Origin of the sequence: Pseudomonas sp. GL-B-26, from assembly GCF_019947405.1 — a bacterium.
Classification (GTDB): Bacteria; Pseudomonadota; Gammaproteobacteria; order Pseudomonadales; family Pseudomonadaceae; genus Aquipseudomonas.
In genome coordinates this window covers 57672-141232 of the sequence record NZ_JAGYGJ010000013.1, presented here as the reverse complement: position 1 = coordinate 141232, position 83561 = coordinate 57672, and the positions used below count along the sequence as shown (strand labels likewise).

71 protein-coding genes and 1 pseudogene (1 of these 72 only partly in view) are annotated in these 83561 nt (G+C 60.0%); 40 read left to right on the top strand and 32 right to left on the bottom strand.

Features of this window, described 5'->3' with window-relative positions; all coding sequences use genetic code 11:
• Positions 1 to 102: 102 nt before the first annotated feature.
• The gene (gene gpmI / locus KGB23_RS11365) at positions 103 to 1632 is read right to left on the bottom strand and encodes a 2,3-bisphosphoglycerate-independent phosphoglycerate mutase (protein WP_223431152.1); all 1530 of its coding nucleotides are present in this window, start codon (positions 1630 to 1632) and stop codon (positions 103 to 105) included.
• Between the two features lie 419 nt (positions 1633 to 2051).
• Between gpmI and KGB23_RS11360 the strand changes: the two genes are divergently transcribed.
• Genes KGB23_RS11360 through secB form a run of 3 tightly spaced genes read left to right on the top strand, consistent with a single transcriptional unit; the run spans position 2052 to position 3248 of the window.
• On the top strand, positions 2052 to 2465 hold the full coding sequence (locus KGB23_RS11360) for a rhodanese-like domain-containing protein (protein ID WP_008149429.1): 414 nt from the start codon (positions 2052 to 2054) through the stop codon (positions 2463 to 2465).
• A 1-nt stretch (position 2466) separates the two neighbouring features.
• A complete protein-coding gene (gene grxC / locus KGB23_RS11355) occupies positions 2467 to 2721 on the top strand; it encodes a glutaredoxin 3 (RefSeq protein ID WP_008149430.1) in 255 nt (84 codons plus the stop codon).
• Between the two features lie 41 nt (positions 2722 to 2762).
• On the top strand, positions 2763 to 3248 hold the full coding sequence (gene secB, locus KGB23_RS11350) for a protein-export chaperone SecB (RefSeq protein ID WP_007949026.1): 486 nt from the start codon (positions 2763 to 2765) through the stop codon (positions 3246 to 3248).
• Between the two features lie 131 nt (positions 3249 to 3379).
• On the opposite strand, the gene KGB23_RS11345 is transcribed toward secB, so the two are convergent.
• Positions 3380 to 3835 (bottom strand): tRNA (cytidine(34)-2'-O)-methyltransferase, encoded by a 456-nt coding sequence (locus KGB23_RS11345; RefSeq protein ID WP_007949025.1) that lies wholly within the window; start codon positions 3833 to 3835, stop codon positions 3380 to 3382.
• On the opposite strand from KGB23_RS11345, the gene KGB23_RS11340 reads away from it, so the two are divergent.
• Positions 3834 to 4274: a hypothetical protein gene (locus tag KGB23_RS11340; RefSeq protein ID WP_223431151.1), complete on the top strand. Its 441-nt coding sequence runs from the start codon at positions 3834 to 3836 to the stop codon at positions 4272 to 4274. The two genes, KGB23_RS11345 and KGB23_RS11340, sit on opposite strands and share 2 nt — an antisense overlap.
• Before the next feature lie 493 nt (positions 4275 to 4767).
• Here KGB23_RS11340 and ntrC read toward each other — a convergent pair whose 3' ends face one another.
• The 5 genes from ntrC to glnA all read right to left on the bottom strand — a co-directional run bounded on the left by ntrC (position 4768) and on the right by glnA (position 10350).
• Complete coding sequence (gene ntrC / locus KGB23_RS11335; RefSeq protein WP_008149434.1) at positions 4768 to 6204, bottom strand: nitrogen regulation protein NR(I); 1437 nt, start codon at positions 6202 to 6204, stop codon at positions 4768 to 4770.
• Positions 6201 to 7286 carry a nitrogen regulation protein NR(II) gene (gene glnL / locus KGB23_RS11330; RefSeq protein WP_008024908.1) on the bottom strand — a complete coding sequence of 362 codons (1086 nt, stop codon included), beginning with the start codon at positions 7284 to 7286 and terminating at the stop codon, positions 6201 to 6203. Before glnL ends, ntrC begins: the two co-directional genes overlap by 4 nt.
• Positions 7287 to 7516: 230 nt before the next feature.
• Complete coding sequence (locus KGB23_RS11325; protein WP_223431150.1) at positions 7517 to 8137, bottom strand: DUF4124 domain-containing protein; 621 nt, start codon at positions 8135 to 8137, stop codon at positions 7517 to 7519.
• On the bottom strand, positions 8134 to 8643 hold the full coding sequence (locus tag KGB23_RS11320; RefSeq protein WP_223431149.1) for a DUF4124 domain-containing protein: 510 nt from the start codon (positions 8641 to 8643) through the stop codon (positions 8134 to 8136). Before KGB23_RS11320 ends, KGB23_RS11325 begins: the two co-directional genes overlap by 4 nt.
• Positions 8644 to 8943: 300 nt before the next feature.
• A complete protein-coding gene (gene glnA / locus KGB23_RS11315) occupies positions 8944 to 10350 on the bottom strand; it encodes a glutamate--ammonia ligase (protein ID WP_046045568.1) in 1407 nt (468 codons plus the stop codon).
• Between the two features lie 330 nt (positions 10351 to 10680).
• Between glnA and thiI the strand changes: the two genes are divergently transcribed.
• On the top strand, positions 10681 to 12135 hold the full coding sequence (gene thiI, locus KGB23_RS11310) for a tRNA uracil 4-sulfurtransferase ThiI (protein WP_095127550.1): 1455 nt from the start codon (positions 10681 to 10683) through the stop codon (positions 12133 to 12135).
• Positions 12136 to 12274: 139 nt separating this feature from the next.
• Entirely contained in the window at positions 12275 to 14095 is a 1821-nt protein-coding gene (typA, locus tag KGB23_RS11305) for a translational GTPase TypA (protein WP_048396057.1), read from the top strand.
• A 234-nt stretch (positions 14096 to 14329) separates the two neighbouring features.
• Here the strand turns inward: typA and KGB23_RS11300 are convergent, their stop codons facing one another.
• A complete protein-coding gene (locus KGB23_RS11300) occupies positions 14330 to 14773 on the bottom strand; it encodes a YkgJ family cysteine cluster protein (RefSeq protein ID WP_223431148.1) in 444 nt (147 codons plus the stop codon).
• A 254-nt stretch (positions 14774 to 15027) separates the two neighbouring features.
• Here KGB23_RS11300 and KGB23_RS11295 point away from each other — a divergent pair, with 254 nt between their 5' ends.
• The 5 genes from KGB23_RS11295 to KGB23_RS11275 all read left to right on the top strand — a co-directional run bounded on the left by KGB23_RS11295 (position 15028) and on the right by KGB23_RS11275 (position 24314).
• Positions 15028 to 17478: a glycogen/starch/alpha-glucan phosphorylase gene (locus KGB23_RS11295; protein ID WP_223431147.1), complete on the top strand. Its 2451-nt coding sequence runs from the start codon at positions 15028 to 15030 to the stop codon at positions 17476 to 17478.
• 102 nt (positions 17479 to 17580) lie between these two features.
• Positions 17581 to 21168, top strand: a complete 3588-nt coding sequence (locus KGB23_RS11290) for a DUF2339 domain-containing protein (RefSeq protein ID WP_223431146.1) — start codon at positions 17581 to 17583, stop codon at positions 21166 to 21168.
• Positions 21165 to 22538, top strand: coding sequence for a DUF3999 domain-containing protein (locus KGB23_RS11285; RefSeq protein WP_223431145.1), 1374 nt, complete (start codon positions 21165 to 21167; stop codon positions 22536 to 22538). The genes KGB23_RS11290 and KGB23_RS11285 overlap by 4 nt, the downstream gene beginning before the upstream one ends.
• Before the next feature lie 159 nt (positions 22539 to 22697).
• Complete coding sequence (locus KGB23_RS11280) at positions 22698 to 23708, top strand: class 1 fructose-bisphosphatase (protein WP_150656762.1); 1011 nt, start codon at positions 22698 to 22700, stop codon at positions 23706 to 23708.
• Between the two features lie 3 nt (positions 23709 to 23711).
• Positions 23712 to 24314 (top strand): DUF924 family protein, encoded by a 603-nt coding sequence (locus KGB23_RS11275; protein WP_223431144.1) that lies wholly within the window; start codon positions 23712 to 23714, stop codon positions 24312 to 24314.
• A gap of 32 nt (positions 24315 to 24346) precedes the next feature.
• Here KGB23_RS11275 and KGB23_RS11270 read toward each other — a convergent pair whose 3' ends face one another.
• Entirely contained in the window at positions 24347 to 26239 is a 1893-nt protein-coding gene (locus KGB23_RS11270) for a methyl-accepting chemotaxis protein (protein WP_150656760.1), read from the bottom strand.
• Positions 26240 to 26522: 283 nt separating this feature from the next.
• On the opposite strand from KGB23_RS11270, the gene KGB23_RS11265 reads away from it, so the two are divergent.
• Both KGB23_RS11265 and KGB23_RS11260 read left to right on the top strand, forming a co-directional pair.
• Positions 26523 to 26777 (top strand): lipoprotein, encoded by a 255-nt coding sequence (locus KGB23_RS11265; protein WP_033055306.1) that lies wholly within the window; start codon positions 26523 to 26525, stop codon positions 26775 to 26777.
• A 31-nt stretch (positions 26778 to 26808) separates the two neighbouring features.
• The gene (locus KGB23_RS11260; RefSeq protein ID WP_223431143.1) at positions 26809 to 27378 is read left to right on the top strand and encodes a lipocalin family protein; all 570 of its coding nucleotides are present in this window, start codon (positions 26809 to 26811) and stop codon (positions 27376 to 27378) included.
• Positions 27379 to 27496: 118 nt separating this feature from the next.
• Here the strand turns inward: KGB23_RS11260 and KGB23_RS11255 are convergent, their stop codons facing one another.
• Complete coding sequence (locus KGB23_RS11255) at positions 27497 to 28861, bottom strand: formimidoylglutamate deiminase (protein ID WP_223431142.1); 1365 nt, start codon at positions 28859 to 28861, stop codon at positions 27497 to 27499.
• Positions 28862 to 29061: 200 nt separating this feature from the next.
• Between KGB23_RS11255 and hutC the strand changes: the two genes are divergently transcribed.
• The 21 genes from hutC (at position 29062) to KGB23_RS11150 (ending at position 54960) form a co-directional block, all read left to right on the top strand.
• Positions 29062 to 29730 carry a histidine utilization repressor gene (gene hutC / locus KGB23_RS11250; RefSeq protein ID WP_236713266.1) on the top strand — a complete coding sequence of 223 codons (669 nt, stop codon included), beginning with the start codon at positions 29062 to 29064 and terminating at the stop codon, positions 29728 to 29730.
• A 10-nt stretch (positions 29731 to 29740) separates the two neighbouring features.
• Positions 29741 to 30310 (top strand): HutD family protein, encoded by a 570-nt coding sequence (locus KGB23_RS11245; protein WP_223431141.1) that lies wholly within the window; start codon positions 29741 to 29743, stop codon positions 30308 to 30310.
• Positions 30311 to 30689: 379 nt separating this feature from the next.
• A complete protein-coding gene (gene hutU / locus KGB23_RS11240; protein WP_223431153.1) occupies positions 30690 to 32357 on the top strand; it encodes a urocanate hydratase in 1668 nt (555 codons plus the stop codon).
• A gap of 166 nt (positions 32358 to 32523) precedes the next feature.
• Positions 32524 to 33996: a purine-cytosine permease family protein gene (locus tag KGB23_RS11235; protein WP_223431140.1), complete on the top strand. Its 1473-nt coding sequence runs from the start codon at positions 32524 to 32526 to the stop codon at positions 33994 to 33996.
• 69 nt (positions 33997 to 34065) lie between these two features.
• The gene (locus KGB23_RS11230) at positions 34066 to 35034 is read left to right on the top strand and encodes an ABC transporter substrate-binding protein (RefSeq protein WP_123361141.1); all 969 of its coding nucleotides are present in this window, start codon (positions 34066 to 34068) and stop codon (positions 35032 to 35034) included.
• 70 nt (positions 35035 to 35104) lie between these two features.
• Positions 35105 to 35956, top strand: coding sequence for an ABC transporter permease (locus KGB23_RS11225; protein ID WP_095127535.1), 852 nt, complete (start codon positions 35105 to 35107; stop codon positions 35954 to 35956).
• Positions 35953 to 36783, top strand: a complete 831-nt coding sequence (locus KGB23_RS11220) for a glycine betaine/L-proline ABC transporter ATP-binding protein (RefSeq protein ID WP_008149478.1) — start codon at positions 35953 to 35955, stop codon at positions 36781 to 36783. The genes KGB23_RS11225 and KGB23_RS11220 overlap by 4 nt, the downstream gene beginning before the upstream one ends.
• Positions 36784 to 36928: 145 nt before the next feature.
• On the top strand, positions 36929 to 38452 hold the full coding sequence (hutH, locus tag KGB23_RS11215; protein ID WP_223431139.1) for a histidine ammonia-lyase: 1524 nt from the start codon (positions 36929 to 36931) through the stop codon (positions 38450 to 38452).
• Between the two features lie 132 nt (positions 38453 to 38584).
• Positions 38585 to 40117, top strand: coding sequence for a histidine ammonia-lyase (gene hutH, locus KGB23_RS11210; protein WP_223431138.1), 1533 nt, complete (start codon positions 38585 to 38587; stop codon positions 40115 to 40117).
• A 110-nt stretch (positions 40118 to 40227) separates the two neighbouring features.
• Positions 40228 to 41637 (top strand): amino acid permease, encoded by a 1410-nt coding sequence (locus KGB23_RS11205; protein WP_150656751.1) that lies wholly within the window; start codon positions 40228 to 40230, stop codon positions 41635 to 41637.
• Between the two features lie 17 nt (positions 41638 to 41654).
• The gene (gene hutI, locus KGB23_RS11200) at positions 41655 to 42860 is read left to right on the top strand and encodes an imidazolonepropionase (RefSeq protein WP_223431137.1); all 1206 of its coding nucleotides are present in this window, start codon (positions 41655 to 41657) and stop codon (positions 42858 to 42860) included.
• Positions 42861 to 42870: 10 nt separating this feature from the next.
• A complete protein-coding gene (gene hutG / locus KGB23_RS11195) occupies positions 42871 to 43674 on the top strand; it encodes an N-formylglutamate deformylase (RefSeq protein WP_223431136.1) in 804 nt (267 codons plus the stop codon).
• A 309-nt stretch (positions 43675 to 43983) separates the two neighbouring features.
• Entirely contained in the window at positions 43984 to 44931 is a 948-nt protein-coding gene (locus KGB23_RS11190) for a choline ABC transporter substrate-binding protein (RefSeq protein WP_223431135.1), read from the top strand.
• A complete protein-coding gene (locus tag KGB23_RS11185) occupies positions 44931 to 45851 on the top strand; it encodes an alpha/beta hydrolase (RefSeq protein WP_223431134.1) in 921 nt (306 codons plus the stop codon). The genes KGB23_RS11190 and KGB23_RS11185 overlap by 1 nt, the downstream gene beginning before the upstream one ends.
• 113 nt (positions 45852 to 45964) lie before the next feature.
• Positions 45965 to 46936: a prolyl aminopeptidase gene (gene pip / locus KGB23_RS11180; RefSeq protein ID WP_223431133.1), complete on the top strand. Its 972-nt coding sequence runs from the start codon at positions 45965 to 45967 to the stop codon at positions 46934 to 46936.
• Positions 46933 to 47370, top strand: a complete 438-nt coding sequence (gene dtd / locus KGB23_RS11175; protein WP_008149496.1) for a D-aminoacyl-tRNA deacylase — start codon at positions 46933 to 46935, stop codon at positions 47368 to 47370. The genes pip and dtd overlap by 4 nt, the downstream gene beginning before the upstream one ends.
• A gap of 321 nt (positions 47371 to 47691) precedes the next feature.
• Positions 47692 to 49539, top strand: coding sequence for a glucan biosynthesis protein G (locus KGB23_RS11170; protein WP_150656746.1), 1848 nt, complete (start codon positions 47692 to 47694; stop codon positions 49537 to 49539).
• Positions 49532 to 52102, top strand: a complete 2571-nt coding sequence (mdoH, locus tag KGB23_RS11165) for a glucans biosynthesis glucosyltransferase MdoH (protein WP_223431132.1) — start codon at positions 49532 to 49534, stop codon at positions 52100 to 52102. The genes KGB23_RS11170 and mdoH overlap by 8 nt, the downstream gene beginning before the upstream one ends.
• Positions 52103 to 52310: 208 nt before the next feature.
• A complete protein-coding gene (locus tag KGB23_RS11160; RefSeq protein ID WP_223431131.1) occupies positions 52311 to 53108 on the top strand; it encodes a transporter substrate-binding domain-containing protein in 798 nt (265 codons plus the stop codon).
• A 165-nt stretch (positions 53109 to 53273) separates the two neighbouring features.
• Positions 53274 to 54233, top strand: coding sequence for an amino acid ABC transporter permease (locus KGB23_RS11155; protein ID WP_223431130.1), 960 nt, complete (start codon positions 53274 to 53276; stop codon positions 54231 to 54233).
• Positions 54226 to 54960 (top strand): amino acid ABC transporter ATP-binding protein, encoded by a 735-nt coding sequence (locus tag KGB23_RS11150; RefSeq protein WP_046045596.1) that lies wholly within the window; start codon positions 54226 to 54228, stop codon positions 54958 to 54960. Before KGB23_RS11155 ends, KGB23_RS11150 begins: the two co-directional genes overlap by 8 nt.
• Before the next feature lie 157 nt (positions 54961 to 55117).
• Here the strand turns inward: KGB23_RS11150 and KGB23_RS30420 are convergent, their stop codons facing one another.
• The 11 genes and pseudogenes from KGB23_RS30420 to ubiE form a co-directional block, all read right to left on the bottom strand.
• Positions 55118 to 55831, bottom strand: a complete 714-nt coding sequence (locus KGB23_RS30420; protein WP_411741497.1) for a methyl-accepting chemotaxis protein — start codon at positions 55829 to 55831, stop codon at positions 55118 to 55120.
• A gap of 144 nt (positions 55832 to 55975) precedes the next feature.
• Positions 55976 to 57034 (bottom strand): annotated as a pseudogene (locus KGB23_RS30415) (methyl-accepting chemotaxis protein); the annotation flags it as partial.
• A gap of 72 nt (positions 57035 to 57106) precedes the next feature.
• Positions 57107 to 57814 (bottom strand): 16S rRNA (uracil(1498)-N(3))-methyltransferase, encoded by a 708-nt coding sequence (locus KGB23_RS11140; protein ID WP_223431128.1) that lies wholly within the window; start codon positions 57812 to 57814, stop codon positions 57107 to 57109.
• Positions 57811 to 58605, bottom strand: a complete 795-nt coding sequence (gene tatC / locus KGB23_RS11135) for a twin-arginine translocase subunit TatC (RefSeq protein ID WP_223431127.1) — start codon at positions 58603 to 58605, stop codon at positions 57811 to 57813. Before tatC ends, KGB23_RS11140 begins: the two co-directional genes overlap by 4 nt.
• Positions 58602 to 59063, bottom strand: coding sequence for a Sec-independent protein translocase protein TatB (tatB, locus tag KGB23_RS11130; RefSeq protein ID WP_223431126.1), 462 nt, complete (start codon positions 59061 to 59063; stop codon positions 58602 to 58604). Before tatB ends, tatC begins: the two co-directional genes overlap by 4 nt.
• A gap of 10 nt (positions 59064 to 59073) precedes the next feature.
• Complete coding sequence (locus KGB23_RS11125; protein ID WP_046045601.1) at positions 59074 to 59343, bottom strand: twin-arginine translocase TatA/TatE family subunit; 270 nt, start codon at positions 59341 to 59343, stop codon at positions 59074 to 59076.
• A gap of 25 nt (positions 59344 to 59368) precedes the next feature.
• Positions 59369 to 59701: a phosphoribosyl-ATP diphosphatase gene (locus KGB23_RS11120; protein ID WP_007899279.1), complete on the bottom strand. Its 333-nt coding sequence runs from the start codon at positions 59699 to 59701 to the stop codon at positions 59369 to 59371.
• Positions 59694 to 60095, bottom strand: coding sequence for a phosphoribosyl-AMP cyclohydrolase (gene hisI / locus KGB23_RS11115; RefSeq protein ID WP_007899278.1), 402 nt, complete (start codon positions 60093 to 60095; stop codon positions 59694 to 59696). Before hisI ends, KGB23_RS11120 begins: the two co-directional genes overlap by 8 nt.
• A 79-nt stretch (positions 60096 to 60174) precedes the next feature.
• Positions 60175 to 61779 (bottom strand): ubiquinone biosynthesis regulatory protein kinase UbiB, encoded by a 1605-nt coding sequence (gene ubiB, locus KGB23_RS11110; RefSeq protein ID WP_223431125.1) that lies wholly within the window; start codon positions 61777 to 61779, stop codon positions 60175 to 60177.
• Positions 61776 to 62399 (bottom strand): SCP2 domain-containing protein, encoded by a 624-nt coding sequence (locus KGB23_RS11105; RefSeq protein ID WP_223431124.1) that lies wholly within the window; start codon positions 62397 to 62399, stop codon positions 61776 to 61778. Before KGB23_RS11105 ends, ubiB begins: the two co-directional genes overlap by 4 nt.
• Positions 62399 to 63169, bottom strand: coding sequence for a bifunctional demethylmenaquinone methyltransferase/2-methoxy-6-polyprenyl-1,4-benzoquinol methylase UbiE (ubiE, locus tag KGB23_RS11100; RefSeq protein WP_007948968.1), 771 nt, complete (start codon positions 63167 to 63169; stop codon positions 62399 to 62401). The genes KGB23_RS11105 and ubiE overlap by 1 nt, the downstream gene beginning before the upstream one ends.
• Positions 63170 to 63324: 155 nt before the next feature.
• Between ubiE and KGB23_RS11095 the strand changes: the two genes are divergently transcribed.
• The 3 genes from KGB23_RS11095 (at position 63325) to KGB23_RS11085 (ending at position 65103) form a co-directional block, all read left to right on the top strand.
• Positions 63325 to 63600 carry a polyhydroxyalkanoic acid system family protein gene (locus KGB23_RS11095; RefSeq protein ID WP_223431123.1) on the top strand — a complete coding sequence of 92 codons (276 nt, stop codon included), beginning with the start codon at positions 63325 to 63327 and terminating at the stop codon, positions 63598 to 63600.
• Positions 63601 to 63863: 263 nt separating this feature from the next.
• Positions 63864 to 64286 (top strand): phasin family protein, encoded by a 423-nt coding sequence (locus tag KGB23_RS11090; RefSeq protein WP_150656734.1) that lies wholly within the window; start codon positions 63864 to 63866, stop codon positions 64284 to 64286.
• A gap of 10 nt (positions 64287 to 64296) precedes the next feature.
• Positions 64297 to 65103 carry a phasin family protein gene (locus KGB23_RS11085; RefSeq protein WP_150656733.1) on the top strand — a complete coding sequence of 269 codons (807 nt, stop codon included), beginning with the start codon at positions 64297 to 64299 and terminating at the stop codon, positions 65101 to 65103.
• A 76-nt stretch (positions 65104 to 65179) separates the two neighbouring features.
• Here the strand turns inward: KGB23_RS11085 and KGB23_RS11080 are convergent, their stop codons facing one another.
• The 10 genes from KGB23_RS11080 to KGB23_RS11035 all read right to left on the bottom strand — a co-directional run bounded on the left by KGB23_RS11080 (position 65180) and on the right by KGB23_RS11035 (position 78296).
• Positions 65180 to 65797, bottom strand: a complete 618-nt coding sequence (locus KGB23_RS11080; RefSeq protein ID WP_223431122.1) for a TetR/AcrR family transcriptional regulator — start codon at positions 65795 to 65797, stop codon at positions 65180 to 65182.
• Positions 65798 to 65856: 59 nt separating this feature from the next.
• Positions 65857 to 67539, bottom strand: a complete 1683-nt coding sequence (gene phaC / locus KGB23_RS11075) for a class II poly(R)-hydroxyalkanoic acid synthase (protein ID WP_223431121.1) — start codon at positions 67537 to 67539, stop codon at positions 65857 to 65859.
• A gap of 128 nt (positions 67540 to 67667) precedes the next feature.
• Positions 67668 to 68522, bottom strand: a complete 855-nt coding sequence (gene phaZ, locus KGB23_RS11070; protein WP_129439177.1) for a poly(3-hydroxyalkanoate) depolymerase — start codon at positions 68520 to 68522, stop codon at positions 67668 to 67670.
• A 157-nt stretch (positions 68523 to 68679) separates the two neighbouring features.
• A complete protein-coding gene (phaC, locus tag KGB23_RS11065) occupies positions 68680 to 70359 on the bottom strand; it encodes a class II poly(R)-hydroxyalkanoic acid synthase (RefSeq protein ID WP_223431120.1) in 1680 nt (559 codons plus the stop codon).
• A 257-nt stretch (positions 70360 to 70616) separates the two neighbouring features.
• Positions 70617 to 70997, bottom strand: a complete 381-nt coding sequence (locus tag KGB23_RS11060) for a gamma-butyrobetaine hydroxylase-like domain-containing protein (RefSeq protein ID WP_033055352.1) — start codon at positions 70995 to 70997, stop codon at positions 70617 to 70619.
• Positions 70998 to 71204: 207 nt separating this feature from the next.
• Positions 71205 to 72545, bottom strand: a complete 1341-nt coding sequence (hslU, locus tag KGB23_RS11055; protein ID WP_150656728.1) for an ATP-dependent protease ATPase subunit HslU — start codon at positions 72543 to 72545, stop codon at positions 71205 to 71207.
• A 55-nt stretch (positions 72546 to 72600) separates the two neighbouring features.
• A complete protein-coding gene (hslV, locus tag KGB23_RS11050) occupies positions 72601 to 73131 on the bottom strand; it encodes an ATP-dependent protease subunit HslV (protein WP_007899242.1) in 531 nt (176 codons plus the stop codon).
• A 289-nt stretch (positions 73132 to 73420) separates the two neighbouring features.
• The gene (locus tag KGB23_RS11045; protein ID WP_223431119.1) at positions 73421 to 74128 is read right to left on the bottom strand and encodes an SPOR domain-containing protein; all 708 of its coding nucleotides are present in this window, start codon (positions 74126 to 74128) and stop codon (positions 73421 to 73423) included.
• A gap of 1 nt (position 74129) precedes the next feature.
• Complete coding sequence (argS, locus tag KGB23_RS11040; RefSeq protein ID WP_223431118.1) at positions 74130 to 75866, bottom strand: arginine--tRNA ligase; 1737 nt, start codon at positions 75864 to 75866, stop codon at positions 74130 to 74132.
• 210 nt (positions 75867 to 76076) lie between these two features.
• Complete coding sequence (locus KGB23_RS11035; protein ID WP_223431117.1) at positions 76077 to 78296, bottom strand: primosomal protein N'; 2220 nt, start codon at positions 78294 to 78296, stop codon at positions 76077 to 76079.
• 289 nt (positions 78297 to 78585) lie between these two features.
• Between KGB23_RS11035 and rpmE the strand changes: the two genes are divergently transcribed.
• The 3 genes from rpmE to KGB23_RS11020 all read left to right on the top strand — a co-directional run bounded on the left by rpmE (position 78586) and on the right by KGB23_RS11020 (position 81083).
• Entirely contained in the window at positions 78586 to 78816 is a 231-nt protein-coding gene (gene rpmE / locus KGB23_RS11030; RefSeq protein ID WP_008080648.1) for a 50S ribosomal protein L31, read from the top strand.
• 14 nt (positions 78817 to 78830) lie between these two features.
• Entirely contained in the window at positions 78831 to 79631 is an 801-nt protein-coding gene (locus KGB23_RS11025; RefSeq protein ID WP_223431116.1) for a thermonuclease family protein, read from the top strand.
• A gap of 183 nt (positions 79632 to 79814) precedes the next feature.
• The gene (locus KGB23_RS11020; protein ID WP_223431115.1) at positions 79815 to 81083 is read left to right on the top strand and encodes a malic enzyme-like NAD(P)-binding protein; all 1269 of its coding nucleotides are present in this window, start codon (positions 79815 to 79817) and stop codon (positions 81081 to 81083) included.
• 265 nt (positions 81084 to 81348) lie between these two features.
• Here KGB23_RS11020 and KGB23_RS11015 read toward each other — a convergent pair whose 3' ends face one another.
• Positions 81349 to 83561 carry the 3' portion of a penicillin-binding protein 1A gene (locus KGB23_RS11015; protein WP_411741496.1) on the bottom strand. 229 nt of this gene lie beyond the right edge of the window, so 2213 of the gene's 2442 nt are visible here — the last part of the coding sequence; its start codon lies off the right edge, out of view — the gene reads right to left on this strand; it ends in the stop codon at positions 81349 to 81351.

Here is an 83561-nt window from a genome sequence, read left to right as displayed (position 1 = left end):
GCTCGCGAATGCGGTGTGTCAGGCAACGTTGATGTCGACTGACCCGCCGCATTCGCGAGCAAGCCCGCTCCCACAGGGTATGGCGGTGTTTGAAGAGGCGGGTTACACCAGAATCGAAGTCCCGGTCATTTCAGCCGGTTGTTCCAGGCCTAGCAGTTTCAACATGGTTGGTGCCACATCCGCCAGCACGCCGCCGTCGCGAACCTTGAAGTCGCGCTTGCCGACATAGATGAACGGCACCGGTTCGGTGGTGTGGGCGGTATGCGCCTGGCCGGTGGCCTCATCGGACATCTGCTCGACGTTGCCGTGATCGGCAGTGATCAGCGCTTCGCCGCCGACTTTTTCCAGTGCATCGACGATGCGGCCAACGCACAGGTCGAGGCATTCAACAGCTTTTACTGCCGCATCGAACACGCCGCTGTGGCCGACCATGTCGCCGTTGGCGTAGTTGACCACGATCACGTCGTAACGCTGGTTTTCGATGGCATCGACGATGCGGTCGGTGACTTCCGGGGCGCTCATCTCGGGCTGCAAGTCATAGGTGGCGACTTTTGGCGACGGGATCAGGATGCGTTCTTCGCCCGGGAACGGTTCTTCGCGACCACCGGAGAAGAAGAAGGTCACGTGGGCATACTTCTCGGTTTCGGCGATGCGCAGCTGGGTCTTGCCGTTTTTCGCCAGGTAGTCGCCCAGCACGTTGTCCAGGCTGCCTGCGGCGAAGGCCGACGGCGCAGGAATGCTGGCGGCGTATTGGGTCAGCATGACGAAACCGGCCAGTTTTGGCTGGCGGGCACGTTCAAATTCCTTGAAATCGTCTTCGACGAATACGCGGGTCAATTCACGGGCGCGGTCGGCGCGGAAGTTCATGAACACCACGGCGTCGCCGTCTTCGACTTTCACCGGTTCGCCGATGCTGGTGGCTTTGACAAATTCGTCGCTCTCGCCGCGTTCGTACGCGGCTTGCAGGCCTTCCTGAGCGGTGGCGGCGTTGAATTCGCCGTTGCCATCGACAATCAGGTTGTAAGCCTGGGACACGCGGTCCCAACGGTTGTCACGGTCCATGGCGAAGTAACGGCCAATAATGCTGGCGATCCGGCCTTTGCCGAGGGCCTGGAAGGCCGCATCCAGCAGTTCGATGGACGACTGAGCGCTTTTCGGCGGCGTGTCGCGACCATCAAGGAAGGCGTGCAGATAGATTTTTTCGGCGCCGCGCTTGAAAGCCAGTTCAGCCATGGCAACCAGGTGATCCTGGTGGCTGTGAACGCCGCCATCGGACAGCAGGCCCATGAAGTGCACGGCTTTGCCGGCAGCAACGGCTTTATCGACAGCGGCGCAGATGGTCGGGTTCTCGAAGAACTCGCCGTCGCGGATCGATTTGGTCACGCGTGTGAAGTCCTGATACACCACGCGGCCGGCGCCGAGGTTCATGTGGCCGACTTCGGAGTTGCCCATCTGGCCATCCGGCAGGCCGACGTCCATGCCGCTGCCCGAGATCAGGCCGTTCGGCACGGTGGCCCACAGACGGTCCAGCACGGGCTTCTTCGCCGCAAAGATGGCGTTGGATTCAGGGCTCTCACTGTGACCGAAGCCGTCGAGAATAATCAGGACCAAAGGTTTAGGCGTGGTAGTCATGGATTCCACTCGTGGCTGAGTTAAAAGAGGGCGATGGAAAAGGGAGTGGCAAGTTTAGGACGTGTTGACCCTCAATTGCGAGTCGCGTTTGCCCTGTGAGCGTGCCAGGCAAGGCGCGGGACGTGGGTTAAGGGTCGTTTCCTTGCCGAGTCCCGCAACGCAGCATGGCGCGCTCACAGGGCAAACCCGGAGGGCCACGCCCCGTAAAGCGCAATCCGTCGTTATTCGTCGTTCATTTGAAACGCCAAACCTCACTCCTCATGCCTAGTCTTGCGATTTACGGGGCGCGGCGCGACTCGCAATTGAGGGTCAACACGTCCTACAGCTAAGTTCCGACGGCGTCACCGCCGGACGGGGTTTGGCCCACCATAGTGGCTGTGTATACTGGCCGACATTTTAACGCCCTGGAACCTCCTTCGATGGTTGCTCACCTGATTGAATTTGCCACTAACCACTATCTGCTCGTCGGTATCTTCGTCGTACTGCTGGCGTTGCTGATCGCTTATCAGATGCAAGGCGGCGGCCGCAGCCTGAGCACCGGTGAACTGACCGGGCTGGTCAACAAGGACGCGGGCGTTGTGATCGACATTCGTTCGACCAAGGACTTCGCCGCCGGTCACATTGTTGGCGCGGTGAACATTCCTCACGACAAACTGACCGCTCGCGTCGGCGAACTGGAAAAGCACAAGGCCAAGACCATCATCCTGGTCGACGCCATGGGCCAGACTGCTGGCACTCATGCCCGCGAACTGATGAAGTCCGGTTTCACCGCCGCCAAGCTTTCCGGCGGTATTTCCAGCTGGAAAGGCGACAACCTGCCGCTGGTGAAGTGAAATGAGCAACGTCGTCGTCTATTCCAGCGATTACTGCCCTTACTGTTCGCGAGCCAAGTACCTGCTCGAGAACAAAGGCGTGGCCTTCGAAGAGATCAAGGTCGATGGCAAGCCGCAGGTGCGTGCCGCCATGGCTCAGAAGGCCGGACGTACGTCCGTGCCGCAGATCTGGATCGGCAGCACCCACGTGGGTGGTTGTGATGATTTGTTCGCCCTTGAGCGCGCCGGCAAGCTCGACGCGATGCTCAAGGCCTGAATGCCTTCCCTATAAGACCCCAAGATCAGAAAGGATCTGAGATGACTGACCAACAGAACACTGCAGCTAGCGAAGAAGAAACCGCACCGCAATTCTCCTTGCAGCGCATCTACGTACGTGACTTGTCCTTCGAAGCACCGAAAAGCCCGGCCATCTTCCGCCAGCAGTGGGAACCGAGCGTCGGTCTGGATCTGAACACCCGTCAAAAGGCTCTGGAAGGCGACTTCCACGAAGTCGTGCTGACCCTGTCCGTCACCGTGAAGAACGGCGACGAAGTGGCGTTCATTGCTGAAGTGCAACAGGCCGGGATCTTCCTGATCAAGAACCTCGACGACGCTTCGATGAGCCACACCCTCGGCGCGTTCTGCCCGAACATCCTGTTCCCGTACGCTCGCGAAACCCTGGACAGCCTGGTCACCCGCGGTTCGTTCCCGGCCCTGATGCTGGCCCCGGTGAACTTCGACGCGCTGTACGCACAAGAGCTGCAACGCATGCAGGCGGCTGGCGAGACTCCAACCGTTCAATAAGCGGTCTGTGCGTCAAGGCAAGTCCAATGTGGGAGCGGGCTTGCTCGCGAAAGCGGTGTAACAGACAACGATGATGTTGAATGTTATGACCCCTTCGCGAGCAAGCCCGCTCCCACATTTGTTATGTGCTGTTACTTGAAACCGAGCTGGCGCCAGCCTTCGTACACGGCGACCGCTACGGTGTTCGACAGGTTCAGGCTGCGGCAACCTTCACGCATCGGCAGGCGCAGGCGCTGTTCGCCGGGCAGGGCATCGAGTACTTCCGCCGGCAAACCACGGCTTTCCGGGCCGAACAGGAACGCATCGCCCTCGGCGAAGCTGGCATCGTGGAACGGTCGCGAGCCCTTGGTGGTGAAGGCGAACAACCGAGGATGACCGAGGCTTTCCAGACAGCTGGCGAGGTCTGCGTGGCGTTGCAGGGTGGCATACTCGTGGTAATCGAGACCGGCCCGGCGCAGACGCTTGTCGTCCATCTCGAAGCCCAGCGGTTCGATCAAATGCAGGTGGCAGCCACTGTTGGCGCACAGCCTGATAACGTTGCCGGTATTCGGCGGAATTTCTGGTTGGAAAAGGATGACGTGAAACATGCACGGCTCCGAAGGTAAAGATGAGCGGCATTCTACGCCGGAAGCAGACCCGCGTTCGAAGCTATTCCCGCGAGTGATGGCTTCGCTGGCGATTGTCGGGGTGATGGTGGGGCTGATGATCGGTCGCCTGACCACGCCCGACCCTAGTGAATTGCAGCAGGTCGAGGTCGCGAACGATGGGTTGGTGGTGTGGTTCAACAACGAACCCAAGGCTCACGGCGAGTTCGTCGACGGTAGCCTCGCGCTGCTGTTCGAGGCTGAAGGCAAGGCACAGAAAGGTCAGCTCAAGCTCAACGACAAGAACGTGAACTGGCGGGTGCGTTTGAGTGATGGTGGGTTGTTGCTGACGGTGGTGGCGGCCCGGCCACTGCAGGGTGAGTGGGCCGGTAGCGAGGTCGATGACCGCTGGCGGCTGGAGATCCATCTCCGAGAGCAATAAAAGAGGGAATCCCCGGCCTGCCTGTACCAAGGTTCCCAAAACGGCAGGGCTCGCGCATTGCGTCGTGAGCCCGGTGTAAAGAAGGAACCCCTGACCTGCCTGTATCAAGGGCCCCAAAACTGGGTGGGCTCGACGCTTGTGCGGTGTGAGCCCGATGTAAAGAGGGGAATCCCCGGCCTGCCTGTACCAAGGTCCCCGAAACCGGGTAGTGAACTGAATCACTGAATGGACTATTGCAGGGGGCGTGCCAGGTTTTAACAAGTTGAAACAGAATGTCGCGCTGAAACGTCGAAAGCCCCGTATTCCGGGGCCTTCGTGTTTTTTCGATAGGGGTTCGATTGCGAACGCAGGCGGGATTTGGGATCGGTTGCCGTGCGCGATTGCGGTTCACGGTGCATTCAGTCGGTGCACGGAGATCTTAATGTGGGATTCGGCGAATGGATCTATTGATCGTTCCCACGCGCGGGAGCGTGGGAACGATCAGGTGGGGGGATTAACCCTCATCCCCCTCATCATCATCCCCACCATCAACCTTCATCCCCAATTCCTTGATCTTGCGCGTCAGGGTATTACGCCCCCAACCCAGCAAAACCGCGGCATCGCGGCGGCGGCCGGCGGTGTGTTTGAGGGCGGTTTCGATCATGATCCGCTCGAAGGCCGGCACGGCGCTGTCGAGCAGGCTCGACTGGCCACGAGCCAACGCCTGATCGGCCCACTGGCGCAGCGCTTGCTCCCAGTTGGTCACCGGCGCCGAATCCTGCGGCAGGTTCAGCAGCTCCGGCGGCAGGTCGCTGATGTGCACTTCGCGACCCGAAGCCATCACCGTGATCCAGCGGCAGGTGTTCTCCAGCTGACGTACGTTGCCGCCCCACGGCAGGTTCTTCAGGTATTCCTCGGTTTCGCTTTTCAGCAGCTTCGGCTCCACCGCCAGTTCCTGCGCGGCGCGGCTGAGGAAGTGCTTGGCCAGGGTCGGGATGTCTTCGCGACGGTCCGACAGCCGTGGAATGTGGATGCGGATCACGTTGAGGCGGTGGAACAAGTCCTCACGGAATTTCCCGGCATGCACCAGGGTTTCCAGATTCTGGTGAGTCGCGGCGATGATTCGCACATCGACCTTCACCGGCACATGGCCGCCGACGCGATAGAACTCGCCGTCCGCCAACACCCGCAGCAAACGAGTCTGGGTGTCTGCCGGCATGTCGCCGATTTCATCGAGGAACAGCGTGCCGCCGTCAGCCTGTTCAAATCGCCCGCGACGCAGGTTGGCCGCGCCGGTGAATGCGCCTTTTTCATGGCCGAACAGCTCGGATTCCATCAGGTCTTTCGGGATCGCCGCCATGTTCAGCGCAATGAACGGCGAAGCCGCCCGTGGGCTGTGACGGTGCAGGGCGTGGGCCACCAGCTCTTTACCGGTACCGGATTCGCCGTTGATCAGCACCGTGATGTTGGAGTGGCTCAAGCGCCCGATGGCGCGAAACACTTCCTGCATCGCCGGCGCTTCACCGATGATTTCCGGGGTGCGGGTCAGGGCGACCGGGACTTCCAGGCCTTGCTGTTCCTGAGCGTGCTGGTTCGCGCGCTTGACCAGGGACACCGCTTCGTCAACGTCGAACGGTTTTGGCAGGTATTCAAACGCGCCGCCCTGATAGGACGCGACAGCGCTGTCCAGATCGGAGTGAGCGGTCATGATGATGACCGGCAGCCGTGGGTGTTGTTCGCGAATCCGCGCCAGAAGGTCCAGACCGCTGGCGCCCGGCATACGGATGTCGGAGATGATCACGTCCGGCTGCTGGCGCGCCAGGCGGCTCATCACGCCATCGGCGCTGTCGAAGCTTTGCGTGGTCATGCCTTCTTGCTGCAGGGCTTTTTCCAGGACCCAACGGATAGAACGGTCGTCATCGACGATCCACACGGTTTCACTACGGCTCATGTCGATGTGGCTCCTTGTTCCAGTGGCAGAAAGATCGAGAACGTGGTGTGGCCTGGATGGCTGTCACATTCGATCAGGCCCTGGTGCTGGCTAATGATGTTCTGGGTAATGGCCAGGCCGAGCCCGGTACCATCCGGGCGACCGCTGACCATGGGAAAGAAGATGGTTTCCTGTAGCTCGGCGGGGATCCCCGGGCCGTTGTCGATGATTTCGATCTTGGTCACCAGACGATGGCGCACGTGGCCGATGGTGAACTGGCGCATGGCGCGGGTACGCAAGCTGATGCGGCCAAGGCGCAGCTCGTTCTGGCTGCTGATGGCCTGCATCGCATTGCGCACGATGTTCAGTACCGCTTGAATCATTTGTTCGCGGTCGATCAACACGTCGGGAATGCTTGGGTCGTAGTCGCGCACCAAAGTGATGCAGCCCTGGCTTTCGGCCTCCACCAGATGACAAACACGTTCCAGAACTTCGTGGACGTTGCACATCGCCAGTGACGGTAGCTTATTGGAACCGAGCATGCGATCGACCAGATTGCGCAGGCGGTCGGCCTCTTCAATGATCACGTTGGTGTAGTCGCGCAGGCTTTCTTCCGGCAGTTCGCGGGCAAGCAATTGCGCCGCGCCGCGAATCCCGCCGAGAGGATTCTTGATCTCGTGAGCGAGGCCGCGCACCAGCATCTTGCTGGTTTCCTGCTTCGACAGCTGCGCCTCTTCCTTGGTGATCCGCAGCAAGCGGTCACGGGGGTGGACTTCCAGCAGCAGCATCGTGGCGCCGTTGGCCAGGATGGGCGTTACCGCGTAGTCGACGGTCAGGGTCTGGCCGGTGAGGGCGGTGAGCATCGCTTCGCGTTTGGTGAACGGATGTGCCTGCTCGACCGCCTGGCGCAGGGAGTTCAGCGCCTCGGTAGATTCGGTGAACAACTCGCTGATGAACTGCCCATGGCTACGCTGACCGCTAATGGCCAGGAGCATCTCCGCCGCCGGGTTCATGTACTCAAGGCGCAGTTCGGCGTCGAGCAGAATGGTGGCGGTGGTCAGGTTGTCGAGTAGCAATCGATGCAGTGCGTCGCTAATGGTCATCAGGACCTCTTTTGGAGCAGGGCGCGCGCATGAATAAAGCGCTGATACGAGGAAAATGCAAAAACCAAACCAAGGCTCCGAAAAGAAGCGTTTAAGGCCTGAAACGGGCGTTTGACGCTCGTTTGCGTGGCGTTCTGCCAGCTTTGACGGGTACTTTCGAACCAAAATGGGATGGGATGTGAGTACGGTGCAACTAATTGCACCAATATAGTGCGCAAAGCTGAGCGGCGTTAAAAGAAACGCAGGAAGGGATTTTTTTCTTCTGCGGGTTTGTCTTTGAGCGGGCATTCCGGCCGTTGGCCGTAATCGGCGGGGGCGCAGGGTTTGACCTGACGCTTCTGCGCGAGGGAGATGCGCAGCATGTGGAATGGCTGGTTGGCTGTGCGTTCAACCGTGCGATCCTGCTCGTCGAGGATTTCCACGGAGAGGTTATGGCTGCCGCGATCGATGTTGCTCAGGGCAAATACCGGGCTCAGGCCGGGCGCTGCGGTGGGTTGGCCGTCGAGCAGCAGTTGGTAGCGATGGCCTCGTTGCAGGCCGGGTTCGCTGGTGACGCTGACGATAATCTCGCCAGCACTGCTGCGCACTGTGGCGTCTGGCTCCGGCACCAGGACTCTCAGCATGTCGTAGTGAAACAGAGGTTTTGTTTCGGTTTTCTTTCCAGCATTCACTGGTGCTGCGCCGCCAGGGTTGGCGGACATGCGATTACTCGTCGCCATGGGCACGCGCTTGGCGTTGCCGGAACCTGGCCGGTCGGTGTAGACACGATTGCCCTGGGCGTCGATGTAGGTGAACACCTCGGCCGTCACCGGCAGGGCGATCAGGCAGGTGATCAGCAGCCACAGCCTCACGGCTTATGCACCCGTTGTACGGTGAACGTCACGGTGGGGCTTTGCTGGACGATGTTCTCACCATCGATCACCTGCACTGCGAGGCTGTGTGTGCCGCGATCAATATTGACCAGTTGCAGGATCGGCACGTTGCTCGGCTGGCCGTAAGGTTGATCGTCCAGCAACAGCCTGAGCAGATGAGGGCCTTGCAGGCGGGGTTTGATCAGCACGTTGACGGTGAAGGTGCCGTTGTTGGCACGCAGTGCTTCGGTAGTGGGCAAGTTGGTCAGCTCCAGCACCTCGTAAGCGCTAAGCGGCTGTTCGCGGCTGGTGGCTTCGACAGGTGGCGCAGAAGGGGCTTGGGGCTCAACCCTGTTAAGCGGTGGCAACTCGACCGGCTGAGCCTTCACGCCATCGGGCGGTTGGTTGCTGTAAGCGGTGTTGCCGTCGGCGTCGGTGTACTTATAGATCTGCGCTACGGCGGGCAGGGCGATCAGCAGCAACATCAGTAGAAAACCACGACCCATAAAATTGACCAGAAACGAAAGCATTGAGGTGCAGCATAGGTCAGGGCTGGCAATAGACCCAAGTCGTTAACATTTGGGCATGATTTATCGCAATCTCCCAAACACTACAAAACCACTGTGGGAGCGGGCTTGCTCGCGAAGGCGGAGTGTCAGTCACCATCAATGCCAGCTGAAAGACTGCCTTCGCGAGCAAGCCCGCTCCCACAGGGGACGTCGTCAGCCGTTGAAATCGCGCCCAAAAAAAAGACCTCCCGAAGGAGGCCTCTTTTTTTTCACGCCGCTTGCGCAGGCGCTACTGGATTAGCAGCTGTAGTACAGCTCGTATTCCAGTGGGTGTACGAAGGTACGTACTTTGATTTCTTCTTCGCTTTTCAGAGCGATGTAAGCGTCGATGAAGTCGTCGCTGAAAACGCCGCCTTTGGTCAGGAACGCACGACCTTTGTCCAGCTCTTCCAGGGCTTCTTTCAGGCTGCCGCAAACTTGTGGGATCTCTTTCGCCTCTTCAGGCGGCAGGTCATACAGGTTTTTGTCAGCAGCGTCGCCAGGGTGGATCTTGTTCTGGATACCGTCCAGGCCGGCCATTACCAGGGCAGCGAAGGCCAGGTACGGGTTGGCTGCCGGATCCGGGAAGCGAGCTTCGATACGGCGAGCGCGAGGGCTGGACACGTAAGGAATACGGATCGAAGCGGAACGGTTACGAGCCGAGTAGGCCAGCATTACCGGAGCTTCGAAACCTGGGACCAGACGCTTGTAGGAGTTGGTCGACGGGTTGGTGAAGCCGTTCAGCGCTTTACCGTGCTTGATGATGCCGCCGATGAAGTACAGAGCGGTGTCGGACAGGCCGGCATAGCCTTCGCCAGCGAAGGTGTTCTTGCCATCTTTGGCGATGGACAGGTGAACGTGCATACCCGAACCGTTGTCGCCGTACAGCGGCTTAGGCATGAAGGTCGCGGTGCGGCCGTATGCATCAGCAACGTTGTGTACGCAGTACTTCAGGGTTTGAACTTCGTCAGCCTTGGCAACCAGGGTGTTGAACTTCACGCCGATTTCGTTCTGACCGGCAGTCGCCACTTCGTGGTGGTGAACTTCGATGACCAGGCCCATTTCTTCCATGGCGTTGCACATGGAGGTACGGATTTCGTGGTCGTGGTCGAACGGCGGAACCGGGAAGTAGCCACCTTTGACGCCTGGACGGTGGCCTTTGTTGCCGCCTTCCACGTCCTGGTCGGACATCCACGAACCTTGTTCGGAGTAGATCTTGAACATGGAACCGGAGATGTCGGACTTGAACTTCACTTCGTCGAAGATGAAGAATTCAGGCTCTGGACCAACAAATACGGTGTCGCCGATACCGGTCGACTTCAGGTATTCCTCGGCACGCTTGGCGATCGCACGTGGGTCACGGTCGTAGCCTTGCATGGTCGAAGGCTCGATCACGTCGCAAACCAGGATCAGGGTTGGCTCTTCGGTGAACGGGTCGAGAACGGCAGTGCTGTCGTCCGGCATCAGGATCATGTCGGAGGCTTCGATGCCTTTCCAGCCAGCGATGGAGGAACCGTCGAACATTTTGCCTTCTTCGAAGAAAGCTTCATCCAGCGCGTCGCGAGCCGGCATGGTCACGTGGTGCTGAGTGCCTTTGGTGTCAGTGAAGCGCAGATCAATCCACTTGACGTCATGATCTTTGATGAGTTGAACCGACTTCGACATAGTGTCCTCCGGGTGGCTTCGGGCTTAGTAGTGGATGCCCTTAGAATGTGGGTGATGCCGGCGCGAATACTCTGCCATGGCAACCTGCCTCACAAGGGAGCAAATTGCATGCCAGTGCCCCACCATGGGTTTTTTGCCCCAATTTCACGCTTATAAAGGTGCAAAGCGGAGCAAAGCAGGAAATAGCGCCCTGTAATGTGGCGTCAAACTCAGCAAATGACCTGTTTTGGTGCGCGCAAAACCTTCTGCACATTAACTGGTTAAACCTTGAGCAATTTCCGCTATAATCCGCGCCCCCCTTTTTCGGCTGGCCCAGCGCGCGCTGTTTTCATGAAACTAATCGTAAAAGTCTTTCCCGAGATCACCATCAAGAGCCGCCCGGTACGGATGCGTTTCATCCGCCAGTTGGCCAAAAACATCCGTACCGTGCTCCGCGACCTGGACCCGGCTGTGGTGGTGAACGGTGTGTGGGACAATCTCGAGCTGGAAACCCGCGTCAGCGAGCCCAAAGCCCTGAAGGAGATGACCGAGCGCCTGAGCTGCATGCCGGGCATCGCGCATTTCCTGCAGGTCGATGAATACCCGCTGGGCGACTTCGACGACATCGTCGCCAAGTGCAAGCAGCACTTCGGTGATGCGTTGGCCGGGAAGATCTTTTCGGTGCGCTGCAAGCGTGCGGGCAAGCATGAATTCAGTTCGATGGACGTCGAGAAATACGTCGGCAGCCAACTGCGTCGTCAGTGCGGCGCCGCCGGAATCTCGCTGAAAGAGCCGGAAATCGAAGTTCGCCTCGAAATTCGCGACAAACGGTTGTTCGTGATCCACAACCAGCACAACAGCATCGGCGGTTATCCGCTGGGTGCCCTGGAACAGACACTTGTGCTGATGTCAGGTGGCTTCGATTCCACCGTCGCCGCTTACCAGATCATGCGCCGCGGGCTGATGAGCCATTTCTGCTTCTTCAATCTGGGCGGACGAGCCCATGAACTGGGCGTCATGGAAGTCGCGCATTTCATCTGGAAGAAGTACGGCAGCTCCCAACGCGTGTTATTTGTCAGTGTGCCGTTCGAGGAAGTACTGGGAGAAATTCTCGGGAAAGTCGATAACAGTCATATGGGCGTAGTTTTGAAGCGTATGATGTTGCGCGCTGCTTCCCGTATTGCCGATCGGCTGGAGATCGAAGCGCTGGTCACCGGCGAAGCGATTTCCCAGGTGTCGAGCCAGACGTTGCCGAACCTGTCCGTGATCGACTGCGTGACCGACAAGCTGGTCTTGCGTCCGCTGATCGCCAGTCACAAGCAGGACATCATCGACCTGGCCAACGAAATCGGTACTGCCGACTTCGCCAAGCACATGCCGGAATACTGCGGGGTCATCTCGGTGAACCCCAAGACCCACGCCAAGCGTCCACGCGTGGAGTACGAAGAACAACAGTTCGACATGGCAGTACTTGAGCGTGCGCTCGAGAACGCCAAACTGGTGCCGATCGATCGCGTGATCGACGAATTGGGCCAGGATTTGCAGATCGAAGAAGTCAGCGAAGCGCTGGCTGGTCAGATCGTCATCGATATCCGTCATCCGGATGCCGCTGAAGACGACCCGCTGGGCCTCGTTGGCATTGAGGTACAAACGATGCCGTTTTATGCATTGAACGCTCGTTTCAAGGAACTGGACCCTACTCGCCAGTACCTGCTGTATTGCGACAAAGGCGTGATGAGTCGCCTGCATGCCCACCATTTGCTCAGTGAGGGGCATGCCAATGTGCGCGTTTATCGACCGAGCTAAGAGCCCGGGGCTGTATGCCTGTGGCCTGCGTCACCGGCCCCCCGACTCTGCCGTCAAGCTGTAACGGCAAGGCCTGACTCTACTGTAAATCGCTGCCAAGACTTGTCAGCACACCGAATCCTCTGATCGAGATACACAAGTGATCGAAAATCTACGCAACATCGCCATCATTGCTCACGTTGACCATGGTAAAACCACCCTGGTAGACAAACTCTTGCGTCAATCCGGCACCCTGGAGCGCAACGAGCTCAACGACGAGCGCGTGATGGACTCCAACGACCAGGAGAAAGAGCGCGGTATTACCATTCTGGCGAAAAACACCGCCATCAACTGGAACGGCTTCCACATCAACATCGTGGACACCCCGGGCCACGCCGACTTCGGCGGCGAAGTTGAACGCGTAATGTCGATGGTTGACTCCGTTCTGCTGCTGGTTGACGCTCAAGACGGCCCTATGCCGCAAACCCGTTTCGTGACCAAGAAGGCTTTCGAAGCCGGCCTGCGTCCAATCGTGGTGATCAACAAGGTTGACCGTCCAGGCGCGCGTCCGGACTGGGTTCTGGACCAGATCTTCGACCTGTTCGACAACCTCGGTGCTACCGAAGAACAGCTGGACTTCAAAGTCGTCTACGCCTCGGCCCTGAACGGCATTGCCGGTCTGGAACACACCGACATGGCTGAAGACATGACTCCGCTGTACCAGTCGATCGTCGACAACGTACCTGCGCCGAAAGTCGACCGTGACGGTCCGTTCCAGATGCAAATCTCCGCTCTGGACTACAACAGCTTCCTGGGTGTTATCGGCGTTGGCCGTATCGCTCGTGGTCGCATCAAGCCGAACACTCCGGTTGTCGCTATCGACGCCGACGGTAAGAAGCGTACCGGTCGTATCCTGAAGCTGATGGGTCACCACGGTCTGCACCGTATCGACGTTGAAGAAGCAGCTGCCGGCGACATCGTCTGCATCAGCGGCTTCGACCAGCTGTTCATCTCCGACACTCTGTGCGACCCACTGAACGTCGAAGCGATGAAGCCGCTGACCGTTGACGAACCAACCGTTTCCATGACCTTCCAGGTAAACGACTCGCCTTTCTGCGGTAAAGAAGGCAAGTTCGTCACCAGCCGTAACATCAAGGAACGTCTGGACAAAGAACTGCTCTACAACGTTGCTCTGCGCGTTGAAGAAGGCGACACCGCCGACAAGTTCAAAGTCTCCGGCCGTGGTGAGCTGCACCTCTCGGTACTGATCGAAACCATGCGTCGCGAAGGCTTCGAAATGGGTGTTGGTCGTCCGGAAGTGATCATCCGCATGGTTGACGGCGTCAAGCACGAACCGTACGAAAACGTGACCATCGACCTGCCAGAAGAATCGCAAGGTTCGATCATGGAACAGATCGGTATCCGTAAGGGCGACCTGACCAACATGGTTCCGGATGGCAAGGGCCGTGTGCGCCTTGAGTACAACATCCCGGCTCGTGGCTTGATCGGTTTCCGTAACGAGTTCCTGACCCTGACCTCCGGTGCAGGCATCCTGACCTCGATCTTCGACCGTTACGACGTGATGAAGTCCGGCGACATGTCCGGCCGTCAGAACGGCGTGCTGGTTTCGGTTGCTACCGGTAAGGCGCTGACTTACTCGCTGGAAACCCTGCAAGCTCGCGGCAAACTGTTCCTGGGTCACGGCGAAGACGTGTACGAAGGTCAAATCGTCGGCATCAACAGCCGCGACAACGACCTGGGCGTCAACCCAACCAAAGGCAAGAAGCTCGACAACATGCGTGCTTCGGGTAAAGACGAAACCATCGCTCTGGTTCCGCCTATCCGTTTCACCCTGGAACAAGCTCTTGAGTTCGTGCAAGAAGACGAACTGTGCGAAGTCACTCCTAAGTCCATCCGTCTTCGCAAGAAGATCCTGGGCGAAAGCGAGCGTACCCGCGCTGCCAAGAAAGCCGGTAACTGAGTTTCGACTTAGTTAGCTGCTAAAAAAACGCCCCCGACCGCAAGGTCGGGGGCGTTTTTGTTTGTCTGGCTGTAGCAGCTGTCGAGCCTGCGAGGCTGCGTTCGGCTGCGCAGCAGTCGTGAAATCAAACGCTGCGGTGCATCATATAAATCGTATTTTCCGGCCTGCGACTGCTGCGCAGCCGAACGCAGCCTCGCTGGGGCTCGACAGCTGCTACGGGGAATCGAGGCGGCTTTAAAACTTCTCGAAGGTCCGACGGCTCTCGCTGGTCTCGCGCGCCACTTCTTTCGGCTTATACGCGCAATACCCCGGCCGCGGCCCGATTTTCGGGTGGTTGCGGCAAGTATCCGGGCGCTTTTCATAAATAGTGCACAGACGGCTTTTACGATCCAGGTACAGGCAATCGTTGTTGCTCATGCGCTGAAGGGTGAAGATCTCGGACTTCTGGTTGTAACGCTCGACGATCCCTTCCTTCTGCAGGCGCTTGGCAATGTTCTTCGGCGGCTCGCCGCGCTCGAATTCATCGACGATGCCGATACGGATCAGATCCTTGATCTTGACCTCGACCGGCAGGGTGCAGCAGCTGGAAACGCACGAACCACACATCGGGGCGGAGTACTTGGCCCAGGTATCGAGGCGATCGATCTCCGCGGCGGCGATCAGGTTGGACTTCATCATCGGTTGTTACCAGCGTGCATCAGGGCGCGCGATCATACCGGGACTGGTGGATTTTTGAACAACCTTTCGCCAGATTTTTTCGTATTCCGCCCAATAACACCTGTAACCCGGCACGGCCCCTGCATTCTTTCCGGTGCGCGACAAGGTAATGTCGATCTATCTCACACTAACGGGAAAAACTGCCGAACCAGAGTTCCAACGGCCTGTCAGACCGTCTAGGCTCAACTACTCCACGCTCGCTCGAGGTCCTATCGATGACTCAAGAACCACTTGTTCGCGAAGCAGAGGTGGCCGCATTCCGCGACGCCGTCTTGACCAAACTCACCTACGCGGTGGGCAAAGACCCGGATCACGCCTTCGACCACGACTGGTTCGAAGCCATTGCCCTGGCGGCGCGCGATCACATGGTCGAGCACTGGATGGATCACACCCGGCAGATCTACCGCAAAGGTCAGAAGCGGGTTTATTACCTCTCCCTCGAATTTCTGATCGGCCGTCTGCTCTACGACAGCCTGAGCAACCTTGGCCTGCTGGACGTCGCCCGTGAGGCCCTGACTGAACTTGGCGTCGACCTTGAGCGCATCCGCCTGCTGGAACCCGACGCAGCGCTGGGCAACGGTGGTCTCGGTCGTCTGGCCGCGTGCTTCATGGAAAGCATGTCGACCCTCGGCATCGCCGGCCACGGTTACGGCATTCGTTACGAACACGGCTTGTTCCGCCAGGCCATCGTCGACGGCTGGCAGCAGGAGCAGACCGAACACTGGCTGGATTTCGGTAACCCTTGGGAGTTCGAGCGACCAGAGGTCGTTTACCCGATTGGCTTCGGCGGCAGCGTCGAAACCGTCACCGACGAAACCGGCAAGTCCAAGCAAGTCTGGACGCCGGTGGAAACCGTTCGCGCGATTGCGTATGACACGCCGGTCGTCGGCTGGCGCGGGGCGAGCGTCAACACGCTGCGCCTGTGGCGCGCCCGGGCCATGGAAGATTTGCACCTGGAACGCTTCAACGCCGGCGACCACTTGGGCGCCGTAGCGGAAGTCGCCCGGGCCGAAAGTATTTCCCGGGTGCTCTACCCGGCGGACAGCACCGAAGCGGGCCAAGAACTGCGCCTGCGTCAGGAGTATTTCTTCGTCGCCGCGTCCTTGCAGGACTTGCTGCGTCGTCATCGCAACATGCACACCTCGGTCCTGACCCTGGGCGATCATGCCGCGATCCAGCTCAACGACACCCACCCTTCGATTGCCGTGGCCGAATTGATGCGGCAACTGGTCGATGTCTATGACGTCGCGTGGGATGCGGCATGGCAAGTTACCGTCGACACGCTGTCCTACACCAACCATACGCTGCTGCCGGAAGCGCTGGAAACCTGGCCGGTCGGTTTGATGGAGCGGATGTTGCCGCGGCACATGCAGATCATTTATTTGATCAACGCCCAGCACATCGATTCGTTGCGGGCCAAGGGTATCCATGACTTCGAGGTGCTGCGCGCGGTGTCGCTGATCGAGGAAGACAACGGCCGCCGCGTGCGCATGGGCAACCTCGCGTTCCTTGGCTCCCACAGCGTCAACGGCGTGTCCGGGCTGCACACGCAGTTGATGCGCAAAACGGTGTTCTCCGAGCTGCACAAACTCTACCCGGACCGGATCAACAACAAGACCAACGGCATCACCTTCCGCCGCTGGCTCTACCAGGCCAACCCGGAGCTGACCTCGATGATGGTCGACGCCCTCGGCCCGGATCTGCTGGACAACCCCGAAGAACGTTTGCGCGGCCTGGAACCGTTCGCCGAGAAAGCCGCGTTCCGCAAGGCGTTTGCCGAGCAGCGCCTGCACAGCAAGAAAGCCCTGGCGTACATCATTCACGAGCGGCTTGGCGTTGCAGTCAACCCGGCGGCGATGTTCGACGTGCAGGTCAAGCGGATCCACGAATACAAACGTCAATTGCTCAACTTGCTGCACACCGTTGCGCTGTATCAGGCGATTCGCGCCGAGCCGGAAATCGATTGGGTGCCGCGGGTTAAGATCTTCGCCGGCAAGGCGGCGGCCAGTTATCACCAGGCCAAGCTGATCATCAAACTGACCAACGACATCGCCCGGGTGGTGAACAACGACCCGACGGTGCGCGGTTTGCTGAAAGTGGTGTTTCTGCCCAACTACAACGTCAGTCTGGCGGAAAGCATCATCCCGGCAGCGGATTTGTCGGAGCAGATCTCCACCGCAGGCTTCGAAGCCTCGGGTACCAGCAACATGAAGTTCGGCCTCAACGGCGCGCTGACCATCGGCACCCTCGATGGCGCCAACGTCGAAATGTGCGAACGCATTGGCGTCGAACACATGTTCATCTTCGGCCTCAGTGCTCAGCAGGTTGAAGCGCGCAAGCAGAACCATGAGTTCAACGCGACGCCGGATATTGCCGCATCCCACCGGCTGAATGACGTGCTGCAAGCGATTCGCGGCGGGGTGTTCTCGCCGGATGATCCTTCCCGTTACACAGGATTGATCGATTCGCTGATCGACTACGATCGCTTCCTGGTCTGCGCCGATTTCGACTCTTACTGGGACGCGCAGATGCGCGTTGAAGCCCATTGGCACGATTCGAAGGAATGGTGGCGTTCGGCGGTGTTGAGCACCTCCCGGATGGGCTGGTTCTCGTCCGACCGGACCATTCGCGAGTACGCCACGGATATCTGGAAAGCTTTGGAGTAACTTTTAGCAATAATTGCGAGCAAGGCCCGACGGTTGTTGGGCCTGGCCGATATACTGAGCGTCAGTTTGCCGGATTGGCCACTGCGCTTAGGGATATCGACCATGCAATGGATGTTCATGCTGATTGGGCTGGTGCTGGGCTGGGTACTCGACGAGTCGTTCAGCGATGCGCTGCTGGGCGCGCTGCTCGGGTTGGGTATTGGCCAGGCCATTCGCATTGGCCGCTTGGGTTCACAAGCTGACCAGCAGCGCCAGCTGCTTCAACAGGCGCAGGTGACGCTGAATGCGGTCGAGCAACGTCTGGCATTGCTGGAGGTATCAGGTGTCAAGGCGCCGGAAACCAGTGAGCCAGTTGCCAGCGAAGCTGCTGCACCTCCTGAATTCACTCTCGACGAAATCCCTGCCGAGGCCCCGGAGCTGATCTGGGAACTCCCTCCCGAACTGGAACCGATCACCGCGGCCGCTGCCGAAACGAGCCGTCCAGTGCCCGTCGATGCCTGGAAACCCGAACCGGTCGCCCGCGAGCCGCAACAACCCGCCATCCCGCGCGGCCCGAACTTCATCGACCGCGCCATCAGTGGCGCCCGCAACTGGCTGTTCGGCGGCAACACCGTGCTGCGGGTCGGTGTGGTGCTGTTGTTTCTCGGTCTGGCCTTCCTGCTGCGTTACGCCACCGAAGGCATGGTGGTGCCGATCGAGTTGCGTTACGCCGGTGTTGCGGCGGCCGCGTTGGGCCTGCTCGGCCTGGGTTGGTGGCTTAGAACACGCAACAGCCATTACGCGTTGATGTTGCAGGGCACCGGGATCGCGGTGTTGTACCTGACCGTGTTTGCCGCGATGCGCCTGCATCCGCTGCTCAATCCTACGGCGGCATTAGGTCTGCTGGTTGCAGTGACGGTGTTCTCGGCGATCCTCGCCATCACCCAGGATGCCTTGGGCCTGGCTGCCGCTGCAGCATTGGGCGGTTTTGCCGCGCCGATCCTGACCTCCACCGGCGCCGGCAACCATGTCGCGCTGTTCAGCTACTTCGCCTTGCTCAACGCCGGCATCCTCGCCATCGCCTGGTTCAAGGCCTGGCGGCTGCTCAACCTGATCGGTTTCGTCGGCACCTTCGGCATCGGTTTCGCCTGGGGCCTGCGTTCCTATACCCCGGAACTGCTGTGGAGCACCGAGCCGTTCCTGATTGTGTTCTTCCTGATGTACCTGGCCATTGGTCTGCTGTTCGCCCGACGCAAGTTGCTGGAAATGAGCGACGCCCCCGAGGACGACAGTCGTGAAGCGCTGCTGCACTGGTCGGCGCACAAGGGCGATTACGTCGACGGCACGATGCTGTTCGGTCCTCCATTAGTGGGTTTCGGCTTGCAGTTCGCATTGGTCCAGCACATGGAATTCGCTGCAGCCTTCAGCGCGTTGGCGTTAGGCATGATTTACATGGGCCTGGCGCGGCTGCTGATGGGCGGACGAGCGTTGCTGTTGGCGGAAACCTGTCTGGCGCTGGGGGTGATCTTCGCCAGCCTGGCAATTCCGTTGGGGCTCGATGCGCGCTGGACCGCCGCCGCTTGGGCCGTTGAAGGCGCCGGCATCTTCTGGCTTGGCCTGCGTCAGCAACGACCGTTGGCCCGAGCCTTTGCCTTGCTGCTGCAATTGGGTTCGGCGCTGGCGTTTATCAGCGAACTGCGGATCGGTGAAAGCAGCCTGCTAGACGGTGCGCCGCTCGGCGCGTTGATGCTCGGCGTGGCGTTGTTGTTCAGCTTTTACCAGTTGCGCAAAGCCTTGCCCGAGCAGACGTCGGACTGGGAACGCAAAGGGCTGCCGGTATTGGCCTGCCTCGGACTGACCTCCCTCTATCTGCTGGCGCCGTTGTTTTTCTTCACCGACGGCACGGCGATCAGTTGGGCGCTGGCGGGGTTGGCGACCTTGTTCGTTGGCTTGCGTCTGCAATCGCGCACGTTCCTGTTCACCGCGTTCGCCGTGCAGTTGCTCGGCGGTGCGTTGTTCCTGCTGCGGCTGCAAGGTTCTAGCGGTGAGTCCGGTGCCGTGTTCAGTGCGGGTTGGAGCGGTCTGCTGAGCGCATCGTTGATCGGTCTGGCGCTGATCGCTGGCATGTTGCTGGCGGCGCGCGATGAGATGGTCCGAAGCGACGTGAGATTGCTGCGTGGCTTGTCGGTGGTACTGCTGGCCGGTCTGGTGTTGATCAATCTGGCGGTGCTGTTCGTCCTGCCTTGGCAAACGGCGAGCGCGGTGTGGGCGGCCAGCGGTCTGTTCATCATCTGGCTCAGCCTGTACCTGAAGCAGCGCGTGAGTTTTGTTTTCGGTCTGCTGTTGCAGGTCATTGGCGGCGCGGCGTTCCTGATGGCCGGGCCTGATTTGCTCGGACCGCTTGCGAGCGAAGGATTGAGGCCTCTGGCTCATAGCGGTTTCTGGACGCCGCTGGTGTTGGGTCTGGCTGCGATGGTTGGCGCCTGGCGCTTGCAGTTCGGCAATCATGCTTCGGCCTTCGATGTGCTGAGCTTGCAGCGTTTGTCCGAAGTGCTGCTGGTGTGGGGCGCGGCTTGGTGGGCGCTGGCGTGGGTCAGTGAAGTACTGCGATTCGCACCGTTGAATCTACAAGCGACGTTGTTGCTGGCGGTCGCGGCGCTGAGCGTGGCGTTGTGGACAGTGTTGGCGCTACGCCTGAAATGGTCGTCGCTGGGCTTGCTCTGCACCTTGCTGATGCCTGCTGCCGGTTTGGTGTTGCTGGCTGCGTGGCACTCGCGTTATCACCCGGCGGCCAATGTTGGTTGGCTGGTATGGGCGGCCGTGTTTGTTGTGCATTTCATCTCCCAGCGGCGTCTGGCGCTGATGTTGCCGACGCGCGCCCTCAGTACCGCGCACGTGCTCGGCTGCTGGCTATTGATCGGTGTGTTGGCCCTGGAGCTGCGTTACGGCCTGTTGCTGTTGTCCGAGCAGTACAACGCCTGGCGCTGGTTGGGTTGGGCGATACTGCCGAGCCTGTATCTGGTACTGATGGCGGGCCCCCGTGCCTGGCCATGGCCGGTGTCGGCTTATTCGCGCGAATACCGCGTGTACGCGGCGGCACCGCTGGCGTTGCTGATGCTCGGCTGGTTCTGGCTGGCTAACGTCGTCAGCGACGGCACCGCCGAGCCGTTGCCTTACGTGCCGCTGATCAACCCGCTGGAGTTGGGTCTGCTGTTTGCGCTGTTCGGCGTCTACGTGTGGTCCCGCAGCGCTGTGGCGCAACTGGCGATTCGCAAGGACTATGCCGAATACGCCACGCAACTGATCGCTGGCGCCTCGTTGTTTGTGTTCTTCACGGCGCTGGTGATGCGCACGGCCCATCATTGGGGCGGTGTGCCGTTCGAGCTGGATGCGTTGCTCGAATCCATGCTGGTGCAGGCCGGTCTGTCCATCGTCTGGACCTTGATGGCCCTGAGTCTGATGATCGGCGGCCATCTGCGTCATCGCCGAGAAGTCTGGCTGATCGGTGCGGCGCTGATCGGTGTAGTGGTGGCCAAACTGTTCTTTGTCGAATTGAGCAACCGCGGCGGACTCGCCCGGATCGTCTCGTTTATCGGCGTTGGCGTGTTGCTGTTGGTGGTGGGCTATTTCGCCCCGTTGCCGCCCAAGCGCGCCGAGGCTGTGCCGGAGGCTGAAAAACCGGCCCCGCAAACCGAAGGAGTGTCGTCTTGAGTCAGAAGCTGAACCTTGTCTGGTTGGGCGCCGTTGCGCTGGGGGTGGCGCTGTCGGCCAGTGCTCAGGAAAAATTGGCGGACTTCACCACACAGGTGCCATTGTCGGTCAGCGGCGAAGGTCCGTGGTATCGCCTCGAATTGCCGTTGAGCGTGCAACTGAATGCTCGGCAAACCGATCTCAGCGATGTGCGCGTGTTCAACGCCGCCGGTGAGGCTCAGGCGTATTCCTTGGCGCGCGCGCCGGCGCAGACCAGCGAAAACCGTACCCTGACCGACGTGAAATGGTTCCCGCTGTACAACTCGGCGGATTCCACCGAGCACGCACCGAGCGTGCGGGTGCAATCGAGCGCCAATGGCACGCTGGTCGAAGTTCAACCGTCCAGTCAGCTGGAGGTGGGCGAAGAAATGCTGCGCGGCTGGTTGCTCGACGCCAGTAGCATCAAAGCACCGTTGCAGCAGTTGATCCTCGACTGGACCAGTGAGCGCGACGGTTTCCAGCGTTTCACCATCGAGGCCAGCGACGACCTGCAGCATTGGCAGTCATGGGGCGAAGGGCAGGTGGCACGCCTGACGTTTGCCGACGAGCGGGTCGAGCAACATGAAGTCGCCTTGCCGGGCCAGTCGGCCCGTTATCTGCGCTTGCTGTGGAACACGCCGCAATCGGCACCGACGTTGACCTCGGCGCAACTGCAAAGCGCCAAGACCCGCAGTCTGCCGCTACCGCTTGTCTGGTCGCAACCGCTGGCTGGCAGCAGCGTAAAGGCCGGTGAATACACTTGGCAATTACCCATGGGGCTGAATGTCGAACGCTTGCAGGTCGAGTTGAGCCAGCCCAACAGTTTGGCGCCCGTGACCTTGTCCGGTCGTCGGGAAAGCAGCCTGCCGTGGCAGCCGCTGGGCAGCGGTTTGCTCTACCGCCTGACCCAGAGTGGCCAGGACGTGGTGCAGAACGAATTGCAGCTGTCGGGGCAAACCGTTCAGCAGTTGAAGCTGACGGTGGACGAGCGCGGCGGCGGTCTGGGGGCCGAGGCGCCGACTGTGCGGTTCGCCGTGCGCTCCATTCAATTGATGTTCCTGGCGCGCGGAGCGGGGCCTTATACGCTCGCGCTGGGCAGTGCCACGGTGAAGGCGGCGAACCTGCCGCTGTCGACGTTGATTCCGGATTACAGCGCTGCAAAGTTGGCGACATTGGGCAAGGCTACGGTGGACGGCGGGGCGGTGGCCACGCCAGCGTCGACCGTGACAACGGCTGCGCCGACGGACACCAACTGGAAGAAATTCGGGTTGTGGGCGGTGCTGCTGCTCAGTGTTTTGTTTCTGGCATCGATGGCGTTCAATCTGTTGCGCAAGCCGCCGGTCAAGCCCTGAAACTGGCAGCAACGCCCGGTGCACATCCGGGCGGTTTCGAACTACGCTCAACCGGGCGCATGAACTCTATTGGGTGTAACACGTCTGATAGGAGGAAATGCGCCCCGACTCGCGTTAAACTGCGCGGGTTTTTAGCCCCCCATTCCACCGGAGCCTTCCATGTCCCGCGTTACCCTGAGTCGCTATTTGATTGAGCAGACCCGTAGCAATAACACCCCTGCCGATCTGCGTTTCCTGATCGAAGTGGTGGCGCGTGCTTGCAAAGAGATCAACCACGCCGTGTCCAAAGGCGCCCTCGGTGGTGTTCTGGGCAGCATGGGCACTGAAAACGTCCAAGGTGAAGTGCAGAAGAAACTCGACGTGATCTCCAACGAGATCCTGCTCGAAGCCAACGAATGGGGCGGTCACCTGGCCGGCATGGCGTCCGAAGAAATGGACAACGCCTACCAGATCCCGGGCAAATACCCGAAAGGCGCGTACTTGCTGGTATTCGACCCACTGGACGGCTCGTCGAACATCGATATCAACGCGCCGGTCGGTACTATCTTCTCGGTGCTGCGTTGCCCGAACGAATACCTGAGCCAAAACGAGCCCTTGAACGAAAAGGCTTTCCTGCAGCCAGGCACCGAGCAAGTGGCTGCCGGTTACGCGATCTACGGTCCACAGACCATGTTGATCCTGACCTTGGGCGACGGCGTAAAAGGCTTCACCCTGGACCGCGAAATGGGCAGCTTCGTGCTGACCCATGAAGACATCAAGATTCCGGAGTCCACTCAGGAATTCGCGATCAACGCGTCCAATCAGCGTCACTGGGAAGCTCCGGTACAACGCTACGTCAGCGAATTGCTGGCTGGCGACGAAGGCCCGCTGAAAAAGAACTACAACATGCGCTGGGTCGCCGCGATGGTCGCGGACGTGCACCGCATCCTGACCCGTGGTGGCTTGTTCATGTACCCACGCGACAGCCGCGAGCCGTCCAAGCCGGGCAAGCTGCGTCTGATGTACGAAGCCAACCCGATGTCGTTCCTGGTTGAACAGGCTGGCGGCGCTTCCACCGATGGCCATCAGCGCATTCTCGACATCAAGCCTGACGGCTTGCACCAGCGTGTCGCGGTGTTCCTCGGCTCGAAAGAAGAAGTCGCACGCGTCACGGCTTACCACAAGGAATAAACCATGACCGCGCCCTGGCAGCCGTTGCTCGAATGGTGGTTCGGAACGCTCGAATTCCCCAACGAAATATCGGCTGACAAGGGCAAGTTATGGTTCGGCAAGCGCGACAGCCAGGACCTCGAAGCGCGCACGCGTTTCGGGGACTGGGTCGAGCAGGCACTGGCCGGCGGATTGACCGAGTGGGCGCAACGCCCCGAAGGTTGGCTGGCCCTGGTGCTGCTGCTCGATCAACTTCCGCGCATGATCTATCGCGACACTCCCAAATCCTTTTCAGGCGATCTCAGGGCTCAGGCACTGGTAGCGCAAGGCATTGCTGCGGATTTCGATCGGCAACTACGGCCGATTCAGCGGGTGTTCATCTATCTGGTGTTTGAGCATTGCGAGAATCTGGCGGTGCAGAACGAGGCGGTTTCGCGGTTTATCGATCTGGTGGCGCAGCAACCTGAGGCTGATCGGGCGGTGTTTGCCGATAACCTGGATTATGCCGAGCGGCATCAGAAAGTGATTGCGCGGTTTGGACGGTTTCCGCATCGCAATGCGGTGTTGGGAAGGGAGTCTACGGCTGAGGAGTTGGAGTTTCTTTCGGGACCTGGTTCAAGGTTCTAAATCTTGCTCGCGATGAGGCCTTTAAAAGCGCTTTAGATCCGGAAGCTGCCAACCAACTGTTTAAGCCGCGCCGCCTGCTGCTCAAGGTCTGAACACGCGCGCAACGTCGCCTGCAGGTTCTCCACGCCTTCCTGGTTCAGCGTGTTGATCTCGGTGATGTCGACGTTGATCGACTCCACCACCGCCGTCTGCTCTTCCGTCGCAGTAGCCACCGACTGGTTCATCCCGTCGATCTCACCGATACGCTGAGTCACGCTGCCCAGACGTTCGCCCGCCTGGTTGGCGATGCCGACGCTGCTTTCGCTTTGGCGTTGGCTGTCGGTCATGGTGATCACGGCTTCCCGGGCGCCGACTTGCAGTTCCTCGATCATCTTCTGCACTTGCTGTGCCGAATCCTGAGTACGGTGCGCGAGGTTACGCACTTCGTCCGCTACCACGGCAAAACCGCGACCGGCTTCACCGGCACGGGCCGCTTCGATGGCGGCGTTGAGTGCCAGCAGGTTGGTCTGCTGGGAGATGCTGGTGATCACTTCCAGAATCTGCCCGATGTTCACGGTGTTGCTGTTGAGCGTTTCGATGTTGCCGCACGAATCGCTGATCTTCGCCGAGAGCTGCTGCATCGCCGCGATGGTTTTGTCCACGACCTGCTGACCGTCTTCGGCCAATGCGCGAGCATCGCTCGAATGCTGAGAGGCGAGGGCGGCGTTCTGAGCAATTTCCTGGGCGGCGGCGCCCAGCTCGTTGATGGCGGCGGCGACGCTGCTGGTGCGCGAGGCTTGCTGGTCGGAGTTGAACATCGACGAATTCGACGCAGCAACCACACGCAAGGCGACTTCGTTGACCTGGCCGGTGGCCGAGGACACCTCGCGAATCGACGTATGAATACGCTCCACAAAACGGTTGAACGAGGTGCCCAGCGCACCAAATTCGTCCTGGCCGTGGATGGTCAGGCGTTTGGTCAGGTCACCTTCGCCTTCCGCGATGTCATGCATGGCGCGGCCCATGGTCAGTAGCGGCTGCATCAAGAAGCTGATCAGCATGCCCAGCAGCGCGATGATGATCACCACGGCAATGACCATGGCGATGATCGCCGAGGTGCGAAATTCGCTGAGCATCGAGAACGCGGTGTCCTGATCCAGCACCAGTGCCACGTACCAGTCTGCCGAGGGCACACCGTTGACGTGGGTAAAGGAGATGAATTGAGTCTTGCCGTCGATCTCGACTTCTTTCATGCCCGGGCTGACTTTCGGCGCGCCGTTCGGGTAGGCGTCGGTCAGGCTCTTGAGCACCAGTTTGCTGTCCGGGTGAATCAGGATCTTGCCGTCGGCACTGACGATGAACGCGTGGCCGTGGCCGCCGAAGTTCAGCGAGTTGATGATCGCGCTGACGCTGGACAAGTCGATGTCTGCGCCGGCGACGCCGATCATTTGATTCTGATGTTTCACCGGGGTGGCAACGGTGATCACCAGTTTGCCCGACGACGCGGCGATGTAGGGTTCGGTGACGATGGTCTGTTGCGCGCCGTTGGCCGCCTTGTACCAGCCGCGGGCGCGGGGGTCGTAATCCGCGGCACGATTGCCGGCCGGGACCGAGAACATCACGCCGTCGGTGCCACCGAAGTAGCTCAGCTGAAAATTACTGGTGTAGGCGGGCAGGTCGATGGCGCGCTTGAGGTTGGCCTGGGCGCTGCCGTCCACCGCGATCTGCTGAGACAGCGATTGCAGCAACTGAATGCGGCTTTCCAGCCAGGTCTGGATGTTGCTGGTGGTCAGGCTGCCGAGTTCCTGCATCGAGGATTCGGTACTGCTGCGCAGGGTTTGCCGCTGGCGATAGTCGTTGAAGAGGATGAAACAAGCGAATGCAACGGCCACCACGAGGGCGGCAGCCAACAAGATCTTGTGGCTGAACTTCATGTTTCTGGTCATTAAATGAGCTACCGCGGAGAGGCTGGTCAACAAAGGGGCGTCAATTTGCCACAGTCGTGGGCGTTGCGCTGCTTTTATGTCGACTGACCGGCGCCAAAGATTAGGCGGATTTTGTGAAAACCGACGAAATACTCAATAGCGAAAGAAAGTTGCTGATTTTTCGAAACAAGACAGACGAGCGGCCTGATAAATAGCCGGCCGGACAGGGAACCAGACAAGGGTTTTCTCTTCTAAGCTTCAGCTTGGCAGCCATGCCATTCCCCTTCGCCCCAGGAGCTACACCATGTCGCTGCGTTCTATCGCCCTGCTTTCGTTCTGCGTGTTGTTGGCCGCGTGCAGCAAGATTAATCAGGAAAACTACTCGAAGCTGTCGTCAGGCATGCCCAAGGCCGAAGTAGAAACCTTACTGGGTAAACCCGCCGATTGCTCGGGCGCGCTGGGCATGTCCAGTTGCACTTGGGGCGACAAGAACAGCTTTATCAGCGTGCAGTACGCCGGTGACAAAGTGCTGATGTTTTCTGGCCAAGGCCTGAAGTAATCCGGGGCGATGCGCCCACGGGAGAAAAATAATGAAGCGGTTACTGATAGTCCTTTTAGCCGGCCTGGTATTGGCCGGCTGCGCCACTTCCGGCGTAGATCCGTTGGCGCCGAAAACCGCCAATAGCGTCAATCTCAAGAAGTACCAAGGGACCTGGTACGAGTTGGCTCGTCTGCCGATGTATTTCCAGCGCAATTGCGCGCAATCCGAAGCCCATTACACGCTCAAGCCTGACGGCAAGGTGTTGGTGCTCAATCGCTGCCTGACGGCAGACTGGCAATGGGAAGAGGCCAAAGGCGTGGCCTGGCCACAGGAGCCTGGCAAAACCGACAAGCTGTGGGTCGAGTTCGATACCTGGTTTTCGCGGCTGATCCCGGGTGTGGCGAAGGGAGAGTACTGGGTGCTGTACGTCAGCGATGACTACAAGACCGCCATTGTTGGCGATTCGAGCCGCAAGTATCTGTGGCTGCTGTCACGGACCCCGACGGTCAATGGCGTAGTGCGTGAAGAACTGTTGAGCAAGGCACGTCAGCAGGGATACGACACCACGCGGCTGATCTGGCGCGCGACCGATACTCAGATGGCCAAGACCTCTAACTAACGTCTAGCGCATAACCAATGTGGGAGCGGGCTTGCTCGCGAAGGGGTCATCAAATTCAACAGAGATGTTGACTGACAGTCCGCCTTCGCGAGCAAGCCCGCTCCCACATTTTTTTGCGTCAGCCTAGGAGATCGCGCAGGACTTGTGTGAAGGCGCGGTTACTTTCTTCTTCGCCCGCATGACGCCCGTCGCGCACAACCCACTGACCATTGACCAGTACATCGCGCACCTGACGATCACCACCGGCAAACAACCAACGATTGAGAATCCCGTCGCCACTGGCCGTCGCCAGGTACGGATCGTTGCCATCCAGCACCAGCCAATCCGCACGTTTGCCAACTTCCAGCGCACCAATCGGCTGACCCAGCGCCTGAGCCCCGCCATCCAGCGCCGCGTCGTACAGCGTGCGGCCAACCATCGGCTGATCCGCGCCATACAAACGATTACGGCGTTGGTCGCGCAGACGCTGGCCGTATTCCAGCCAACGCAACTCTTCCACCACGCTCAATGACACATGGCTGTCGGAACCGATGCCCATGCGTCCGCCCTGAGCGAGGAAATCCACCGCCGGGAAGATCCCGTCGCCGAGATTGGCTTCGGTCGTCAGGCACAAGCCGGCGATCGCGCGACTCTTGGCCATCAGCGTGACTTCTTCCGGGTTGGCGTGGGTGGCGTGAACCAGGCACCAGCGCTGATCGACCTCGGTGTTTTCGTACAGCCATTGCAGCGGACGGCGGCCGCTCCAGCTCAGGCAGTCGTCGACTTCCTTCTGCTGTTCGGCAATGTGAATGTGCACCGGGCACTGCTTGTCGCTGGCCGCCAGCACTTCGCTGATTTGCTGCGGTGTTACCGCGCGCAACGAGTGGAAACACAAACCCAGCGACTGCGCCGGTTGCTGCGCCAGGATCGGCTGCAAGCGCGACTGAAGCTTGAGGTAGTTTTCGGTGCTGTTGATAAAGCGGCGCTGGCCTTCGTTCGGGGCCTGGCCGCCGAAACCGGAATGGCTGTAGAGCACCGGCAGCAGAGTCAGGCCGATCCCGGCGGAACTGGCGGCCTGGCTGATGCGTAGCGCCAGTTCGGCCGGGTCCGCGTAAGGCTGGCCGTTGGTGTCGTGGTGTACGTAGTGAAATTCCGCGACCGAGGTGTAACCGGCCTTGAGCATTTCGATGTACAGCTGACGGGCGATGACGCCGAGTTGATCCGGACTTATTTTTCCGACGAGGCGATACATCAAATCGCGCCAGGTCCAGAAACTGTCATTCGGATTACCCGCCACTTCCGCCAGCCCGGCCATGGCCCGCTGGAAGGCGTGGGAGTGTAAATTCGGCATACCCGGCAGCAGCGGACCGCTTAGCCATTCGGCGCCATCTGCGTTGGAATCGGCCTGGATATGGGTCAACACGCCATCGGCGCTGACTTCAAGACGTACATTGTTGGCCCATCCACTAGGCAGCAGCGCGCGTTCGGCAAAGAAGGCGGACATGGTTCAGCACCCCATCGTGTGTTATTTGTATATACATATACAGACGTTTGCCTGCTCGGTAAACTCCGGCAAGCTAGCAACCTTTACTAAACGAACAAGGATTAACCGTGCCAACTCCGTCTGCCACATTGCCGCCGAATGCCAATCTGAGCGCCAATCTGGGCGACAGTCCGGCGCCCTTGTACGCCCGCGTCAAACAGATGATCACCCAGCAAATCGACAGTGGAAACTGGCCGCCGCACTACCGCGTTCCGTCGGAAAGCGAGCTGGTCAACCAGCTGGGTTTTAGTCGCATGACCATCAACCGCGCCCTGCGCGAGATGACCGCCGACGGTCTGCTGGTGCGCATGCAGGGTGTCGGCACTTTTGTCGCCGAGCCGAAAAGTCAGTCCGCGCTGTTTGAAGTGCACAACATCGCCGACGAAATCGCCTCCCGTGGCCATCGCCATACCTGCAAGGTCATCACCCTCGAAGAAGAGGCTGCCGGTTCCGAGCGCGCACTTGCCCTGGACATGCGCGAAGGCCAGAAAGTCTTTCACTCGCTGATCGTGCATTTCGAAAATGATATCCCGGTGCAAATCGAAGACCGTTTCGTCAACGCACTGGTGGCGCCGGACTACCTCAAGCAGGACTTCACCCTGCAAACGCCATACGCCTACCTGAACCAGGTCGCGCCGCTGACCGAAGGCGAACATGTGGTCGAGGCGATTCTGGCCGAGGCCAGCGAGTGCAAATTGCTGCAGATTGAAAAGGGCGAGCCGTGCCTGCTGATTCGTCGCCGCACCTGGTCCGGCCGTCAGCCAGTGACTGCCGCTCGCCTGATCCATCCTGGTTCCCGCCATCGTCTGGAAGGTCGGTTCCATAAATAGAGAGCCATAAATGAGTGAGTTTAAGGTTTTACGCGCAGTTGATTACCCACGCATGCCATGGAAAAACGGCGGCGGCAGCACTGAAGAAATCACCCGTGATGGAGGTGCCGGCCTTGAGGGTTTCGGCTGGCGTCTGTCGATTGCCGATATCGGCGAGTCGGGCGGTTTCTCGACATTCGCCGGCTATGAGCGAGTGATCACGGTGTTGCAAGGCGAGGGCATGACCTTGCGGGTTGATGGCCAGGACACGCAGCCATTGTTACCGCTGGACCCATTTGCTTTCAGTGGCGAGAGCCAGGTCTCCTGCACTTTGCTCGGTGCGCCGATCCGCGACTTCAACCTGATTTATGCGCCGCAGCGTTATAGCGCGCGATTGCAGTGGCTGGACGGCGAGCAGCGGTTTTTCAGCTCGGCAGGCACCGTGCTCGTGTTCAGTATCACCGACGAGCTTGAAGTGAAGGTTGGTAACAGCGCCTCACAACTCGGTCGCCATGATTGCCTGCAACTCGACGGTAACGCCGGCCTGCTGGAAGTCTCCAGCAATGGCCCATGCTGTGTGATCGAACTGATCGCACGCTGATTCAAAATTCCCAAAAGATCGTCCGAGCGCGGCCCGAGCCTTCGGACGATCTTTTTGCTTTTAAACGTTCCCCAACGCGCACCACTTTGTTACCGAACGCCCCAGCGTGGCGCAAAACCACGCTCAAGTAACAGCTGTAACCCTCCTCGCAAAATCCCCTCGAAAAATTTCATCTTTGCCAGAACCCTTGATCCAGGCGCCTTTTAGCCCTTTCAAAACTTTTCTTGAACACTCATCCAGCAAGTTGGCCGCTTGATTGCATATGCTTGTATGTACAAGTAAAGACGTATGCGTATGAGTCGATCGAGACTCCTCGCAACGTCCACTGATTCAGGTTTGGATTGATCGCTGAGGAGTCTCTTTCGTGACTGACAATAAAATGACCAAGTTTCGTGATGTTGAAATCCGCGCTGCCCGCGGTAACAAGCTGACCGCCAAGAGCTGGCTGACTGAAGCGCCGCTGCGCATGCTGATGAACAACCTCGACCCGGAAGTCGCCGAGAACCCTAAAGAACTGGTGGTTTACGGTGGTATCGGTCGTGCGGCACGTAACTGGGAATGCTACGACAAGATCGTCGAAAGCCTGACCAACCTGAACGACGACGAGACCCTGCTGGTGCAATCCGGCAAGCCGGTCGGCGTGTTCAAGACCCACAGCAATGCCCCGCGCGTACTGATCGCCAACTCCAACCTGGTGCCACACTGGGCGAGCTGGGAACACTTCAACGAACTGGACGCCAAAGGCCTGGCCATGTACGGCCAGATGACTGCCGGCAGCTGGATCTACATCGGCAGCCAGGGCATCGTTCAGGGCACCTACGAAACCTTCGTCGAAGCCGGTCGCCAGCACTATAACGATGACCTGAAAGGTCGTTGGGTCCTGACCGCAGGCCTCGGCGGCATGGGCGGCGCTCAACCACTGGCCGCGACCTTGGCCGGCGCTTGCTCGCTGAACATCGAATGCCAGCAGGTCAGCATCGATTTCCGCCTGAACAGCCGTTATGTCGATGAGCAAGCCACCGACCTCGACGACGCTCTGGCACGTATCGCCAAATACACCAAAGAAGGCAAAGCGATTTCCATCGCCCTGCTGGGTAACGCGGCTGAAATCCTGCCGGAACTAGTCAAGCGCGGCGTGCGCCCGGACATGGTCACCGACCAGACCAGCGCCCACGACCCGCTGAACGGTTACCTGCCAGCCGGCTGGACCTGGGAAGAGTACCGTGCTCGCGCCAAGACCGAGCCAGCCGCTGTCGTCAAAGCCGCCAAGCAATCCATGGCCGTGCACGTTAAAGCGATGCTCGAATTCCAGAAGATGGGTATTCCGACCTTCGACTACGGCAACAACATCCGTCAGATGGCCCAAGAAGAAGGCGTCGAGAACGCATTCGACTTCCCAGGCTTCGTACCCGCTTACATCCGTCCGCTGTTTTGCCGCGGTATCGGCCCGTTCCGTTGGGCTGCACTGTCGGGCAACGCCGAAGACATCTACAAAACCGACGCCAAGGTCAAAGAACTGATCCCGGACGACGCCCACCTGCACAACTGGCTGGACATGGCGCGCGAGCGCATCAGCTTCCAGGGTCTGCCGGCACGTATCTGCTGGGTTGGCCTGGGCCTGCGCGCCAAGCTCGGTCTGGCATTCAACGAAATGGTTCGCAGCGGTGAATTGTCCGCGCCAATCGTGATCGGTCGCGACCACCTGGACTCCGGTTCGGTAGCCAGCCCGAACCGCGAAACCGAATCGATGCAGGACGGTTCCGATGCCGTGTCCGACTGGCCACTGCTCAACGCTCTGCTCAATACCGCGAGCGGCGCGACCTGGGTTTCCCTGCACCACGGCGGCGGCGTCGGCATGGGCTTCTCCCAGCACTCGGGCATGGTGATTGTCTGCGACGGTACTGACGAAGCGGCCGAGCGTATCGCTCGCGTCCTGCACAACGACCCGGCGACCGGCGTCATGCGTCACGCCGATGCGGGTTACCAGATCGCGATCGACTGCGCCAAGGAACAAGGGCTGAACCTGCCGATGATTACCGGCAAATAACGCAATACCTGTGGAAACTGGCTCATGTGGGAGCGGGCTTGCTCGCGAAAGCGGTAGATCAGTCGACGTTGATGGTGGATGTGCCGACGTCTTCGCGAGCAAGCCCGCTCCCACATAAAGCGGCTTCCCGGTTGAACCCTAAATAACAATCCACAGAGGTTGAATCATGGCTGTTAACAGCGATCGTGCAGGCAGTAAACCGTTGATCGAGAAACGTTCGATCGACTACATCCCGGAAGCGGAGAGACACGGTCGTCTGTTGAGCCAGTTCACCCTGTGGATGGGTGCCAACCTGCAAATCACCGCGATTGTCACCGGGGCCCTGGCCGTGGTGCTGGGCGGTGACGTGTTCTGGTCGTTGATCGGTCTGTTGATCGGTCAACTGCTCGGCGGTGGCGTAATGGCGCTGCATGCGGCGCAAGGGCCCAAGCTTGGCCTGCCACAGATGATCTCCAGCCGGGTACAGTTCGGCGTGTATGGCGCGGCCATCCCGATCGTGCTGGTCTGTCTGATGTACCTCGGTTTCACCGCTACGGGCACTGTGCTTTCCGGCCAGGCGCTGGGCCAGTTGTTTGGTGTCAGCGACAGCGTCGGCATCCTGATCTTCGCCAGTGTCATTGTGCTGGTGACGGTGCTCGGTTATCGGGTGATCCATTGGATCGGCCGTTTCGCTAGCGTCATTGGTGTGATTGCCTTTGTTTACCTGTTCAGCCGCCTGATGAGCCAGACGGACGTGGGTGCACTCCTGCAAATCCGCCACTTCAGCTGGAGCAGCTTCCTGCTGGCGGTGTCGCTCGCGGCGTCCTGGCAGATCGCCTTCGGTCCTTACGTGGCTGACTATTCACGCTACCTGCCGAGCAAGACGTCTTCGGTGAAAACCTTTTTCGCCGCTGGCGCGGGTTCGGTGATTGGCGCACAAGTGGCGATGATCCTCGGCGTGTTTGCCGCCGCTTCGGCCAACGGCCAATTCGCCGGCCATGAAGTGGCCTACATCGTTGGTTTGGGCGGTACCGGTGCCACCGCTGCGTTGCTGTATTTCAGCATCGCGTTTGGCAAGGTCACCATCTCCACGCTGAACTCCTACGGCAGCTTCATGTGCATTGCGACCGTCATCAGCGGTTTTCGTGGTGATCTGAAAGTAACGCGCTTGCAGCGTCTGGTCTTCGTGCTGGTCATCGTCGGCGCTGCGACCCTGATGGCGTTGCTCGGTCAGCACTCGTTCCTCGGTGCGTTCAAGTCCTTCATCCTGTTTTTGCTGGCGTTCTTTACGCCATGGAGCGCTATCAACCTGGTGGACTACTACTGCATCACCCGCGAGCGCTATGACGTGCCGGCGCTGGCCGATCCGAATGGTCGCTACGGCCGTTGGAACGTCCTCGGTATCAGCGTTTATGTCTTCGGTGTGCTGGTGCAGTTGCCGTTCATCTCCACCAAGTTCTATACCGGTCCGCTGGTGGCGGCCCTGGGTGATGTGGATATTTCCTGGATCATCGGTCTGGTAGTTCCCGCAGGCCTGTATTACGTGTGCGCGAAAAAATGGCACAGCGCAGTACCCGATCACCTGATTCTGCCAGTCGAGCAGGACAGCGATGCAGCACCTATAACAAGCGGGGCCGGTCGCGCTGCGGCGCAGGCCTGATTGGACGTGGACAGGGCTGGATGCCTCTTGACTGCCGTAAGCCAACTCATGATTAGGAGCGTCACTACAATGAAATCGAACAAGACCCTGCTGACCACATTGCTTTCCATGGGCCTGCTGGCCAGCGCCGGCGCCACTCAGGCGGCGGGTTGGTGCGAGTCGGGCAAACCGGTGAAATTTGCCGGCCTGAACTGGGAAAGCGCCATGCTGCTGACCGACGTGCTGCAAGTCGTGTTGGAGAAAGGCTACGACTGCAAGACCGACAGCCTGCCGGGCAACTCCATCACCATGGAAAACGCCCTGAGCAGCAACGATATTCAAATCTTCGCCGAAGAGTGGGTTGGTCGTAGCGAAGTCTGGAACAAGGCCGAGAAGGCCGGCAAGGTTGTCGGTGTCGGCGCGCCTGTCGTGGGTGCTGTCGAAGGTTGGTACGTGCCGCGTTACGTGATCGAAGGCGACGCCAAGCGCAAACTGGAGCCTAAAGCTCCGGACCTGAAAGCGATTGCCGATCTGGGTAAATACGCTGCCGTGTTCAAGGATCAGGAAGAGCCATCCAAGGGCCGTTTCTACAACTGCCCGGCCGGCTGGACCTGTGAGCTCGACAACAGCGAAATGCTGAAAAGCTACGGCCTGGAAAGCACCTACACCAACTTCCGTCCGGGCACCGGTCCGGCACTGGATGCCGCGGTGTTGTCGAGCTACAAGCGTGGCGAGCCGATCCTGTTCTACTACTGGTCGCCAACCCCGCTGATGGGCCAGGTTGACCTGGTGAAACTCGAAGAGAAACCAGGCGTGAACAAGGAAGTGACCATCAAGGTCGGTCTGTCCAAGACTTTCCACGAGCAAGCTCCGGAACTGGTGGCCGTGCTGGAAAAGGTCAACCTGCCAATCGACCTGCTCAACCAGAACCTCGGGCGCATGGCCAAAGAGCGGATCGAGTCACCAAAACTGGCGAAAATCTTCCTCAAGGAACATCCTGAAGTCTGGCACGCGTGGGTGAGCGAAGACGCAGCCAAAAAGATCGACGCGGCCTTGTAGGTTGAGCCTCTCCGACTGCCCTGAGCGGCAGTCGGATGCTTGATCGCAACCCCTTGATTGAGAGTCTCTTATGTTTCCCGAAAGCTTTACCTTTTCCATCGCCGACTGGGTCAACAGTTGGGTCGATACGCTGGTCACCAACTACGGCGACGTGTTCCGGCAAATCTCGGACACGCTGCTGTGGGCCATCGTCAACCTTGAAGGCCTGCTGCGTGCGGCACCCTGGTGGTTGATGCTCGCCATCGTCGCGGGCGTTGCCTGGCACGCGACTCGCAAAGTCGTGACCACGGCTGTGATCGTTGGCTTGTTGTTCCTGGTGGGTGCGGTCGGCCTCTGGGACAAGCTGATGCAAACCCTGGCGCTGATGATGGTGGCGACGATCATTTCGGTGCTGATCGGCATTCCACTGGGCATTCTTTCGGCACGCAGCAATCGCCTGCGTTCGATCTTGATGCCGCTGCTGGACATCATGCAGACCATGCCGAGTTTCGTGTACCTGATCCCGGTGCTGATGCTGTTCGGTCTGGGCAAAGTCCCGGCGATTTTCGCCACCGTGATCTATGCCGCACCACCGCTGATCCGCCTGACTGATCTGGGCATTCGCCAGGTCGACGGCGAAGTGATGGAAGCGATCAACGCCTTCGGTGCCAACCGTTGGCAGCAACTGTTTGGCGTGCAACTTCCGCTGGCCCTGCCGAGCATCATGGCCGGGATCAACCAGACCACCATGATGGCCCTGTCGATGGTAGTGATTGCCTCGATGATCGGTGCCCGTGGCTTGGGCGAAGACGTGTTGGTGGGGATTCAGACCCTCAACGTCGGACGTGGTCTTGAGGCCGGTCTGGCGATCGTGATTCTGGCAGTGGTTATCGACCGTATTACTCAGGCGTATGGTCGGGCACGGCATGAGGTGAGCAAATGAACAACGAAGCCATCAGCAAGATCGAAGTCAAAAACGTCTTCAAGATTTTCGGCAACCGTTCCAAGGATGCGCTGGCCATGATCGGCCAGGGCAAAACCAAGGATCAGGTGCTGTCCGAAACCGGCTGCGTGGTCGGCGTGAACGACTTGTCCCTGAGCATCGGCACCGGTGAGATCTTCGTGATCATGGGCCTGTCGGGTTCCGGCAAGTCGACGCTGGTGCGCCACTTCAACCGCCTGATCGACCCGACCAGCGGCGCGATCCTGGTGGACGGCGTGGACATCCTGCAATACGACATGGAAGCCCTGCGCGAATTTCGCCGGCACAAGATCAGCATGGTGTTCCAGAGCTTTGGCCTGCTGCCGCACAAGACTGTGGTGGATAACGTCGCCTACGGCCTGAAAGTGCGTGGCGAGACCAAGCAAATGTGCTCCGAGCGCGCGCTGCACTGGATCAACACCGTGGGCCTCAAGGGCTACGAAAACAAATACCCGCATCAGCTCTCGGGCGGCATGCGTCAGCGTGTGGGCCTGGCTCGCGCCCTGGCGGCAGACACCGACATCATCCTGATGGACGAAGCCTTCAGTGCCCTCGACCCGCTGATTCGCGCCGAGATGCAGGACCAGTTGCTGGAACTGCAAAAGACCCTGCACAAGACCATCGTCTTCATCACCCACGACCTCGACGAGGCCGTGCGCATCGGCAACCGCATTGCGATCCTCAAGGATGGCCGCCTGATTCAGGTGGGTACGCCAAGAGAGATCCTGCATTCGCCAGCGGATGAGTATGTCGATCGGTTCGTTCAGCGTCGGGCTGCGGTGGTTTAAGACAGACCGCTTTTGTGGCGAGGGAGCTTGCTCCCGCTCGAGCGCGAAGCGGTCGCAGATTTTTTGGGGCTGCTTCGCAGCCCAGCGGGAGCAAGCTCCCTCGCCACAGGTGTCATGCGTTCAAGAATTTTGTATGAGGTCAAAGATGTCCCAGGCTGAAAAAATCGTTATCGCCGACGCCCCGTTGCGTTGGCAGGATGTGGTCGCCGTCGCCCGTCATGGCGCACAGCTTGAGCTGTCACCACAGGTCTGGGCGCGGATCGAAAATGCCCAGGCGATCGTCCAGCGCATCGTCGTCAGCGGCGAGCGCGCCTATGGCGTCAACACCGGCCTCGGCGCGCTGTGCAATGTTTCGCTCAAAGACGAGCAGCTCAGCCAATTGTCGCGCAACACCCTGCTCAGTCACGCCTGTGGCGTTGGCGCGCCACTGGCCGACGAACAGACCCGCGCAATCATCTGCGCCGCTATTCGCAACTACAGCCATGGCAAATCCGGCATTCATCGCCGGGTCGTCGAAGGTCTTCTGGCGCTGCTCAATCGCGGCATCACCCCGCAAGTGCCGTCCCAGGGTTCGGTGGGTTACCTGACCCACATGGCCCACATCAGCATCGCGCTGCTGGGTGTCGGCAATGTCAGCTATCGCGGGCAGATCGTTTCTGCGCAGCAGGCCCTGGCCGAAGAAGGTCTGCAACCGGTTCAACTGGGCGCCAAAGATGGCCTGTGCCTGGTCAACGGCACGCCGTGCATGTCCGGCCTCAGCTGCCTGGCAATCGCCGACGCGACGCGTCTGGTGCAATGGGCTGACGTGATCGGTGCCATGAGCTTCGAAGCCCAGCGCGGTCAAATTGCTGCGTTCGATGCCGAGATCATCGCGCTCAAGCCTCACCCAGGCATGCAGCAAGTCGGCATCAACTTGCGTGCGTTGCTCGATGGCAGTGAAGTGATTGCCAGCAGCAAAGGCATTCGCACTCAGGATGCGCTGAGCATCCGCTCTATCCCGCAGGTTCACGGTGCGGCTCGCGACCAACTTGAGCACGCGAAAAAACAGATCGAAACCGAACTCAACTCGGTCACCGACAACCCTATGCTGCTGGGCACGCCGGACGACTTCCGGGTGGTGTCCCAAGCCAACCCGCACGGTCAATCCGTGGCCTTGGCGGCGGATTTACTGGCCATCGCCATGGCGGAAATCGGCTCCATCGCCGAACGTCGCCTGGATCGCTTGATCAACCCGCATGTCAGCGGTTTGCCGGCATTCCTGGTGGCCAATCCGGGGGTGAATTCCGGGATGATGATCGTCCAGTACGTCGCCGCTTCGCTGTGTGCGGAAAACCGTCAGTTGGCGCAACCGGCGGTGCTCGACAACTACGTCACCTCGGGCCTGCAGGAAGATCACCTGAGCCTGGGCACCAACGCCGCGCTGAAGCTGCATCGCGCCTTGGAAAACTGCACGCAGATCCTCGCCATCGAGTACCTGCTGGCGTCTCAGGCGTTTGAATTCTTGAAAGAGCAACGCTTCGGCGCCGGTACCGATGCCGCCTGGCGTCTGCTGCGCGAGCGAGTCCCGGCCTACGACCAGGACCGCTGGCTGGCACCGGACATCGCCAGTGCCGCCGCCGTTTTGAAAGACCCTGTTTTGCTGCACAGCGCGTTACCAAACTTGAACTGATTTTTACAAAACACCAGCGTGCCAAGGCGCGGCTCCCCAGAAGGCGAGACGCGACGGACAACGGACATCTCCGGAGCGTCTGGTGAGTACTCTTCATTTATGAAGAATAAATCTCTCAAAAGGAGCATAGAAATGACTGTTTTAAACCTTATTCCCGGCCAACTGAGCCTTGCCCAACTGCGTGATGTTTATCAGCAACCGGTCAAAATCACCCTCGACAACAGTGCCTCGGCCCAGATCGAAGTCAGCGTTGCCTGCGTGGAACAGATCCTCGCCGAGAACCGCACCGCTTATGGCATCAACACCGGTTTCGGCCTGTTGGCGTCGACCCGTATCGCCAGCGAAGACCTGGAAAACCTGCAGCGCTCGCTGGTGCTGTCCCACGCCGCCGGTGTTGGCGAGCCGATCAGCGACGCACTGGTTCGCTTGGTCATGGTGCTGAAGGTCAACAGCCTGAGCCGTGGCTTCTCCGGTATTCGTCGCAAGGTCATCGACGCACTGATCGCCCTGATCAATGCCGAGGTTTACCCGCACATTCCATTGAAAGGTTCGGTTGGTGCATCCGGTGACCTGGCGCCGTTGGCCCACATGTCGCTGGTGCTGCTGGGCGAAGGTAAAGCTCGCTACAAAGGCGAGTGGATGGAAGCAACCGAAGCGCTGAAAGTGGCCGGTCTGACCCCGCTGACCCTGGCTGCGAAAGAAGGTCTGGCGCTGCTCAACGGTACTCAGGTGTCCACCGCTTACGCGCTGCGTGGTCTGTTCGAAGGTGAAGACTTGTTCGCTGGCGCTGTGGCGCTGGGCGCACTGACCGTTGAAGCCGTGCTGGGTTCGCGCTCACCGTTCGACGCACGTATCCACGCTGCTCGTGGCCAGAAAGGCCAGATCGATGCCGCTGCTGCTTACCGCGATCTGCTGGGCGAGCGCAGCGAAGTGTCCGACTCGCACCAGAACTGCGAAAAGGTTCAGGACCCGTACTCCCTGCGCTGCCAGCCGCAAGTCATGGGAGCCTGCCTGACCCAGTTCCGTCAGGCCGCCGAAGTGCTCGCCATCGAAGCCAACGCCGTTTCGGACAACCCGCTGGTATTCGCCGCTGAAGGCGACGTGATCTCCGGCGGTAACTTCCACGCCGAACCGGTCGCCATGGCTGCCGACAACATGGCGTTGGCCATCGCTGAAATCGGTTCCCTGAGCGAGCGTCGTATCTCGCTGATGATGGACAAGCACATGTCGCAACTGCCGCCGTTCCTGGTGGCCAATGGCGGCGTGAACTCCGGCTTCATGATCGCCCAGGTGACCGCTGCGGCACTGGCCAGCGAGAACAAGGCGCTGTCCCATCCGCACTCGGTGGACAGCCTGCCGACTTCCGCGAACCAGGAAGATCACGTTTCCATGGCGCCGGCTGCCGGCAAGCGTCTGTGGGAAATGGCCGAAAACACTCGCGGCGTTCTCGCGGTGGAATGGTTGGCTGCGGTCCAAGGTCTGGATCTGCGCGATGGTCTGAAGACTTCTTCGAAGCTGGAAGAGGCTCGCGGGATTCTGCGTGCGCAAGTGCCTTTCTATGAGAAGGATCGCTTCTTTGCACCGGACATCAACGCGGCGAGCGAGTTGTTGGCGAGCCGTTGCCTGAACGCGCTGGTACCGGCGAAGTTGCTGCCTAGCCTGTAATGGCCCTATCGCGAGCAAGCTCGCTCCCACAGGGTTCATGCAATCCAATGTGGGAGCGAGCTTGCTCGCGATTCGATTTTGCGTCGAATAAGAATAAATAAGGACGAGCAATGCAACAGCCAGAAAAGGGTTTGAAACGCGGGCTCTCTGCCCGACATATTCGCTTCATGGCGCTGGGGTCGGCAATCGGCACCGGGCTGTTTTACGGTTCTGCCTCGGCCATTCAAATGGCCGGGCCTGCGGTCCTGCTCGCTTACCTGATCGGTGGCGCGGCGGTGTTCATGGTCATGCGCGCCCTCGGCGAGATGGCGGTGCACAATCCGGTGGCCGGTTCTTTCGGCCACTACGCCAGCACTTATCTTGGGCCGATGGCGGGCTTCATCCTCGGTTGGACCTACGCGTTTGAAATGGTCATCGTCGGCATGGCCGACGTCACCGCATTCGGTATTTACATGGGCTTCTGGTTTCCGGAAGTCGCCCGCTGGATCTGGGTGCTGGGCATCGTTTCGGTGGTCGGCGGCTTGAACCTGTGCAACGTCAAAGTCTTCGGCGAAATGGAGTTCTGGCTGTCGCTGCTCAAAGTGGCGGCCATCGTCGCGATGATCCTCGGTGGCTTTGGCATCATGCTGTTCGGCATCAGCACGGCGCCCGGCGCTCAGGCGACCGACATCAGCAATCTCTGGAGCCATGGCGGCTTCATGCCCAATGGCGTGGGCGGCCTGATCGCTTCGTTTGCGGTGGTGATGTTTGCGTTCGGCGGCATTGAAATCATCGGCGTAACGGCCGGTGAAGCCAAAGACCCGCAGCGCGTGCTGCCCAGGGCGATCAATGCCGTACCGTTGCGTATCCTGCTGTTCTACGTGCTGACGATGTTCGTACTGATGTCGATCTTTCCATGGCAGCAGATCGGCAGCCAAGGCAGCCCATTCGTGCAGATTTTCGACAATCTGGGGATCAGCTCGGCGGCGACCATTCTCAATATCGTGGTGATCTCGGCGGCGGTGTCGGCGATCAACAGTGACATCTTTGGCGCTGGCCGCATGATGTACGGTCTGGCCCAGCAAGGGCACGCGCCAAAGGGCTTCGCCCGCTTGTCGCGCAACGGCGTGCCATGGATGACCGTGGTGGTAATGAGTGCCGCGCTGCTGCTGGGCGTGCTGCTGAACTACCTGATTCCGGAAAACGTATTTCTGTTGATCGCGTCCATTGCGACCTTCGCCACTGTATGGGTCTGGTTGATGATTCTGTTCACCCAAGTGGCCATGCGTCGTTCCATGAGTGCCGAGCAGGTCGCCCAACTGAAATTCCCGGTGCCTTTCTGGCCCTATGCGCCAATGGCGGCGATTGCCTTCATGCTGTTCATCTTTGGCGTGCTGGGCTATTTCCCGGACACCCAGGCGGCTCTGATCGTCGGCGTGGTCTGGATTGTATTGCTGGTGCTGGCCTACCTGACGTGGGTGAAACCGGCGGCAGGCAAGGCAGTACCCGTGGAGCGGGAACCTTCTTTTTCTCATCGATAACCTAACGGAGGCCACGGATGAAAACTCTCTGGCAACACTGCCACGTCGCAACCATGGCGCAAGGCGTCTACTCGATCATCGAGGATGCGGCCATCGTGACGTCAGGAGCGCACATTGAGTGGATCGGCCCACGCGCTGAACTGCCGTCGGGCGAGTACCCGGCAGTCAATGATCTTAAAGGGGCCTGGGTGACGCCGGGCCTGATCGACTGCCACACCCACACGGTGTTCGGCGGTAACCGCAGCGGTGAATTCGAACAGCGTCTGCAAGGCGTCAGCTATGCAGAAATCGCAGCGGCCGGTGGTGGCATTGCCAGCACCGTGCGCGCCACTCGCGCGGCCACTGAAGACGAGCTGTTCGCCAGCGCCGCCAAGCGTCTGAAAAGCCTGATGCGCGACGGCGTGACCACGGTCGAAATGAAATCCGGCTACGGCCTGGACCTGGCCAGCGAACGCAAGATCCTGCGGGTCATCCGCCGCCTCGGCGCCGAACTGCCGGTCAGCGTGCGCAGCACCTGCCTGGCCGCTCACGCGTTGCCGCCGGAATACGCGGACCGTGCCGACGACTACATCGATCACATCTGCGCCGAGATGCTGCCGGCCCTGGCCGCCGAAGGGCTGGTGGATGCCGTGGACGCGTTCTGCGAGTACCTGGCGTTTTCGCCGGCACAGGTCGAGCGGGTGTTCATCACCGCGCAACAACTCGGTTTGCCGGTGAAGCTGCACGCCGAACAGTTGTCGTCGTTGCATGGTTCGAGTCTGGCGGCGCGTTACCACGCACTGTCGGCCGATCACCTGGAATTCATGACCGAAGACGACGCCATCGCCATGGCGGAATCTGGCACCGTCGCGGTGTTGCTGCCCGGCGCCTTTTACTTCCTGCGGGAAACCCAGTTGCCGCCGATGGAGGCCCTGCGCAAACACGGCGTGAAAATTGCCATCGCCAGCGACCTTAACCCAGGCACCTCACCGGCGCTGTCGTTGCGTTTGATGCTGAACATGGCGTGCACCTGTTTCCGCATGACCCCGGAAGAAGCCTTGGCCGGTGCAACGATTCATGCCGCCACGGCGCTGGGCATGGCTGAAACCCACGGTTCGCTGGAAGTCGGCAAGTGTGCAGATTTCGTCGCCTGGCAAATCGATCGTCCGGCCGATCTGTCGTACTGGCTGGGCGGTGACCTGGAAAAACGCGTCGTGCGTCACGGCGTTGAAGTGAGCATTTAGGAGAACAGTTGTGGATAAGGTTCTGAACTTCAAACAAGGTCGCGTACCGCTGCTGATCAGCATGCCCCACGCCGGCCTGCGCCTGACCCCGACGGTCGAAGCCGGGTTGATCCCCGACGCGAAAAGCCTGCCGGACACTGACTGGCACATTCCGCAGCTTTACGAATTTGCTGCCGAGCTGGGCGCCAGCACCTTGGCCGCCGAGTACTCGCGTTTTGTCATCGACTTGAACCGACCGTCTGACGACAAGCCTTTGTATGCCGGTGCGACCACCGGCCTGTACCCGGCGACGCTGTTCGACGGTATTCCATTGTTCCGCGAAGGGTATGAGCCATCGGCCGCAGAGCGCGCGACTTACCTGGAGCAGATCTGGACGCCGTACCACAGCACGTTGCAGAACGAGCTGGCGCGACTGAAAGCCGAGTTCGGCTACGCATTGCTGTTCGATGCGCACTCGATCCGCTCGATCATCCCGCACCTGTTCGACGGCAAACTGCCGGACTTCAACCTAGGCACCTTCAACGGCGCCAGTTGCGATCCACAATTGGCCACTCAACTGGAAGCGATCTGCGCACGCCACGACGATTACAGCCATGTGCTGAACGGTCGCTTCAAGGGCGGCCACATCACCCGGCATTACGGCAATCCGGCCGAGAACATCCATGCCGTGCAACTGGAGTTGGGCCAGTGCTCGTACATGGAAGAGTTCGAGCCGTTCCGCTATCGCCCGGATCTGGCGGCACCGACGCAGGTGGTACTCAAGGAGTTGTTGCAAGGGCTGCTGGCTTGGGGGCAGGAACACTACAAGCGCTAACGCTCAGCACAATACCCTGTGGCGAGGGAGCTTGCTCCCGCTCGGCTGCGCAGCAGTCGCAAAGTCTGCAAACCGGTCCGTCTGACACCACAAGGTGTCTGTTTTCAGGGCTGCTTTGCAGCCCAACGGGAGCAAGCTCCCTCGCCACAGGTCATCACTCGCCTCGATACCTGACTGGAACGGTCGCCACCGTGCAAAACACGGTCGCCACAGGTCGCTTTTACCGCTCGTCTGCTGCGTAATGTTTGGCCCACGGTGCATGAAGACACCGGGCCCACAATAATCCGCTGCCGCACGAGAACCTCCCCAATGAAAAGACCGTTTATCCGCTGTCTCTCAATCCTCTGCGGCACTGCTCTGCTGAGCACCAGCGTCCTGGCCAGTGACGACGCTTCCTGCAAGGCCGTGCGCATGGGCGTGGTCAACTGGACCGATGTGATCGCCACCAGTGGCATGGCCGATGTGCTGCTCAACGGCCTCGGCTACGAAAGCAAGCAAACCAGCGCCGTGCAGCAAATCATCTTTGCCGGTATCCGCGACAAGCGTCTGGACATCTACCTCGGTTACTGGAAACCGGCGATGGACAAAAACATCGCGCCGTTCCTGGCTGCCAATCAAGTGAAAGTCTTGGACAAGCCGAGCCTGGCCGACGCCCAGGCTACGCTCGCCGTACCGGAGTACGTCGCCGAAGCGGGCCTGAAAACCTTCGCCGATATCGCCAAATTCAAGGATCAGCTCGGGGGCAAGATCTACGGCATCGAGCCGGGCAGTGGCGCCAACACCACGATCAAAACCATGATCGAGACCAATCAATTTGGCTTGAAGGATTTCAAGCTGATCGAGTCGGGTGAGGCCGGCATGCTTGCCGCCGTTCAGCGGGCAGTGAATCGCAAGGAACTCGTGGTGTTCGTCGGCTGGACCCCGCACCCGATGAACATCAACATGAAAATCGCCTACCTGACCGGCAGCGAAGACGTTTACGGCCCGAACGAGGGCGCCGCCACCGTCTCCACCGTGACCGCCCCGGATTACGCCCAGCGCTGCCCGAATGTAAATCGCCTGCTGGAAAACCTGACCTTCAGCGCTGCCCAGGAAAGCCAGTTGATGGTGCCGATCATGGAACGCAAGACCCCTCAGGACGTTGCCAGACAATGGCTGCGTGATCATCCCGAGGATCTGCAGCGCTGGCTCGCCGGTGTCAGCAGTTTTGATGGCAAGGATGGCGTGGCGACCGTTCAGGCCAGTTTGAAACTTTGATGAGTTCCTATCCGTTATCCGAGCAAATGACGGCTTTCGTCGAGAAAACCGTCAGCTTCAACAGCACCGACAGCAGCCTCGGCGGTTTGCGCCAGGCTTATAGCGACCTGTGCCGGGTGTTCACCCCGGCGCGTCCCGCCGGGCTTTATGTGGTGGATTTTGAATTGGCCGGCGTGCCGGTGCGGTCTTATCAACCGCCGGTTTCGCCACCGACCGGCGGTTGCCCGTGCATCGTGTATCTGCACGGCGGCGGCTGGGTGGTAGGGGACCTGGATTCCCACGACTTTATCTGCGCCGAACTGGCATCGACGCTCGGTGTGCTAGTGATCGCGGTCGATTATCGGTTGGCGCCGGAACATCCGTTTCCGGCGGCGTTCGAGGATTGTCTGGGTGTCTGGCGCGCGCTACGGGCCGGGCCGTTCCGGCTCGATCCCGAGCGAACGCTGGTGGCCGGGGACAGCGCCGGTGGCAACCTTGCGGCTGCGTTGTGTCTGGCGTTGCGCGATGCGGGGGAGCCATTGCCGGCGGCGCAGGTGCTGATTTATCCGGGGCTGGGCGGTGATCACCGATTGCCGTCGCGCAGTGAATGCGTCGATGCTCCCTTGCTCAGCAGTAGCGATCTGGACTGTTATCACGCCCTGTACTTGCGCGGCACTGGACAGCCAGGTGCCTACGCGATGCCGTTGCTCGCCGAGGATTTCAGTGGGTTGCCGCCGGCCTTGATCGCCGTGGCGCAATTCGATCCGTTGCGCGATGACGGCGTGCTGTACGCCGAGCGATTGAACGCAGCAGGCGTGGCAGCGACGCTTTATTACGGGGAGGGGTTGGTTCACGGCTGTCTGCGGGCTCGGGGGCAGGTCGCCGAGGTCGACGCGCTCTATGAAACGCTGCTCGGCTATTTGTCTGAAAAAACCGGCTGAAAAACTCTGACTCTGCAAGGCATGCTCATTGGCGTAATTCGGGTTTATGATGCCGGACGGCAGAATAATAGAAGTCCCCCCAGGGATGACCTCGACCCCTTACGGAGCGCGCAATGCAGACTTTGTACCCGCAGATCAAACCCCACGCCCGGCACGATCTGGCCGTCGATGAAACCCACACGCTGTATGTCGACGAAAGCGGTTCACCGGAAGGTTTGCCGGTTGTATTCATCCACGGCGGCCCCGGCGCCGGGTGTGATGCCCAGAGCCGTCGGTATTTCGATCCAAACCTGTATCGCATTGTGACCTTCGACCAGCGCGGTTGCGGTCGTTCCACGCCCCACGCCAGCCTGGAAAACAACACCACCTGGGATCTGGTCGCCGACCTTGAGCGGATTCGCCAGCACCTTGGCATCGATAAATGGGTGCTGTTTGGCGGTTCGTGGGGCTCGACCCTGGCGCTGGCCTACGCGCAAACCCACCCGGAGCGCGTGCACGGTCTGATTCTGCGCGGGATTTTTCTCTGCCGGCCGCAGGAAATCGAGTGGTTCTACCAGTGTGGCGCCAGTCGTCTGTTCCCCGATTACTGGCAGGACTACATCGCGCCGATCCCGCTGGACGAGCGCGAAGACTTGCTCTCGGCTTTCCACAAACGCTTGGTCGGCAATGATCAGATTGCCCAGATGCACGCGGCCAAGGCCTGGTCCACCTGGGAAGGCCGGACCGCCACCCTGCGCCCGAACCCGATGGTGGTCGATCGTTTCTCCGAGCCGCAGCGCGCGCTGTCCATCGCCCGCATCGAATGTCACTACTTCACCAACAATGCGTTCCTTGAGCCCAACCAGCTGATCCGCGACATGGGCAAGATCGCCCATTTGCCTGGCGTGATCGTCCATGGCCGCTACGACGTGATCTGCCCGCTGGACAACGCCTGGGAACTGCATCAGAACTGGCCGAACAGTGAATTGCAGGTGATCCGTGACGCCGGCCATGCCGCCTCCGAACCTGGCATTACTGACGCACTGGTTCGTGCCGCCAATCAGATGGCCCATCGACTGCTCGATCTGGCCCCTGAAGAAGCATGAAGGGCCTGCTGCAACGCGTGCGTGGCGCACGAGTCGAGGTAGCGGGGGAGGTGGTTGGCGCCGTCGATCAGGGATTGCTGGTGCTGGTGGCGGTCGAGCCCGAGGATACTCGGGCCAGCGCCGACAAACTTCTGCAGAAACTGCTTAACTATCGTGTGTTCAGTGATGCCGAGGGCAAGATGAATCTGTCCCTGGCGGATGTAGGCGGTGGGTTGCTGCTGGTCTCACAGTTCACCCTGGCCGCCGATACCAAGAGCGGGTTGCGTCCGAGTTTTTCGACCGCTGCCCCTCCGGCCCTGGGTGAGGAGCTTTTCGACTATCTATTAGGTAAAGCGAAACAGGTGCATGGCACTGTGGCATCAGGTAGATTCGGCGCGGATATGCAGGTGCACCTGGTCAACGACGGCCCGGTAACCTTCCTGTTACAGACCTGAAAGCCCTTGAAACATGTTTTTAAGGGCTTTTCGACTGAAAACAGGCGTTTTTCGCGATAAATACTTTGTTACCCCTGATGCGTTGTAACGCGGCCTACTAGATAATCGCGCGCTACGGGGATCAGCGTTCGTTGGTCCATTTTGACTTAGGTAGAGACTTGTCCTGGACCTCTTGGGGAATCATTTAGCCCCATAGGAGTCGGAATAATGCTCGCCAACTTGGCAAGAGTGGTCTGTAGGGTCGGTTTTTTCATGCCGCACACCTCATAGGCCCTTCAACTGGCCGTTGGTTTTTTGATCTGTTTTCGGCGAGGGTTGCTCGTGATTGTTAGTCCCTGTAATGCACCAAAATTGTCTGCCAAACGGTTACGAAGTGCTCTGGTAGCGGGCTCTGCACTGCTCTGCCTGCTCAGCGCCGGTCAGCTTTGGGCATTCAATCTGGATGATGTATCGGTCAAGGCAAAAGAGCTGGCCGGGCAGAAGTACGAAGCTCCGCGCAGTAACCTGCCGAACGAGTTCCGCGAGATGAAATTCGCGGACTATCAAAAAATTCGTTTCCTGACCGAAAAAGCCGAGTGGGCCGATCAGAAAACCCCGTTCAAGCTGTCGTTCTATCACCAGGGTATGCATTTCGATACGCCGGTGAAAATCAACGAAATCACAGCTAACACCGTCGAAGAGATCAAATACGACCCAAGTCGTTTCGATTTCGGCGACGTGAAGTTCGATCCTAAAGCCACCGAACAACTGGGTTATGCCGGTTTCCGTGTGCTGTACCCGATCAACAAGGCGGACAAGCAAGACGAAATCATGACCATGCTCGGCGCGAGTTACTTCCGCGTTGTCGGCAAGGGTCACACCTATGGCTTGTCCGCTCGCGGCATGGCCATCGATACCGCGTTGCCGTCCGGCGAAGAATTCCCGCGTTTCACCGAGTTCTGGATTCAACAGCCGAAACCGGGTGACAAGCACCTGGTGATCTTCGCCCTGCTGGATTCGCCACGCGCTACCGGTGCCTATCGCCTGACCCTGCGTCCGGGCAGCGACACCGTTGTCGACGTCAAGGCCAGGATGTTCCTGCGTGACAAGGTCACCAAGCTTGGCGTTGCGCCGCTGACCAGCATGTTCCTGTTCGGCGCCAATCAGCCGTCGAAAGTGCTGAACTACCGTCGCGAACTACACGATTCCAGCGGTCTGTCGATCCATGCCGGTAACGGCGAGTGGATCTGGCGCCCACTGAACAATCCGAAACACTTGTCGGTGAGCAACTTCTCGATCGAGAACCCGCGCGGTTTCGGTCTGCTGCAACGTGGCCGCGACTTCAGCCACTACGAAGACCTCGACGACCGCTACGACAAGCGCCCAAGTGCCTGGATCGAACCAAAAGGCGATTGGGGCAAGGGCTCCGTCGATCTGGTAGAGATTCCGACTGCCGACGAAACCAACGACAATATCGTTGCGTTCTGGAGTCCGGAAAAACTGCCTGAGCCTGGCCAACCGCTGGACGTCGCTTATCGCATGCACTGGACCATCGACGAAGCCGCGCTTCACGCACCGGACAGCGCCTGGGTTCAACAGACCCTGCGTTCCACGGGTGACGTGAAACAGTCCAACCTGATCCGTCAGCCGGACGGCAGCGTCGCCTATCTGGTGGACTTCGAAGGTCCGTCCCTTGCGGCATTGCCGGAAGATACGGAGATTCGTAGCCAGGTCAGCGTTGGCGAGAATGCCGAGCTGGTCGAGAACAGCGTACGTTACAACCCTGAAACCAAGGGCTGGCGCCTGACGCTACGGATGAAAATCAAGGATCCGGGCAAGCCTACCGAGATGCGTGCTGCACTGGTCAAGAACATCGTGACTGCCGACCTGGCCAAAACATCGTATCCGGCATCCAATTCTTCCGTCGCCAAGGCTGACAAGATTGCCGCTCGGCAGCAGGAGAAGCTGGACAAGGAGGCCAAGGAAGCCAAGGAGACCAAGCAAGCTGAGGCCAAGCAGGTTGAAGCCAAGCAGGTCGAAGCCAAGCCAGCCGCAGTTTCCAAGGACAAGGACAACAAAGACGCCAAGCAGCCAGTCGCTGCCGAAGCGGCCCCAGCCACACCGGAATCGGTACCGACTGAAGAAGTCCTGACCGAGACCTGGAGCTACCAGTTGCCTGCCGATGAGTAATTCTCAAGTACAGCCAGAGACTCTTGCCGAGTATCTGGCGCATCTACCGATGACCGACGAGCAGCGCGCGGAACTCGCGGGCTGCCAGTCTTTCAGCGAATTGCACGAACGCCTGTCGTCCTCGACGTTCGACGCGCCGACCGAGGCTGCTCAAGCTTCGGTGGGTCGTCGTTTGACGCTGAACACTGCCGAAGAACTGGCAGACGCTGAAATGCTGGTGCTCGACGCCAGCGGCCGGGTTTGCCTGCGGGCAACCCCGCCGATCCGTCGGACCAAAGTCGTGCCGGAGCCGTGGCGCACCAACATTCTGGTGCGTGGCTGGCGTCGTCTGACCGGTCGCACCAATCCGCCGGCCCCGCCGAAGGATGAGCGCGTGCTTCCGGCTGCTCGCTGGCGCACCGTCGGTTCGATCCGCCGCTACATTCTGCTGGTGCTGATGCTCGGCCAGACCATCGTCGCCGGCTGGTACATGAAAGGCATCATGCCGTACCAGGGCTGGTCGTTCGTCGACCTGAACGAAGTGCTGCATCAACCGCTGTCGCAAACGGCTACGCAAGTGCTGCCGTATGCACTGCAAACCAGCATCCTGATCTTGTTCGGGATTCTGTTCTGCTGGGTGTCGGCCGGTTTCTGGACCGCGTTGATGGGCTTCCTCGAGTTGCTCACCGGTCACGACAAATACCGCATTTCCGGCAAAAGCGCCGGTAACGAGCCGATTCCTACGGACGCGCGCACCGCACTGGTGATGCCGATCTGCAACGAAGACGTGCCACGGGTGTTTGCCGGTTTGCGGGCGACCTTCGAGTCGGTTGCGGCCACGGGTAACCTGGATCGCTTCGACTTCTTTGTCCTCAGCGACAGTAACGACGCCGACATCTGCGTCGCCGAGCAACAAGCCTGGCTGGACGTCTGCCGTGAAGCCAAGGGCTTCGGGAAGATCTTCTATCGTCGCCGTCGCCGTCGCGTCAAGCGTAAAAGCGGTAACCTCGACGACTTCTGCCGTCGTTGGGGCGGTGATTACAAGTACATGGTCGTGCTCGACGCGGACTCCGTGATGAGCGGTGATTGCCTGACCAGTCTGGTGCGCTTGATGGAAGCCACCCCGGATGCCGGGATCATCCAGACCGCGCCGCGCGCTTCGGGCATGGACACGCTGTATGCGCGCATGCAGCAGTTCGCCACCCGCGTATACGGTCCGCTGTTTACCGCCGGTCTGCACTTCTGGCAGTTGGGCGAATCCCACTACTGGGGCCATAACGCGATCATTCGCATGAAGCCGTTCATCGAACACTGCGCCCTGGCGCCGTTGCCCGGTAAAGGCGCGTTCGCCGGTGCAATTCTGTCCCACGACTTCGTTGAAGCGGCGCTGATGCGCCGTGCCGGCTGGGGCGTGTGGATTGCCTACGACTTGCCGGGCAGCTACGAAGAATTGCCGCCGAACCTGCTGGACGAACTCAAGCGTGACCGTCGCTGGTGTCACGGCAACCTGATGAACTTCCGGTTGTTCCTGGTAAAAGGCATGCACCCGGTGCACCGTGCGGTGTTCCTGACGGGCGTGATGTCTTACTTGTCGGCGCCGTTGTGGTTCTTCTTCCTTGTGCTGTCGACGGCGCTGCTGGCGGTCAACACGCTGATGGAGCCGCAGTACTTCCTTGAACCACGTCAGCTCTATCCGTTGTGGCCACAATGGCACCCGGACAAGGCGATCGCGCTGTTCTCGACCACCGTCGTGCTGCTGTTCCTGCCGAAGTTGTTGAGCATCATCCTGATCTGGGCCAAGGGCGCGAAAGAGTTCGGTGGCAAGTTCAAGGTGACGATGTCGATGCTGCTGGAGATGCTGTTTTCCATGCTGCTGGCGCCGGTGCGGATGATTTTCCACACCCGCTTCGTGCTCGCCGCGTTCCTCGGCTGGGCCGCGACCTGGAACTCGCCGCAACGTGACGACGACTCCACGCCATGGAGCGAAGCGGTCAAACGCCACGGTCCGCAAACCTTGCTGGGCTTCTTCTGGGCCTTGCTGGTGATCTGGCTGAACCCGAGCTTCCTCTGGTGGCTGGTGCCGATCGTCGGTTCGTTGATGCTGTCGATTCCGGTGTCGGTGATCTCCAGTCGAGTTGGCCTGGGGCTCAAGTCTCGTGACGAAAGCCTGTTCCTGATCCCTGAGGAATACAATCCGCCACAGGCGTTGCTGGCAACCGACCAGTACACCCACGAAAACCGTTGGCATGCACTGAACGACGGCTTCACCCGGGCAGTGGTCGATCCACAGCAGAACGCCTTGGCGTGCTCGCTGGCGACTTCACGCCACCGTCAGGCCGAGCCGATCGAATGGTTGCGGATCGAGCGGGTGCGTCATGCGCTGAAAGTCGGGCCTGAGGGGCTGAACAACAATGAGCGCGTGCAACTGCTCAGTGATCCGGTGGCACTGGGTCGTCTGCATGAGCAGATCTGGAACGAAGCTCACCCCGAGTGGCTGGAGGCGTGGCGTAAATCGGTGAAAGCCGATCCCCATGCGCCGCTGTTGCCGCTCAAGCCGCTGAGTGTGCAGCCTCAGTTGGCCTGACAAAAAACCCCGCGAAAGCGGGGTTTTTTTTGCGCTGATCAGCGTCAGGCAACAAATCCTGCTTAAACCCTTGTGCAAACGAACGAGTGCGTTAGCATCCGTCCCCGAATTGGTGCGCCCGGACAACTTTCTGTTCGTATCTGCCGGTTTCCCAAGGGAAACCCGCAGTTTGCGCGCCTCACAACGCGATGGTTTTGGGGACTTGATGATGAAGAAGTATCTCTCGATGCTGCTGGTCGGCGTCACGGCATTGGTTGCAGTCAACACGGCGCAGGCCGGTGCCATCGATGACGCGGTCAAGCGCGGCACGCTGAAAGTTGGCATGGACCCGACCTACATGCCGTTCGAAATGACCAATAAGCGCGGCGAGATCATCGGCTTCGAAGTCGACATCCTCAAAGCCATGACCAAGGCCATGGGCGTCAAGCTGGAGACGGTTTCCACCGGCTACGACGGCATCATCCCGGCCCTGCTCACCGACAAGTTCGACATGATCGGCAGCGGCATGACCCTGACCCAGGAACGCAACCTGCGCCTGAACTTCAGCGAACCGTTCATCGTGGTGGGCCAGACCCTGCTGATCCGCAAGGAACTGGAAGGCACCATCAAGTCCTATAAAGACCTGAACACCACCGACTACCGGATCACTTCCAAGCTCGGCACCACCGGCGAGATGGTGGCCAAAAAGCTCATCTCCAAAGCCAACTACCACGGCTACGACAACGAGCAGGAAGCCGTGCTCGACGTGGTCAACGGCAAGGCCGACGCCTTCATCTACGACGCGCCTTACAACGTCGTGGCGGTGAACAAGGTCGGTGCGGGCAAACTGGTATTCCTCGACAAGCCGTTCACTTACGAGCCGCTGGCCTTCGGTCTGAAGAAGGGTGACTACGACAGCCTCAACTTCATCAATAACTTCCTGCGCCAGATCCACGAAGACGGGACCTACGATCGCATCCATGACAAGTGGTTCAAAGACACCGCTTGGCTCAAGGACATGGAATAAGGCCCGGTCATATAGACCGCGTCGCCCCATTCGCGAGCAAGCCCGCTCCCACACTAGATCTCGGTCGAACACAAAATCTGTATTCACTGAAGATCAAATGTGGGAGCGGGCTTGCTCGCGAAGACGGCCTCTCTGGCAACACAGAATTCGGAACCTTCAGAGTAAATGAAACAGAAAAAAGCCCTATGGCCGTGGCACGTGTTAACCGTGCTGCTGCTGATCGGCCTGGCCGGCGCGTTGTATTACGCCACCTCGCTGATGTCCTACGAATGGCGCTGGAACCGTGTGCCGCAATACTTCGCCTACCACGCCGAAGAATCCCGGCGTGCTGCCGATATCTCCACCGTCAGCGAACTGGTGCGCAAGGGCGACAAGGCGGAAGTCACCCTGCGCAATGATGCCGGCACAGAGCAACACCTGACCGTCGACGACAACAGCCTGCAAGTCGCCCAAGGTGATGACGTGGCCGAAGGCGACGTGATTGGCGTGACCCGTCATTGGGCCGCCGGACCGCTGATGTGGGGGCTCTGGACCACCTTGTGGTTGTCCGTGGTTTCAGGTGTGCTCGGTCTGCTCATCGGCCTCGCCACGGGTCTGTGCCGACTGTCGAACAACCCGACCCTGCGCGATCTCTCGACGATCTACGTCGAACTGGTGCGCGGTACGCCGCTGCTGGTGCAAATTTTCATTTTCTACTTCTTCATTGGCACCGTGATGAACCTCTCCCGGGAGTTCGCCGGGATCGCCGCGCTGTCGCTGTTCACCGGTGCTTATGTGGCGGAAATCATCCGTTCCGGCGTGCAATCCATCGCCCGTGGCCAGAACGAAGCCGCGCGCTCCCTGGGCCTGAGCGCTGGTCAGTCGATGCGCCACGTGGTGCTGCCGCAAGCGTTCAAACGGGTGCTGCCACCGCTGGCCGGCCAGTTCATCAGTCTGGTCAAGGACACCTCGCTGGTGTCGGTGATTGCGATTACCGAGCTGCTCAAAAGCGGTCGCGAAGTCATCACCACCTCGTTCTCGCCGTTCGAAATCCTGTTCTGCGTGGCCGGTCTGTACCTGTTGATCAACCTGCCGCTGTCGAAAATCGCCAGCCGGCTTGAGCGGAGGCTCGCGCAAAGTGATTGAAGTCCGCGATCTGGTAAAAGTTTTCGACACCCGCGGCCACGTGGTTCGCGCGGTGGATAACGTTTCGACGCACGTGGCCAAGGGCGAAGTGCTGGTGGTGATCGGCCCGTCCGGTTCCGGCAAGTCGACTTTCCTGCGCTGCCTCAACGGCCTGGAAGAGTTCGACTCGGGCTCGGTGAGCATCGACGGCTTGCAACTGGCCGACCCGAAAACCGACGTGAATGCCTATCGTCGCGAAGTCGGCATGGTGTTCCAGCATTTCAACCTGTTCCCGCACATGACCGTGCTGGAAAACCTCTGCCTGGCCCAGAAAGTCGTGCGCAAGCGCGGCAAGAAAGAGCGCGAGGCCAAGGCCTTGGCGTTGCTGGAGAAGGTTGGTATTGCGCAAAAAGCCAACGAGTTTCCGTCGCGCCTGTCCGGCGGTCAGCAACAGCGTGTGGCCATCGCCCGGGCACTGGCGATGGAGCCGAAGGTCATGCTGTTCGATGAGCCGACCTCGGCGCTCGACCCGGAAATGGTCGGCGAAGTGCTGGACGTGATGAAAACCCTGGCGGTGGAAGGTATGACCATGGTTTGCGTCACCCACGAAATGGGCTTCGCCCGGGAAGTGGCGGATCGGGTGCTGTTCTTCGATCACGGCAAATTGCTGGAAGACGCTTCACCGGCCGAATTCTTCGATGCGCCGAAGGATCCGCGGGCTCAGGCCTTCTTGCGGCAGGTTCTCTAACTTCAGCGTTTGTCAGACCGCTTTCGCGAGCAAGCCCGCTCCCACAGTGGGTCTGGTTGAGCACAAGAAATGTGTTCACCGAAAATCTACTGTGGGAGCGGGCTTGCTCGCGAAAGCATCACCCCGGTCCCAAGCGAACCGAGGTCATTGAATCGCCTTAAACCTTGAACCGCCCCACCAGCATCTGCAGATGCGTCCCCAACCGCGCCAGCTCAATGCTGGAGGCCGCGGTCTCTTCACTGGCTGCCGAGGTTTGCTCGGACACGTCGCGCACGTTCAGCACGCTACGGTTGATCTCTTCAGCCACCGCGCTCTGTTGTTCTGCTGCGGCGGCGATCTGCTGATTCATCGACTGAATCGCCGAGACAGTGCGAGTAATGCTTTCCAGCGAGCCACCGGCGCGGCGGGTCAGTTCGACGCTGCTGTCGGTCAGGCTGCGGCTGTTGTCCATGATGGTCGCGACTTGCTGGGTGCCGGTTTGCAGGCCGACGATCAGCTCTTCGATTTCTTCGGTGGACTTCTGGGTACGCTGGGCCAGGCTGCGGACTTCGTCGGCGACCACCGCAAAACCACGTCCGGCCTCACCGGCACGTGCGGCCTCAATCGCCGCGTTGAGCGCCAACAGGTTGGTTTGCTGGGCCACGGATTTGATCACGTCGAGTACGCTGCCGATCTTGTCGCTTTCACGTTTGAGATGACCCATGGCTTCGGTGGAGCTGCCGACTTCCTTGGCCAGGCGCTCGATCTGGGCGATGGCTTCGCCGACCACTTTGTCACCTTCGCGGGCCTGCTGGTCGGCGGCGACGGCGGCTTCCGACGCTTCTTCGGCGTTACGCGCGACTTCCTGCACGGTGGCGGTCATTTCGTTCATGGCGGTCGCCACTTGGTCGGTCTCGACCTTCTGGCTGTTGACCCCGGCGCTGGTCTGCTCGGTGACTGCCGACAGCTCTTCGGCGGCGCTGGCGATTTGCGTGACGCCGTCACTGATGCCGCCAATCAACTCGCGCAGGCCCAGGGTCATGCTTTGCATGGCGCGCTGTAGCTGACCGAGTTCGTCCTGACGTTCAGAGATAAGGTTTTGGGTCAGGTCGCCGGCAGCAACGCGCTCCGCCACTTTGAGAGTCTGGCTCAGGGGAATCACGATCTGGCGAGTGATGGCCCAGGCGGCAAGCATGCCGAAGGCGAGCGCCAGGACGGTGGCCAGCAGCAGCAGGTTTTTGGCGTGCGCGGCGTCGGTGTCTCGGACGATGGTTTGCGACACGGTGAGTTTTTTGCTGACATCGAGCAGGATGTCGCCTTGCGCGGCCATGCGTTTGAGCGCGGCAGCGCTGGCAACCTGAGAGTCACGGAACTGGCTGACGGCGGCGCGATAGGCCTTGAGCGAGTCAGTGGCCTGCTGCAGGTTGGTGATGTGCTGTTCCGGCAGCTTGGAGGGTAGGCCTTCGAGGTTTTTCAATGCGTTGTCGATGGCGTCCAGAGCAGGTTGCTCGGCCTCGGTTTTACCGCTGTAGGTATAACCGCGAACCTGGAAGCGCGCTTGCTGGATCAGTTTGCTCAGGTCGATCACGCTGTTGAAATCGGCGACGCTGTCACCTTGCAGCATGGTTTTTTCGACTTCGGCGACACGGGCCACGGCATTGTCGGCGGTGGCGCCGAGTTTGCCGCGGGCATCTTCGCGGTGGGCGCCGGCCTGGGTCATGGCCGTGAAGGCTTGTTTGTACTCACTGACGGCGGCCAGTTGCTGGTCGATCATGGCCACGTCGGCCGGTTGTTCGATCAGCGTGCGCGCGGTTTTCAGGCCGGTATCGAGTTGGCCGAGCAGATCGTTGACCGCACCGGGGCCTTGTTCGCCACGACGCATTTCGTAATCCAGACGGGCCAGGCGCAGGTCTTTGGTCAGGTCATTGAGGCTGGCAATAAACCCCAGCTTATCGCCGCGACTCATCACACCGCTCAGGCCGGTCCAGCCGGTGAAGGTGATCAACAAGGTAAGCAGCAGCACCAGACCGAAGCCGACACCCAGTTTGCGATTGACGCTGACGTTCCCCAGTTTCTCGGCTAGCCATCGGTACATACTGCAACTCCCTCGAACCATTCGTTGGTTTTATGGGAACTGTATCGGCAGGCAGCCGGGAATCTGTAGGGATTAGAAGAGGCGGGCGAGCAGCGCAGTGACGGCGGTTTCGACCCGCAGGATGCGGTCGCCGAGCTGCACCGGTTGCAGGCCGGCCTTGCCCAGCAGGTCGATTTCGTAAGGAATCCAGCCACCTTCTGGACCGATGGCCAGGGTCACCGCTTCGTTCAGGCCGCGAGGGCAGGGCGGGTAATGGCCGGGGTGGCCGACCAGGCCGAGGGTACCCTCGGTGATCGCCGGCAGATGGTCCTCGACGAACGGCTTGAAGCGCTTCTCGATGACGACTTCCGGCAGCACGCTGTCCCGGGCCTGTTCGAGGCCGAGGATCAACTGCTCGCGAATCGCCTCGGGCTCCAGGAACGGCGTTTGCCAGAAGCTCTTCTCGACGCGATAGCTGTTCACCAGAATGATCCGTGGCACACCCATGGCCGCCACGGTCTGAAACACTCTACGGAGCATTTTCGGTCGTGGCAGGGCCAACACCAGGGTCAGCGGCAGCTTGGCCGGTGGTGGCTGGTCGAGGGTGACGCGCAATTCGGCTTCATCGGCGTCCAGGCGCAGCAGTTCGGCCGACCCCATCAACCCGCCGATGCGCCCGACCCGCAGGCTGTCGCCGACAACGGAGCGGTGGACTTCCTGCATGTGCGTCAACCGGCGATCGCGCAGGATCGCCCGGTCGGCCGCAATGAAGTCGGCCTCTTCGAGAAGCAGCAGGTTCACGGTTGAGTCGCTGGCGGCTGGTCGTTGTGATCGTCGGCCGGCTGGTCGTCCGGGTGCTCGCCGCGCTTGCTGATCAGGCCGCCGAACAGGATGCCGATTTCAAACAGCAGCCACATCGGTACGGCCAACAGTGTCTGCGAGAAGATGTCCGGTGGCGTCAGGATCATGCCGACCACGAAGCAACCGATGACTACGTACGGGCGGATTTTCTTCAGGTAAGCGACGTTGACCACGCCGATCCATACCAGCAGCACCACGGCCACAGGGATCTCGAACGCTACGCCGAAGGCGAAGAACAGCGTCATGACGAAGTCGAGGTAGCTGCTGATGTCGGTCATCATCTCCACGCCGGCCGGGGTGGCGGCGGCGAAGAATTTGAAGATCAGCGGGAATACCAGGTAATAGGCGAATGCCATGCCGGTATAGAACAGCAGGATGCTCGACACCAGCAGCGGCACCGCAATGCGCTTCTCATGCTTGTACAGGCCTGGCGCAATGAAGCCCCAGATCTGATGCAGGATCACCGGGATCGCCAGGAACAGCGACACCATCATGGTCAGCTTCAGTGGCGTCAGGAACGGCGACGACACATCGGTGGCGATCATCGTCGCGCCCACGGGCAGGTACTGACGCAGCGGCGTGGAGACGAAGGTGTAGATCTGCTGGGTGAAGGCAAACAACCCGGCGAAGATGATAAAGATCGCCGCTACACAACGCAGCAGGCGGGTACGCAACTCGGTGAGGTGCGAAACCAGCGGCATGTGCTGGTCATTTTCGGGGAGATCGCTCATGAGACTCGCGGCGGCAAAGTGGTGTCGTGAGGAGCCGGCGTTGTCGGCGCGGCGGCAGGAGCAACAGGTTCTACGGTCGCGACAACCGGCGCCGGTTCAACAGCTTTCACCGTTTCCGTCGGTGCCGGGGCAGGTGTGGCGTCTGCAGTCGGAGCATGAATCGTCTGCTCCGCCACAGGCTCAACCGGCTGAACCGGTGTGGCCTCTTGCTGAGTCGGCGTGAAAATCTTCCGCGCCTCCTGCTCAAGCGACAGAATGTGCTCGTTGTGCAGCTGCCGACGAATCTCGTCGGCACCGATTTCACGTTCAACTTCCTGTTTGATCGCGTTGAAGCTGCGCTTCAGACGGCCGACCCACAGGCCGGCGGTGCGCGCAGCACCCGGCAGACGCTCGGGCCCCAGCACCAGCAAGGCTACGAGGCCGACGAGCAGCAGTTCAGAGAAGCTGATACCAAACATTAGTCAGTGCTCACACGTCTTTGCGGATCGGCTCTTCGACTTTTTGCGCCTGCACGTCGATGGTGTGCGGCTGGTTCACGGACTGCGTGGTCTGTGGCTGAACAGGCGGAACCGGGGTCGCTGCCGGGTCGGCCGGTTTCTCGTCGTCGTTCATGGCTTTTTTGAAGCCCTTGATCGACTCACCGACGTCAGTGCCGAGGTTTTTCAGTTTCTTGGTGCCGAACACCAATACGACAACAACCAGGATGACGATCCAGTGTTTCCAGTCAAAAATGCCCATGTCGCTGCTCCTCTCTAATAGTTGTTCAGGCGGACGGACGAGAGGCTTTCTCGGCGTGTCCGGACAGACCGAAACGACGGTCCAGTTCATCGAGTACAGCCTGTGGATGCTGCCCCAGTTGGGCGAGCATGACCATGCTGTGGAACCACAAATCGGCGGTTTCGTAGATCACATCGCTGCAGTCACCGCTGATGGCGGCATCCTTGGCGGCAATGATGGTTTCGACCGACTCTTCGCCGACTTTTTCCAGAATCTTGTTCAAGCCCTTATGGTACAGGCTGGCGACATACGAGCTGTCGGCGGCGGCGCCTTTGCGCTCTTCCAGCACTTGGGCCAGACGGGTCAGAGTGTCACTCATGTGTGTGTCCTGCGGAATAGATGGCGTGCGGGTCCTTGAGCACCGGGTCGACGGTTTTCCAGTCGCCGTTCTCGAAGACGCGGTAGAAGCAGCTCTGACGACCGGTATGGCAAGCGATGTCGCCGATCTGCTCGACCATCAGGATGATCACGTCGGCGTCACAGTCCAGGCGCATCTCATGCAGGGTTTGCACGTGGCCGGACTCTTCGCCCTTGCGCCACAGCTTGCCACGGGAACGTGACCAGTAAATGGCGCGGTTCTCGGCAGCGGTCAGTTCCAGCGCTTCACGGTTCATCCAGGCCATCATCAGGACGCGCCCGGTCTTGTGATCCTGGGCAATCGCCGGCACCAGGCCATCTGCGTCCCACTTGATCTCGTCCAGCCAGTTTTTCATCTTCGACTCCGACAGCGGGCCCGACACTTCATTAGTCGGGCAGGCGTTGAAACAGTGTGCCAGCGTGCGGGGGCTCTGGCTATCGGCGAACGACCAGATACAAGCCGACGGCCACCATGATCCCGGCCGGCCAATGACCCAGTTCGTTCAGCGGCCCACCGGCAGCGAGTATGGTGCCGCCGGCCAGGTGCGCACAGCCGAGCAGTCGCAGCAGCCAATCGTCCTTGCGACGGTGCCACGGTGGCGGCGGGTCGTAGGCGTGGGGCTGGGACATGCGTTCGAGCAGGTCGCGGGCCATGTTGGCCAGGTGCGGCAGCTGTTCGAACTGGCTCTGCACGTTGCCGATCAAGGCTTTGGGGCTCACGCGCTCACGCATCCAGCGTTCGAGGAATGGCTGGGCGGTGTTCCACAAATCGAGGTCCGGGTACAACTGGCGGCCCAGGCCTTCGATGTTCAGCAGGGTTTTTTGCAGCAAAACGAGCTGCGGCTGCACTTCCATGTTGAAGCGTCGGGCGGTCTGGAACAGGCGCATCAGCACCTGGCCGAAGGAAATATCTTTTAACGGTTTTTCGAAGATCGGCTCGCACACGGTGCGGATCGCCGCCTCGAATTCGTTGAGTTTGGTTTCCGCCGGTACCCAGCCCGAATCGATGTGCAGCTGCGCGACACGACGGTAATCCCGCTTGAAGAACGCGAACAGGTTGCGCGCCAGGTAGTCCTGGTCTTCCGGGGTCAGGCTGCCGACGATGCCGCAGTCGATCGCAATGTACTGCGGGCTCCATGGCTGCACGGTGCTGACGAAGATGTTGCCGGGGTGCATGTCGGCGTGGAAGAAGCTGTCGCGGAACACTTGGGTGAAGAAGATCTCCACGCCGCGTTCGGCGAGCATTTTCATGTCGGTGCGCTGGTCGGCGAGGGTCGTGAGGTCAGTGACCTGAATGCCGTAGATGCGCTCCATCACCAGCACTTTCGGCCGGCACCAGTCCCAATAGACTTGCGGCACGTAGAGCAGCTCCGAGCCGTCGAAGTTACGCCGCAACTGGCTGGCGTTGGCCGCCTCACGCAGCAGGTCGAGTTCGTCGTAGATGGTTTTTTCGTAGTCCTGGACCACGTCCACCGGGTGCAGCAGGCGCGCGTCGGCCGAGAGTTTTTCGGCGGCGCGGGCGAGGATGAACAACCACGCCAGATCCTGCGCGATGATCGGCTTGAGCCCCGGGCGGATGACCTTGACCACCACTTCTTCACCGGTTTTCAGCTGCGCGGCATGCACCTGCGCCACCGAGGCCGAGGCCAGCGGTTCGACGTCGAAGCGGCTGAAGACTTCACTGATCTTTTTGCCGAGCTGTTCTTCGATCAGATTGACCGACACTTGCGAGTCGAACGGCGGCACGCGGTCCTGCAGCTTCATCAGCTCATCGGCGATGTCTTCCGGCAGCAAATCGCGGCGGGTGGACAGGATTTGCCCGAACTTGATGAAAATCGGTCCCAGGTCCTGCAACGCCAGACGCAATCGCGCGCCGCGGCTCAGGTCCAGCGTCTTGCGCGGGAACCAGCGCCACGGCAAGGCGTAGCGCAGCGCCAGCAGAAACCATGGCAGTGGCAGGGCGAACAACAGGTCATCGAGGCGGTAGCGAATCACAACGCGCTGGATGCGCAACAAACGGCGGACGGCAAGCAGCTTCATGCGTTATCGCTTGGGTCGAGGGATCGGGAAAGGCGCTCGAAACGCGCCTCGAGGCGTTCCAGATCGAGTTTGATCTGGTCCAGTTCACTGAAACGGGCTTCGGCTTCGCGCTGACCGACGAGGGTGCGTGATTCTTCGGCCAGGTACTCGCCAAGGTTCTGGTTCAGGCTGGCGAACCCTTGCTGATACCAGCGCGCGCGACTGCGCAGGTGACCGCCGAGCAGTTGCGTGGCGACAGGTCCCAGCCAGCGCGAGAGTTCGTACTCCCAGTCCAGCTCAAGGTCCTGAAGGATCACCGCCAGTTCCAGCAGCACGCCGCTGTCGCCGTCGAGTTCGACTTCAGGAGCATGCAGGACCGAAGTCTTGTCCTTGCTCATCGCCAGTTTCAGCAGGCTGGAGGCCGGTGCGCGCAAGGTGCAGTCGGCGCCGGTTTCCCAGTGGGAAGCCAGCATCAAGCCTTCGTCGCTGGGCAGGATGAACACTTGCAGCGCCGGGCTGCGGCAATCGACGGCAATCACCCGGCCACTCAAATGCGCCAGCCGCGGCAACGCCGTGCTGTCGAGACGCAGCACCCGGTTCAGACCGAGCTCAACGCTGGCGAGCAGACCGGCCAGTAACATCAGGGTTTGATGCCACGGTGCAGGGCGACGATGCCTGCGGTCATGTTGTGGTAGGTCACGCGGTCGAAACCGGCCTCGACCATCATCGACTTCAGGGTTTCCTGATTCGGGTGCATGCGGATCGATTCGGCCAGGTAACGATAGCTTTCCGAGTCGTTGGTGATCAGCTTGCCCATCAGCGGCATGAAGGCGAACGAGTAGGCATCGTAGGCTTTGGACATCAGCGCGTTGGTTGGTTTGGAGAACTCCAGCACCAGCAAACGGCCGCCCGGTTTCAGCACGCGCAGCATCGAGCGCAGGGCGTCTTCTTTATGCGTAACGTTGCGCAGGCCGAAAGCGATGGTCACGCAGTCGAAATGGTTGTCCGGGAACGGCAGCTTTTCAGCGTCCGCCTGAACGAATTCGACGTTGCCGGCCACACCCAGATCCAGCAGGCGGTCACGACCGACCTTGAGCATGGACTCGTTGATGTCGGCCAACACGACCTGGCCGGTCGGACCAACGAGGTGTGAGAACTTCTTGGTCAGGTCGCCGGTACCGCCGGCGATGTCCAGCACTCGGTTACCGGTGCGAACGCCCGACAGCTCGATCGCGAAACGCTTCCACAGACGGTGCATGCCGCCCGACAGGAGGTCGTTCATCAAGTCGTACTTGGCGGCTACCGAGTGGAAAACTTCAGCGACTTTTTCCGCTTTCTGGCTTTCCGGAACGTTTTTGAAGCCGAAGTGAGTGGTGGGTTCGGCATCGCTGCCTTTGCGCTGATCAGTCATATCGCTGTCACCAAAAGAGAATGCGGGACATTCTAATCCCGGTGGCCTGCTTTGTCTTGGCAAGGCTGAAGGTAAGATAGGCAATCGCCGGGACGTTTTGCCGCAGCAGCGGTCAAGATGCTTCAGGAAAGTATTCATAAAGCAGGAGTCATTCGATGGCCCGTATTAGTGTTGAGCGTTCCCACGGCCTGGGTAAGGAAGCGGCCCGCGAGAAGGCCGACCAGTTGGCGCAGAAACTGTCCGATCAATATGGCCTGGAGCCGCAATGGTCCGGCGACACTCTGAACCTCAAGCGTTCCGGTGTGAAAGGCGCGGTGTATGTGGGCGAGAATTCGATCAAGGTCGATGTCGAACTTGGCCTGTTGATGTCGGCCATGAGCGGCACGATCAAATCGGAAATCGAAAAGGCCCTCGATAAAGCGTTGGCTTAACTCGGTCTTGTTTTGGAATGCGATCAATGTGGGAGCGGCGGTGCGACGATTCGACTTGCTCGCGAAGGCGGTGTGTCAGTTGACTAAAATGTTGACTGAAACGACGCCTTCGCGAGCAAGCCTGCTCCCACATTTGTTTTGTGGTGTGACCAAGGTTTTATGTCAGTTGTTAGGGTGCCGTTTCTAATTATTCTCACTACTTTGTGCCTGAGCCCGACTCTTTCGCGGGCAGTTCCTCAAACCTTCTGCGCGTGAGGTGCACCATGGCCAAAGTTATTTTGAAGAAAAAAATCGACGCTTCGACGACTGCTCTGGGCGACGTTAAATCTTATGCCCGCAAGATCTGGCTGGCAGGCCTGGGTGCCTACACCAAGGTCGGCCAAGAGGGTAGCGAGTACTTTCAAGAGTTGATCAAGGCTGGTCAAACTGTTGAAAAGCAAAGTAAAAAAGTAGTTGCCGAGAAACTTGAAGCGGCCAATGCCGAGATCGATGAAGCCAAAAGTGAAGTGAGCACTTTCAAAGGCAAGGTCGAACTTCAACTCGACAAGGTCGAGAAGGCTTTTGACTCGCGTGTCGCAAGTACCTTGAATCGTATCGGCATTCCGTCTAAACATGACGTTGAGACACTCTCTGCCAAGCTCGATGAGCTGACGGCATTGCTCGAACGCGTCGCGCGTAAATCTTAAGGAGAACGGGATGGCTGGTAAAAAGAACACCGAAAAAGAAGGCAGCTCGTGGATCGGGAAAGTCGAAGACTACTCCCGCAAAATCTGGCTGGCTGGTTTAGGCGTGTACTCGAAGATCGACACTGACGGCAGCAAACTCTTCGATACATTGGTTAAAGACGGCGAGAAAGCCGAGAAGCTCACCAAGAGCGCTGTCGGCAAGAAAGTCGATGCTGCCAAGGACTCTGCTTCGTCGGCCAAGTCGCGCATCAGCGGCGTGAAAGATCGCGCGCTGGGCAAGTGGGATGAGTTGGAAGGGGCTTTCGACAAGCGTCTGAACAGCGCCATTTCACGCCTGGGTGTACCGAGCCGCAATGAAGTCAAAGCGCTGCACAGCAAGGTCGATACCCTGACCAAGCAAATCGAAAAACTCACCGGTGCCAAGGTGGCGCCTGTTGCGGCGAAAACCGCGGCGGCCAAACCTGCGGCGAAATCCGCTGCCAAACCACTGGCTAAAGCTGCCGCTAAACCAGCAGCAAAAACTGCCGCAGCGAAACCTGCAGCAGCCAAAGCAGCAGCAAAACCAGCCGCTAAACCGGCTGCCAAAACTGCAGCGGCCAAACCCGCAGCCAAGCCAGCGGCAAAACCTGCCGCAGCGAAGAAGCCAGTGGTGAAAAAGCCGGCAGCTCCGAAAGCGGCTGCACCAAAACCAGCAGTGGCTGCCGCCAAGCCGGCAACCCCGGCCCCGGTCAGCGCATCGAACTCCGCTGCTGCACCGACCCCTGCTGTAACCCCGACTGTCGCATCAGCTCCTTCGACGCCAACCAGTCAGTCCTGATTTTCAGGGCTCAAGAAAACGCCCTGCCTGCAAAGGTCGGGCGTTTTTGTTTGGCATTTCAAAGGATCAAAAGATCTTAATGCTCTTCCAGGTATTGGAGGGCCAACTGCTCCGTCGCCACCTTGATCGGCGGCAGCAGATGCGGCGCCACCAGCATCATGATCTGGTAAACCACCAACCTCACCTCACCCTCGCGATCAAGAATCCGCTGATAGTCCAGTGAGAACAGCAGCGTCATGGTGATCTGTTCCACCAACTGCCCCAACGCTTGGGTATCGCTGACCAATTGCCCTTGAGCCTTTAATCGTGCGAGCAACGAAGCCAGCGTGCGCTTCAACGCGTTGAGCAGGTTGCGTATGCCCTTGGCCAGTTTCGGCAAGCGCCCGGCGAGGTTCGACAGGTCCTGGAACAGAAACCGGTAGTGAGCCAGGCGTTCGACGATCAGGTGCAGGAACAGCCAGTAATCTTCCGGTGCAAGTTCCACATCGGCCGGTGGATCGAGCAGGGGCGCCAGTTCGGTCTGGAAACGCTCGAACAGTCCGAGTATCAACGGTTCCTTGCCGTGGAAGTGGTAGTAGAGGTTGCCCGGGCTGATGCCCATCTCGTTGGCAACTTCCATGGTGGAGACGTTCGGCTCGCCCTTCTGATTGAACAACTGCAAAGCACATTCGAGAATCCGGTCGCGGGTTTTCATCCAGTCTTCTTAATGGTCAAGTCATGCCACGGCCGGCGCCGGCCGTGGTTCGTTGTCAGTCAGCGCACGCGCACATAAGTGCCGGGTGCCGCTTCCATCGGTGGATAGTTCTGGTTGCCGAGCGCCATGTGGGTTTCTTTTTGCGCGCCTGAACGTTCTTGAATCCAGCTCAACCATTGTGTCCACCAACTGCCGTTGACTTGCTTGGCGTCGTAATACCAGGCCCGTGGGTCGCTGCTCAGCTTCGTGCTTTCGACGAAGTTGGCTTTCGGGTTTGATGGTGGGTTGAGAATGCTCTGTATATGACCGCTGTTGGACAACACGAAGCGTCGCTCGCCACCCAGCAGCAGGGTCGAGCGATACACGGCATCCCACGGGGTGATGTGGTCATTGATGCCTGCGACGCTGAAGCTGTCGACGGTGACTTTCTGCAAGTCGATCGGCGTGCCGCACACTTCCAGGCCACCCGGATGACTCATCGGGTTGTGTTTGAAGAAGTCCAGCAAGTCGCCATGCAAGGCTGCCGGCAAACGTGTGTTGTCGTTGTTCCAGTAAAGGATGTCGAACGCCGGCGGCTCCTTGCCCAACAGGTAGTTGTTAACGAAATAGCTCCAGATCAAATCGTTGGGGCGCATCCAGGCGAAGACCTTGGCCATGTCGCGGCCATCCAGCACGCCTTTCTGATAGGAGCGACGCTTGGCCGCCTCAAGCGTCTGTTCGTCGGCGAAGAGAGTCGCAGGCGAGTCTATCTGACTGTCGAGCAGGCTCACCAGGTACGTTGCGCTGGACACTCGCCGCAGTTGCCGCTTGGCCTGTAAGTGACCTTGCAGGGCGGCGATGGTCAGCCCGCCCGCGCAGGCGCCCATCAGGTTGACCTCACGAGCACCGGTGATCGCCCGGCACACATTCATCGCTTCTTCCACGGCTTCGACGTACGTCGACAGCCCCCATTCGCGATGACGTACATCCGGATTGCGCCAACTGATCATGAAGGTCTGCAAACCGTTCTTCAGGGCGAACTGGACGAAGCTGTTGTGTGGGCTCAGGTCGAAAATGTAGTACTTGTTGATCTGTGGCGGCACCACCAGCAGCGGTTTGGAATACTGCTTTTCGCTCATTGGCTTGTACTGGATCAACTCCAGCAGCTCATTGCGAAACACCACGGAGCCCGTGGTGGTGGCGACCGTTTTGCCGACCTCGAACGCTTGCTTGGTGACTTGTCTGGGCAGGCCGTCGTTGTGCAGGAAGTCGTCGACCAGGTGGCCGATACCTCGCACCAGGCTGTTGCCGCCGGAGTTGAAGATCTCCTTGATCGCCAGCGGATTAAGCAGGCTGTTGGACGGAGCCATGGCGTCGTTGAGCAAGGCGAACGCGAAGTGCGCCCGGGCGCGATCGTCCGGGGTCATGTTGCTGTCGTCGATCCAGTGTTTGACCTCTTTCTGCCAGCTCAGGTAGGCCTGCAAACTGCGGCGATAAAATGGATTGAGGCTCCACGCCGGATCGGCAAAGCGATTGTCCTGCGGGTTGGTCGGGTGCAGGGTTTCGCCCAGCAGCACGCGTCCCAGTTGACCTCCCAGCTTCAAGGCGTGTCGGGCGCTGTGCACTGGGTGGCGCAAGCCATGGGCGGCAACGCTGCGCAGGGTCGAAAACAGATCCCGGCCACGCAGGCCGGTAATCGCACTCTGTGCATTGATGAACGCGGCGGGAGTGGGTAAAAATTCCCTCGCTGGTTTTTCGCGCATGAATGAACACTCCTTCGTCTTCAGGCCAAATACAGATACACCGAACCAGAACACCATAGACGCTGTTGCGGAATGTTGCGCGGCGCTACGTCTTCCCGACCCCTTTTTGTAACAAAAGCCAGGGCCGATTAGCCGCCCAATGGCGCCGGATGCGGATGCATCACGGCACGCTGACGTTCTTCCTCGAGAAACTTCATGATGATCGGCGCCACCGCTTCGGCCCGGGTGATCAAAAACAGATGCCCGTCATCGATGATGTGCAACTGGGCGTTGGGAATCCGCCAGGCCAGTAACCGCATGTTGACCAACGGAATCAGTGGATCGTCGTCACCGGCCAGCACCAGGGTTGGCTGGTGGATCTTGTGCAACCAGTGAATGCTGGTCCAGCCGAGGCCGGCGAACAGCTGCCAGTAGTAACCGAGTTTGCCTGCCGAGCGGACCTTGGCGGCATGGCTGGCGGCGAGGGTTGGATCGCGACGGAACGCACCGCCATAGATCATCGGCGCAATGCGAATCACGTGAGACGGCTGGATGTAGCGTCGTGGGCTGGCCATCATCCACAGGACTCTCGGCTTGCCCGGCACCATCACCGTGCCAGCCGCCGTGGCCGCCAGAACGAGTTTCTTGCAGCGCTCGGGATAGTCGTAAGCGAACTGCTGGGCGAGGGCGCCCCCCCAGGAAACACCGATTACGTTGACTTGCCCGTAGTCGAGATAGTCGAGCATCCGCGCCGTGAGCTTCGCCAGGCCCGGAAAGCGATACGGGCGCCTTGGCGTCGACGAACCGCCGACACCAGGGACGTCGAAGGCGATGACTTCCAGGTCCGGGTCCAGCGCCGCGACGAACGGAAACACCAGCTCCAGGTTGGCGCCGATGCCGTTGAAAATCAGCAAGGGCGTCAAGTGAGGCTTGCCGGGGCGTACCGCCGTGCGGAGGGTCTGGCCATCCAGGTCGACGGTACGAAATATGAACGGTTGCGGCATGCTTCAGGCCCTGTGGGTCACTGTCTCAATTTCACCCCCCCGATCCCCTGTGGGAGCGGGCTTGCTCGCGAATGCGTCAGGTCAGTCGACATCCCTGTTGAATGATCAATCGCTTTCGCGAGCAAGCCCGCTCCCACAGGAGGGCGAGGTGTGTCAGTTATCGCTCATGCACATAAGTGCCTGGTGCAGCTTCACCTGCTGGATAAGCCTTGTTGCCCAGACTGCCCGGAGTCTTCTTCAGCTTGCCGGAGCGCTCGGCTTGCCATGCCTGCCAGTGCAGCCACCAGGAATCGGTGTGCTTGGTGGAGTTCTCTTGCCATTCCTCGGCCTTGACCGGCATCTCGGTGCTGGTCATGTAGCGCGATTTCGGATTGCCCGGCGGGTTCAGAATGCTCTGGATATGCCCGCTGCTGGACAGTACGAATTCAACCTTGCCACCGAACAGTTGTGCCGACTTGTAGCAGGACTTCCACGGGGTGATGTGGTCGTTGGTACCGGCCAGGGAGAAGATGTCGGCAGTGACCTGCTTCAGATTGATCGGTGTGCCGCACACTTCCAGTGCGTCAGGACGGATCAGTGGGTTGGTTTTGAACATCTCGATCAGGTCGCCGTGGAACGCTGCGGGCAACCGTGTGGTGTCGTTGTTCCAGAACAGGATGTCGAACACCGGCGGCTCGTTGCCCAGCAGGTAGTTGTTGACCCAGTAGTTCCAGATCAAGTCATTGGGGCGCATCCAGGCGAAAACTTTCGCCATGTCGCGGCCTTCCAGTACGCCGGCCTGATAGGAGTGGCGCTTGGCGGATTCGAGAGTCTGCTCGTCGACGAACAGTGCCACGTCGCTGTCCAGGGTGGTGTCCAGCACGCTGACCAGCAGCGTCAGGGCGTTGACCTTGTTCTCGCCGATCGCGGCGTAGTGGCCCAGCAGGGCGGTGCAGGTGATGCCGCCAGAGCAGGCGCCGAGCATGTTGATGTCTTTGCTGCCGGTGATCGCGGTAACAACGTCGACCGCTTCCTTGAGCGCTTCGATGTAGGTCGACAGACCCCACTCGCGCTGCTCCTTGGTCGGGTTGCGCCAGCTGACGATGAACGTCTGCATGTTGTTGCGCAGGCAGAAGCGCGCCAGGCTCTTGTCCGGGCTCAGGTCGAAAACATAGAACTTGTTGATCTGCGGTGGCACCACCAGCAATGGGCGCTCGTGCACCTGTTCAGTGGTCGGCCGGTACTGGATCAGCTCCAGCACATCATTGCGAAACACCACCGCACCTTCGGTGACGCCCAGGCTCTTGCCGACCTCGAACGCGCCCATGTTGACCTGGCTCGGCATGCCACCGTTGTGCACCAGATCCTTGGCCAGATGGGAGAGGCCGTCGAGCAGGCTTTTGCCACCGGTTTCGAAGAAGCGTTTGACTGCCGCCGGGTTGGCCGCACTGTTGGTCGGGGCCATGGCTTCGGTCATGAGGTTGATCACGAAGTGCCCGCGTGCGACGTCCTTGGGCGAGAGGTTGCTGTCGCCGATCCAGTCGTGGAGCTCCTTGCGCCACGCCAGGTAAGTTTGCAAATAACGTTTGTAGAGCGGGTTCTGGCTCCAGGCCGGATCGTGGAAGCGACGGTCATCGCTGGTCGGTTGCAGCGCGGATTTGCCGAACAGCACGTTCTTCAGTTCGATACCGAAATGAGCGACATGCTTTGCACTGTGAATCGGTTGTTTGATGGCCTGGGTCAGCACCATTCGGGCAGAGCCCAACAGATCTTTTCTACGCAGTCCAACGACCGGATTCAGCCCCAAGGTGTTTTCCGAGGCCTGAAACTTCAGGTCATCGTTATTCTTGTTACTCATCTACGACGCTCCATTGTCCTGAGACGAGTACCTGGGTCCAGCTGTGCAGTCCACAGCCAATGCCAGGTACTACTGCTCGGGTGACCGTTAATTCTGCATCGCTGCTTTTTAGTTCAGAGAGCACTGCAGGTACCTTGCCAGCTCCATTGGTTACCCGAGTTTAATTTTTTTCGCAAGCAGGCCAATCGTCGGCCAGGAAGCGGAGCATTCAAACAGATGGAATTAGAAAATGCCTTCTAATGAGCGAAAGGCCTGATTTAGAGCATCAGCTTGACGATGGATTCGTTCGGATCGCGGGTCTTTCCGGCGGCTTTGAGTTCGGCAAGATAATCGTTCCAGAGATCCTCTTGGCGCACGCCCAGCTGGTACAGATATTCCCAGGTGAACAGGCCGCTGTCGTGGCCGTCGTCGAAGGTCAATTTCAGTGCGTACTGACCGGCCGGTTCGACCTTGGTCAGACCTACGCCGATCTTGCCAAATTGCAGGATAGGTTTGCCGTGGCCCTGGACCTCGGCGGAAGGAGAGTGCACGCGCAGGAACTCGGCGGGCAGGTGATGTTCCTCGCCGGACGCGTATTTCAGCGACAGGGTTTTCGAGGCTTTGTGCAGTTTGATGTCGGTGGGGAGTTGGGTCGTCATGGGGCCGGTCGTCCGTCTTAATGGAGGCCCTGTGTCTGCGGGTGATCTTGTGGCGAGGGAGCTTGCTCCCGCTCGGCTGCGCAGCAGCCGTAAACTCGGCGAATGTGGTCTGTCTGGCAGATCGCATTCACTGACTTTTGGGGCCGCTTCGCGACCCAGCGGGAGCAAGCTCCCTCGCCACAGAAGCCCGCTCACACAGAATGTGACCTACAGGATATAACGGGACAGGTCTTCGTTCTGCGCCAATTCGCCCAAGTGGCTGTTGACGTAATCGGCGTCGATCAGGATCGCCTTTTCGTCGTGGGCGCTGGCCAGATCACCGGCGCTGAACGACACCTCTTCAAGCAGGCGCTCAAGCAGCGTGTGCAGGCGACGGGCACCGATGTTCTCGGTCTTCTCGTTGACCTGCCAGGCGATCTCGGCAATACGCTTGATGCCGTCCGGCTGGAACTCGATCACCAGGCCTTCGGTTTTCAGCAGGGCGCAATACTGCTCGGTGAGCGAGGCATGCGGTTCGCTGAGAATGCGTTCGAAATCTTCAGGCGTCAGGGCCTTCAGTTCGACACGAATCGGCAGGCGACCTTGCAGCTCGGGCACCAGATCGCTCGGCTTGCTCAGGTGGAACGCACCGGACGCGATGAACAGGATGTGGTCGGTCTTGACCATGCCCAGTTTGGTGTTGACGGTGCAGCCTTCGATCAGCGGCAGCAGGTCGCGCTGTACACCTTCACGGGAGACGTCGATGCCACCGGAGTTGCCGCGCTTGGCGACCTTGTCGATTTCGTCGATGAACACGATGCCGTGCTGCTCGACCGCTTCCAGCGCCTTGGCCTTCAACTCTTCTTCGTTGACCAGGCGGCCGGCTTCTTCGTCGCGCACCAGTTTCAGCGCTTCCTTGACCTTGATCTTGCGGCTCTTGCGTTTGCCCTTGCCCATGTTGGCGAACAGGCTCTGCAACTGGTTGGTCATCTCTTCCATGCCCGGCGGCGCGGAGATATCGACACCGGTCACTTCGGCGACTTCGATTTCGATCTCTTTGTCATCCAGCTGACCTTCGCGCAGGCGCTTGCGGAACAGCTGGCGGGTGTTGGAGTCGGCCGACGGTGCGGCGTCGTCGTTGCTGAAACCCATGCGTGCCGGTGGCAGCAGGGCGTCGAGGATGCGTTCTTCGGCGGCGTCTTCGGCGCGGTGGCGAACCTTGGTCATTTCCTGTTCGCGCAGCAGCTTGATCGCCGCGTCGGCCAGGTCACGAATGATCGATTCAACGTCGCGGCCGACATAGCCGACTTCGGTGAACTTGGTCGCTTCGACCTTGATGAACGGCGCGTTGGCCAGTTTCGCCAGGCGACGAGCAATCTCGGTTTTACCGACACCGGTCGGGCCGATCATCAGGATGTTTTTTGGTGTGACCTCAACGCGCAGCTCTTCAGGCAACTGCATCCGGCGCCAGCGGTTACGCAGCGCGATGGCGACGGCGCGCTTGGCATCGTCCTGGCCGATGATATGGCGATTGAGTTCGTGGACGATTTCACGGGGAGTCATGGACATAGTAATTGGCGGTCCTCAGGTAAAAGTGAGCCGTGGCGTGGTGGCCAAAACAGGCTTACTCAGCGAGGTCCTGCTCCTCAATGGTGAAGGTGTGGTTGGTGAATACGCAGATGTCGCCGGCGATACCGAGGGCGGTTTCGACGATTTCCCGGGCCGACAGATCGGTTTTCTTCAGCAGAGCGCTGGCGGCGGCCTGGGCGTAACCGCCACCGGAACCCATGGCGATCAGACCTTCTTCGGGTTCGACCACGTCGCCGTTGCCGGTGATGATCAGCGAGGCGTCTTTGTTCGCGACCGCGAGCATGGCTTCGAGGCGGCTGAGGGAGCGGTCAGTGCGCCATTCTTTGGCGAGTTCGACAGCGGCGCGAACCAGGTGGCCCTGATGTTTCTCAAGCTGGCCTTCAAAGCGCTCGAAGAGGGTGAAGGCGTCAGCGGTAGCCCCGGCAAAACCGGCGATCACCTGGCCGTGGTACAGGCGGCGAACTTTCTTCGCGTTGCCTTTCATCACGGTATTGCCGAGAGAAACCTGGCCGTCGCCGCCCATGACGACTTTGCCGTGGCGGCGAACTGAAACGATGGTGGTCAAGGGAGAGTCTCCACGCAGCGGGGCGAAAATGCCTTATGCCAACTCATATGGGGGTGGTGGAGCGTATTTCAACTGCGGAGAGGGAGAGGGGACGAGCGGTGTGTCGTTCACTAAGGAGGATGTAAGTGAATCCCTGTGGCGAGGGAGCTTGCTCCCGTTCGGCTGCGAAGCAGTTGTAAACCCGGCTACCGCAGTCTGTCTGACGGACCGCGGTGCCCGGGCTTGGGAGTGCTGCGCACTCCAGCGGGAGCAAGCTCCCTCGCCACAAAAGCAGGTTGTTTCTGCTGGATCAGCGGCTCTGGCGTTGTTGTAACAACAGGTTGCTGAACCCGCTGCCGGCCAGTTGTTTCTGGGCCGTGGTCAGCTGTTCGCGGTTGCTGAACGGTCCGACTAATACCCGATACCAGGTTTCATCCTTCACGGTGCCGGATTCAACCGCCACCGCCTGACCGAGCAAAATGATCTGCGCCCGAACCTTGTCCGCGTCAGCCTCTTTGCGGAACGAACCGGCCTGCAGGAAGAACTTGGTCACTGGCGCCGCTTTGGACACCGGTGGCGGTGGCGGCGGGGTAATCCCGGCCAGTGCGGCCTGAGCCCGCGCGGTATCGATCTTCGCCGCTTGCTCTGGCGTGACCGGCGTCGTCGGAATGGCCGGTACTTGTGGCGTCGGCAGGGTTTTCTCCGGCACGGCATCCGGCGGCACGATGACTTCCGATTCCGGCAGCAACGTGTAGAAGTCGTACTTCGGCTTCACCGGTTGCGTCGGGCTCGGCGGGGTCTTGTTGGCCTCGGCGATCTTGGTGGCTTTCTGCTGCTCGATCTTCTCGCGCTTGACGCTCTCGCTGCCCTTGCCCGGTTCCAGCTTCATCAGGAACACAATAAACGCGCCGACCGTCAGGCCGATGGCCATCCACAGCCAGCCCGGGATCGGTTGCTTTGCAGGAGCTTGGTAACGGCTGGCGCCACGCTTGGGTGCAGGTTTTTTCTTGGCAGCCAACTTACATACGCTCCAGAGTTTCCAGACCCAACAGTTCCAGGCCTTGCTTGAGAGTGCGGCCGGTCAGCGCGGCGAGGCGCAGACGACTCTGCATTTGCGCTGGAGTGTCGGCACTGAGGATCGGGCAGTTCTCGTAGAAACTGGAGAACAGGCCGGCAACATCGTACAGGTAGGTACACAGGATGTGCGGCGTGCCCTTTTCGCAAACGTTGTTCAACACTTCGCCGAACTGCGCGAGCTTCGCCGCCAATTCGTGTTCGTGGGCCGCTTCGAGGACGATCTGGCCTTCGACTTCGCTGAAGTCCTTGCCGAGTTTGCGGAACACGCCGGCCACGCGGGTGTAGGCGTACAGCAAGTAAGGCGCAGTGTTGCCTTCGAAGTTCAGCATCAGGTCGAAGTTGAAGCTGTAGTCGCTGGTGCGGTGTTTGGACAGGTCGGCGTATTTCACCGCGCCAATGCCCACGACCTTGGCGATGTTGCGCAGTTCGTCTTCGGCAAGTGCAGGGTTCTTTTCTTTCACCAGGTTGTAGGCACGTTCCTGGGCTTCGGTCAGCAGGTCGATCAACTTCACGGTGCCGCCGTCACGGGTCTTGAACGGACGGCCATCGGCGCCGTTCATGGTACCGAAGCCCATGTGTTCCATGTCCATCGGATGCGTCACGAAGCCGGCCAGGCGCGCGACCTGGAACACTTGCTGGAAGTGCAGGGCCTGACGCTGGTCGACGAAGTACAGCGCGCGATCAGCCTTCAGCTTGCCGCTGCGGTAACGTACGGCCGCCAGGTCGGTGGTGGCGTAGAGGTAACCGCCGTCAGCCTTGACGATGATCACTGGCAGCGGGTCGCCGTCGGCGTTCTTGAATTCATCGAGGAATACGCACTGGGCGCCGTTGCTCTCGACCAGCAGGCCGGCGGCCTTGAGGTCGTTGACCACGTTGATCAGGTCATCGTTGTAAGCGCTTTCGCCCATCACGTCGGCCATGGTCAGTTTGACGTTCAGCAGTTCGTAGATTTTCTGGCAGTGCGACAGCGAGATGTCTTTGAACTTGGTCCACAGCGCCAGGCAGTCCGGGTCGCCGGCTTGCAGCTTGACCACCAGGCCACGGGCGCGATCTGCGAACTCTTCGGATTCGTCGAAGCGTTGCTTGGCCGCACGGTAAAAATTTTCCAGGTCCGACAGCTCGTCGCTGGTGATCGGGTTTTCCTGAAGGTAGGCCATCAGCATGCCGAACTGGGTGCCCCAGTCGCCGACGTGGTTCTGACGGATCACTTCGTCGCCGAGGAATTCCAGCACCCGGGCCACGCCGTCGCCGATGATGGTCGAGCGCAAGTGGCCGACGTGCATCTCTTTGGCCAGGTTCGGTGCCGACAGATCAACCACGGTGCGCTGCACCGGGCCGGCCTTGCGCACGCCAATGTGGGCGTCGACCAGGGCGGCGTCCAGGCGAGTGGCCAGGGCCTGGGTGTTCTGGAAGAAGTTCAGGAAGCCGGGGCCGGCGATTTCGGTCTTGGTGACGTTTTCATCAGCCGGCAGCGCGGCGATGATTTTCTCTGCCAGGTCACGCGGCTTCATGCCGGCCGGTTTCGCCAGCATCATCGCGATGTTGCTGGCGAAATCGCCGTGAGTCTTGTCACGGGAGTTTTCCACCTGGATCGCCGGCGACAGGCCTTCAGGCAACACACCTTCGTTGACGAGTTGGGTGATGGCTTGTTGGATCAGCTGGCGAATGGTGTCTTTCATGGTGTTCTCTTTCGACCGCAAGCGCGGCGGCGCCTGGATGCGCTAGTGGAAAAACTGGGCATTATCCGTTGCGAAGACGGGCTTGCCAACTATAGCGGGCAGGTTATGGATATGTGGTGACAAATCGGGCCCCTTCGCGAGCAGGCTCGCTCCCACATTGGAATGCATACCCCTGTGGGAGCGGGCTTGCTCGCGAAGGCGATCTCTAATTCAATACAAATCCACAGGATCGACATCCAGCGACCAGCGCACCGCCCGCCCGCTCGGCATCTGCTCCAAAACCAGCAACCAACGGCTCAACAACCGATGCAGCGGCGCCCGGGCCGTCGCTTGCAGCAACAACTGCGCACGATAACGCCCGGCTCGGCGCTCCATCGGCGCCGGCACCGGCCCTAGCAGCTCAATCCCGGTCAGGTTCTGTTCTGCCAGCAAACGCTCGGCCTCGCTGCACGCCTCATCGAGGAATCCTTCAGCTTGCCCCGGTTTGTGCGCTTCGGCCCGCAGCAGCGCCAAGTGCGCAAACGGCGGTAAACCTGCCGAACGACGTTCGCTCAACGCCTGTTCGGCGAAGGCGAAATAGCCCTGTTCAGTCAATTGCACCAGCAGCGGATGGTCGGCCAGGTGTGTCTGGATGATCACTTTGCCCGGCTCTTCAGCCCGGCCCGCGCGCCCGGCAACCTGGACGATCAACTGTGCCATGCGCTCGCTGGCGCGGAAGTCGCCGGAAAACAGCCCGCCGTCGGCATCGAGAATCGACACCAGCGTCACCCGTGGGAAGTGATGCCCTTTGGCAAGCATTTGCGTGCCGACCAGAATGCAGGGCTGGCCCTTCTGAATGGTCGCGAACAGCTGATTCATCGCGTCCTTGCGCGAAGTGCTGTCGCGGTCGACCCGCAGCACCGGGACGTCCGGGAACAGAATCCCCAGCCGTTCCTCGGCGCGCTCGGTGCCAGCGCCGACTGGCCTTAAATCGACTTTGCCGCACTTCGGGCAGTGCCGAGGGACGCGTTCGACGTAGCCACAATGGTGGCAGCGCAGTTCGCCGGAGCGCTGGTGCACGGTCATGCGCGCATCACAGCGCTGGCATTCGGACATCCAGCCGCAGTCGTGACACAGCAAGGTCGGTGCAAAACCGCGACGGTTAAGGAACACCAACACTTGTTGGCCAGCGGCCAGCGTCTGACCGATGGCCTGCTGCATCGGCCCGGAAATGCCGCTGTCCAGCGGACGGCTTTTCACGTCCAGGCGCAGGAAGCGCGGCTGTTTGGCGCCACCGGCGCGCTCATTCAGGCGTAAGAGCCCGTATCGACCGGTGTAGGCGTTGTGCAGGCTTTCCAGCGAAGGCGTGGCGGAGCCGAGGACAATCGGGATGTTTTCCTGGCGTGCGCGGACCAATGCCAGATCTCGGGCGTGATAGCGCAGGCCTTCCTGCTGTTTATAGGAGCCGTCGTGCTCTTCATCGATGATGATCAGGCCGGGGTTCTTCATCGGCGTGAACAGTGCCGAACGGGTGCCGATAATAATGTCGGCGTCACCGTCGCGGGCGGCGAGCCAGGCTTCGAGGCGCTCGCGGTCGTTGACCGCCGAATGGATCAGCGCGATACGTGCATTGAAGCGCTGCTCGAAGCGCGCCAGGGTCTGCGGGCCGAGGTTGATCTCCGGGATCAGCACCAGCGCTTGTTTGCCGGCCTCAAGCGTTTCGCGGATCAGCTGCAAATAGACTTCGGTCTTGCCGCTGCCGGTGACGCCGGCCAGCAGGAACGCGTGATAACTGTCGAAGCCGGCGCGAATTGCCTCATAGGCCGCACGCTGCTCAGGGTTGAGCGGCAGTTCCGGCTGCGCCAGCCAGTGTTCGTGGCGGGCGTCGGGGGCGTGCTTGCGGATGTCGACTTGCACCAGATCCTTGGCCAGCAGCAAATCCAGGCTGTCCTTGCTCAGCATCAGTTTGCTCAACAACTGATGGGCGACGCCGTGGGGATGCTGGGCCAGGGTCGCCAGGGTCTCCCGTTGACGCGGGGCGCGAGCGATGCGCGGGTCATCAAGGCTGGCGCCGGGCACGGCGGACCAGAAGCGCTCCTGCCGTGCTTCGGCCAGTTCGCCTTGTCGCAACAGTACCGGCAGCGCCCAGCTCAATGTGTCGCCGAGGCTGTGCTGGTAATACTGGGAAGTCCACAGACACAGTTTGAACAGCGCTGGCGGCAGCGGCGGCGTGGCATCGAGCAGGGCCAGGGCAGGTTTGAGCTTTTCTACCGGCACTTCGCTGGTGTCGGTGACCTCCACCAGAATCCCGATCATCTCCCGTCGGCCGAACGGCACCCGCAGGCGCATGCCCGGCTGCAACTGGGCACGCAGGACCCCGGCCGGAGCACGGTAATCGAACAGGCGTCGCAGAGGCGAAGGCAGGGCGAGGCGCAAAATGGCGTCGGGCACGCGGGGGGATCTCGATAAACGGGCAGTAAAAAAGTCGAACGCATATTAAATGTGGGAGCGGGCTTGCTCGCGAATGCTGTTGATCAGACACATCATCGTTGCCTGACACACCGTATTCGCGAGCAAGCCCGCTCCCACAATGGGCGCGTATTCGGCCGGGAGCCTAGCAGACGGTCGGTCGAAGCGACAGCTTGCGTGATTGCAAAGGTCTGGTAGAATCCGCGGCCTAATTATGTGCGGTATTCAACAATAGTGTTGAGTGGCGGCACACTAGCCTGAGGAATACACCATGAAAGCCGATATCCATCCAGCGTACGAAACCATCGAAGTAACTTGCAGCTGCGGCAACAAGTTCGAAACTCGTTCGAACCTGTGCAAGCCACTGGGTACTGACGTATGCAACGAGTGCCACCCGTTCTACACCGGTAAGCAGAAGACTCTGGATACTGGCGGCCGTGTACAGCGCTTCGCAGACCGCTTCGGTGCTTTCGGCAAGAAAGCTCCTGCTGCTGCAGAGTAAGGTTGCAAAGCCCCATGGGCTTTACCTTGCTGATGAAAAAGGCGTCCCTCGCGGGCGCCTTTTTTGTGTCTGCGATTTGGCTTTCCGCTGCCCAGGCCTTCTGCCCGGCGCCAAGCGGGCTGACATCCGTTGTGGTGCAACGGGTGGTCGATGGTGACACGCTGCGCCTGAGCGATGGCCGCAGCGTGCGCATGATCGGGTTGAATACGCCGGAGCTGGGCAAGAAAGGTCGCTCCGACGAGCCGTTCGCGGTGGCGGCACGCCAACGCCTGGAAGCACTGGTGAACGCCAGCGACGGACGGGTCGGTTTATTGCCCGGTAAGGAAAGCAAAGATCATTACGGTCGTACCTTGGCCCATGTCTACAGCGCCGATGGCACCAACCTTGAAGCGCAGATGCTCGCTGAAGGGCTCGGTTTCCAGGTAGCGGTCGCGCCGAATGTCGATCTGGTCGACTGCCAGCAAGCGGCTGAACACAGTGCCCGTCAGGCCGGGCTCGGCTTGTGGCGCCAATCTCCTGTGCTGAAAGCGGAGCAGATCAGCGCTTCCGGTTTCGCTGTGCTCAGCGGTCGTGTGAGCAAGGTTCAGCGCAATCGTGGCGGGGTTTGGATCGAGTTGCAGGATTCGGTTGTACTGCGCGTTGCACCCAATTTGCTGGGGCTGTTCGATGTGGCGAATCTCGAGCGGCTGAAGGGCAGGCAGATCGAGGTCCGTGGCTGGGTGCTGGACCGTTCGCGGCGCGGCGGACTGAAAGAAGGGCAGGCGCGCTGGCTTCTGCCATTGACCGACCCGGCGATGCTTCAGATGGCGCAGTGATAAAAAATTGTAGACATTTTTTATTTCGATTGTGAACAGTCTATCCCTTGTGTTCCGTGGCTCTTGGCCCAAAGTCGTAGGGCCGGGTGCTTGACAGGGGTGACTGGTCAGTCTTGTGAGGACTTTGCGAGGCGAGTATCCTCGGCGGTCCGTCTGTCCCACAGTAAAAAGCGGAATGCCCCTATGTCTGATTTGAAAACTGCCGCTCTCGAATATCACGCCCATCCCCGTCCAGGGAAGCTGAGTGTCGAGCTCACCAAGGCCACCGCTACCGCCCGCGACCTGTCGCTGGCCTACAGCCCCGGCGTAGCCGAACCAGTACGCGAAATCGCCCGCGATCCTGAACTGGCCTACAAATACACCGGCAAAGGCAACCTGGTTGCAGTCATTTCCGATGGCACCGCAATTCTCGGCCTGGGTAACCTCGGCCCATTGGCTTCCAAGCCAGTGATGGAAGGTAAAGGCGTGCTGTTCAAGCGCTTCGCCGGCATCGACGTTTTCGACATCGAAGTCGACTCCGAAAGCCCGCAAGCCTTCATCGACACCGTCAAGCGCATCTCCATCACCTTCGGTGGCATCAACCTGGAAGACATCAAGGCACCTGAGTGCTTTGAGATCGAACGTGCTCTGATCGAGCAGTGCGACATTCCGGTATTCCACGATGACCAGCACGGCACCGCGATCGTTACTGCGGCCGGCATGATCAACGCCCTGGAAATCGCTGGCAAAACCCTCGCTGACGCCAAGATCGTCTGCCTGGGCGCCGGTGCTGCCGCCATCTCCTGCATGAAATTGCTGGTGAGCATGGGTGCCAACATCGAAAACATCTTCATGGTTGACCGTACCGGCGTGATCCACTCCGGCCGTGACGACCTGAACCAGTACAAGGCTGTTTTCGCTCACTCGACCGAGAAACGCACCCTGGCTGACGCCCTGAAAGGCGCGGACGTGTTCGTTGGCCTGTCCGGCCCGAACCTGCTGAGCGCTGAAGGCCTGAAATCCATGGCGGCCAACCCGATCGTGTTCGCGTGCTCCAACCCGGACCCGGAAATCTCCCCGGAACTGGCTCACGCTACCCGTGACGACGTGATCATGGCGACCGGCCGTTCGGACTACCCGAACCAGGTCAACAACGTGCTGGGTTTCCCGTTCATCTTCCGTGGTGCCCTGGACGTTCGCGCCAAGCGCATCAACGAAGAAATGAAAGTGGCTGCGGCCAACGCCCTGCGCGAACTGGCCAAGCTGCCGGTTCCTCAGGAAGTGTGCGACGCCTACGGCGGCATCAAACTGGAATTCGGTCGTGAGTACATCATTCCGAAACCAATGGATGCCCGTCTGATCACCGTGATCTCCGATGCCGTGGCCAAGGCTGCGATCGAGACCGGCGTAGCGACCCTGCCGTATCCGAAGAACTACCCGCTGAAAAGCGTGGATGACGTGTTCAACGGCTAAGTCGTTGTAGCGCTTCAATAGAAAGCCCCGACTCTTGCGAGTCGGGGCTTTTTTTCGCCTGTGGGTTTGGCGGCGGTTGTGATGGCCCCTTCGCGAGCAAGTCGGATCGCCGCACCGCCACTCCCGCATTGGAATGCGTACCCCTGTGGGAGCGGGCTTGCTCGCGAAGACGGCCTGACAAGCGACACATCTATGTGGGGAATGCACAAATCAAAAAAAGCCCCGCTCTTCTTTCGAAGGCGGGGCTTTTTGCAGCTTCAGGCGATCAGAACAAATCGATCGGCGCCGCTTCATCCGCAGGCAGTGGGCTGCCCGGCGCAGTGCCGTTGCCCAGCTCGTTCCCCGACGGTGGCGTGTCTTCGGCCTTGAACAGCTCGAAGTAGGCGCCTGGCGTGCCTGGGGTGGCTGCACGGCCGCTGACCGGGTCGACTCGCAGGCTGAGGATGCCTTCCGGCTCTGCCTGCGTATGAGGCGGCAGGCCTTTGAGCGCGGCGCCCATGTAACTCATCCAGATCGGCAGGGCGACGGTACCGCCGAACTCCTTGCGACCCAGGCTTTCAGGCTGGTCGAAACCGGTCCAGACAGTGGTCACATAATCGGCGTTGTACCCGGAGAACCAGGCGTCCTTGGACTCGTTGGTGGTACCGGTCTTGCCCGCAATGTCGCTGCGGCCCAAGGCCAGGGCGCGGCGGCCGGTACCGAGTTTGATCACGTCCTCGAGCATGCTGTTGAGGATGAACGTGGTGCGACCATCGACGATGCGCTCGGCCACGGCCGGCGTTTGTGGCGTTGGCTGGGCGGTCAAGGCTTCGCCCGGCGTTGCGTTGACGGTGAAGGCGTTGGCCGCGACTGGGGCGGCGATGCCGTCAGTGACGACGTTGCCTTTCGGGACGCTCGGCGGGTTGGCGACGAACAGCGTGTCGCCGTTGCGGCTTTCGATCTTGTCGATGATGTAGGGGCTGATCTTGTAGCCGCCGTTGGCGAAAGTGCTCCAACCGGTGGCGATTTCCATTGGCGTCAGCGTCGCGGTGCCCAAGGCCAGCGACAGGTTGGGCGGCAGGTCCTGCTTGTTGAAGCCAAAGCGCGTGATGTAATCGATCGTCCTGCCAACGCCCATGGCTTGCACCAACCGGATCGAAACCAGGTTGCGCGACTTGTACAGGCCTTCACGCAAGCGGATCGGGCCGAGGAAGGTGTTGGTATCGTTCTTCGGGCGCCAGACCTTGTCCAGATACTCGTCGACGAACACGATCGGTGCGTCGTTCACCAGGCTGGAGGCGGTGTAGCCGTTATCCAGCGCCGCACTGTAGACGAACGGCTTGAAGCTCGAACCCGGCTGACGCTTGGCCTGCAAGGCGCGGTTGTAGTTGCTCTGTTCGAAGGCGAAACCGCCGACCAGGGAGCGAATGGCACCGTTCTGCGGATCGAGGGAAACCAGCGCGCCCTGAGCCTGCGGGATCTGGCTGAATTTCAGCGAGTTGTCCGGCTGGCGTTGCACACGAATCAGGTCGCCGACCTGGGCGACGTCCGAAGGCTGCTTCGGATTGGCGCCCATGCTGTTGGTGTTCAGGAATGGGCGCGCCCATTTCATGCTGTCCCAGCCGACGTGTTCGTCACCGGTACGGGTCATCACTTGCAGGCCGGTCTTGTCGACTTGGGTGACGATGGCAGGTTCAAGGCTGCTGATGGTGCGTTGCTTGGTCAGCTCGGTTGTCCAGGCCTCGCGAGTCTTGCCCGGCAGGCGCGACTCGGGGCCGCGATAACCATGACGCTGGTCGTAGGTCATCAACCCTTCGTGAACCGCGGTGTTGGCCATTTCCTGCAGGTTGCTCGGCACCGTGGTGGTGACACGGAAACCCTCGGTATAGGCGTCGCTGCCATAACGGCCGACCATTTCGGCGCGGGCCATTTCAGCAATGTACGGCGCATTCACTTCCGGGGTCGGCACGTGATAACTGGCGTTCAGCGGCTCGTTGATCGCGGTGGTGTAGTCGGCTTCGGTGATTTTGCCGAGCTTGTACATGCGCCCAAGGATCCAGTCGCGACGTTCCTTGCTGCGGGCCGGATTGGCCAGCGGGTTGAAGCGCGACGGGGCTTTTGGCAGGCCGGCGATCATCGCCATCTGCGCCAGGCTGACATCACGAATCGACTTGCCGTAGTAAACCTGCGCGGCGGCTTCGATACCGTAGGCGCGGTTGCCCAGATAGATCTTGTTGACGTAGAGCTCGAGGATCTCGTCCTTGGTCAGCTGCCGTTCAATCTGCAGGGCCAGGAGAATTTCGGTGGTTTTGCGCGAGAAGCTGCGTTCGCTGGTCAGGAAGAAGTTCTTCGCCACCTGCATGGTGATGGTGCTGCCGCCGGACTGAATGTGTCCGCTTTTTACCAACTGGCTGGCCGCGCGCATCAGGCTGCTGGGGTCGACGCCGTAGTGGTTGGCGAAGTTGTCGTCTTCAGCACTTAGTAACGCATTGATGAAAT

What these genes read in the sequence shown, in the direction of transcription:
- gpmI (WP_223431152.1), bottom strand. Translation starts at nt 1,632, where the DNA reads ATGACTACCACGCCTAAACCTTTGGTCCTGATTATTCTCGACGGCTTC.
- KGB23_RS11360 (WP_008149429.1), top strand. Translation starts at nt 2,052, where the DNA reads ATGGTTGCTCACCTGATTGAATTTGCCACTAACCACTATCTGCTCGTC.
- grxC (WP_008149430.1), top strand. Translation starts at nt 2,467, where the DNA reads ATGAGCAACGTCGTCGTCTATTCCAGCGATTACTGCCCTTACTGTTCG.
- secB (WP_007949026.1), top strand. Translation starts at nt 2,763, where the DNA reads ATGACTGACCAACAGAACACTGCAGCTAGCGAAGAAGAAACCGCACCG.
- KGB23_RS11340 (WP_223431151.1), top strand. Translation starts at nt 3,834, where the DNA reads ATGCACGGCTCCGAAGGTAAAGATGAGCGGCATTCTACGCCGGAAGCA.
- KGB23_RS11345 (WP_007949025.1), bottom strand. Translation starts at nt 3,835, where the DNA reads ATGTTTCACGTCATCCTTTTCCAACCAGAAATTCCGCCGAATACCGGC.
- ntrC (WP_008149434.1), bottom strand. Translation starts at nt 6,204, where the DNA reads ATGAGCCGTAGTGAAACCGTGTGGATCGTCGATGACGACCGTTCTATC.
- glnL (WP_008024908.1), bottom strand. Translation starts at nt 7,286, where the DNA reads ATGACCATTAGCGACGCACTGCATCGATTGCTACTCGACAACCTGACC.
- KGB23_RS11320 (WP_223431149.1), bottom strand. Translation starts at nt 8,643, where the DNA reads ATGGGTCGTGGTTTTCTACTGATGTTGCTGCTGATCGCCCTGCCCGCC.
- glnA (WP_046045568.1), bottom strand. Translation starts at nt 10,350, where the DNA reads ATGTCGAAGTCGGTTCAACTCATCAAAGATCATGACGTCAAGTGGATT.
- thiI (WP_095127550.1), top strand. Translation starts at nt 10,681, where the DNA reads ATGAAACTAATCGTAAAAGTCTTTCCCGAGATCACCATCAAGAGCCGC.
- KGB23_RS11300 (WP_223431148.1), bottom strand. Translation starts at nt 14,773, where the DNA reads ATGATGAAGTCCAACCTGATCGCCGCCGCGGAGATCGATCGCCTCGAT.
- KGB23_RS11295 (WP_223431147.1), top strand. Translation starts at nt 15,028, where the DNA reads ATGACTCAAGAACCACTTGTTCGCGAAGCAGAGGTGGCCGCATTCCGC.
- KGB23_RS11290 (WP_223431146.1), top strand. Translation starts at nt 17,581, where the DNA reads ATGCAATGGATGTTCATGCTGATTGGGCTGGTGCTGGGCTGGGTACTC.
- KGB23_RS11280 (WP_150656762.1), top strand. Translation starts at nt 22,698, where the DNA reads ATGTCCCGCGTTACCCTGAGTCGCTATTTGATTGAGCAGACCCGTAGC.
- KGB23_RS11275 (WP_223431144.1), top strand. Translation starts at nt 23,712, where the DNA reads ATGACCGCGCCCTGGCAGCCGTTGCTCGAATGGTGGTTCGGAACGCTC.
- KGB23_RS11270 (WP_150656760.1), bottom strand. Translation starts at nt 26,239, where the DNA reads ATGACCAGAAACATGAAGTTCAGCCACAAGATCTTGTTGGCTGCCGCC.
- KGB23_RS11265 (WP_033055306.1), top strand. Translation starts at nt 26,523, where the DNA reads ATGTCGCTGCGTTCTATCGCCCTGCTTTCGTTCTGCGTGTTGTTGGCC.
- KGB23_RS11260 (WP_223431143.1), top strand. Translation starts at nt 26,809, where the DNA reads ATGAAGCGGTTACTGATAGTCCTTTTAGCCGGCCTGGTATTGGCCGGC.
- KGB23_RS11255 (WP_223431142.1), bottom strand. Translation starts at nt 28,861, where the DNA reads ATGTCCGCCTTCTTTGCCGAACGCGCGCTGCTGCCTAGTGGATGGGCC.
- hutC (WP_236713266.1), top strand. Translation starts at nt 29,062, where the DNA reads ATGATCACCCAGCAAATCGACAGTGGAAACTGGCCGCCGCACTACCGC.
- KGB23_RS11245 (WP_223431141.1), top strand. Translation starts at nt 29,741, where the DNA reads ATGAGTGAGTTTAAGGTTTTACGCGCAGTTGATTACCCACGCATGCCA.
- hutU (WP_223431153.1), top strand. Translation starts at nt 30,690, where the DNA reads ATGACCAAGTTTCGTGATGTTGAAATCCGCGCTGCCCGCGGTAACAAG.
- KGB23_RS11235 (WP_223431140.1), top strand. Translation starts at nt 32,524, where the DNA reads ATGGCTGTTAACAGCGATCGTGCAGGCAGTAAACCGTTGATCGAGAAA.
- KGB23_RS11230 (WP_123361141.1), top strand. Translation starts at nt 34,066, where the DNA reads ATGAAATCGAACAAGACCCTGCTGACCACATTGCTTTCCATGGGCCTG.
- KGB23_RS11225 (WP_095127535.1), top strand. Translation starts at nt 35,105, where the DNA reads ATGTTTCCCGAAAGCTTTACCTTTTCCATCGCCGACTGGGTCAACAGT.
- KGB23_RS11220 (WP_008149478.1), top strand. Translation starts at nt 35,953, where the DNA reads ATGAACAACGAAGCCATCAGCAAGATCGAAGTCAAAAACGTCTTCAAG.
- hutH (WP_223431139.1), top strand. Translation starts at nt 36,929, where the DNA reads ATGTCCCAGGCTGAAAAAATCGTTATCGCCGACGCCCCGTTGCGTTGG.
- hutH (WP_223431138.1), top strand. Translation starts at nt 38,585, where the DNA reads ATGACTGTTTTAAACCTTATTCCCGGCCAACTGAGCCTTGCCCAACTG.
- KGB23_RS11205 (WP_150656751.1), top strand. Translation starts at nt 40,228, where the DNA reads ATGCAACAGCCAGAAAAGGGTTTGAAACGCGGGCTCTCTGCCCGACAT.
- hutI (WP_223431137.1), top strand. Translation starts at nt 41,655, where the DNA reads ATGAAAACTCTCTGGCAACACTGCCACGTCGCAACCATGGCGCAAGGC.
- KGB23_RS11190 (WP_223431135.1), top strand. Translation starts at nt 43,984, where the DNA reads ATGAAAAGACCGTTTATCCGCTGTCTCTCAATCCTCTGCGGCACTGCT.
- KGB23_RS11185 (WP_223431134.1), top strand. Translation starts at nt 44,931, where the DNA reads ATGAGTTCCTATCCGTTATCCGAGCAAATGACGGCTTTCGTCGAGAAA.
- pip (WP_223431133.1), top strand. Translation starts at nt 45,965, where the DNA reads ATGCAGACTTTGTACCCGCAGATCAAACCCCACGCCCGGCACGATCTG.
- dtd (WP_008149496.1), top strand. Translation starts at nt 46,933, where the DNA reads ATGAAGGGCCTGCTGCAACGCGTGCGTGGCGCACGAGTCGAGGTAGCG.
- mdoH (WP_223431132.1), top strand. Translation starts at nt 49,532, where the DNA reads ATGAGTAATTCTCAAGTACAGCCAGAGACTCTTGCCGAGTATCTGGCG.
- KGB23_RS11160 (WP_223431131.1), top strand. Translation starts at nt 52,311, where the DNA reads ATGAAGAAGTATCTCTCGATGCTGCTGGTCGGCGTCACGGCATTGGTT.
- KGB23_RS11155 (WP_223431130.1), top strand. Translation starts at nt 53,274, where the DNA reads ATGAAACAGAAAAAAGCCCTATGGCCGTGGCACGTGTTAACCGTGCTG.
- KGB23_RS30420 (WP_411741497.1), bottom strand. Translation starts at nt 55,831, where the DNA reads ATGAACGAAATGACCGCCACCGTGCAGGAAGTCGCGCGTAACGCCGAA.
- tatC (WP_223431127.1), bottom strand. Translation starts at nt 58,605, where the DNA reads ATGAGCGATCTCCCCGAAAATGACCAGCACATGCCGCTGGTTTCGCAC.
- tatB (WP_223431126.1), bottom strand. Translation starts at nt 59,063, where the DNA reads ATGTTTGGTATCAGCTTCTCTGAACTGCTGCTCGTCGGCCTCGTAGCC.
- KGB23_RS11125 (WP_046045601.1), bottom strand. Translation starts at nt 59,343, where the DNA reads ATGGGCATTTTTGACTGGAAACACTGGATCGTCATCCTGGTTGTTGTC.
- KGB23_RS11120 (WP_007899279.1), bottom strand. Translation starts at nt 59,701, where the DNA reads ATGAGTGACACTCTGACCCGTCTGGCCCAAGTGCTGGAAGAGCGCAAA.
- hisI (WP_007899278.1), bottom strand. Translation starts at nt 60,095, where the DNA reads ATGAAAAACTGGCTGGACGAGATCAAGTGGGACGCAGATGGCCTGGTG.
- ubiB (WP_223431125.1), bottom strand. Translation starts at nt 61,779, where the DNA reads ATGAAGCTGCTTGCCGTCCGCCGTTTGTTGCGCATCCAGCGCGTTGTG.
- KGB23_RS11105 (WP_223431124.1), bottom strand. Translation starts at nt 62,399, where the DNA reads ATGTTACTGGCCGGTCTGCTCGCCAGCGTTGAGCTCGGTCTGAACCGG.
- ubiE (WP_007948968.1), bottom strand. Translation starts at nt 63,169, where the DNA reads ATGACTGATCAGCGCAAAGGCAGCGATGCCGAACCCACCACTCACTTC.
- KGB23_RS11095 (WP_223431123.1), top strand. Translation starts at nt 63,325, where the DNA reads ATGGCCCGTATTAGTGTTGAGCGTTCCCACGGCCTGGGTAAGGAAGCG.
- KGB23_RS11090 (WP_150656734.1), top strand. Translation starts at nt 63,864, where the DNA reads ATGGCCAAAGTTATTTTGAAGAAAAAAATCGACGCTTCGACGACTGCT.
- KGB23_RS11085 (WP_150656733.1), top strand. Translation starts at nt 64,297, where the DNA reads ATGGCTGGTAAAAAGAACACCGAAAAAGAAGGCAGCTCGTGGATCGGG.
- KGB23_RS11080 (WP_223431122.1), bottom strand. Translation starts at nt 65,797, where the DNA reads ATGAAAACCCGCGACCGGATTCTCGAATGTGCTTTGCAGTTGTTCAAT.
- phaC (WP_223431121.1), bottom strand. Translation starts at nt 67,539, where the DNA reads ATGCGCGAAAAACCAGCGAGGGAATTTTTACCCACTCCCGCCGCGTTC.
- phaZ (WP_129439177.1), bottom strand. Translation starts at nt 68,522, where the DNA reads ATGCCGCAACCGTTCATATTTCGTACCGTCGACCTGGATGGCCAGACC.
- phaC (WP_223431120.1), bottom strand. Translation starts at nt 70,359, where the DNA reads ATGAGTAACAAGAATAACGATGACCTGAAGTTTCAGGCCTCGGAAAAC.
- KGB23_RS11060 (WP_033055352.1), bottom strand. Translation starts at nt 70,997, where the DNA reads ATGACGACCCAACTCCCCACCGACATCAAACTGCACAAAGCCTCGAAA.
- hslU (WP_150656728.1), bottom strand. Translation starts at nt 72,545, where the DNA reads ATGTCCATGACTCCCCGTGAAATCGTCCACGAACTCAATCGCCATATC.
- argS (WP_223431118.1), bottom strand. Translation starts at nt 75,866, where the DNA reads ATGAAAGACACCATTCGCCAGCTGATCCAACAAGCCATCACCCAACTC.
- rpmE (WP_008080648.1), top strand. Translation starts at nt 78,586, where the DNA reads ATGAAAGCCGATATCCATCCAGCGTACGAAACCATCGAAGTAACTTGC.
- KGB23_RS11025 (WP_223431116.1), top strand. Translation starts at nt 78,831, where the DNA reads ATGGGCTTTACCTTGCTGATGAAAAAGGCGTCCCTCGCGGGCGCCTTT.
- KGB23_RS11020 (WP_223431115.1), top strand. Translation starts at nt 79,815, where the DNA reads ATGTCTGATTTGAAAACTGCCGCTCTCGAATATCACGCCCATCCCCGT.